A 115,343-nucleotide genomic window follows, 5' to 3' on the forward strand; every position below is an offset into this window, starting at 1 on the left:
CTTTATCGCAGCCGCACCGTCCAACTGATCGCTCTCCGCCTTAAAGCTTCCACTTGCGAGCAAATCTCGTGTAACAACGCCACGGTAAATGTGATCTCCATCCAGCAACACACCGTAAGACTTGCCGCTCGCTTCAAGACGTTCAAGTGCCGAAGACAATTGCGTTGGATCGAAGACGATCAACTCGTCCTCACGCGCAACATCTGCTGCTGTGAAGACGCGTGAGACATCAACATTGCGGAAGAATGAGCGCACATAATCGTTGGCGGGCGCGGAGACGATTTCGTTCGGCGTTCCAACCTGAACGACCTTGCCGTGCTGCATGATGCAGATACGATCACCAATTCGCATGGCTTCATCGAGATCATGGCTCACGAAGATGATTGTGCGGCTGTGTTCTGCCTGAAGACGCTTTAGCTCATCCTGCATTTCGGTACGGATCAGTGGATCAAGTGCAGAGAAAGCCTCATCCATCAGCAAAATGGTCGGTTCGCTCGCAAGTGCTCTTGCAAGACCGACGCGCTGTTTCATGCCGCCGGATAGCTGATCAGGCATCGAGTTGGCGTATGGTTCGAGCCCAACAGCCGCTAACGCTTTGAGTGCTTTTTCGTGGCGCTCGGCCTCACCCATTCCCGCTACTTCAAGACCGAATGAAGCATTGTTCAAGACTGTACGGTTGGGAAGTAGAGCAAAGGACTGAAACACCATGCTCATGTCGCGGCGGCGAAGATCAATCAGTTCGCGCTTCGACATTTTAACAATATCCCGGCCATCGACTTCGATGGAACCTGCCGTTGGCTCTATCAGACGATTGAGCAGTCGCAGAAGCGTCGATTTACCTGAGCCAGATAGACCCATGATGACGAATACTTCGCCTTCTTTAATGTCGAAGGTCGCATCATCTACGCCGATTGTAGCACCAAGATCACTGTGAATCTGGGCTTTTGATTTGCCTGCATGCAATTCCTGCATTGCACGCTCTGGATCATCGCCAAAGACTTTAAAAACTCTATTCAAGCTTATCTTGGTCTTCGCAGGCGACTTCATACTTTCTTCCTTGTATAAAATACCATGCATTATGTTTAACCCCGCTGTGCTGACGGGTTTAATCTCCTTTTTAACATCATTATTTCTTCATTCATGCGCGAATTTGACATGCGCAACTTGCAGGCTTTGAATGACCCGCTGAGAATGATTAGCGATCGGTGTGATGTATTTATATAGGCCATTTCCCGACATGTCCACCCACAGTGACGGATTCATCTTGGCGCAACCCGTTCCCATAATTGTTTTTGATGAGTTGCACGACGAAATATACGAGCTGATCGACAGGTCCAATTGTGAGGACTAATCAACCGTTCTGTCATTAATAGTAATCCGGGGAAAGGCTTGTACACGAGCGAGCTGCGACAAATATGCAGTTAGCTGCGACATGAGACAATTTAGTATTCTCAGAATACAAATTAGGTTAATTACAGTAAATTTGTATGATTATACTTATGACTTATCTGGGGTCATTTGCCAGAAAAATGGGCAGGGATCAAGCGATCCTCACCCACAAATTTGAAATGAGTTAACCGCCCGAAATTAGCGATTAACCATATATCCAACGAAGCCCGTAATACGCCAGCGATCGTCATGGCGGCGGCAAAAATAAAGTGTTTGCCAGTTTAATTCGTCGTGGGTTCCATCTGCTTTTGCGATCGTTCCATGAAATTTTTTGCGCGCAATAGCGACATCGCCATTGATATCAATCACGTTGAGTCGCGTCGCACGAAAAATTCCGTCTGAAAGAGATTCGGCATATTCGGTTGCGGCACTTTCCGCTGCCTGACGCAGCCATTCATCGCGGTAAGCGGTAAGTGTCGGGAATGCGGCCTCCCATTTATCGGGATCAGATTCACCGTGAGCATGGATGCCTAAAAAGCGAGGCTCGTCAAAGTCATCGGCGACCAATTGCCAATTTTCAGTGACGAAAGCCTGGATATCGCGACGCACAAGCATTTCCCAGATTTGCTCGCGGTCCTTGTCCGCGACGAATGGATTGACGGCCCCTTCCAAATAATCCTCCTAATTACTTTAGTTTTCCACGCGCTGCCACCGGCAGTATATCAATGACATCGTCACCTGATATAAGGTGTACTTCGTCGAAAAGATTGGTGACGACGCAGACGTGATCAGGGATGACCCGAACCTTGTCGCCGATTTTCAAACCAGCCAGATCACCTTTGAGCGTGCCATGTTCCTCACTGAGGCCCGTTACCCTGGCTTCCGGTTTTCCGGCCAGCTCGCCAAAGTCGGCCAGTCCGAGCGTATCGCTTGAAAGTGACTTGGAGCCGGCATCAATGATTGCACGATCTTCAGTTGGATGGCTAACGATTGTCGACAGCACGGTAAACGCACAATCATCCAGCGTCGCAGCACCCTTTGCCACCTGATGCCGGTCGAAGTAGATATAGGTGCCCGGTCGATATTCTGTAATGACGCTTTGTGCCGGCGAACGCCACATATCGGGCGTGCCACCACTTGATATCGTCTCACATTGAATGCCATTTTCTGCGAGAAGATTGCGTGCTGTCAGAAGCCAATGCTCAGCCTGCTCGGCCTTGCCAGCGGCCGGATAGGTCATCAATCCACCGAACTTCAGGCCCTTGCTCTGCTCAATCTGGCGCGCAAGTTCGAGCGCTTGTTCAGGTGTTTGCACGCCACAGCGCCCCATGCCCGTATCACACTCAACCAGCACTTTGAGCGCGCGCCCTTCATTGTTAAAGCGCTTTGCCAACCCCTCAAGGCTTGTCGCATTATCGACGGTGACCGAAATTGTGATACGTTGATGAAGGGCATAAAGCCGCTCGAGCTTTTCCTTGCCCAAAATATTATAAGGCAGAAAGATATCGACAATGCCAGCATCGGCCATAACTTCGGCTTCGCCGATTTTCTGGCACGTGATTCCAACTGCGCCAGCCTCAAGCTGCCGCCTTGCAAAGAACGGCAGTTTATGGGTTTTGATATGCGGACGGAGCTTTACGCCGATAGCATCGGCGTGAGCTTGCGCCTTGGCAATATTGGCTTGAACCCGATTAACATCAATCAGAATTGCAGGCGTATCAATGTCACGAACGGTCGTAGGCCTTGTCATTCTTCAATCTCCCAGCGGCAAGCGTGGATCATCAATCTTGAGTGTGTTCAAACTGTGCTTGATGCGTCGCAGGCTCTCAAGCACTTTTGGTCCATGAATTTCAGCCGTGGCAGTCGCAATCATGTCAAGAATTGCCATAAGTGCGAACCGGGAAGATGTCGGCTTATAGAGATTTCCATCTTCATTGGGCTGAAACGGAATGACCGTGTTTGCCGCCTTTGCCAAATCAGATCCCGGCGCTGTGATAGCAATGGTTTCAGCACCATATTGTCGCGCGACCAGTATCGCCTCGACAACGGATCGGGCATAACCCGAGACTGAAAACGCGATGACCGTTGTTTCCCGCGTTGCAACAGCTGCATACATGCGCTGAAGTTGTCCATCCACCTGAGCCAGCACCGGAATGCCCAGCCGGAACAGGCGGTTCTGCAATTCCGTCGCCATCATCGATGAAATCCCGCCAGAACCTATGCACAGCACAGACCCGGAGCTGATTATCCGCTCAGCGATCTTCATAACAACAGACATATCGAGATTGTCGCTTGCGCGATGTATTGCAGCGACCGCAGCATCGGCGACGGCAGAAGCAATACGGGCTTCACGGATATCACGGGCCGGCGCCTCAGCTGTCAGATATTGGCCACCAATTGCCAGCGCCTGTGCGAGAAAAAACTTGAAATCACGAACGCCGTCGCAACCCAACGCGCGACAGAAGCGTGTTACAGTTGGCTCGCTGACCCCAGCACGTGCGGCAATTTCCGAGATTGCTGCCTTGGATGCATAGTCAGGATCAGACAACACCAATGCAGCCAGTCGTCGGTCGGATTTTGACCCGTCCTGTGCTGCGGCATGAAGCCTTGTAATGATGTCTGCAACCTTACTCATATGGGATTTATAGCGGCAAACCGCTTTCCTTATCGAAGAGATGAATATGTTCAGGCTTTGCCGTTACAAGGACTCGCTCTCCCGGTGCAAGGTGAATACGTTCGCGGAACACGGCTCTCACAGCCTCGCCCGCAATTTTTCCATAAACATGAGTTTCCGGCCCAGTGGGCTCGACTACTTCAATAGAGAGCGTCAACCCCTCAGCTTCCCTCGCAATGACGAAATTTTCAGGCCGCACACCCAATTCAACGCTGCGCCCAGCATTAGATTTTCCGGGTATGGCGATTTCTTCACCCTCGTTTGTGCGGAATTTTCCACCTTCGATCAGCTCACCCGGAATAAAGCTCATGGAAGGAGAACCGATAAAGCCTGCGACAAACTTGTTAGCGGGACGATCATAGAGATCGAGCGGCGCACCAATCTGCTGAATCTTGCCTTGATTCATCACAACGATACGGTCCGCCATTGTCATAGCTTCGATTTGATCGTGTGTGACATAGATGACCGTCGATTTCAGACGATGATGCAGCGCCTTAATCTCGGTACGCATCTGAACACGCAGCTGTGCATCGAGATTGGAAAGCGGCTCATCGAAAAGGAAAACCGATGGCTCACGCACAATCGCACGTCCCATGGCGACCCGCTGACGCTGCCCGCCGGAAAGCTGGCGCGGATAACGATCAAGATAGGAATGCAGATTGAGGATCGACGCGGCCTTATCCACTTTGGCTGCGGTGGTTGAACCATCTTCGCCGCGAATACGCGGACCAAAGCCGATGTTTTCGCGTGCCGTCATATGCGGAAAGAGCGCATAGGACTGAAACACCATTGCGATGTTGCGCTTTTGCGGCGGCAGATCATTGGCGCGCTGGCCGCCAATAATCAGATCACCACCCGAAATCGGCTCAAGCCCCGCGACCATGCGCAGAAGCGTGGATTTACCACAGCCAGACGGGCCGACGAGCACTAGAAACTCGCCATCCTCAATATCGAGATCAACCCGATCAAGAACATTCATCTGTCCGAAAGATTTGGTAATGCCACGCAGGGAAACATTTTTCATCACTCAGTTCCCGTTAAGAATATCATCGATAAATGGACGACAGCCGGCCATAAGTCCGGCATCGACCGGCAATATTGTGCCGGTTATGCCCGACGCTTTGTCGGATGCGAGGAAGGCAACCGCTTCTGCCACCTCATTAACTTTGACAATTCGCCCAAGCGGATAAAGTCGCTTGAGCTTGTCAAAAACGGCGGGGTCTTTCGCTATGCGATGATCCCAGGCTGACGTATGAATTGAACCGGGGCAAACCACATTGGCCCGTAAGCCGTTCTGCCCGTATTCAACTGCCAGCGCCCGCGCAAAGGCGTTGATTCCTGCTTTTGCAGCTGCATAGGCGGGGTTGCCGAAATGTGAAAGCGCGTTGACGGACGAGATGAACACGAATGTGCCATGGCCCCGCGCCGCCATTTTCTTGGCGATTGCGGTGGAAATTGCACTGACACCGGTCAGGTTGAGATCGATTTCGCGGTTGATGGCGGCCTGATCAAGCTCCTCGAAGGATTCCGAGCGCGTCCAGCCAGCATTATTGATGACGATATCCGGCACGCCATCGCTAGCCAGAATGTCATTTGCTGAATTTTCCAGCGCATTACGGTCCAGAAGATCAAATGCATGGCGACTGTCAAAACCATCTGCCTGCATCACGTCAATGCTTGTATCGCAGCCAATGATTCTCGCCCCACGCGATGAAAATAGCTGTACGAGCGCTGTGCCGACGCCGCCGCCTGCGCCGGTAATCAATACGGATTTTCCGGCAAATTCGCCTGAATGCTCCACTCCATTCCCCTTTATACAGCACTTTTCGCGCCTGCTTATTCTGACTAGCCTAGAAGTGAAAATGTAAGTTTGCAACAAAACTTTTTACTTGAAAGCGCAAAATTTGCCGATAATGTAAGAAAATAACAAAAATTATGACGTCTTCACATGAAGCATGGGCAAACAAGGGAACGGGAAAATGTCTATTAATAAATGGAAGGCCGGCCTTTTGGCTGGGTTGAGCATTCTGGCAATTGGTTCAGCCGCACAGGCTGGCGAAGTGCGTATGACGGTGGCGGAGTACAGCTCCAAGACTGGCCCATATTTTGAAGAAGTGAAGAAGGCTTTTGAAGCCGCAAATCCTGGCATCACACTCAATTTCGAGGTTGTGCCATGGGATGTTCTTCTGCAGAAACTGACTACCGATATCTCGGCAGGCACCAATGCTGATCTTTCGATCATCGGCACCCGCTGGCTGATCGACTTCGTTCAGCAGGGCATCGCCGAGCCGCTTGACGGCTATATGGACGATTCATTCAAAGGGCGTTTCATCGAAACGTTCCTATCGCCTTCGGTATTGGAAGGCAAAACATATGGCCTTCCTATCGCAGCGTCCGCGCGTGCAATGTACTACAACAAGGATTTGCTTGAAAAAGCAGGGGTCGCCAATCCTCCGGCAAACTGGGACGAAGTCAAAGCTGCGGCTGAAAAAATCAAGGCGCTAGGCGGCGAAAATTACGGTTTCGGCCTTCAGGGCAAGGAAATCGAAACCGACGTTTATTACTATTATGCGATGTGGTCGCAGGGTGCAGAAATCCTCAACAAGGATGGAACTTCAGGCCTGAGCACACCGGGCGCATTGGAAGCTGCAAAGCTTTACAAATCGATGATCGACGGGGGCCTCACCCAGCCAGGCGTTACCTCCTATGCGCGTGAAGATGTTCAGAACCTCTTCAAGCAGGGCAAGGTCGGCATGATGATCACTGCGCCGTTCCTGTCCAACCAGATCAAGGAAGAAGCGCCAAACCTGAAATACGGAGTGACGGCAATCCCTGCCGGCCCAACGGGCGCGCGCGGCACCTATGGCGTGACAGACTCTGTCATCTTGTTCCAGAACTCCAAGAATAAGGAAGAGGCTTGGAAAGTTCTCGACTTCCTGTTCCAGACCGAATGGCGTGCTAAGTTCACGCAGGGCGAGGGCTTTCTTCCTGTAAATAAGGAGGAAGCGAAGATGGATTATTATGTCAATAATGCCGATCTCGCTGCTTTCACGGCTCTGCTTCCAGATGCGCGCTTTGCACCGATCATTCCGGGCTGGGAAGAAATCGCCGACATCACATCAAATGCGATGCAGAGTATCTATTTGGGTCAAGGCGAACCGGAAGCCGTTCTGAAGGAAGCTGCCTCCAAGGCAGATGCAATCCTGAAGAAGTAATCCCATCAACCCGGCAACAGGTCAGCTTAAAACAGTTTGCGCTGTTTTGTTGCCGGGTTCCTTTTTCTTCCGTGGAATTTTTGGCCGATGCAAAATCGCACCCTGCCCTATTTTCTGATCCTGCCAAGCCTGCTGCTGGCTGCGGTAGTGATCTTCTGGCCGGTTGTGCATCTCTTTGAGATCGCCACCCATGATGTGAACCGTTTTGGCCAATTGCGCGATTTCAACGATGGTGCAAACTTTACCGCCCTGTTCGCATCACCCGATTTTCTCAATGCATTGTGGCGGACTGCCGTCTGGACCGTGGCTGTGGTCGGTGGCGCACTTGTTGTGTCCGTACCGGTTGCGATCATCCTCAATATGGATTTTTACGGTCGTTCCGTTGCGCGCGTTATCGTCATGTTGCCGTGGGCGGTTTCGCTCACGATGACAGCAATCGTCTGGCGCTGGGCGCTGAACGGCGAAAGCGGAATGCTCAATTCGGCTTTGCGCAATCTGGGACTGATCGACAGTAACATCCAGTGGCTTGCCAGTGCTGCAACCGCATTTCCGATGCAAATTCTCGTCGGCATTCTGGTAACTGTGCCGTTTACAACCACGATCTTCCTTGGCGGCCTGTCGTCTATCCCGGAAGACCTTTACGAAGCTTCGTCGCTTGAAGGTGCAAGCCTCTGGCAACAGTTTCGTGAAATCACGCTGCCACTGCTCAAGCCATTCGTGAATATCGCAATCGTGCTCAACACGATCTATGTGTTCAACTCCTTCCCGATCATCTGGGTGATGACACAGGGCGGACCGGCGAACTCCACCGATATTCTCGTAACTCACCTCTATAAGCTGGCTTTCCGGCTCGGAAAACTCGGTGAAGCCTCGGCGGTATCGCTGATCATGCTCGCCATCCTGCTTGTTTTCACGGCCATATACATCCGGCTATCCATGCGGAGCGAACGGGCATGACCGCATCAAAAGTAAAACGTACATTCATCGCATGGATCATCCTCGCGCCATTGATCGTGCTGACGCTGTTTCCATTTGCCGTCATGTTCCTGACAGCAGTAAAACCGCCGCAAGAGGTTCTGTCTCCAACGTGGTGGCCGAGTGAATTCCGCTGGGCAAACTTCTCCGAAATGTGGGTGCGAACCGGCTTCGGTACAGCTCTTCTCAACTCTTTCTACGTTTCGGTCATCGCTTCCATCGGTGCAATTATTGTGTCGATCCCAGCAGCTTATGCCATGTCGCGCTTCCATTTTGCAGGCCATGGCGCGTTCCGCCAGTTCCTGCTTGTTTCGCAGATGATCTCGCCAATCGTGCTGGTGCTCGGACTTTTCCGGTTGCTTGCAGCTTATGGATTGATTGAAAGCGTTACAGCCGTAGGCGCAATCTATATGGCCTTCAATATCGCCTTCACAGTCTGGATGCTGCAGAGCTATTTCGACACGATTCCGAAAGATCTCGAAGAAGCCTCATGGATGGAAGGCGCTGGCCGTTTCAAGACACTGGTGAAAGTGTTCTTGCCGCTCTGTCTGCCTGCTATCGCCGTTACAGCGATTTTCACATTCATCAATGCATGGAACGAGTTCGTCGTCGCACTCACCATGCTGCGCAGTCAGGGAAGTTACACCCTTCCTATCCAGGTCTTCTCGCTGGTTGCAGGCCGCTACACGGTTGAATGGCACTATGTCATGGCCGCTACTCTCGTAGCCACCTTGCCGGTCGCAATCCTCTTCATATGGCTGCAGCGCTACCTGATCAAAGGTCTGGCACTCGGGGCTGTAAAGTAAACGGAGTCATCATGTCAAAGAAACAAGCTTTCGGTGCGTCCCACGTACCGCTCTCCCCTGCTGTGCGCGCTGGCGACACAGTTTATATCTCCGGCCAGGTGCCAATGGGAGCTGACGGCAAGATCGTAGAAGGCAATATCGAGGCCCAAACCAAGCAGGTTCTTGAAAACATCAAGGCAGCTCTGGCCCTCGCCGGAGCAAACATGGAAGATGTCGTCAAAACGACAATCTGGCTTGAAGATGCACGCGATTTTGGACGTATGAATGCGGTTTACGCGACTTACTTCCCGAAAGATCCACCGGCGCGCACCACGGTCGAATCCCGTTTGATGATCGATATCAAGATCGAGATTGAAGCCATCGCCTACGCACCGCAAAAATAGCCCGGGCAAACCATATGCGCATTTTCACAGCGTCGCTTGCAACTGAGACCAATACATTTTCGCCTGTCCCAACCGACCGAGCGTCGTTTGAAATGGCTTTTTATGCAGCACCCGGAAAACATCCTGACACACCGACCCTGTGTTCATCGCCTATCGTTGCTCTGCGTAAACGGGCTGCAATTGATGGCTTAACTGTCATTGAAGGCACGGCCACATGGGCTGAGCCTGGCGGTTTACTTCAAAAGCAAGCGTTCGAAGAACTGCGCGATGAAATTCTGGATCAGCTCAATGCAGCGATGCCCGTGGATGCGGTGGTCCTTGGTCTTCATGGCGCGATGGTTGCCCAAGGTTATGATGACTGCGAAGGTGATCTGCTTGAACGCATCCGCGCAATCGTTGGACCGGATATTCTTGTTGCCAGCGAGTTTGACCCACATAGCCATCTGACGCAAAAGCGTGTTGAGAATCTCAATATTTACGCCGCGTTCCTCGAATTTCCGCACACAGATTTTTACGAACGTGGCGAGCACGTCGTGTCTCTCGCTCTGGACACCCTCAAGGGCAAGATCAAACCGATCATCTCGACATTTGACTGCCGAATGATCGGCGTTTTTCCGACGAGCAAGGAACCGATGCGATCCTTTATTGATCGTATCAAAGACTTGCAGGGCAAGGACGGCATTCTATCCATCTCAGTTATTCACGGATTTATGGCAGCCGACGTCCCCGAAATGGGAACAAGGATTCTCGTCGTCAGCGACAATGATGCGGCCCAAGGGCAATCGTTAGCCGAAAAACTTGGCCGTGAGCTCATCGCCATGCGCGAGCAAACGCCGATGACCATGTATCACGTTGACGAAGGCATTGATCGCGCAATTGCCGCCCATGCAGCTCAGCCATCTAAGCCTGCTGTCATTGCCGATGTGTGGGATAATCCTGGCGGTGGTGTTGCGGGAGATGGCACTTATATTCTTCGACGCTTGATCGAACGTGGCATTCAAAACGCCGCCATTGCAACAATCTGGGATACGTTGGCGGTCACGTTCTGCCATGCTGCTGGCGAAGGTGCAGTCATCAATCTGCGCATTGGTGGCAAATCCGGCCCGCAGGCTGGCGAACCTATTGATGCGAGCGTCACGGTGATGAAAGTGTTGCAGGAAGGGTGGCAGAGTTTTGGCCTCAGTCGCGTCACCCTTGGACCTTCGGCAGTCGTCCGCATCGTTGGAACTGAGATCGACATCATTCTCAACACCAATCGCACGCAGACATTTGAGCCGGATATCTTTTCAAATTGCGGCATAGACCCGATGCAGAAAGACATTCTGGTTGTGAAATCGACCAATCATTTTCATGCAGGCTTCGCGCCTATTGCCGCAGAAATCATCTATGTGGATGCACCGAGTTCTTATCCGGTCAATCCGCGTGTGACAAACTACCAAAAAATGCTGCGGCCAATTTGGCCGCGAGTTGACAACCCATGGTGAAATGTAAAAGCGCGGGAAATTCCCGCGCTTTTATTTCTTAGTGTGCAAGATAGGTAGAAATGATCGGCACATAGGTAATTAGAGCCAGCAGAATAAACAGACCCAGATACATGCTGAATGCCTGACGAGTAAAATCGCCCACTCTGACTTTGGCAATGTTGCACACCATTAACATAACGGTGCCCACTGGCGGTGTCAGTGTGCCAATCGATAGATTTACGATGACGATAATGCCAAAATGGACCGGATCAATGCCGAGTGCTTTCACGGTTGGCATCAAGAGTGGCACCAGAACAATCATCAGTGCCGTGCCTTCAATCAGTGCACCCAACAGCAGCAGGATCACGTTGACTGCAAGCAGGAACGCATAAGGATTGCTGGTGAACGACGAAATCAGCTGCATCAGCGACTGGCCTGCCTGTTCCAGCGAAAACACCCAAGCGAGCGCAGACGACGCCATGATCACAAGCATGACTGAGGCTGTGGATTTGGCGGTTTCGATAAGCGAGTCAACTACGTGTGAAACACGCATTTCTCGATAGATCACAAAGCCGATAATCAGAACAAGCGTCACCGCTACCGCACCAGCTTCCGTCGGCGTGAAGATGTTCATGCGGATACCACCGATAATAGCGAACAGTAGGAACACCGCTGGCCATGCCGATGCAAGCGTCGAAGCGACTTCCGAACGGGTCATACGCGTTTCACGGCTTGGCTTATAGCCACGCTTTACTGACGTGATGTAGGCCGCGATCATCAGAATAACGGCACCGAGAAGGCCCGGAATAACACCAGCCATAAACATCTTGCCTATGGATACGTCAGCAATCAGACCGTAGATGATGAGTGCAATACCCGGAGGGATAATCGGAGTGATCAGCGAGCCAGCTGCCGTGACGGCACAGGAAAATGCCTTATCATAGCCACGTTTGACCATTTCCGGCACCATCATGCGTGTCAACATGGCGCTATCAGCTAAATTGGAAGCGCTCACACCGCCCATAAGAGTCGAAACCATAATGTTGGTCAGCGCCATACCACCACGCATTCGACCAACCAGAATATCGGCAACCTTAATCAAACGTTCAGCAATACCCGTATGTGACATCACAGTGCCAAGCATGATGAAGAACGGGATCGCCAAAAGCGAAGTGTTCTGTGCCGGACTGATGAAACGCTGAACAGCGATTGCAATCGGCATCTGGTTGAAGAAGATGAAATATGTAAATACAGCAATCAGAATGGCCACATAAAGGCGCATATTGAGCGCGATCAGCGCCAGCATGATAAGGACGATGGTGGTCAGGTTCATGCCTTGCCTCCCGCAAAAGCGGCGCGCAAGGTTTTGAAAGCGCCAGCGAACATGTAAACGGCGATAATCACGAAGCCAACTGGTACAGCGATATCGATCCAGAAATAGGAAACACGGAGCACATCAGTCACTTTGAACTGTGCTGCAACCGACAGCTTGTAACCGGCATAAGAGACATAGAGCAGAAACAGGCCGGAGAAGATTCCGATGATCGCATTGACGACGTCTCGGACCTTGTCCGAGAACATGTCCACCAGCATCGGGATTGCGAGGTGCTGGTTGCTACGCTCAGCGGCGACGCTGCCGAGCATAACAATCCAAATCATTAAAAGACCGGCCATTTCTTCGGTCCATTGCAGCGGCTGATGCATCCAGTAACGCATGACGACAGCTGCATTGAACATCGCCAGCAGCACGAACAGCGGCGCTGCGGCCAGCCAATCAATCAGTTTTTCAAAATATTTCATCGGAATTGTTCCATGACGGAGCCATGCCGCAGCGAGGGTCACGACCCAATCTGCAGCATGGCAATTTCCGGATTGAAGGGGATTAGTTCAATTCGGCTTTGATCTGGTCATAGAGACCGTCAGACCATTCCGGGAACTGCGAGTAGACTTTCTCGGCCATGGCCTTGAAAGGAGCGCGGTCAACTTCGATTACTTCGACGCCGGCTTCCTTCATCTTCTCGATCATCTCGTTGTCTTTTTCGATCGTCAGCTTCTGGCTGTAGAGACCGGCATCATATGCGGACTCATGGATCATCTTGAGCTGCTCTTCAGGCAACGTCGAGAAAAAGGCTTCGCCACCGACGATCAGAGCCACGTTGGTCAAGTAACCGACCTTGCTCAGATACTTGGCTTCTTCCTGGAACTTCTGGCCATAAAGAACCGAAATCGGATTCTCGACACCATCTATCACGCCCTGCGCAAGCGCAGGGAAGGTTTCCCCCAGCGGCATTGGGGTCGGTGTAGCACCCATAGCTTCAAACGTCTTGATCTGCATGACGTTATTCGGCACGCGGATCTTCATGCCCTTGAGGTCATCAGGCGTGCGAATAGGCTTCTTGGAAATGATCTGGCGAATACCGTAAAGGTAGTTTGGCATTACGATGTGAATGCCCTTCTTCTTCAGCTCTTCGCTCTTTTCCTTAAACCAAGGACCGTCATAAACCTTGAAAAGCTGAGCCGGATCGTCGGTCAGGAACGGCCCATAAAGCACGCCGAGGTCCGGGTCGTATTCTGCCAGAAAGCCCACATCAGAAATCGTCACGACATTAAGACCCATCATGGCCTGCTCGGTCACATCCTTCTTAGAACCGAGCTGCGAGCTGGGATAAAGCTCCAGTGTGATTTCACCATTGCTGCGCTTGGCAAGATCGTCTTTCCAGTAATGCATCACCTCATCAAAAGGCTCGCCCGGGTTGTTTTCATAGGCAACTTTGATCGACACATTGGCAGCAAAGGCTGCCACACTTCCTGCCAGCAACATGCCAGCGGCGATCATGCCGGTAACGAGTTTTTTCATGATATTCCTCCCTTTTGGGGTCTTCAAACAAGGGCCACGAGGCCGGTTTCCTCCACTAGCGCGCCACGTCTTCCTTCCTGACGTGACGCATTTGCTTCGATTCAGTTGCGTTCAATGATGATTTTCAGAACGTTGCGGTCGCCATCCCAATAGGGCAGCGCCTGTTCTGCTTCTTCAAAAGGAAACACCTTCGAGATAAGCAGGTCTGCATCGTTTCCGAGCTTTTCAAGATGCGCGATGACAGCTTCAAAGTCGGTGAGCGTCGCATTGCGCGAACCCATGATGTCGAGTTCTTTGAGATTGAAGAACTGGGTCTGATAGGTCACTGGTGACTTAGAATAGCCGACATAGACTACACGACCAGCAAAGCCTGCGAGGTCGACCGCCTGTGTGAATGTGATCGGCAGGCCGACTGCTTCAAAAGCGATATCAACACCATCGTCATTGGTGAGTTCCTGCACGAATTCCACCACGCCTTCACCGCCCGGCAAGGAATGCGTAGCGCCAAATTTCAGCGCCAGTTCGCGCTTTTCAGCACTAGGATCAATGGCGACAACCTTGGCACCCCGCGCAACTGCACCGATCAGCACACCCATGCCGATCATGCCACAGCCAAGCACCGCGACCGTATCGCCAGCCTGAACGCGACCACGTTCTACCGCATGGAAACCAACTGAAAGTGGCTCGACCAATGCGAGATGACGTGGCGCGAGCGTATCATTCAGGATCAGCTTTTCGGCTGGCAGCACGATCTGTTCTGCCAGCCCGCCATTCTGTTGCACGCCGAGCGTCTTGTTGTAGCGACAGGCGTTCAGACGCCCTTTGCGGCAAGAGGAACACTGGCCGCAATTGGTGTAAGGCAGCACGATAACGCGTTTGCCTTTGGCATATGTCGCGCTCACGCCCTCACCCACCTCGATGATTTCACCGCCGATTTCATGGCCGGGAATGCGTGGCAGTTCCACCAGCGGGTTAAGCCCCCTGAACGTATTCAGATCGCTGCCGCAAAGCCCGACATGCTTCACGCTCACCCGGACATGGTTGGGCAACAGTGGCGCTTCCGGAGTTTCAGCAAAACGAGTAACGTTCTCGCTCTCGATACGCAGAGCTTTGACCATCAGAGTATTCCTGTCATCTTGATTGCATGAGGCAGATCAGGTTACGGCGCCGACCTGCCACGGTACGAATTCGTTATCGCCATAGTCATAGATTTCACTCAGCGTCTGCTCACCGGAAGCGACCGCGATGATGTGCTCGAAAATGCGCGTGCCGGACTCTTCAATTGTTTCATCGCCAGTGACGATGCCACCGCAATTGAAGTCCATGTCTTCCTTCATGTGTTCGTACATTTCGGAATTTGTCGCGATCTTGATGCAGGGCGCAGGCTTAAAGCCCGACACCGATCCGCGTCCTGTGGTAAAGCAGATGACGTTACAACCGCCCGCCACCTGCCCGGTCACGGCGACCGGGTCGTAGCCCGGCGTATCCATGAAAGTGAAACCCTGTTCGGTTACGGTTTCAGCAAATTCGTAAACTGCCTTGAGAGGCATGGAGCCGCCCTTGGCAACAGCGCCCAGCGACTTTTCAAGAATAGTAGTCAGGCCACCGAGCTTGTTTCCGTGCGATGGATTATTGTTCAGCTCGTCGCCATTGCGAGCTGTGTAATCGCGCCACCAGTCGATGCGCTGAAGCAGCTTTTCTGCAACCGCCGGTGTGACTGCACGGCGTGTCAGAAGATGTTCCGCGCCATAAATTTCGGGCGTTTCAGAGAGAACGGTCGTACCGCCATTTCGCACGATCAGATCGGATGCATAGCCCAGAGCCGGGTTTGCGGAAATGCCTGAATAGCCGTCAGAACCACCGCATTCGAGTGCAACCTTGAGCTTTGACAAAGGCTGCGGCGTACGCTTTGCAGAATTCACCAGCGGCAGCATTTCCTTGATCTCTGCAATCGCATGATCGATTGTCTTGCGCGTACCGCCATGCTGCTGGATCGTCATGGTGCGCAGGCGTGCACCCTCTTCCATACGATAATGTTCCATGATTGGCGCGATCTGGTTGGTTTCGCAGCCAAGGCCGATCAGCAGAATACCACCGAAATTCGGATGCTTGGCATAGCCCTGAATGGTACGGGTCAGTAGACGATAGCCTTCCGACTTGGTGTTCAGCGCACAGCCGCTGCCATGCGTAAGTGCCACCACGCCATCGACATTTTCAAAACCATCCAAACCACCCATACGGTTGAAATAATCCGCAATGTAGCGAGACACGGTAGCAGAGCAATTCACCGATGAAATGACGCCAATATAGTTGCGCGTACCGACGCCACCGAAACCGCGATCATAGCCCATGAACTGTCGGCGCTCCGCTTCCGGCAGCATACCGCGTTCTTCAATATCGACCGAAAACTGATGTTCATGCTCGGATGGCAGCATTGCGAGATTGTGCAGATGTACATGCTCACCCACCGCGATATCCTGAATGGCAACGCCAATCACCTGCCCATATTTGAGCACTTCCTTGCCAGCGGGAATATCATGCAGAGCCACCTTGTGGCCGCGCCCGATCAGATCGCGCGCGATAACGTCACCAAGTCCGATCGGATCGCCTGCGCGAACCGAAATACGCGCAACTGCCACATCATCGGACGGATGCAAAAGGATTACCGGCGTCACAGCCGAAACAGCCTTGTCGTTCATTTTTCTGACCTCACTCCCAAGATCGCAACAGCGCTAAACATGAGCCCTACTATCTGGGCTCGTTCTCCATCCATCGCTGCTTTGATGTATCCAGATGCGTGCGCATCGCTGCCTGCGCCAGAAGCGGATCCCTCGCCTCCAGTGCAGCATAAATCTTCTCATGCTCTGCCAAAGCATATGTCCATGTTTCGGCATTCTCATATCGGGTACGCATTTGCGCGGTCAGTGGACTATGCCGCTCGTCAAACAAATCACGCACGATGCGGGCAACAACCGAATTGCCCGATTGCTCGGAAATGATCAGATGAAACTGGCGATCCAGTTCAATCGGCTTACGTTCCGCTTCAATCTGTAGGCGCATCGCATCAAGATTGCCGCGCAAGCGTTCCAATGCTTCCGTGTTGATATGTCCGCAAGCCATGATGACGGCACTGCCTTCGATCAATGAGCGTGCCTGCATGATTTCGAGCGGGCTTTCGCCGATCGAGCCGCCCTGCGCTGGAAGCCGTGTTTCCTCAGCCGCAACATAGATCCCCGAACCCATGCGGATCTCGACATTGCCTGCAATTTCAAGCGCGATCAGTGCTTCACGCAAAGAAGGGCGAGATACGCCCAGCTGATGCGCAAGTTCGCGCTCGGCAGGAAGTCTGCTTCCAGCCGGAAAATGACCTTCGCGGATCAGCAGTCTGACCCGGTCGGCAATCTGTTGATAAAGCCTCCGTGGTTCCACGGAGCCAAGATGCTCGCTCATGCTCTCTCCCAAATTGGCCTTACCATATTTTGAAGCCGCACAAAGTGCAATATGGTCTATTTTATTGTTTTTACTACATATTGGCTAATTCGTCAGTTTTGTCGCACCTTGTTTTAGATTGCTTTTAAAGAGTGGCTTGACCAATTTTACCCACTGGCATAGCTATTTCACAACAGCTCAAGGGAGGAATGCATGACTGCGCAGCCATCGATTCTACAGTTTGGAACGAGCCGTTTTCTGCTCGGACATGCGGATTTTTTCATCTCGGAAGCGCTGGATAAAAATGACGCGATCGGCACAATTGCCATTGTTCAGACCACATCCAACCCTGAAAGCGCACGCCGTATCGCAGCTCTGAACAGTGGAGAAGGCTATCCGGTCATCATTCGCGGATTGCGTGACGGCAAGCCCGTTGATGAAAAACATCAGGCGAAAAGCGTGCGTGCCGCCTATTCCGCTCATACCGACTGGAAAGCCATCCGGGCCCTGAGCGCAGGGGTCCAGGTGATCCTGTCCAATACTGGCGACAAAGGTTTTGATTTGGATGCTGCTGACGACGTTTCCCTGCTGAGCGAAATCGACCGCCTTCCTAAAAGTTTTCCCGCCAAACTACTTGTGCTGCTGCATCATCGCTGGCAGATCAATCCAGATGCGCCGCTGTCGATTTTCCCGTGCGAGCTGATCTCGCGCAATGGCTACAAGCTGCTCTCGATTGTGCTTGATCTCGCAGAAAGCTGGAGCCTGCCGAAAGCTTTCACGCAATGGATTGAAAGCAATTGTGTTTTTGCCAACAGCCTCGTTGACCGCATCGTATCAGAACCTATCGATCCGGTCGGTGCAATTGCGGAACCCTATGCGATCTGGGCCATCGAACAGACAGACGGGCTAACCCTTCCCTGTAGGCATCCCGATATCGTCGTGACGGACAATCTTGCGCTTTATGAGCGCCTCAAGCTCTATCTGCTTAATCTCGGCCACACTTTCATTGCTGAGCAATGGCTGAACGGTAATCGTCCGAAGGATGAAATCGTGCTGGAAGCAATGCACGACGAAACGATCCGCAATGAACTCGAAGCGCTTTGGCGCGAAGAAGTTCTGCCGGTCTTTGCCGCTGCTGGTCTGGGCGGACAGGCTGAATCCTATGTTACTACCGTTCGCGAGCGCTTCCTCAACCCGTTCCTCAAGCACCGCATTGCGGACATTGCTTCAAATCACGCAGAAAAGAAACAGCGCCGCTTTGTACCCATCATTGCTCGCGCGAAGGAACTCGGCCTCGATCTGGAGCAGCGTCGCCTGAAGGCGGCTGTCGACTAATCCAGTCATTCAGATCAATTTCGGCGCGCTCCAAAGCACTGTAATTTAACAGCTTGCGCAAAAACGCAACCGTCACAGCACGAGCACGGAGGTTGAATCGCCCCTCCTCCGGCTCACCCTTTTCCTGATAGACACCAAGCTTTTCATAAAGTTGCTGTAATCTGTTCTGAACGCTTCTGAGCGACAGGTTACGCCGACGAGCGATGACACGATCCGTCAGCCCAAGTGCTATATCGATCAGAATTTCATATTCACTTTCACTGAACCCACTGGCGTGGCCGAGGCTTTTTTGTTGTAAGCCGCGCACTTCGCGGTCGATCACGCATTGAGCTTCGACAAAAATGCTGCGGAGTGCCAGCCGCAATTTATCATCTGAAGCCGATTTCAGCACATAGCCATAGGCTGCACCTTCCGGCACGATACGCGAGACACCGCGCACATAGGCTTCATCTGCGTAATTCGACCAGAACAGAATGCGGGTTTCCGGATTTTCCTTCCAGATGGTGCGTGCGGCTTCAATACCGTTACGACCACTCATCTGCAAATCCATCACAATATGCGCTGCACGATGCATTCGAGCCAGCTTTTCACCAGTCGAGCCGTTATCCGCTTCCAGGACATCACTGCATTCGGGCAATGCCGCACGGATCGCTTCGCTCAGATAGGTGCGATGCAACGGATCATCCTCCACGATCAGAACCTGCATCTTACCCTCCAATTGGTTCATACGTTTTCGGCGGCAGGTGGATCGTTACGCATGTGCCACTGCCGTCCGTGTTCTTTCTGATGGTAAAGCTCGCAGAAATGAGCCGTGCTCTTGTGCGCATATTATCGATGCCGTGGCCGATACGCTGCGCCTGACGATCCATGCCAATGCCGTCATCCATAACTTCAACGAGAAGCCGATCACCCTTATCGCGGAGACGAACGCGGATTTCTCCAGCCAGAGCATGACGGATCGCATTGTTGATTGCTTCCTGCACAATCCGGAAAAGCGAAGTCGCGACCGTCTCTTCGAGCCTGTCGGTCATGCCGTTGCTCTGATCCTCGAGAAACCATTCAATCGCAGCGCCGCTTTCGCGGATCGAACGGTCAAGATGGTTTTCGGTCGCCTGTGCAAAGCCGAACAGCTGAAGCACGGAAGGTTTCGCTTCTTCAATGATTTGGCGTAGGTCCTGCATACAATGCTGCAAACCGCGGAACAGCGGCTCAAGCTGTTCACCGGAAAGGTCGGGCACGCGCGTCAGCCGCTCCACATGGCGGGCGAGACGCGTGAGATCAGCCAAGGTTTGATCGTGCAAATCCATGCCGATACGATGGCGCTCGATCTCCAGAGCCTCGGTGAGTTTGAGCGCGCCAAAGCGCAAACCTTCTTCGCGTGCCCGCGCTTCCGTCTCGACAATCGCCGAGCGCTTGGCCTGTTCGGCGGCACGGATGGCAAAGAAATATGGCGCCAGTAGATCGGCAATCGATTGCGCATTTTCCACGTCACGCGTCGAATAACTGCCTGTTTGCAAACTCGAACAGCTCAACGCGCCAATGATATTGCCCTGCGCTTTCAGCGGTACATGCAGGCGAGCTTTGAGATCATGCTCGATGATCGGCGTCGAAAACGCACCCTCAAAATGAAAGCGCGGATCAGTGCGTGCATCGTCCGTAAGCAAATAGGCGACCTCGCCGGACAGTAGTGTGCGGATCGGACTTCCTGATAACAGCGCGGGCGGGTTGCGGCTCCAAGCCGTCTCAATCCCGCTCTCATAGGCAATGTGAAATTTGCCATCAATCATCTTGATACAGACATCGAGGTGGTCATAGGGCAGGATATGATTGATCTCGGCAGCAACAGCCTGAATGATGGAATCGAAATCGAGCTGGCCTGCCAGCAATCTCGAAATATTCAGATAGCGGTCAAGCAGGCGCGCAGGTGCTAGTTCCAGCAAGCGAATCTCCTCCCAAAGACAGATTGCTTTGCACTTATAATACGCCGCTTCTCTACTGGCGCGTCTTGCGGGTTCCCGCAATTTTGCTGCGCAAACCCGCAGCATCGTTGCTTCGATCAGCCTTCACAGCGCAACGCATTTATTTCATCCTCGCTTCACCAGAAAATTGCTCGCAAGACAACAGGAAATGTCACGGGCACGCTGGTGCCGTTGAGGAGCGGCGGTGCGGGAGGTTTCGCACCATATTCAAATTCGAACGATCCGGAGTGTTATTGCGCACTGCGGGGCGGATATTTGTAACTGGGAGGAATGAAATGAAGCTTGGGAAAAATTTTTTGGCATCCGCCGCACTCGCCACATTGATGGCAAGCGGTAGCGCATTTGCCGACACATCGTCGAAAAAAATCGCCTTCTCCAACAATTATGCCGGCAACTCATGGCGTCAGGCAATGCTACAAAGCTGGGACAAGGTGACGAAGGAAGCCGTCAGCGCAGGTGCAGTTTCTGCGGCCGATGCTTTCACCACCGCTGAAAATCAGGCCACCGAGCAGGCAGCGCAAATCCAGAACATGATTTTGCAAGGTTATGATGCCATCGTCATCAATGCCGCATCGCCAACCGCTCTTAACGGCGCAGTGAAAGAAGCCTGCGATGCAGGCATCACCGTCGTTTCGTTCGACGGCATTGTCACCGAACCTTGCGCATGGCGTATTGCGGTTGACTTCAAGGCCATGGGCGAAGGTCAGGTTGAATATCTCGCAAAGCGTCTGCCAGAAGGCGGAAATCTGCTTGAAATTCGAGGTCTTGCAGGCGTTTCCGTTGATGACGAAATGCACGCAGGTATTCAGGAAGGCGTGAAGAAGCATCCGAACTTCAAGATCGTAGGCTCTGTGCATGGTGACTGGGCTGCTGATGTTGCACAGCGCGCAGTCGCAGGCGTGCTGCCAAGCCTGCCGAAGATCGACGCCGTGGTAACGCAGGGCGGCGACGGTTATGGTGCTGCACAGGCCTTTGCCGCTGCAAAGCGCGAAACGCCGATCATTATCATGGGCAACCGTGAAGACGAACTGCAGTGGTGGAAGCAGCAGAAAGATGCGAACGGCTATGAAACCATGTCAGTTTCTATCGCCCCGGGCGTTTCAACACTCGCTTTCTGGGTCGCACAGCAGATTCTTGATGGCAAGGAAGTCAAGAAAGACCTCGTCGTTCCGTTTCTGAGCGTCAGCCAGGAATCGCTCGATAAGGATCTCGGCACTACCCAGAAGGGTGGCGTTGCGAATGTCGAATATTCGTTAGAAGACGCACAGAAGGTCATCGCAGAAGCGAAATAACTCGTTTCTCCCAAGCGGCGGGTATTGGTCATTCCAATGCCCGCCCCTCCCTTATCTCCAATACAGTTCGGATGCATGTCTCATTCAATCGACAAAGGCGAGGTCGTCGCCGCACGCAATATTCGCGTGCAGTTCGGTGCGGTTAAGGCACTGGATGGCGCTGAACTTGTTATCCATGAAGGCGAATGTGTCGGACTTGTCGGCCATAATGGCGCGGGCAAATCCACTATCGTCAATGTCATCAATGGCGGCCTTACCCCGCATGAAGGCACCCTCTCCTATCACGGTGAGGCAGGCCATGGCGTGGCGACTGCCCGCAAGCACGGCATCCGCTGCGTCTTTCAGGAGCTGTCGCTCTTCCCCAATCTGACAATTGCGGAAAATGTCCGCATCATGCAGCGCGGCCTTACGGGCGCGAACTGGCGCGGCAAGGCTGTTGATCTCATTGCAAAAAAGCTCAGTGAGATTTTCCCGGGTCACAAGATCGACTGCTCGGCAACCGTTGATGAGTTGTCCATTGCCGAACGGCAGATGGTTGAAATCGCCATCAACTTTACCGCCCCCGGCACTCCGCCGAAGCTCGTCATTCTCGACGAACCGACCTCGTCGCTCGATGCAGGCATTGCTGCACAGCTGATGGCCTATGTCCGTCGCTTTGTCGGCACAGGTGGTTCGGTGATCCTCATTTCGCATATGCTCGGTGAAATCCTCTCAACATCCGACCGCATCGTCGTGATGAAGGACGGTAAGATTGTCGCCAATCGCACAGCAGGCGATTTCACAAACCGCAGCCTTGTCGAAGCGATGGGCAGTGTCGAACGTGAAAAAGCGGCACGCCGCGCGGCAAAAGCCGACACGACAGGCATAGCTGTTCTCTCTGCAAAAAAGCGTCCCCATGACAGCAAGACGTTTCAGGCTTTCAAGGGCGAAGTTATCGGCCTCGCTGGGCTTGCCGGTCATGGTCAAACCAAGATGCTACTCGATCTCTATTATGCGCGTCGACCAAACTGGTTGCCCGCACGCAATTGCGAAATCGCCTTCGTGGCCGGCGATCGCAGCCTTAACGGCACGTTTCCGCTCTGGAGCATTCTGCACAATCTCACCATTGGTTCGCTTGATCGCCTCTCATCGCTGAAGCTTGTCGATCAGTCACGCGAAGACCAGCTTGGCGGACAGTGGAAAGACAAGATCCAGATCCGCACACCAGATATGGGCAATCGCGTTCTTTCGCTTTCAGGCGGCAATCAGCAGAAAGTGCTTTTTGCCCGCGCACTTGCCACCACTGCCAATGCCATTCTGATGGATGACCCCATGCGTGGCGTGGATGTTGGCACCAAGCAAGAAGTCTATGAAATCCTGCGCCATGAAGCAGAAAATGGCCGTACTTTTGTCTGGTATTCCACCGAAATGGACGAGATCGAACTATGTGATCGTGTCTATGTCTTCCGCGACGGTGCAATCGTGACAGAACTGGTCGGCGACGAAATCACGGAAAAGAACGTGCTTGCTGCATCCTTTGAGGGAGGACACGAATAATGCGTCTCTCCGCTTCATCTCTCCGCCTGCTTACACCGGTTTTCTCGCTTGCTTTGCTGCTGGCTGCTGTGTTCTACATGCAGCCGCGTGCCATGAGTTATACCGGCCTTAACCTGCTGTTCAATCTCGCAGTACCGATTGCACTCGCAACAATCGCGCAGATGCTCATCATGGCGGTCAATGATCTTGACCTCTCGATGGGAACCTTCGTGAGCTTCGTGGTCTGTGTAGCTGCGACCTATCTCAACACGGCTCCAGTGATTGGCGTTCTGATCCTTGCAGCAGCCATCGCAGCCTATGCTGCACTGGGTGCTATCATCCATCTGCGCAATCTGCCATCCATTGTCGTCACACTCGGCATGAGTTTCGTCTGGGGTGGCTTTGCAGTTCTGCTCTTGCCATCACCCGGCGGTCAGGCGCCTGACTGGGCACGCTGGATAATGACGACCAAGCCGCCATTTATACCTATGGCAATCGTTGCAAGCATTCTGATTGCTATTGTCACGCATTTCATCGTCATGCGCACAACCTTCGGTGTGCTTATGCGTGGCGCAGGCGGCAATGCCCGCTCCATTGAGCGTGCTGGCTGGTCGATTACCGCAATCCGCGCGGGAACCTATGCGCTTGCTGCTTTTTTTGCGGTGCTTGCAGGGATTGCGCTCGTGGGACTGACCACCTCGGCAGATGCCAATATCGCGCTGCGCTATACGCTGCTCTCCATTGCCGGTGTCATTCTTGGTGGTGGTGAATTTGTTGGCGGTCGCATTTCTCCCATTGGAGCAGTCATCGGGGCGCTGACACTTACCCTTGCTGGTTCATTCCTCTCCTTCATGCGTATCTCACCCGACTGGCAGATTGGCGCGCAGGGCGGAATCCTCATTCTCGTGCTGGCGCTTCGCCTCTTCCTCAATCGCCTCGACCGCCGGGAGAAAAAGCAATGAGCGCTGTCTCCGTTCTCACAAATCGTCCATGGATATGGTCGTTCATCGCAACCATTGCGGTCTGGGTCATCACCGTATTGTTTACGGGTGGCGCGGGTGCCGCAGGGCTTTCTCACGCGGCTTTCACCTTCGCATCGTTCTCGGTGATTGTCGGTCTCGGGCAGATGTTCGTTATCACGCTTGGTCCCGGCAATATTGATCTGTCGGTGCCTGCAACCATGACCCTTGCCGCAACATTGGCTTTGAAGCTGATGGACTCGCAAGACAGCATGGTGTTGGCAGGGCTTGCTGTTGCACTTCTGATCGGCCTTGGCATTGGCATCTGCAATTATGCGCTGATCAAGCTGCTGCGGATCCCGCCAATCATCGCAACCCTGTCGATGAGCTTTCTTATCCAGTCGACCGCCATATGGAGCAATCGCGGTCTGCGCGTTAAGCCGCCTGAAGTTCTGGCACAGTTTACCACCTCCTCTGTCTTTGGCATTCCCAATGTTGCAATCGTGGCGCTGCTCTTGTCGGTGTTAGGCTGGGCGCTACTCAAGAAAAGCATTTATGGTCGATGGATTTCAGCCATCGGGCAAAACCCCTTTGCTGCACGTATGGCAGGGGTTCCGGTTGATGGCACACGCTTCGTCACCTATCTGCTCTGCGCAGTTCTGGCTTCGCTCTGTGGCTTCCTGCTTGCCTGCTTTTCTGGTGGTGCAGCACTCAATATGGGCGCTGAATATCTTCTGATGTCGATTGCAGTCGTAATCATTGGTGGCACGGCAGTAGCAGGTGGCGATTCCAACATCCCCGGTATTTGGGGTGCCGCACTCTTCATGTTCCTCATAGTCTCAATGCTCAACACCTATGGCTTTGGTGCCGGTGTTCGTTTGGTCCTGACGGGGCTCACCATCATTGCTGTGATTTTCCTTGCCAGCAGCCGCAGACCTGAGCGTTAACGCATGTCACCCAAAAGTGGAAACCGGTTTTGGGTGACATGCGCAAAAACAAACGGAGAGCGCGAACGCGGTGGATACGATTAAGCGCGACACGCACTAAGCAACATTCCCCGGAGTAATTTCCTTGTCTCAAAATCATTCGATTTACGAAATTCACGATGAACGCTTCAGACAGATGTTCGTGTCGAGCGCTGGTCTTGATGAACTTTACAGCGATTGTCGGTGGGCTGAAGGCCCGGTCTGGTTTAGTGATCTGAACTGCCTGCTCTGGAGCGATATTCCCAACCAGCGTATTTTGCGCTGGGTGCCGGAAGGCGGCGTTTCTGTGTTCCGCCAGCCTTCAAATTTTGCCAATGGCAATACGCGCGACCGTGAAGGACGGCTCGTTTCCTGTGAACATGGCGGGCGCCATGTTACGCGAACGGAAGTTGATGGCAGCATTACCGTGCTTGCAGAGAGTTATCAGGGCAAGAAGCTCAACGCACCAAATGATGTTATCGTACGCTCTGACGGCACCATTTGGTTTACCGATCCGACCTACGGAATCTTGGCAGACTATGAAGGCTATAAAGCCGATCCCGAACAGCCAACGCGCAATGTCTATCGACTTGATCCTAAAAGCGGTGATCTTACTGCCGTCATCACAGACTTTGTGCAGCCAAATGGCCTCGCCTTTTCGCCCGATGAAACAAAGCTCTTTGTTGCCGACAGCGCCTATAGCCACGACGAAAAGGCACCCCGCCATATCCGGGTCTTCGATATCGTTGATGACGGCAAGCGCGTCACGGGTGGTAATATTTTCTGCACGATAGAGAACGGCCTGCCAGATGGCTTCCGCTTCGATACGGATGGCAATCTTTGGACAAGTGCAGGCGACGGCGTGCATTGCTTCTCGCCAGAAGGCCAGCTTCTCGGCAAGATCAAGACGCCACAAACTGTTGCAAATGTCACTTTTGGCGGCCCACGTCGCAACCGACTTTTCATTGCGGCGACGAAATCGCTCTACGCGGTCTATTTGACCGTCACGGGTGCGCAGTATCCGTAGTTAAAAAAGCGGCGACTTGTCAAAAAGCTAAGTCGCCGCTGAATAATACTCAAACTAATTGATATTAAAACAGCCTTTCCACGTCCCAGCTCTAAAACTGACTAAGCGGTGCGTAATGCATATATTATTTCTATATTCAAAATGAACCGTCTTCGTTTCACGAATAGATTATGCGAATCGAATTCGGCCTGCATATCTGGAGCCAGAAATAACAATACATTCACACTTATTTAAACACGAGATGCCCCATTTAAAAGAACCGTCAATGATACGGAAAAGTTTTGAAACAAAATTGATCCAATTTGCGTGACAAAGTTAAGTAAACAGTAAAATATATGATCATTTTTACGATCATCAACAAATCATTTAAATTAGATAACTCTACTTTAATACAAATTTTTATTAGTAATTATTTATGCTTGCGCTTAATCATTGAAACATCTCTGTCTTTTTGTTTTATCGCATTATCCGAACGCAAAACCGGTTCGCACTTTTGCTATAAATGCCCTAATTTATCTTATGCAGATTGCTTTAGTTGCAGCTGTTCGTGCCCTGGTGCGCGATAGCGAATATGGCAACCCCGTACTCCGTAATATTCGACGTCGACTTCAACACCGAAAACACTGCGAATACATTCGGCCCTTAGTACCTCGCGCGGAGTACCTAGCGCCACAATCTGCCCCTTGTTCATCACCGCGATACGATCACAGAACATCGCCGCATGGTTGAGGTCATGAAGTGCAGCAACAACCGTTAGCTCTTGACGCCTTACAAGATCGAGCAATCCAATCTGGTGACCAATGTCGAGGTGATTGGTCGGCTCATCCAGAAGCAAAATCTGAGGCTCCTGCGCCAGCGCACGAGCAATATGCACGCGCTGACGTTCACCGCCTGAAAGCGTATGCCAATACCGATTTGCCAGATGCCCCATATCCACATTGGCTAAAGCCCTTTCGACAATGACATCGTCCACATCAGACCATGGCGATAACGCGCCCAGATAGGGTGTCCGCCCAAGTTCAACGGCTTGCCGTGCAGTGATGCGATCGGTTGTGCCGGCCTGTTGCTCGACAAGCGCAAGTTTGCGCGCGATCTCGCGACGGTTGAGCTTATGGATCGGCGTACCGCACAGTTTTACTTCGCCAGCGCGACTACGACGCACACCGGAAAGCAGTGAAAGCAAACTCGTTTTTCCGGACCCATTCGGTCCGATAATGCCGAGGAACTCCCCTTCTTTCACATCAAGCGAAACATCCCGCAGAATTTCTGCACCACCTGCCGACCAGGCAACATTTTTCGTCGAAAGCATCATGATTGATCCCTCCTCTGTCCGAGCAAGAGTGCAAAGGCCGGGGCGCCGACCAGAGCCGTGATAACCCCTATGGGCAAAACCTGACCCGGAATGATTATTCGTGAAAGGATATCGGCGAGGATCATGAAGATTGCACCAATCAGTGCGGCTGTCGGCAACAATCGCCCATGGCGAACGCCAACGACCATTCGGGCTGCATGTGGAATAACCAAACCGATAAAGCCGATTGAGCCGACAATAGAAACCATGACCGCGGTCATCATGGCACTGACACCAATCAGAACCGCATAAACGCGACGCACTGGAATACCCAGCGAGGCGGCCGATTCAGAGCCGAAGGTGAAAGCATCAAGCGCCCGCGCGTGCCAAAGGCAAATTGCAAGGCCAATGATACATGCAGGAAAGGCAAGTGCCGCGTCAGGCCACCGGACACCTGACAGATTGCCAAGGAGCCAGAACATGATGCCGCGAGCTTGCTCGGCATTTGCAGCCTTCGTCACGATGAACGAAGTCAATGCGTTGAAGAGCTGAGACCCCGCGATACCTGCCAGAATGATTGCGCTGTTTCCTCGCCCTGCTCTTAGCGCCAGCAGCGAGACAAGAAGAAATGCTATGATCGCCCCTATAAACGCACCCAGCGAAAGCGAAAGAACACCAGCACCAATGCCTAGAATTGCAACGCTGACCGCACCTGTGGACGCCCCGGCGGAAATGCCCAGAATATAAGGGTCAGCCAGTGAGTTGCGCAGAAGCGATTGCAGCACCACACCGGAAAGGGCAAGTGCTGCACCACAACATGCGGCAACCACCGCACGACTGAGACGATAGCTCCAGACAATACCTTCATCTATCGGCTCAAGCGTATAGCCTGCATTCCAGACGCGGTTGGCGATTGTTTTTGCCACCACGTCCAGAGGTATGGCAGTTTCACCAATTGCAGCGCCCAGCCACAAGGCACCGAGAAGCAGGACAAGCGCCAGCGTTACGAACAGCAACCTGCCGCTCATGCCCTTGCCAAGATGAATGCCAGAGGTGGCTGCGCGCGCTATCACTTGTTGAGATCCGAAGCGGCAATATCTGCAGCAAGCGTTTCAATACCTTCGATCACGCGGAGCGAAGTGCTCATCGACTGCGCATCCATATCGAAGACATGGCCGCCTGACACGGCTGGCATCAGCTTGGTAACAGCATCACTTTCAAGGAACTGGTGCTTCACAGCAATGTCGTCGGCAGGATAACGACGGCGATCAAGCTTCGCTGCCACGATCATCGATGGGTTGGATTTCGCAATTGTTTCCCAACCGACAGTTGGCCACTCTTCTTCACTCTCGATCACATTCTTGATGCCAAGCGCGGAAAGGATATAGGCGGGAGCACCAAATTTCCCGGCCGCATACGGATCGGCATCGATCTGCGTACTGGAGAACCAGACCATCGCGGAAAGCGTACCATTGGTGGAACCAATTTTCTCACGCGCAGCAGCTTCACGAGCCTTTAAGTCCGCAACGAGCTTTTCACCGCGATCCTGCACGTTGAAGATCTCGGCAAGTTCAGTGATTTCCTGATAGACAATTTCCATCTTGAAAGGTGCCGTGCGGACGCCATCGCCGCCGCCGGAATTATCCTTGCCTACACAATCGGACGGTGAGGTGTAGGTTGGAATACCCAGTTCTTCAAATTGCTCAGGCTTACCGACAATGCCCATCGGGCCAACGTGCCACTGAAAATCAGCCGTGACGATTTCAGGCTTTTCCGCCAACACACTTTCAAAGCTTGGGTCGTTGTCCGCAAGGCGCTTGACCTTTGCATTAACTTCTTCGAAACCCTTCAGAACAGGGCCAAACCAGACCGCAGTACCGACAACTTTATCGCCAAGACCGAGGCTGTAAAGAATTTCTGCACTGCTCTGACCAACGGCCACAGCGCGCGTTGGTGCCTGTTTGAACGTAACATCGCGACCGCAATTTTTCAGCGTCAGCGGATACTGAGTTTCAGCAGCTTGTGCAGCAAAGCTACTCGCAAGAATAGCAACTGCTGAGAAGGCAACGCGAAACGACGTCTTGCCGATAAAGTTCATTTAAAACCCCGAAATGATAAGAGAGAAAGCCGTATCAAACGGCGGAAGCGATCCGGCGCGTAAAGAAGACGGACATATCCGGGGACATGAATGACGATGGGAGGCAACGTCCTGCGACGCTTAATGCTGTCATAACCAACTCTCCTGCACCGGGCATCCCCGCCCGTGACAATGGACTACGTTAGACGGCAGGTCTCCTGGCTCACAGATACTCACTGTTCATCTGCCTTCCCGAGCTGTTTGGAACAGTCTCAGTGACATGACGCTTTGAGGCATCACAAGGATGAACGGCAATCCGCTTACAGTTGCGGGGGCAGCCACGGTCTCGGTCCCTTTTGGGTCGTCCTCACCGTGTTCCCTATTAATCCCCTTCACTCTCGGTCGGGGAACCGTCGTAATTGTATTACATCGCGCTGATATAAGCGTCAAGCGAGCTGGCTCGCTTATTCAGCCCTATAAACTCGCCACATAAGACTTTTTGCTAATACAATACTGTAAGTAAAAACAAGTGATGCTGCTTGCTGGTATATTGTAATTCTCTCCTGTAGTCTCCAGATCAGTAGTCTCTGCTTGGGAAGCAGGGGTTTTTGAGGAGGGCTGTCGCAAAGGCAGCAGCAAAATGCACGCAAGTGCATTCAGGGAGGATTTATGCGTAAATGGATTCTGGCCATTTCGTCGGTGGCAGCGCTTGCTATGGCGGGTGCAGCTTCGGCTGAAGATTACAAGGTATTGGCGCCAGCAGCTCCAGGCGGTGGCTGGGACCAGACAGCACGCACCATGCAGAACGTGCTTCAGGACGAAAAGATTTCCGGCAGCGTTCAGGTCATTAATGTTCCAGGTGCAGGTGGCACGATTGGCCTGGCGCAGTTCGTCAACCAGAATAAGGGCGACCCGAGCCAGCTCATCGTTGGCGGCTATGTCATGGTTGGTGCGATCCTGACCAACAATTCGCCCGTCAATCTCGACGCGATTACACCAATTGCCCGCCTCACCGGCGAATATGAAGCCATTGTCGTTCCGGCATCGTCCGACATTCAGAACCTCGGCGATCTTGTTGCCAAGCTCAAGGCTGATCCGGGCTCCGTTTCCTGGGGCGGCGGCTCGGCAGGTGGTACTGACCACATCACTGCTGGTCTTTTTGCCAAGGCCGCAGGCGTTGACCCAACCAAAGTCAACTACATTGCCTTTTCCGGTGGTGGCGAAGCGCTCGCTGCAATTCTTGGCAATCAGGTAACAGTCGGCATTTCCGGCTATGGCGAATTTGACCCACAGATCAAGGCTGGCACGCTTCGCATTATCGGTATTTCCAGCGATGAACGCGTTGAAGGCATCGACGCCCCGACCTTTAAAGAAGGTGGCGTCGACGTTTCAATCCAGAACTGGCGCATGGTCGGCACCGCTCCGGGCATCACCGCCGAACAGGAAGCTGCCGTGAATGCAGACATCGAAAAGATGGTGAAGTCTGAATCCTGGCAGAAGGCACTGGCCGACAAGGGCTGGGCCGATACCTATCTTGCAGGCGATGCTTTTAAAGAGCAGCTCAAGAAAGATGTTGCGTCCACTGAAACCATCCTCAAGGAAATCGGCCTCGTCAAATGACAGGATCTGAACAGCATGGAGAGCGCCGTTCCGCTGGAACGGCGCCAGACTACGCAGCTCTTGTCATAGCCCTAATCCTTGCTGCAATTGCTATCGCAATTGCCTGGTCCACGGCCTATGGCAACAATGTGCTGTCTTACTCACCCGTTGGGCCTAAAACCGTGCCCTATATCATTGCAGCTGGGCTATTCATCCTGTCTATCTGGACCGTAATCAGCGCTTTGAAGGGCGAGTTTCCCGAACGTGAACATCAGGAAATCGCACCTATGGCGTGGATTGTCGGCGGTCTGGTTATCCAGATGCTGACTATGAAAACCATGGGCTTTTCCATCGCGACGGGCTTGCTGTTTGCAGCAACTGCGCGCGGATTTGGCTATCGCAAATTCTGGATAAGCGTGCCGGTCGGCATCGTCTTCTCATTCGTCATCTGGTTCATTTTTGCACGCGGCCTGCAGCTATCGCTGCCATCAGGCTGGCTTGAACAATTCGTTTAAGGCGAAAGAACATGGATACAATCACTCTGCTCGCCAACGGACTACTGGTAGCCCTTGAGCCGTCAAACCTTATTTACGCGCTGATTGGCGTCACACTTGGTACGGCTGTTGGCGTGCTACCGGGCATCGGCCCAGCACTTACAGTGGCGTTGCTCCTGCCCGTTACCTATAAACTCGACCCCGCCGGTTCTCTCATCATGTTTGCCGGTATTTATTACGGCGGCATGTATGGCGGATCGACGACCTCGATCTTGCTGAATACGCCCGGAGAAAGTGCCTCCATCGTCACGGCATTGGAGGGCAATAAAATGGCCCGAGCGGGGCGCGGCGGACCGGCCCTAGCAACCGCTGCTATTGGCTCGTTCATTGCAGGCCTGATTGCAACGCTGGCCCTGGCATTCGTTGCCCCGTGGGTGGTGAAATTCGCCCTCTCCTTCGGACCTTCGGAATATTTCGCTCTCATGCTGCTTGCCTTTATGACCGTCTCGGCGGCATTTGGCGATTCCACACTGCGCGGCCTCACCTCGCTGTTCATCGGTCTGACGCTTGGCCTTATCGGCATCGATCAGCTGACCGGACAGGCCCGTCTGGTCATGGGCACACCGAACCTTCTCGATGGCATCAATGTTACTACACTTGCGGTTGCGCTGTTTGCTATTGGTGAGACTTTGGCGGTGGTATCTAAAAAGCTAAGCTCCGACGATGAAGTCATCGCAGTCAAAGGCTCAGTCTGGATGACCAAGAATGACTGGAAGCGCTCATGGATGCCATGGCTGCGTGGAACGGCAATCGGCTTTCCGATTGGCGCCATGCCAGCGGGCGGAGCCGACGTGTCAAGCTTCCTGTCCTATTCGGCAGAACGCCAGTTCTCCAAACATCCGGAAGAGTTCGGCAAGGGCGCCATTGAAGGCGTTGCAGGTCCGGAAGCCGCCAACAACGCATCGGCTGCGGGTACACTCGTGCCGCTACTGACCCTCGGTCTGCCAACTACGGCAACGGCGGCAATCATGCTGGCTGGTTTCCAGCAATTCGGCTTACAACCGGGACCATTGCTTTTTGTCACCAATGCGCCACTGGTTTGGGGGCTGGTTGCAAGCCTTCTGGTTGCCAATCTTATGCTGCTTGTGCTGAACCTGCCACTGATCGGCCTTTGGGTGAAGATGCTCACCATTCCGCGCCACTGGCTTTATGCGGGGATTCTTGTCTTCGCTACACTGGGTACTATTGGTGCCAACGCATCGACATCAATGCTGCTTGGTCTTCCGGTATCGTTTGAGCTGGGTCTGCTTCTGGCTTTCGGTTTGCTTGGTTATGTGCTGCGCCGCTTCTCATACCCGATTGCACCGGTTGTCGTGGGCCTGATCCTCGGACCGATGGCAGAGAAAAGTCTGCGGCAGGCACTGCAGATCAGCCAGGGTAACCCGATGACACTAGTGCATTCATGGGTATCTATAACGCTGATTGCACTGGCAATCGCGGCAGTCGTCGTGCCGATGATTATGCGCCAGCGCGGCAAGGGCGAATTGCTCAAACAAATGGCAACAGACGAAGACTAGAGCATAACCCTCCCAGCGTGAAACGCGCTCAGAAAACAAAAAGCCCCGGAGAAACCGGGGCTTTATTTCAGTAAACAACCGCTAGCTTAGTCGTGGATTTTACGGAACTCAGCCACATCGATGCCAAGCGTCTCAAGGTCTTTTGCCATTGGCTGATGGCCAACACGCATGGCAGCAGATGCGCGAACGGCACTGCCGAATTGCGCAAAGGCACGACCGAAACGATTATTAAAGCGGGCAAACATTTTCATCTCCATCACGGACACCTTATTGGTCCGCATCCTTGAGATGGTGTTTAACAACTTCTGTTTGAAGTAACGCCTTTGCATAAGAGCCATGCAGAAACTGCATGTAACGATATTTATCCCTATTGATTGGGATCAATGAGGCTTCGGTTTTCGGCTGCCAATCTGTCCTTATCAAAGGAAGGAGAAAACCATGTCAAACACCCCTCACACGCTTGGTGAAGAGTTTCCCGGCCAATTGGTTGCCATTCATGCCCTGAAGGCAGCCGACCCGCGTTTCGCTCGCATTCTGGAGGAATATGACTCGGTCAATGACCGCATTCATCGAGCCGAAAGTAAGATAGCACCCGTCAGTCAGGAAGAGGAAACCAACCTGCGCAAGCAGCGTCTTGCACTGAAAGACACTATTGAACAAGCATTAGCCCAATAACAACAGAACTGGCCACGGCAGTGGCGGCGCTCTAAATATTTTCTGACGCGCATCTTTGTCCGAAAACCGCTACACACTTCGAGATGTGCTCTAGTCGCCGCTGTCTGGCCTTACCGATCGTTCCATCTTTCCAAACGTGATCAACATGATAGCGGCGATGGCCGCTTCCATAATCGCGATTTGCCACAGTCCGAGGCCGCTTGCGAGACCGATAGCTGCAGGAAGCTACATGCCCGCACCCGTGGTATTGCCGGTAATCTGTCCTTTGCCAAAGATGATAAAGCCAGTCGCAAGAAAAGCGACGCCGCTGATGATCGCTTCTGCAAGACGCGAAGGCTCCACGCGGATGTTCTGATCGTCGAAAACCCGCACATTCGCCAGCTCAAGCGATACGATTGTGACCTTGCAGATGAAAGACAGACCATCATGTCGGTTTTCAACCCTGCCGGACGCTTTCGCCATTCTCTTTCAAAGACCGATAACCGCGCCAAGAAGAGTTGCGAGCAGCATTCTTGCCAATACGACTGGCAGGCTCAGCATATTATCGTGTGTGAATTCGGCCCAGAATTGATCCATGCCCTTCAATAGAAATTCTCGGTTTTTGTTCCGGCGGCTTGAAACGCAATTAAAAGATTAATTGCCGGAAGCAGGCGGAACAGTTTCGGTGCTGGCTGGTGGCACCGAGCCTTCACTATTGGACGGCACTTCAGGTGCAATCGCGCTACCGAACAGCTCAACAAGCAGCCAGACTACTCCAGCTGCAGCTATACTAACCAGCAAAATTACAAGAACGGGTTTACCCTCACGACCCTGTCGCGCTTCACGCGGGCTGACCTGTTTCATGAAACAACACCTCCCTTTCTGGACACTCTTACAATAGCCCAATGATTGGGTAGTGGTTTTGTTCCAGAGGGAAGAAAGTGGCCAAAATTGCCCGGCAATATAACGGGAATCCATGAGAAACCAATATCCGGAATCACAAAATTTCAATGGCTTGCTGGAAGCTTCTTTTAAATTGCAGAAAGAGCCAACGTTCCGCTCAAATACAGCGACTTCGGCATTTCACCAACATGCTGCTCTGTTTCAGACACTGTTTACAGTATATGTAAGAAAATTAGATGGTACGGACGGGTGGATTCGAACCACCGACCTCAGGAGCCACAATCCTGCGCTCTAACCAACTGAGCTACGACCGCGTACCTAATTCTCAACGAACTCACTTCGGTGTCCGTCGACAGGGGGTCACATACGGAGAATCGAACCACATTGCAAGTGATTATAATGATCTTTTTTGAAGATTTCCCCGTTTGTTAGCTCGAAAGCCGCAATCGTTAAAATTCGACGCAATTCGGTTACCATGTTTTATGCATGGTTGTGCATAAATACGGATTATCCACCGACACATAAAATTGCCTTACCTGCATTAACTAATGGAACAGAAAGTAAGGTCCATATCGAATACAAATATGGACCCCAACCCGCAAGAGGCTTATTAACAGGTCGTTAAGAGGTTTCTTGGGTGGACGGAAGAACAGGTAAAGGACCGGTATGTCAGGATCATACCCCTTCATCGATATTGCCGCGCTGGATCAAATCCGCGAAGGCTTTGCCAAGGGCGACGCGCAGCTCGTGCTGACGCGCGACTTATCGACAGTGCTTTGGGCAAATGGCGCTGGCGCAAACCTCTTTGGCCATGATCGTATCGAAGACCTGATCGGTCGCGCCCTTGATTTGCCGGTCGCGACGCGCCGACAGATTACAGCTTCCACCGATGAAACCGACATTGCGCCCAGGATTGTCGCTGTTCGTCTGGGTGGAGGAATGCGGGCCGAACTGACCCGCCTAAGCATTTCGAATATTGCCCTGCCCGATGGCATTGAGGCCTTGCTGATGTCTGCCGACCGGCAGGACGTTAAGCCCGGCGATATTATTTCCGGGCTCGCCGATGAAACAACGCATGTCGCGCTGATTGATGCACAGGCGAGAATTCTTGCTGCAAGCTCACGTTTTGCTGTGCTTGATATTTCCGCATCCACCATCGAAGATTTGATTGTCGAAGCTGAAGATGCCGATGATCATCTGGTCAAGCGGCGTATCCGTGCTGGAAAGCATTCAGTTCCGGGTGCGCTGGCGCGTCTTTCAGACACCCCTGCTTTACACCTGCTCTGCATTATCAGCGAAGCGACACAGCCGACTTTGACCGCCGATGCGCCTTTGGCTGAAAAAAATATCGTATCCACAGTGAAAGAAGCAGCGACCAAGGCCGAAGAGCTTCAGAAGCCCAAGGAGTTTGCTTTTGACCGTGACGGCGCACCAGCCCGCTTCATATGGAAGACGGATGCGGCCGGTTCATTTACCGAACTATCGCCAGAACTGGGCATTATTATCGGGCCTAATGCTGCCGATGTTATCGGCCGCCGCTTTGCGGAAGTTGCCAATGTATTTGGCTTCGACACGGATGGCGTTATCGCCGCTCTGCTGCAAAAGCGCGATACGTGGTCCGGTAAAAGGCTGCTTTGGCCGGTTGAGGGTACAAACCTCCGTGTGCCAGTAGAGCTTGCCGCCCTTCCGGTTTATTCGCGCGATCGCGAATTTATCGGTTTCCGCGGTTTCGGCCTTGTGAACCCACAGGATGCAGAAGCAGACCCTGAAACCATCGGCACTGTGCTGGCTGGCGGCGTTCCGCAGAAGCGGGTTCCAGAAGAACAACAGACCGCCCTGCCGCTCGACGGTGCGGACGATGATGTTTTGGCACTTTCAGAAGAAGTTGCGAATGACGATCATCCTTCAGAAGCCAAATATCAGCCACCTGTGGTTCTGACGCCTAATCCAGGCCGTCGGGAATCCGACAAGGTGCTTGAGCTTCTTAACGCTGCTGCCCGCGAAAAAGTCGCGGCGGATCACGAAAAAGAACACAAGACGAAGACTGACAAACGCCCTGAAGGCGGCCTGACAACCACCGAGCGCAATGCATTCCGCGAAATCGCTGATCGCTTGCGCAAGCAAGGTCTCGCAAACTCGCGTCAGGATCAGGACGCAGCAGATGAGAAGCCGGTTGCCGCCGAGCAGATAAAGCCTGCTGCAGAACGCGCATCACCTGTCGCGCTGGTTTCTGAACCTGCTCAAAAAAATCCCGCCGAACAGCCTGCCACAGAAGCCGCAACCCCTGTTGTTTCTGACGAAAAGGTGTTTGCTGACGAAACGGCTTTGCTTGCCAATCTGCCTGTGCCGGTGATTATTCAGTCTGGCGGCGATATCCATTATGTCAATCAGGCGCTGCTTGATTTGACGGGTTATGACGCGATTGAAGACATCCGTAAGGCTGGTGGCGTTGATGCGCTTTTCAACAGCGAAGCCGACGACAGTGAAAAGCGTCAGGGCATGGTGCTACGTCATGCCGACGGCCATGAAGAACCGGTCGATGCACATCTTAATGCTATTAACTGGCGTTCTGGCCGCGCATTGATGCTAAGCCTTATGCCTGCCGTAGTTGAAGCGACTGTCCCTGTTCATAGTACATCAGAACCGGCCCATAAGGATCGCTCTGAAAAGCAGGAACTGCAGGCCCATATCGAAGAGCTCAAGACCATTCTTGACACAGCAACCGATGGTGTTGTTCTGATTGATCCGGAGGGCCGCATTCGCTCGATGAACCATTCGGCCTCGGCGCTATTTGGCTATGATCAGGGCGATACGGAAGGTAAGTTCTTCTCCATGCTCTTTGCCATCGAAAGCCAGCGTGCAGCGATGGATTATCTGCATGGCCTTTCCGGCAATGGCGTTTTGAGTGTCCTCAATGACGGACGTGAGGTGATTGGTCGCGAAGCGCAGGGCGGCTTCATTCCACTCTTCATGACGATGGGAAAGCTGACCCATACGAACGGTTATTGTGCGGTTCTGCGCGACATCACACAGTGGAAGCGCACCGAAGAAGAACTAACCAATGCTCGCCGCGAAGCCGAGCGCGCATCCAGTCAAAAAACAGAATTCCTTGCGCGTATCAGCCATGAAATTCGCACGCCGCTCAATGCAATCATCGGCTTCTCTGAGCTGATGTCCGATGAAAAATTCGGCTCGATTGGCAACGAGCGCTATCGCGACTATCTGCGTGATATCAACCGTTCCGGCAACCATGTGCTGGCATTGGTTAACGATCTCCTTGATATTTCAAAGATTGAAGCCGGCGCACTCGACATGAAGTTCGAAGCGGTCTCACTCAATGAAGCGATCGCCGAAGCCATAGCGCTGATGCAGCCGCAGGCCAATCGCGACCGCGTCATTATCCGTTCCAGCTTTCAGTCGAACCTACCCGACATCGTCGCAGATGCACGCTCGATCAAGCAGATCGCGCTCAATCTACTATCAAATGCCGTGCGCTTCACCGCAACCAGCGGACAGGTTATCGTTTCGACGAATTATGAACTGAACGGCGATGTCGTAATGCGTGTACGCGACAATGGTGTCGGCATGAGCAAAGTCGAAATAGAACAGGCATTGAAGCCGTTCCGTCAGGTCAACACCATGCAGCGCCGTAAAGCTGAAAGTGCGAAGGACTGGCGCGACGAAGGCACGGGTCTGGGACTTCCGCTGACCAAGGCGATGGTGGAGGCAAACCGCGCGCAATTTTCAATCGACTCCACACCCGGCCAGGGAACTGTGGTGGAAATCGTTTTCCCACCTACACGCGTTCTCGCAGAATAGGCGATGCATATCCCACATGTTTTCAAAAAGCCTTTGCCGGGCGTCAAAAAAGATGCGTGAAAAAGCCAAAACATTGGACATTCTCTAAGTGAATTATACCTGTGATGTCTAAAGACCCTCCACCTGGAGAGCTTTTCATTTGCAGAAAAAAAGCGCCGGCAAGAACCAGCGCGATAATTTTCAGAGAGACAAAGACACGAAAGCAAGTGAGACAAGCACAAGTGCGGCTCGATCATTACTCAGTGTTGCTTTCTTTATCGCGCCGGGGTCGTTAATGCGGCGTTAAAAATTGAGCTCAGAATTTAGAGATTGTAAACTCCAGTAAAATCGCGGTTAATTTCCGGGAAACAATTGTTTAACCATAGTGTGGAATGAGCAAAGGCGACTTTGCTTTGCCACGGTGCTGAGCTAGTTTAGATTACGGAATGTGTTTCTCTGATAGGATGGTTGATGCGCTGGCCGAAGTTTCTGCGCCTTATTATTGCGCTCGTTATACTGGGCGCGGCGGCGGTCGCTACACTTCTGGCGGTCATACCTTTCATCGTCTCAACCGATGCGATCCGCATTCGTGTAGCACAAGAAATCAGTGCATGGACCGGTTATAGCGTTGAACTGCGCGAAGCACCACGCTTGCGGGTATTTCCGGTTTTGCGGGCCTCGCTAGATGGCGTAACGCTTAGCAAACTGTCCGATCAGGGCGCCAAGCCGTTCATGAGTGCCAACCGCATTGAAATTGAGCTTTCGCCCCTTGATGCCATCATGGGAAGGGTATCATTCTCTGAAACGCAGATAGTCAGGCCCCATTTCAATATTGGCGGCCCCGTCGATAATGTTTCTGAATTGCTGGATGCGATAGCAAGTTCGAATGGTCGATTAGGCACTGCAATACGCGCGCAACGCGCACTGCAACAACAAAATGGCGCTAACGACAAGACGCTTGCCACGCAGCAGGCTTCTCAACCCTTCGGCCGCGTTGTGGTTCGAGACGGAACAATCGCGTTCAGCCACCCTGACACGGACGAAGAACCAAAAGAAGACCAGCAGATCACCAAAGTAAATGCCACTCTCGAATGGCCACGCACATCAGGCACTGCTACCCTTCGCGGCAGCGCACTATGGCGCGGAGAGAACACTCAGTTCAGCCTGACGGCAGCACAGGCTCTTCCATTGCTCGCGGGTGGCACCTCTGACATAACCGCCAGCTTCACCTCCAGCCCAATCAACATCACATTTGAAGGCAAAGCCAATATCTCCAACGATCGCTTCTTTGAAGGCACGTTAAGCGCCAAGACGCCTTCATTGAGCAATTCGCTGCGATGGCTTGCCTTGCCACCGGTCGCCGGTAGCACGGAAATCGGTGCCTTCTCGCTCGACTCCACCATGACCTCAACACCGCGTCGATTGAAATTTGCGGATGTCGAGATGACGACGGACGAAAGCCCGGCCAAGGGTGTGATAGAGATTGGATTTGAGCAGGATACACCTGCCGTCACCGGAACGCTCGCGTTTGAGAAGTTGAACCTGCGCCGCCTGTTTTCGATCTTTGTACCATTGCCTGAAAGCCAGGCTCGCTCGCCAAACGAACGCGATCAGAATGAACGCGACACAATTGATACAAGCTTCATCAACAGATCCGAGCTTGATTTGCGGCTGTCAGCGCAGACGGCAACTGCTGGGCCGGTGTCCATGACGGGTGTGGCCGCGGCAGTTCAGATCAGAGGCGGTCGTGCGATGTTCGATATCGGCGACGCTAAAGCCTTCAATGGCATTCTGCAGGCTAATCTCCAAATCGTCCGCGACCTGAAGACCGCGAGCGGGGAGTTACGCTTTAATGCGTCAGACATCGATAGCTCGCAGCTTTTTGCTGCGCTCGGTTTTGACAAGCCTTTTATCAATGGAAAAGGCAATGTGTCTTTGTTTATGAAGGGGCCAGCCAATCGTTGGTCCGGCCTATTGAACAATGCACAAGGCAATGTTTCGGTGCAGCTGAATAATGGCCAGATGCAGGGCTTTTCGGTTCAGGATTTTCTGACCAAGGCACAAAGTCAGGGCTTCTTTGCCCTTGAACGACAGGACAATGTCTCACTCGCGTTCAATCGCCTAGACATGAAAGCAAACCTCTCGGATGGCGTGGCATCGCTGGAAAACTCTACATTAGTAACGGCGGAAGGTACGCTCAGTCTCGCTGGAATCGTGCCATTCGTCGACCGCAGTCTGGCGCTCAGTGGCGAAGTAATCTTCCCAACCAGCCAGCCCCAACAACAGCAGAATGACAACAGTCAGCAGGCTCAAGACACGCAAGAGACGGTAGCGAAACCGCCATTACATTTCTTCGTCGGCGGCTCTTGGGATCGACCATTTATCTCCCCATCAACGACAGGAAACAGCACGGGGCAGTAAACCTGCCCCGTCGCGGTTTTCTGGAGCATTTCCCGTAGAAATTGGATCACTGGAAAAGGCTCAACCAGTTAGTTCCAACGCGCATCCCGTTTCGAAATCCATTTCCCGTATTTGGCGAGCGCTCTAGATGATTATCCTATGCGGAATGCCGCCTGCTCATCACGGCGGCGCTGCACTTCCCTGCGCTTGTTGACGACTGATGCAATGATAACACCCGTCGTCACCAAGGCGATCAGAATGGTACAAACCGCATTGATTTCCGGCGTCACTCCAAGCCGCACCTGAGAGTAAATCTTCATTGGAAGGGTAGTCGCTCCGGGGCCCGAAGTGAAGCTTGCAATCACTAGATCATCGAGCGAAAGGGTAAATGCTAGCATCCAGCCGGAAACCACTGCGGGCAGGATCACCGGCAGCGTAATTTTCAAAAAGGTGGTAACAGGCGGCGCACCAAGATCCATTGCTGCTTCTTCCAGCGAACGGTCAAAAGTCACCAGACGCGACTGCACAACGACTGCCACAAAACACATCGAAAAAGTGATGTGTGCTAGCGTTACCGTCCAGAACCCACGGTCAAAGTTCATCGCCACGAACAAAAGCAGCAGCGAAAGGCCGGTGATGACATCAGGCATAACCAACGGGGCATAAACCATACCCGAAAACAGAATGCGCCCGCGAAACCGCGTGTAGCGGGTCAAAGCCAGGGCTGCCAGCGTGCCGAGCACGGTAGCAATCGTCGCCGACAGAAGTCCGACACGGATCGTCACCCATGCCGCATCCATCAGAGCTTGGTTGCGGAACAGCTCCACATACCATTTGGTAGAGAAACCTGCCCACACAGTGACGAGGCGAGATTCGTTAAAAGAATAAATGACCAGCAGGACAATCGGCAGGTAGAGAAAGGCAAAGCCGAGCGCGACTGAGACAATGTTAAAGCGGGACCAATTGTTCTGCATCTTATTTCCCCTTCTCCTGCTGACGCGCCTGCGCCTGCTGGAAAATCACAATCGGCACAATAAGCAAGAGCAGCAGAACAACTGCCACCGCCGAGGAAACCGGCCAGTCGCGATTGGAGAAAAACTCACTCCAGATTGTTTTACCGATCATCAGCGTCTGAGATCCACCAAGAAGATCAGGGATCACGAACTCACCAACAGCTGGAATAAACACAAGGAAACAACCCGCCACGACGCCTGCAAGCGATAGTGGGAAGGTGACCTTCCAGAATGCCGAAAATGGCGTACAGCCCAAATCCTGCGCCGCTTCGATCAGCGAATAGTCCATCTTTTCAAGTGACGAATAGATCGGCAAAATCATGAACGGTAGATAAGAATAAACGATGCCAATGAAGACAGCAGTATCCGTGTTCAGAATATTAAGTGGCGTATCAATGACATTGAGCCACATCAGAAACTGGTTCAGCAAACCTTCTGGCTTGAGAATGCCGATCCACGCATAAACGCGAATAAGGAACGACGTCCAGAATGGCAAAATGACCAGCATCAACAATGTCGGGCGAAGGCTTTGCGGCGCGCGCGCCATGCCATAGGCCATCGGATAAGCGACCAGCAATGTCAGGAATGTCGAGATTGCCGCAATCCGCACGCTGGAGAGATACGCCATATAATAAAGCGGATCATCCATAAGCCAGAGATAGTTATCAACGGAGAGCTGCTTCACGCGCTCCCATGCAAGACTCAAACCCTGCGTCAGATCAATGACCGGCTGATAAGGCGGAATCGCCATCGTGACTTCTGACAACGAAATCTTGAAGACGATGAAAAACGGTACCAGAAAGAAGATCAACAGCCAGAGGTACGGTACTGCGATCACAAGGCGACTTGTTATGGAAGCGATCAGCTTTTGCATTTGCCTCCCCTCCTCAGGCTGTCAGCACCAAACCGGCATCGGTATCAAACGAAACCCACACCCGCTCATCATAAGTCAAAGGATTCTCCGTCTTGCGAACGGCGTTCAGACTTGCAGCTTTGATGGTATGTCCATTTTCGAGGCGGACGTGGAATACTGTCATATCGCCAAAATAGGCGATATCCCAAAGCTCACCCTCAACCGCGTTGACTGATGTTTCCTCCGGCTTTTCGCGGGTGATGCGTGTCTTTTCAGGACGCACCGCATACCAGACCTTCTGGCCCGGGCTCAGTTGCTCACGGGTCTCGGTTTGAATGTGGAAGCCGAATTTCTCGGTGGCTATTTCAGCCTCACCGTTAGCAGCCTTTACCACCTCGCCCTCGATGATGTTCACATTCCCGATGAAGTCGGCCACAAACTTCGAGCCCGGCGCTTCATAGACTTCTGCAGGGGTCGCCACCTGCATGATGCGCCCCTTGTCCATGACAGCGATACGGTCAGACATAGTCATCGCCTCTTCCTGATCGTGGGTAACGACCATAAAAGTAAGACCAAGCTTGACCTGCAGATCCATCAATTCGAACTGTGTTTCTTCGCGCAGCTTTTTGTCGAGCGCACCAAGCGGCTCATCAAGAAGCAGCACCTTCGGGCGCTTTGCAACGGCGCGGGCCAGCGCAACACGCTGGCGCTGACCGCCTGAAAGCTGGTGCGGCTTGCGCTTGCCATATTGCTCAAGTTTCACGAGTTTAAGCATTTCAGCAACGCGGGCATCTATTTCAGATTTCGCCATGCCGTCCTGCTTGAGACCGAAAGCAATGTTGTTTTCAACCGTCATATGCGGGAACAGCGCATAGGACTGGAACATCATGTTTACCGGGCGCTTATAGGGAGGAATGCCGCGCATATCCTGACCATCAAGGGTGATACGACCAGATGTCGGTTCTTCAAAACCAGCCAACATGCGCATCAGCGTGGTCTTGCCGCAACCGGACGCCCCTAGCAGCGCGAAGAACTCTCGATTGAAAACATTCAGCGACAGATTATCAACAGCAGTAAAATCGCCGAAAATCTTGGTCACATTTTCAAAAGAAATATAAGGCTTCGCCGCCGGATCATTCCAGGGTGCGAATTTGCGGCGAAAGCTGCCAAAAGATTCCATTCCGTTCCCCTATCGACTTATCAGGAACCTGACATTCACAGGCAGAGCCTGCCATTGATCTACTACAAGACGTAGAGCGGCCCAGCTGTATGAACAGTGAGCCGCTCTCAATTTCAACGGGTAAACCCGCGTCGGCTAATAATAGCCGTCATATTATCCGACTGTTACTGGCCTGTGACGATCTTGGTCCAGGCGCGTGTAACAACACGCTGCACCTTGGTGTCATAAGGTGTCGGTACGAAGAGCTTCTTCAGAACTTCATCGCTTGGATAGATAGCCGGATCATCAAGAATTTCCTTGTCGATAAATTCCTGCGATGCCTTGTTGCCGTTTGCATAGAACACGAAGTTCGACGCCTTGGCTGCAACTTCCGGACGCATGATATAGTTCATGAATTCGAGCGCTTCAGGCACATTCTTCGCATCGGCCGGGATCGCCATCTGGTCGAACCACATCAGCGCGCCTTCCTTCGGGATCGAGTAACCGATCTCTACGCCTTGTTTTGCCTTTTCTGCACGATCGCGCGCCTGGAAGATGTCGCCCGAGTAGCCAACGGCCATGCAGATATCGCCGTTAGCCAGCGCATTGATATATTCCGACGAATGGAACTTGCGGATATTTGGACGAATCTTGAGATAAAGTTCCTGCGCCTTTTCGAGATCTTCCGGCGATGGGGAATTTGGATCAAGTCCGAGATAGTTCAGAGCCGGGCGCAGCATTTCGCTGGCTGAATCGAGTAGGTAAATGCCACAGCCTTTAAGCTTCGCCGATTTTTCCGGATCGAAAAGCACGTCCCACGAGTCAATCGTGTCGGTGCCGAGCGCTTCCTTGATCTTGGCCTTGTTATAGCCAATGCCGGTCGTGCCCCACATGTAGTTGATAGAATATTCGTTGCCCGGATCGTATGTCGCCGCACGGGTCGAAATTTCGTCCCACATGTTCTTGAGGTTCGGGAGCTTGTCTTTGTCCAATTTCAAGAACACGCCTGCTGGGATCTGACGGCCAAGGAATTCGCCCGATGGCACCACGAGATCGTAGCCGCTGCCGCCTGCAAGAAGCTTGGTTTCAAGAATTTCGTTGGAATCGTAAACGTCGTAAACGACCTTGATGCCGGTTTCCTTGGTGAAATCCTTGAGGATCGAATCGTCGATGTAATCCGACCAGTTATAGATATTGACAACCCGCTCCTGCGCGCTTGCGGGAAATACGGCGGCGCTTACAAGGCCAGAAACCATTGTAGTCGCCAGAAGAAAGGATTTCATCCTCATCGCGTGCTCCATTCTGCACCCTGATTCCAGGTACAGCTCAAGGGTGGGTAAACTGTTTCAACTTCATAGTTTTTTAGATTGTGCAGCATTCGTCAACCGGGTGATGACAAGACGAACACAAAAATTGCGATGCGAGCGCAAAGAACCAATGAGATTTTGGCTATGACGCGGCGAAAATAGTGAGGTTCGAGAACCGGAGCGGAGTGTACTTTTGGGTACATGAGCACCGGGAGCGCAGAACCACGCCATTTGCAGACCGTCAAAGCCAAAATCTTCCGGCCCTATTGAAAGTCGAAAGCTGACAATCCCGCCACCATTTCATCAAGTCCCAATGGACGGGTAAGCGGCGGCTCGGCCCGTGTGATGCAGCCCTGTCGCTCACAAAGCCGACAGGCTGGACCAATTTCCGTGCGCGGAGAACTATTCGCACCATAAATCGTCTCTGCCCCTGCATCGAGCGAGCAGCCGAGAAGAATGGCGGTGCGCCGCGGACGCTCATTGAAAGCGCCTTGCGGTCCTTCAAGTGTTCGCGCAACTGTCAGAAAAGCGGACCCATCGGGCAATTCGGCTGGTTCCACCAACACCTGCCCCGCTTGTGTGAAGGCCGCATAGACCGGCAGCTTGGGACATTGCCCACCAAACCGGAGGGGAAACCCTTCGGCACCAGCCATGCGCAAGCGATTGCCCGCGTGGTCGATTTCCATCAAGAAGAACGGCAAAGCAGAGTTACCCTGGCGTTGAAGCGTTGTGAGCCGGTTCGCCGCCTGCTGAAACGACACACCAAAGCGCGAGCGCAACACGTCAACATCATAGCGCGTCCGCACAGCCGCATCGCGAAACTGGCGATAGGGCATCATCAAAGCCTGCGCCGCATAACGCGCCAGCTCAAAACGCGCGATGCGCTTTGCTTCACTGGACGAGAGTTTCAGCGCTTCCGTTTCGCCGCCGATTATCACCTGCATACGGATAAGCGCCGCCTCCATCGCGATTTCCTGCAACTGATCAAAGGGCGACAATCGCTCCGATATAAACAGTCGCTGCGAATGCCGATCATAACGCCTGCGCCAATTCGGCATGGTCGCGACGGGCAGCGTGCGCACAGTAATGCCATGCTCGCGCCGCAGCCACTCTTTCAACGCGCCCGATAGGTCCCCATCGGCTTTCAGCAGGCCATAGAAACTTTCCGCCTCTTCTTCGATACGCGAATAATGATTGGGCCGACGCCCCATGACATCACGGACCTCATCGAGCGGCAACCGCGTGGCGGAAAGCTGCGCATCGCTGCCTTCGTGCGATAGCAACTGCGAGAGATCGGAAAGGCGCTGCTGCTGCTCACGGTAGGCGCGATAAAGCTTGACGATCCCGGTGGCAGCATTGGGTGCTGCCTCGCCAATTTCCACCAGCTCCTGATCGCCAGGCAATTCTCCCGTCAGCAGCGGATCGGAAAACACTTCCTTTAGGCCCGCAACCGTCGTGCCACTTTCTGCCTGCAGGCTATCGAGATCGAGCTTGTAAACGCTGGCAAGCTTTAACAAGAGCTGCACCGTCAGCGGACGCTGATTGCGCTCAATGAGATTGAGATAGGACGGCGAAATACCAAGCGCTTCGGCCATGGATGTCTGCGTCAGACCGCGCTCGTTTCGGATGCGCCTGATGCGTGGACCGGCAAAAATCTTGCGTTCGCTCATCAGGTCCTCCCAAACCAGCAATGATGAGTTTTACAACTCGTGACAAAATAGCTTCAAATTTTACGTTTGACAATATTTACAACTTTACAGATTAGCTCAGTCAATTTTCAGACAGCATTACCTCAATTATTTGGCCTTTCTGCTGCTTTTTCTGGCCGCTCAAGCAGCGGGATTGTAAATCTAGTCACAGAAAGAGCGGCGATAATCTGCTCTTCAAAAACCTGATCTAAGTGTGAGGAGACACCGAAATGACAGATTTTTACAGCCTCATCCCTTCGGCACCCAAGGGCCGCTTTGACGGTATCCAGCGTACGCATAAAGCCGAAGACGTGAAAAGGCTGCGCGGTTCGGTGGAGATCAAGTATTCACTGGCCGAGATGGGTGCAAACCGTCTGTGGAAGCTCATCCAAGAGGAAGATTTCGTCAACGCACTTGGCGCGCTTTCCGGCAATCAGGCAATGCAAATGGTTCGCGCCGGATTGAAGGCGATCTACCTTTCCGGTTGGCAGGTTGCAGCGGATGCAAACACGGCCTCAGCCATGTATCCCGATCAGTCGCTTTACCCGGCTAATGCCGCACCTGAACTCGCCAAGCGCATCAATAAGACGTTACAGCGTGCCGACCAGATTGAAACAGCAGAAGGAAAAGGCCTGTCGGTCGACACGTGGTTTGCGCCAATTGTTGCCGATGCGGAAGCAGGCTTCGGTGGACCGCTGAATGCTTTCGAGATCATGAAGGCCTTCATCGAAGCGGGTGCTGCCGGTGTGCATTATGAAGACCAACTGGCGTCTGAAAAGAAGTGCGGCCATCTGGGCGGCAAAGTTCTGATCCCGTCTGCGGCCCATATCCGTAACCTCAACGCAGCACGCCTGGCTGCTGACGTTATGGGAACTTCCACGTTGGTTATCGCCCGCACGGATGCGGAAGCTGCCAAGCTTTTGACCTCAGACATTGACGAACGCGACCAGCCTTTCGTTGACTATAATGCGGGCCGCACTGCAGAAGGCTTTTATCAGGTGAAGAACGGCATCGAGCCGTGTATCGCCCGTGCGATCGCCTATGCGCCCTATTGCGATCTGATCTGGATGGAAACGTCCAAGCCCGATCTCGAACAGGCTCGTCGCTTCGCGGAAGCCGTGCACAAGGCACATCCGGGCAAGAAGCTCGCTTATAACTGCTCGCCGTCGTTCAACTGGAAAAAGAATCTCGACGACGCAACGATTGCCAAGTTCCAGCGCGAGCTGGGTGCAATGGGCTACAAGTTCCAGTTCATCACGCTGGCCGGTTTCCACCAGCTCAACTTCGGCATGTTCGAACTGGCACGCGGCTACAAGGACCGTCAGATGGCAGCCTATTCTGAGCTGCAACAAGCGGAGTTTGCGGCCGAAGCCAATGGCTACACCGCAACCAAACACCAGCGCGAAGTCGGCACCGGCTATTTCGATGCCGTGTCGCTCGCAATCACCGGCGGCCAGTCTTCGACCACCGCCATGAAGGAATCCACCGAAACAGCACAGTTCCGTCCAGCTGCTGAGTGACGCCCAATTCTTGAGAGGAGAATAACAATGGCTTCGATTGCACGCGTTAAGGAAAGAGCAGAAGAGCAATCAACCTCGATGAGCACCGATCAGCAAAGCGCGATCCGTATGCTTGCCAATGATCTGCACCGCCTCAATCAGTCGGTTATGAATGCAGTCGAGGCCGGTGTTTCCGTTGAGCTGGTTCGCTCCGCTCGACATCATGGTGGCGAAGGCAACTGGGGGGATCTGCTGATCCCAGTTATCGTTACCCGAAACCCATGATGACGCTCACAACAATTGCCTTCGCCGCCATGCTTTTAAATTTGTGTGCCTACGGCAACACGGGAATGGCGAAGGCAACTGGAGGGATCTGCTGATCCCGGTTATCGTTACCCAAAACCCATCATGACGCTCACGGCAATAGCCTTTGCCGCACTCTTACTTGCTTGGGAGAAACTGCGACGACGAAAAGTGACAAGCATAAGTGTCGCATACTGATCGTTTCATCCATAAAACGTCAATTATACCTTGATATACCAGTTCATCCATGCTGGACTACCCGCACTGACCTCCCCGGCTGGCCTCGCCAGTCGGGTTCTTTTTTTACATCAGCAAGTAATCTTGCGGCTGTGGCAGGTCCGGCAAACTGGTTTCACCCAATGCTTCGCGCAGATTGATCTCGATCGTATCAGCAATCGCGCCGATCGGGAGATCATTGGGTAACGTGCCAAAGGGCTCTTCCAGTTCATCACCCAGCGCATCAAGACCGAAGAAGGTGTAAGCGACCAGCGTAGTCGCGAACGGCGTCCCCCAGCCGAGCATATCGGCAAAACCAAAAGGAATGAAAAAGCAGAACAAATATGCCGTGCGGTGCAACAACAAGGTGTAGCCGAACGGCACTGGTGTAAAGCGCAGACGCTCGCAAGCCGCCTGCACTTCGGCAAAGCCTCTCACCGTTTCATCAAGTGTCTGGAAATCGATCGCATCAATGCGCCCTTCAACGCGCAGTTCTGCAAGTACTTCGCCGATTTTGCGCAGAATGAAATCCGGCCCGTTGCGGCTTGCGGTAATGGCTATTTGCTCCTCAGAGCTAAGCCATCTGTGGGCTTTTGCTTGCCCATCATCTGGCCGAAGATGCGGCACCAGTGACTGCGTGAACGCAATCACATAATGAAGTAGCTTCGTCCGCGAGCCTTCGCCCGGCAATTGGTCCAGCAAAATGGTCTGACGCGCGAAACTTCGTGTCAGATGCACAAGTTTGCCCCAGACTTTGCGCGCTTCCCACCAGCGGTCGTAGCAGGCATTGTTGCGGAATCCCAAGAAGATCGAAAGCGCTATGCCAAGCAGAGCGAAGGCTGTGCCATTATTGAAAGCCGGAACCCAGCCCGGAAAAGCGCGGTGCGCCCAGACCACCACGAGCGACAGGACGAAAACCGCAAAGATTTGTGGCAATATCCGCGTGATGATTGAGCCTTTGAGGATGAAGAATAATTTCCACAAGGGCGGGCGCGGACGAACGATCATTTCAATGCATATCCCAGAATGTTACGGACGGTGTTTATAGTCTTTGCGCTTCTTCGCCAAGCACCGCAAGTTCTGCCCTAAATCAAATCGTGATGCGTTCTAGACAATTGCCATCAATAGGCGAGCCACTTAAAACTATCGCAGGATACAATCAGGAGCCGCCATGTCCATTCAATCGCTCGTCGACACAATTGCACATCGGGTCAATATCGATCAGCCACTTGCCGAAAAGCTAACCGGATCAGTTTTTTCCGTGTTGCAACACACCACACCGGAAATCGGACAGAAAGTCTTTGAACTTTTACCGGATGCGAAGCTTCTGGCAGAAAACCACGATGTGCTCGCTGCGGGAAGCAGCGGTATTGTTGGTGTTTTTTCAGGGCTGATGGGCACTATTGCCGGAGAAAAGATGAGCGCTTTGCTCAAAGGAGCCGCCAACCTCCGCACAAGCGGCCTGTCAAACGAGCAGATCACCGATGCCGGAAATCAAGTGTTCCTTTATATCCGTGAACGCGATCCAAATCTGGTGGACCAACTGATTGTTGCGGCCCCATCCATTAAAGAGCATTTTAGACTTTGAACCGATAGCGCGCCATCGAAAGAAATCCCAATGACGCGCTAATCAGATTATTTAAGTGTCTTCTCCAGTATCGACCACTGCTCGTCACGCGTCACCGGCCCCATACCGGCATTGTGGGCCAGCATGTTTCGGTTCAGGCGCACAAATACGACCTTTTCATCGCCTTTCTCGGCCCATCCGACATACCAGCCGAATTGACGTCGCCGATCCGGCTTGCCCTTGGGCCCGGTTTCAAACGCCGAGCCTGTTTTACCATGGGCAGTCCAGCCGTTCGACAGCTTATGGCTAGGCAGAATATCCATGGCTTTGGTCATTGCAGCTTCCGAGAACGGAAGCTTTTTATTGACCATCTTCATGAGAAAATCCGCCTGCTCATTGGGCGATATCGTCAGCGACGAAGAAATCCATGAGCGCAACATACCGTTATTCTTGCCCGGATCGCCACTCAGATCGCGATTGCCGTAGTTGAGGCGATCTGTGTATACCTGAAACTTATCTTTCCCCAGCTTCCGTGTCAGCTCCTGAGAGAACCAGACTACCGACTGCTCTTCCCAATAGCTCGGATCGACAGATTGTTTCCAGGATTCACGCCACGCAGGATAGCCCTCCTTATAAGGCCAGACCGGGTTGTGACTGTCCTTTAATATGCCGCTTTCGAACCCCATCAGCGCCAATGGCACTTTGAACGTTGATGCTGGACTGTTGCGCTTGTCGCAAATCTCGCCCTCTTTGGCGATAACCTCGCCGCTGTTCGCATTGAGCATGATCATGCAGGTGAGTTTTTGACTTGCAGCCGTGGCCTGCCCTTGCAGGACGAGCATTGCAAACAATGAACCGCCTGCCATTGCCAAAGCCGCCTTGATCGTTCTTAGCATATAGAAAATCTCCCCAAAAATGCATTATGGAATTCTTTTCTCAAACATGGCGCGAACATTACGCAAAAGTGGCAATCCACATCTTTGCCTTGCTGGGAATCTAGCTGCCTACGCTCTGGCAACCGATGATACTGACGAAGGGTTGCGGTCACCAAACAGGACTAACCTCCACCGCAAAATGCACTGCAATATTTAATGCCATTGTTGCTCAAAGGTCATTTGTCATTGTCTTGTGTCCCCGCTATCATACAGACATACGAAATCATTTTTTGGTGTTGGATGTCTGCTGATACGACGGAAAAGAAGGTTACGCGTGCGCCGCGTCGCCGTACGCCTGCTTATGTCAAATCTCTTCGAGGTGTGAAAAACTGGAAGCAAGCCACAGAATGGCTGGCATGGCGAGACATTGAAGACATCGAATGCATCACCCCCGATCAAGCGGGCGTTGCCCGCGGAAAGATGATGCCGTCGAAAAAGTTCACATCGAACACTTCGCTGGCGCTTCCATCGGCGGTGTTTATGACGACAATTTCGGGCGATTATCCTGAAGACGGCCATGGCTTCCAATATCCCGAAGACGACGGCGACCTGAGACTCTTACCAGACCTTTCCACGCTCTCCGCCGTGCCATGGGAATCTGATGCCACGGCGCAGGTCATCTGCGATCTGGTTTATCAGGATGGACGTGCGGTTGAATTCACCCCGCGCAACGTTCTGCGCTCGGTGGTTTCTGCTTATAACAAGCGCGGCCTCAAGCCTGTGGTGGCACCGGAAATCGAGTTTTATCTGGTCCGTAAGAACCCCGACCCGGACTACCCGCTCACACCTCCGGTCGGTCGGTCCGGCCGCGCGATCGGTGGCGGTCAGGGCTATTCAATTGCTGGTGTCAACGAGTTCGACGAACTGATCGATGACATCTATCATTTCTCTGAAGGCCAAGGCCTTGAGATCGATACGCTGATCCACGAAGAAGGTGCAGCCCAGCTTGAAATAAACCTGCGCCATGGTGATCCGGTTGAACTGGCCGATCAGGTATTTTTGTTCAAACGTACAATCCGTGAAGCAGCGCTCAAGCATGATATGTATGCAACCTTCATGGCCAAACCTATCCAGGGCCAACCAGGATCGGCGATGCATATTCATCAGTCGATTGTTGACAAAAAGACCGGACGCAACATTTTCTCCAATGAAGACGGAAGCGAAAGCGAAGCCTTCCGCCATTTCATCGGCGGCATGCAGCGCCATGTGCCAAACGCGCTTGTAATGTTCGCACCCTATGTAAACTCTTATCGTCGCCTGACTCCGTCTGCATCGGCTCCTGTCAACGTGAAATGGGGCTACGACAACCGTACGACTGCGTTCCGCGTACCGCGTTCTGAGCCAGGTGGTCGGCGTGTTGAAAACCGCATTCCATCGTCTGATGCAAACCCCTATCTGGCGCTTGCTGCTTCGCTTGCTTGTGGACTGATTGGCTTGGTGAACAAGATTGAAGCGGATCAGCCAGCTTCAACCAGCGTCAACACCAAGGAAATCGACCTGCCGCGCGGCCTGATCGACGCGGTAGAACTGTTTGAAAACGATCAGGAATTACGAAATCTGTTTGGCAATTCATTCGTCACCACTTATGCGGCGATCAAGCGTGCCGAATTTGAAACCTTCATGGAAGTCATCAGCCCGTGGGAACGTGAGTTCCTGCTGCTCAACGTCTGAGCGGTTCCGCATGCCTAATCAACGGCCCTATCAAAGCCCTATCTCTCCCGGCTTCTCGTGGTATGAAGTGAGCGTTCCAGAGCGCCCGCAATATGAAGAGCTCGACGGTGCCCGTCAGGCGGATGTCGTGATTATCGGCGGCGGTTATACGGGTCTTTCAGCGGCTTATCATCTGGCTAAGCAGGGAGCGGATGTTGTGCTAGTCGAAGCTGCACGCTTCGGTGATGGTGCATCCGGACGCAATGGCGGTCAATTCGGTACAGGACAGCGCATCTGGGCCGAAGATCTTGAAAAGCAATATGGTTTTGAGCGTGCCAAAGCCCTGTTTGACGTTGCGGAAGAAGCCAAGACTTACTTGCTTGGCTTTTCCCGCGAGCACAATATCGACATGGAATATATGCCCGGCCAGATTTCGGCCGTGCATAAGGAGCGCTATCTCAAGAACTATCAGGACCATGTGGAACTGATGGCTACGCGCTTCAATTACCCACACATCCGTTATGTCGAACGCGCCGAAATGGCCGCGCTTCTTGGTTCAAACCGCTATCACGGCGGCCTCTATGACGCCGGTACGGGGCATATTCACCCGCTTAAATTGGTGATTGGGCTCGCGAAAGCGGCACAAGCCGCCGGTGCGCACCTGTTTGAGAACACCAAAGCCACGAAGATAACGACAGCAAGCGGTGGCGTTGAAGTTCAAACCTCGCACGGCACGATTTCGGCAAAGAATGCCTTTCTTGCGGTCAATGCTCATGGTGGCGATCTGGAACCGACAAGTGCTGCGCATGTCATGCCGATCCGTTCCTTCATAGGCGCAACAGCGCCCTTGGCTGCTGATAGCCCAGTCATTCCCGGTGGGGAGTCGATTGACGATTCGCGCTTTGTCGTTCGCTATTTCCGCAAATCCAAAGATGGCCGCCTACTGTTTGGTGGTCGTGAAGCCTATACGGCAGACAATCCGCGCGACATCAGCGAACATATCCGCCGACAGATCGCGGAGATCTATCCCGCACTCGACAAGGTTGAAATCACGCAAGCCTGGGGCGGCTCCGTTGGCATAACAATGCCGCGTCAGCCATTTGTACGCGAAGTGATGCCGGGTGTCATTTCCGCAGGCGGCTATTCCGGTCACGGGGTCATGCTCGCCAATTACATGGGCAAGCTCTATGCGGAAGCCCTTTCCGGCAAGCGCGACAAGCTCAAGCTCTTTGAAGAGCTGCGCATTCCATCGTTTCCGGGTGGCCGCACGTTCCGCGCACCCCTGCTCTTTCTCGCGCTCTCGTGGTATGCGCTGATGGATCGGATTTAAAAAAGCAGGCGACACGTCAGAGAGCGCATCGCCTGCAAGTTTAGTGCCCTGTTACTCTAAGTGACGCGTCTTCAGGCACCATGACTTCGTGAACTAAGCAACGGACCTCCCACAATTGAAATTGATTTTTGGACCGATGCTGAAGCCAATTTCTGATATGTTTCTTCCACGACATCGCGTATGGGCAGCACGCCGCTCATACACAGCAGAGCACGAATGTGTTCCCGTGCGCCTTCATATCCCATGATCGGCGCGAACGGCGTCATGGTTACACTCGGTTGACCAGCATAAAGCTGCTGATACTCAGCGAAATTCGTAAAGCTCAGATAGTTTTCACCTTGCATGAGATAAGTTTCAACCGCCACACCTTCAGCAAAAACCACCTCGTGGCTATCGAGCACAATGTTGTAATAGTCGATGGCATCATCCTCTGAAATGCGCGCGATCGAATGCGCGTTGACCAAATCTTTTACGCGGATAAGAACACCATCGATAAACAGCGCATGATTTGGGGAAAGCATAAGATCCCGCCGGGGGAGTTCACCGCCCAGCGCATGACGCTTGATGCGGATCGGCATGATGTTCTCATTCCACTGCGCGCCGGAGCTCACTAGACATTGCCATCCAATCCATCGGACCGGCAACGCTTCACCACGTACCGTTTTAACCAGATCGCCAATCTCCAGTGTTTCTACCGGGACAGGTCCTTTGGCGGTATCGATGAGTGTGCCTCGGAGAAAGCAATTGGTGCCAGAGCCGCCGCCATGCTCCCACCATTTCGTGCCCAAAGCACGTGCGGGTAGTGACGACAGCGACGAAGCTAATGCGCCCAGAGCCGCAGCTTTGGCGGCCATTCCTGCGGCGGCGCCTAAAAAGTGCCGTCGCGCGCGATTGCGAGGCGAGTGTGGGTAATTATCTGATGACATGGATCCCTCCGCTCTTCGAATGACAGGCATCGGGCTAAATCAGCTTGGATTTTTGTAAAGCACGATGCGTCAAATCAAAAATCTGAAGCTTCAAATCCGTGTTACGCGGATGGTCTGCTTCTGTTGCTTCGCCCCAAGATTACGAATCTGATCATAGCCGATGACCCCACCGAAAATATTCCAGCAATCCGGGCTAAAGCCTCCACGATTAGGCGTAGACTCTACCGCGAAAGAGGGCTGTTTCGACGGAGTTTGGGCAATTTGAAAACTCGGAAATGTTGATTGAGATTAAGTGGCCATCTGTCTCATCGATTCCGGAAACGCCAGATGTTTGGAACCACTTCATATATTGGGTCATTAAAGAGGTCTGAACTACTTCTATTGACGATACTTGCATTTGCTGCGGCAAATCTTGGCTTTGCGCAGCTTTAAAACTGATTGAGCCCCGAATGAGGAGGACTTGATGCAAAATCAGATCGACAATGCGGGCGAAGGAAAAACAGAACTGAAACGGGTGATGGGGCCCGGCCTTCTTTTACTTTTCATCATTGGCGACGTGTTGGGTACAGGCATCTATGCTTTGACAGGTGAAGTAGCGTCAGAAGTCGGTGGCGTTGTGTGGCTCCCCTTTCTCATCGCATTCGTGGTCGCGCTGCTAACGGCCTGCAGCTATCTTGAGCTTGTCACCAAGTATCCGCGCGCGGCTGGTGCAGCGCTCTATACGCACAAGGCCTTCGGCGTTCACTTCATCACCTTCCTTGTGGCTTTCGCGGTCATGTCTTCGGGCATTACCTCCGCATCCACGGCGTCACGTGCTTTTGCTGCAAACTTCGAGGCATCCTTGGGTTTGGGTTTCGGTGAATGGGGCATACCGCTCATTGCAGTCGGCTTTATTGCACTGATTGCCGCAGTCAATTTACGCGGCGTTGGCGAGAGCGTAAAAATGAACGTGGTTCTCACCGTTGTCGAGGTTACAGGCCTGCTCATCATTATAGGCATCGGCCTATGGGCAATCGCTGGCGGCCAAGGCGATGTATCACGTGCCTGGACTTTCGAGACGCCTGAAGGCAGCGGCTTTTTCTGGCCTGTCATCGCTGCAACTACGCTCGCCTTCTTCGCGATGGTCGGTTTTGAAGATTCGGTCAACATGGCTGAGGAATGCAAAGAACCAAGCCGCCTTTTCCCAAAAGTGCTCCTCACAGGCCTGGCCATTACCGGCATTGTCTATGTGCTCGTTTCCATTTCGGCCATTACATTGGTTTCCGCCGCCGAGCTTGGTGAGGGCGACACCCCACTTCTCAAGGTCATTCAGGCTGGTGCACCCGGTTTCCCGATCGGCGTCTTTGCTCTTATAACCATGTTTGCCGTTGCCAACTCCGCATTGATCAACATGATGATGGCAAGTCGCCTTATTTACGGTATGGCGCGTGAAGGCGTGGTGCCAGAAGTGTTGGGCAAGGTGCATAAGGGTCGCCGTACGCCGCATATTGCGATTATCTTCACTTCGCTGCTGGCGATTGGCCTCATTCTGTTTGCGGGTGGCGTTCCAGCGCTCGGAGGAACGACTGCATTGTTGCTTCTGTGCGTGTTCGCCGTGGTCAATGTCGCAGTGCTGGTTTTGAGCAACGACCATGTCGATCACAAGCATTTCCGCACGCCTACGATTTTGCCGATACTGGGTGCAATCAGCTGCTCATTCCTTGCTGGTCCCTGGACCGGACGCGATGCGGAACAATATGCTATTGCCGCTGTACTCCTCGGCATTGGCGTGGTGCTGTGGTTTGCGACGGTTCGCTATATGCGCGCCGCCAACCAGCCTGCATAACACCAAAACTCTATGTGGATGCCTCATGGAGTTCTGGTTAGCCCGAGTAGCGTTCGAAATTTCTCAAGGCGTGATGCGTCAGCATCTTTAGCCGCCTTGGTATAAGACACAGCTTTCAGACCTTCAGCTTTGATCCATTTGCCTGCATCCAGCAGGCAAGTGAATCAAGCGTATCACGCAGGGTTTTGCCTAACGGCGTCACCTCATATTCCACTCTTGGCGGCATTTCCGGATAAACGACGCGGGTAATCAACCCGCGCGTTTCAAACAACCGGAGCTGCCGCGTCAGTTCTTTCTGGGTAATGGGCGCGACAGCGCGCTGCAATTCACCAAAACGGATAGGACCATCCGTGACGATCAGCCGATACAGGATCGGTATCGCCCATTTTCCAGCAATCAGATTGACGAAATCAACCATGGGGCACCGACTGTCGGTGGACACCTCACTCGATATGTCACCCATAGACGTGATCTCCAGATTAGAAAATTATTCCTTTAGTACCAAATTGGTGCCTACTATACATTGGATACTAATGGACACAATGTCCTTTCTCCCGGAAGCGAAAATGCTTCGGCTGCAGAAAGGTGAATTATGGGTCGTCTCGAAGGAAAATATACGCTTATCACAGGCGGTACGAGCGGTATCGGGCTTGAAACAGCCAGACAGTTCGCCCTTGAAGGGGCGACCGTGGCCATTACAGGCCGGAAGGCGGTGGGTTTGGAAGCGGCTGCTCGCGAGCTGCCTGACAGTGTTCTAAAAATCCAAAGTGATTCAGGAGATGTTGCGGCGCAGGAGCAGCTTGCACAGGCGCTTGCAGAACAATGGCCGCGCCTGGATGCCCTTTACATAAATGCGGGCGACGTCACCCATAGCCCGCTGCAGGACTTTTCCGAAGAGGCCTATGACCGCCTGATGGCGATCAATCTGAAAGGGCCATTCTTTCTCATCAAAGCGTTGCTACCGCTTTTTGCCAATCCCTCATCCGTCATCCTGTGCGGATCGGCCAGCGCACATATCGGCTTACCGCAAAGCAGTGTCTATGCTGCCAGCAAGGCGGGGATTCTTTCGCTCGCACGGACACTTTCCGGCGAGCTTGTCGATCGCGGCATTCGTGTAAATGGTCTGAGCCCCGGCCCGACTGAAACGCCGGCTTTTGGCAAGCTGGGACTTGCTGCCGATGAAGAAGAAGCCTTGCGTGCGGATATACGCAAGCTCGTGCCAATTGGACGGATGGGCAAGCCCGTCGAGCTTGCGAAAGCTGCGGTGTTTCTTGCCTCCGATGAATCGACCTTCGTTGTCGGTTCGGAAATTCAGGTCGACGGCGGTGTGAGCAACCTTTGAACGATTGAACGCCGGGCGCATTCAAGTGATTGACAATGCGTCCCGGCAGGAATAGCAAGGCACCATGATTAAAGCGCTCATCAACACCCGGTCTTATTACGCCCCGCTCATATAGCGGTGGTTTTGCTTTGTCATAGTTCAACCGCTGCATTGCCAGCGGTTTAGTTTGAAGACGGTGCCTCTGGCGATCCAGCCATTCAGGGGTCAGTCTATGTCTTTCGACGAAAATCATCAGCAAAAAACAATCGGCATTATCGGCTTTGGTGCATTCGGGCAGCTTATCGCCCGTTACCTCAGCCCTTATTACCGGCTGTATGCTTATGATCCTGTCGCCAGACTGGATAATGTTGCAGGCGCTCTCTCCGTAACACTTGCGACAATCGAAGATACAGCCGGTTGCGACATCGTTATTCTGGCAACACCCGTATCAACCCTTGAAGGCGTTGTTAGAGCTATCGCGCCGCATCTGCGGCCCGGCGCGCTGATTATGGATGTCGGATCGGTGAAGGTTGGCCCCACCAAAATCATGCTCAATGGCCTGCCGGATTATGTCGATATTGTCGCCACGCACCCGTTGTTTGGTCCGCAAAGCGCACGCAACGGGATCGCTGGTCTGAAGATTGCCATTTGCCCGGTTCGCGGCAGGCAAGCGCTTCGCATCGGCGCATTCTTGCGCAAGCAACTGGCACTTGATGTGATTATGACAACGCCCGAAGACCATGATCGCGATGCGGCCATGGTTCAGGGGCTCACGCATCTGATCGCTAAAGTGCTGGTGCAGATGGAGCCGTTGCCAACGCGTATGACGACGAAGAGCTTCGATCTCATCATGCAGGCAGTCGGCATGGTGCGCCATGATGCACCAGAGGTTTTCCATGCCATCGAACGTGCAAATGATTTTGCACCGCAAATTCGTCAGCGCTTTTTTGAACTGGCTGCTAATCTGAATGAAGAGCTCAGCCGAGTCTCTCAAGCATGACTAGAGCGACCTTTATGCGCCCCTTTTGGGCACATAAAGGTCGATCTAACACTTTATATTTACAGCATAATTTTATCTTAAACTGATTCAAGTTTAAGGAATTCTGCTGTATGGCGTCCTGTTCCAAAGCAATAATGGAAGTTGAAATCATGTATCGCGATACACTTTACCTTTTGCAGCCGGGGTTTGAAGACCCGGCCTATCCCGGACAAAAATTCTATTGCGAGCATTGCGCCTTGATGGAAGGGGTTCTGGCTTCCTTTCCCGAACTCGGGAAAGACCTCGACATCAAGCGGATCGCCTGGCCGCGTCCAAGGCATGAAGTCATTGCTCTTGTGGGGGAAGAAAACCAGTCATTACCTTTGTTCATATTGACGAAAGGTGATCGCTCGTTCCATCAGACCGGCGAGAATGAAGGCAATGCTTTCGTTTCGGACAAAGACGCTATTCTCGCAGTTCTTGCCGAGCGGCATGGTTTCCCCAATCCGCATCCATAATCAAAGGTTCACACCATGAGCGGCAAAATACTGATCAGCGCCTGCCTTGCGGGTCATCCAGTCCGTTACAACGGATCGGCAAAGCCGCTTGCACATCCGCTTGTCGATAAATGGCGTGCCGAAGGGCGACTCGTGACAGTTTGCCCCGAATTGATGGCGGGATTCAGCGTGCCGCGCCTCCCTGCAGAAATCGCTGCGGGAGGCGATGGTGAATCCGTTCTTTCCGGGAAAGGCCGCGTCATTGAAGAAACCGGCGGCGATGTAACCGCACAATTTGTCGCCGGTGCTCGGGCAGCACTTGCCGTGGCACAAGCAAATGATTGCCGCTTTGCTCTGTTAATCGATGGTAGCCCGTCTTGCGGCAGTCGCACGATCTATGATGGCAAATTCATCGGCCAGAAGCATTCTGGTGCCGGTGTCACTGCCACTCTTCTTCGCGGCCATGGCATTGAGGTTTTCGCAGATACGGAAATCGAAGACCTTTGTATTCGTCTGCAAGCCTTAACTTAGTTCACCCAAAATCCACTCACGAAAAGCCCGGACTTTGGGCATGTTCTTTCGCGCTTTGGGATAGACCAGCCAATAGGCCTGTCCATCATCGCAAAGAAGATCAAAGGGTTGAATCAATTGCCCTGATGCCAGTTCAGCCGCATGAAACGCAGGCGTCAGAATACCCACGCCTTGCCCGGCTGCAGCGGCTCGCCCTTCCAGATGCTGCGCGCCATACCGGCTGAATGCGTTGCCCTTGATGTCGGGGGTTTCAATTCCGGCAGCCTTATACCAGATTTTCCACCATGGATCAGTGGGGTCAACGGCGCGAAGACGCAACAGGTCAGCCGGTTCTTTAATACCTCCGACCGACTCAATAAGCTTGGGACTGAGCATCGGCGAAAACTGCGCTTTAATCAGCTCATGTGAGATCATGCCGGGCCATTCACCACGCCCGCTGCGTATGGCCATATCGACATTTGAGGTTGCGAAATCGACCATATCATTCGATGTATCCAGCCGTACAGCCAGCGCCGGATGCCGCATCTGAAACGATCCTAATCGCTGCACGAGCCAGTTTGACGCAAAGGTCACCACAGCGCTGATCGTCAAAACGCCCTGTGTATCTTCGCGTGCCGATGCAAAGGCGGCCCTCATGGTTTCAAATGCGTCATTGATCGCAGGAGCGAGACGCTTGCCCAGTTCGGTCAATTCCACCTGGCGCGGCTTTCGCAGAAAGAGCGGTGCGCCGACACGCTCTTCCAGCAATTTTATCTGATAGCTGACGGCAGCCTGAGTCATTCCAAGCTCTTCCGCAGCCCGCGTAAAGCTTGCATGGCGGGAAGCGGATTCAAAAACACGAATGGCTGAGAGCGGCGGTAAGGGCGACGTCATAATACATAAGTCCTCCTTATGCATCATAATCGACGTTCAATTGGAAAACAACGCGTTTTTCCGCCATAACTATAGGCACAGTTTAACCGACAGCCCAGCCTCCCACTAGGCTCTAAGCTCAGAAAAAATCGAGATCGACCATGCGTGATGTTGAGATCAACTCATCAGCGATTGCCGTTGTTTGCCCTGAAAAAATCGCGTCTTCCGGCCTGCGTGCGTGGATTGCACGCTTGTTCAAGCGGAAGCCGAGCCATTACGTCATCAGCGAAAATTCGCCGGAATATCTGCTGCGCGATGTGGGGATCAAAGAAGGACGACCATCCCGCTTTGACCCTGCAGGACACAAGCTGCCTGAATGGTGAAAATTATCTGTTTTTATGCATTTCCAGCAAAACCGCTTCGCACTTTTGCTGGAAACGCTTTTAGCCGCTAACCACCGCAAAGCCACGCGCTTTCAAACCCCGCCGGTCCTCGCGCAGATTGTCGATCAGGCGTGACCGGCTTCCTCCAAGATGCGATGCCATCAGAGCTGTCGCTTGCGACGCATCTCCTTCCCGCACTGCATCAAGAATAGCGCGATGCTGCTGCCACGCACGCGCCAGCGCGTCCGCGTCGCGCACTTCAAGCCAGCGCGCGCGTGACAGCCGCTGCATAGCATCGCGGACACCACGGCTCAGAAATTCATTGCCGGAAAGTCGCGCGAGTTCGATGTGAAAATCCATACCCACACGATGCCATTCCTCGCGTGTGCTTGTGGCATCGCAACTGTTGAGCATTTCGGCAATTGCCTCCACACCACTGCGATCTTCCATCGCGCAAGTGACGTTGAGGGCGGCAATCTCCAGCGCCTCGCGATAAACGCCGACCTGTTCAATCTCGGCGAGATTGATCGGTGAAACAGTCCAGCCGCGCCCTTCCCGCCCGACAAGCCCTTCCGCCTCAAGACGCAAAAGCGCTGCGCGGATCGGCGTGCGTGAAGCATTAAACTGCGCTTCGATCCAGCGTTCGGTCAGCCGCTCGCCCGGCCCCAGTTCAAGGCCGAGGATCATATCACGTAGCTGTTCTTCGACTTGACGCATCTGTGACATTGGACCCTCAATAATTCTGGCGCGCAACTAATTGACAAGCCGTCAGGACAGGCGCATGTGTGTATTCCGTTTTGGTATCCCAAAATGGCATACAATGCAATCACGCATAAAAACACGGAACACAGCATGAGCACCCAGCACGCCACAAGCGGCGGCAAGGCTACAATCAATGCGGATGCGAAGAACGCGACCGTCACAGACGAAATTCACGAACGCTACTGGAAGCAGAACCTTCTCATCTGCTTGATCGGTTCGTTCACCACGCTCGTTGCCATGTCGCTGCTTCTGCCGTTCCTACCGCTTTATGTTGAACAATTGGGCGTCGCCGATCATGCCGCTATCGTGCAATGGTCCGGCATTGCCTATGGCGCGACCTTTCTCGCAGCCGCGATTGTAGCTCCGTTCTGGGGCAAGCTCGGCGATCTTTATGGCCGCAAGCTGATGCTGATCCGGGCGAGCCTTGGCATGGCTATTGCCATGTCGCTGATGGGCATGGTCACAGATATCTGGCAGCTCGTCGCACTCCGCCTGTTCGTCGGGATTGCAGGCGGCTATTCGTCCGGCTCCATGATCCTCGTCGCGACCCAGACACCAAAGGATAAGACCGGCTGGGCGCTCGGCGCACTTTCTGCCGGCATCATGGCAGGCAATCTGGCTGGGCCTCTGCTGGGTGGCGCGCTTCCACCGCTGATAGGCATCCGCGCAACCTTCTGGCTGGCTGGCAGCGTGATCTTCCTGACCTTCCTTGCAACGACATTTCTGATCCGCGAAGATCGCAAACCACCCAAGCGAAACAAGGAACAAAAGAAGCAATCGATATGGGCAGCGGTTCCCGACCGCAGACCCGTCGTTGCCATGCTTGCGACCGGCATGTTGTTGATGTTCGCCAATATGTCGATCGAACCGATCATCACAGTCTATGTCATGCAGCTCATGGATGACCAGACCAAGGTCACTCTGATTTCCGGTGTCGTGATGGCAGCAGCAGCGCTCGGCAGCATCCTGTCGGCCTCTCGTCTTGGCCGTCTGGCAGATCGTATCGGTCATACCCGTGTTATCACTGGCGCTTTGGCGATTGCCGCAATCCTGCTGATTCCGCAGGCTTTCGTAACCGAAGCCTGGCAGCTGATCGGTTTACGCTTCCTTATGGGCTTGGCTCTGGGCGGCCTTTTACCTTGCATCAGCAGCGTCATCCGGCACAATGTGCCTGACCGTGTTGCAGGCAGCGTGCTTGGCCTCTCTGTTTCAGCCCAATATGTCGGGCAGGTTGCGGGTCCGGTCGCCGGTGGCTTTGTCGGTGGACGCATGGGTATGCCGTGGGTGTTTATCGGCACCTGTCTCTTGATGGCGATGGGCGCGCTTTATAACTGGATGGTTTTACGCAGGGCTTCACAGAACTGACGTATGGCGGGAATAGTAAACCCAACAATTGAGTCCTTTTTGAAAGTCTGACATGACATTCCAACCATTCGCGCCCTTCGATGCACTGGCAGAACAGCTTCTGCCGGACACCCTGGAGGCAAACGCCGACGGCTCCCATGATCTGTCCCACATTGCGCGCGTATGGAAAAATGCTGCTGCAATTCAAAAGGCCGAAGGCGGCGACGCGGAAATACTCTTCGCCGCCGCCCTGCTCCATGATTGCGTGAGCGGCGAAAAGAATTCGCCGGATCGCTATCGCGCATCAGGACTGGCCGCTGAAAAAGCGTCCAATCTTCTGCGTGAGCTTGGATGGAATGAAGAACGGATTGCCGCCACCGCCCATGTGATCGAGGCACACAGCTTTTCGGCCAATATCGAGACGCGCACGCTTGAGGCAAAGATACTGCAGGATGCGGACCGACTGGATGCGATTGGGGTAATTGGTGCCGCGCGCTGCTTTTATATTGCAGGCCGCATGGGCAGCGCACTTTACGACAGCAACGATCCGATGGCCGAAAATCGCCCGTTGGATGATAAAAGCTATGCGCTGGATCACTTCCGCACCAAGCTTTTCAAACTTGCCTCCGGCTTCAAAACTGAAACCGGAAGCCAGATGGCGGCGGCACGCCACGAGAAACTGGAAGCGATATTCAATGACTTCCTGAGCGAAGCGGGCTATTAAATCGAATACCCGCCATCAACATTGAGCGCGGTTCCTGTCACCATCGATGATGCATCCGATGCCAGGAAAAGTGCGGCTTCGGTCACATCTTCCGGTTTGGAGAAACGGCCAAGCGGAATGGTGGCTTTCAGACCTTCACGCGCCTTTGGGGTATCTTCCGCCAGGAACAATCCTAAAGCCTCACCCTCGCTTTCGGCGGGGCAGATGCAGTTGACGCGAATATTCTTCTCAGCAAGTTCAAGCGCCATCGCCTTGGTGGCGCTCACAACCCAGCCTTTGGAAGCTGCAAACCATGTGAGGCCCTTGCGTGGACGATTGGCCATCGCCGATGCGGTATTGATGATGACACCCCCGCCCTGATGTTCCATGATCGGCACGACAAGCAATGTCGAATAATAAATCGCCTTCATGTTGACCGCGTTGATGAGATCGAAATTGTGCTCATCCACCTCCGACAACGGCATGTTGCGATGCGTGAAGCCGGCATTATTGATCATGATGTCGATACGACCAAACTTATCAAATGCTGCACGCGCCAGCCGCTCCATATCATCCTTGCGCGAAACATCAGCCTGCACAGACAATGCATTCTCGCCAATATCGGCTAGCTCGTCTTCAAGGCGCTTCACATTGACATCAGCCAGCACAACCTTTGCACCTTCGGCTGCAAATCGGCGCGCAATGGCTGAACCGAAACCCGATCCCGCACCTGTGATGATCGCAACCTTATCCTGCAGCCTCTTCATGTCATTCTCCTTTTGCGGATGAGAGATATGATCCGCCCGTCAAACCATTAAAAACTTTGTTCAGCACAGCTGTGTTCATGCCTGCATGTGGCTCTATGTTGAACATGTCATCTATGCATATGCGGTTAACCGGAATGCAAAGACAGCTGTAATTGGCAACATTCGCGAGAATGTTATATTGGACGGTTGAATTTAAATCGATTAGATTATAGACAAAGGCTGCACGAAAATCGCAATCTGCTATTAGCACAGTGATTTGCGTCAGAAGTGGAAGAGAGCAATATATGACCAGCCAGATAATACCGGTAGAGCCCTTCGATTGTATCGTTTTCGGCGGTTCCGGCGATCTTGCCGAGCGCAAACTGATTCCTGCGCTTTATCAGCGCCAGCGTGCAGGTCAGCTCAGTGAGCCGACGCGCATCATCGGTGCTTCGCGCAGCGCCATGACCGATGAGGAATATCGCAAGTTTGCCCGCGATGCGATTAACGAGCATGTCAAAGCTTCTGAAATCGACGCCAAGGAAGTCGAGACTTTCATTGCTCGCCTTACCTATGTTGCAGTCGATGCGAAGTCAGAAGACGGCTGGGCCGCTCTGAAAGATGCTATCGGCAAGAAGCCTGAAAAGATTCGCGCATTCTATCTGGCAGTTAGCCCGACGCTGTTTGGCGATATTGCAAGCCGCCTCAAGTCGCATGGGCTCATCACCCGCGACACGCGCATAATCGTTGAAAAGCCGATTGGCCGCGATCTTGAATCCGCCAATGCGCTGAACGACACCATCGGCAGCGTTTTCCGCGAAGACCAGATTTTCCGTATCGACCATTATCTTGGCAAGGAAACTGTTCAGAACCTTATGGCTCTGCGCTTTGCCAATGCTCTTTATGAACCACTGTGGAATTCCGCGCATATCGATCATGTGCAGATCACGGTTGCCGAAGCCGTCGGCCTCGAAGGTCGTGCAGGCTATTACAACACCGCTGGCGCGCTTCGCGATATGGTGCAGAACCATATTCTGCAGCTTCTCTGCCTCGTCGCCATGGAACCGCCTTCGTCGCTCGAAGCCGATGCCGTGCATGACGAAAAGGTCAAGGTGCTGCGTTCGCTGAAGCCAATCACCACGGCCAATGTCGAAGACGTTACGGTTCGCGGTCAGTACCGCGCCGGTGCATCCGCAGGCGGCCCTGTTAAGGGCTATCTCGAAGATCTCGGCAGCGACGACAGCAACACCGAAACCTTTGTTGCGCTGAAGGCTGAAATCGACAACTGGCGTTGGGCTGGCGTTCCTTTCTATATGCGCACGGGCAAGCGTCTTGCATCGCGTGTTTCGGAAATCGTCGTCACCTTCAAGCCGATCCCGCATTCGATCTTCGGTGAAAATGCTGGCAAGGTCGTCGCCAACCAGCTCGTCATCCGTCTGCAGCCTGATGAAGGTGTGAAGCAGTGGCTGATGATCAAGGATCCGGGTCCGGGCGGAATGCGTCTTCGTCACGTTCCGCTCGACATGAGCTTCGCCGAGTCGTTTAATGAACGTAACCCGGATGCCTATGAACGCCTGATCATGGACGTTGTTCGTGGCAACCAGACCCTGTTCATGCGCCGCGACGAAGTTGAAGCTGCATGGCGCTGGGTTGACCCTATTCTCAAGGGTTGGGATGTGAACAACCAGCAGGTTCAGGGCTACACGTCAGGCACATGGGGTCCGTCGTCTTCGATCGCTCTTATCGAGCGTGACGGACGGACCTGGCACGAAAGCTGATAAAGCAAAGACCCGGAGACGTTGACAGACATTTCCGGATCAGTCTTTGTGCCAAACAGAAAGAGCGAGCGCGAATACCTGGTAGGGGGTGCTCGCTCTGTCCTGACTTGAAAGGTATGGCATGAGCATCGAACGGCACGATTTTACCAGCGGAACCGAATTGGCACAGTCGCTTTCTGAAGCGATTGCAGGCAAGCTGGCTGCCGCTATCGCCGAGCGGGGGCAAGCGACGATCGCTGTTTCCGGCGGCACAACGCCGCTCAAGCTGTTCGACATCCTGTCTCGCAAGATGATCGACTGGACGCTTGTTACAATCACACTCGTCGATGAGCGTTTTGTTGCACCGACCAGTGAGCGTTCCAACGAAAAGCTGGTACGCGACCACCTGTTGCGCGATCATGCAGGCGTTGCGAAGTTTGTGGGCCTCTATAATCCGGCGGCGACCGCAGAAACCGCTGCACTTGCAGCAGCAAATCGCATCGACGCATTGCGTCGTCCGTTTGATGTTGTTGTGCTTGGCATGGGCAATGATGGCCACACGGCTTCGTTCTTCCCGAATGCTGACAGGCTTGATCAGGCAATCGATCCCAAGACCAAAGCTGTCGTTCTGCCAATTCATGCGGAAGGTGCTGGCGAAAAGCGTCTGACACTGACTTTGCCGCTATTGGTGGAAGCAGACATGCTTGTTCTGCATATCGAAGGCGCTGCCAAGCAGGCAACGCTTGAGAAAGCACTCGCCAACGACGACGAAAATGAAATGCCGGTTCGCGCCGTGTTCCGTCACGCCCGCAAACCGATACAACTCTACTGGACAAGCTAACGGTCCTATCGAACGCAGCAGTTTGCGTTTGGGACTGTGGGTTTTATAATTAGCCACAGGCAAACCTGGCAATATTTCAGCAGGTGATACCCATGACGACGCAGACTGCACATACCCGCATCAAGGCCATCACAGAGCGTATCGTTGAGCGCTCGAAACCGACCCGCGAAACCTATATAGGGCGCGTGCGCGAGGCCGCTTCGCGCAAGCCGCACCGCTCGATCCTTGGATGCGCCAATCTCGCCCACGGTTTTGCAGCCTGCGGCTCCAACGACAAGGCGGCTTTGACCGCCGATGTCGTTCCAAACCTCGGTATTATCACCGCTTACAATGATATGCTTTCGGCCCATCAGCCGTTTGAAACCTATCCAGAACTCATCCGCCAAGCCGCGCGCGAAGCAGGCGGCGTGGCACAGGTTGCGGGCGGCGTGCCTGCAATGTGCGATGGGGTCACGCAAGGCTTTGCCGGAATGGAATTATCGCTATTCTCGCGCGAAGTCATTGCCATGGCAGCAGCCGTTGGCCTGTCGCATGATATGTTCGACGCTGCCGTCTATCTTGGCGTTTGCGACAAGATCGTACCTGGGCTGATCGTCGGCGCCCTCACCTTCGGACATTTGCCAGCGGTCTTCATTCCGGCCGGGCCGATGACCAGCGGCCTGCCAAATGACGAGAAAGCGAAGACCCGTCAGCTTTATGCAGAAGGTAAGGTCGGCCGCGCAGAATTGCTAGAATCCGAGTCAAAATCCTATCACGGTCCCGGCACCTGCACTTTCTATGGCACGGCCAACTCTAATCAGATGCTGATGGAGATCATGGGGCTGCATTTGCCCGGCTCCTCATTCGTCAATCCCGGCACACCATTGCGCGACGCGCTGACCCGCGAAGCTGCAAAGCGCGCGCTGGCGATTACCGCTTGCGGCAATGAATATACGCCTGTCGGCGAGATGCTCGACGAGCGGTCTTTCGTCAATGGTATTATCGGGTTAAACGCCACCGGCGGCTCGACCAATCACACGATCCATCTGATTGCGATGGCAGCCGCCGCCGGTATCAAACTGACGTGGCAGGACATTTCGGAGATTTCAGACGTAGTTCCTTTGCTGGCGCGCGTTTATCCAAACGGTCTTGCCGATGTCAACCATTTCCATGCTGCGGGCGGCATGGGCTTTTTGATCCGCGAATTGCTCGATGGTGGCATTTTGCATGAAGATGTTCGCACCGTTTGGGGTGAAGGTCTGCGTCCTTATGCGATTGAACCAAAACTCGGGCAAAATGGCACTGTTGTTCGCGAACCCGTTCCCGAAAAGAGCGGCGACGATAAAGTGCTGGCCAAGATTGGCGCGCCCTTTCAGCCAAGCGGCGGCATCAAGGTTCTGACCGGCAATATCGGCAATGCGATCATCAAGGTTTCCGCTGTCAAGGCGGAGCGCCATATCATTGAGGCGAGCGCAAAAGTCTTCAATGATCAGGCCGAACTGCAGACGGCCTTCAAGGCTGGCGATTTGACAGGCGACTTTATCGCAGTTGTGCGTTATCAGGGGCCGAAAGCCAATGGTATGCCAGAGCTGCACAAGCTGATGACGGTGCTTGGTATTTTGCAGGATCGTGGACAGCGCGTGGCGCTTGTCACCGATGGTCGTCTATCAGGTGCGTCCGGCAAGGTGCCGTCTGCCATCCATGTAACACCGGAAGCACTCGATGGTGGCGCAATTGGAAAAATCCGCACTGGCGATATTGTTCGTCTTGATGCCGTGAACGGTACTCTGGACATTCTCATGAGTGATGCGCTTCTAGATGAACGTATCGAACAGCGCCCCGATCTTTCAGCCAATGAACATGGCATGGGACGGGAACTTTTCCGCGCTTTCCGCAACATCGCCGGGCGAGCTGATGAAGGCGCTTCGGTCTTCTGAAATCTGACCTATTAAAAATAAAGCAAAGCGGTTTTTACGCCGCTTTGCCTCTTAAACTGACAAAAACTCACAAAAAGGCGCAAGATACACCTTTCAATTGCGTCAGAATACTGGCTTTTCGAAATCCACACTTCGACAAGCAGCAGTCAAAGTGTTCGCCATCAGCATGGCAATGGTCATCGGACCAACACCACCAGGAACAGGCGTGATAGCACCGGCGACATTTTCTGCATTGGCGAAATCAACATCCCCAACCAGACGTGTCTTGCCTTCGCCTTTTTCTGGCGCCGGAATGCGATTAATACCCACATCAATCACTGTTGCACCAGGCTTAACCCAATCCCCTTTGACCATTTGCGGGCGACCGACAGCCGCAACCAGAATATCGGCAGTGCGGGCAATCGCTGGCAAGTCATTGGTACGGCTATGTGCAACAGTTACCGTTGCATTGGCTGCAAGCAAGAGGTTGAACATAGGTTTGCCCACGATATTGGAACGACCAATCACAACCGCATTAAGGCCCGACAGATCACGACCGTGAATGCGTTCGATCATAATCATCGCGCCAGCAGGCGTGCATGGGACAAATGCCGTGTCGACTTCGCCGGTGCCAAGCTTGCCCACATTGATGAAATGGAAGCCGTCAACGTCCTTTTCCGGCGAAATAGTCTGGATTACGCGACCTGAATCAATGTGCTTTGGCAGTGGCAGCTGCACCAGAATACCGTGGATTGCAGGATCGTTGTTCAGGCTGTCAATCAGATCGAGAAGCTCCTGTTCAGAAGCATTTTCTGGCAGATCGTGCTGAACGGAAACAAAGCCGCATTCTTTAGCTTTCTTGCCTTTTGAAGCAACATAGACCTGGCTTGCTGGATCTTCACCGACAATCACCACTGCGATGCCCGGCACAACCCCAGTCGCGCTGACGAGCTTTTCGGTCTCACGCTTCACCGTGGAAACCACATCCTCGGCGAGCTTCTTGCCATCGATCAATTGGGCCATATCGAATGCTCCGTTTTAAACAGGCGATGCCTTGGGATACAGCGCCTTGATCCTGAAAACATGCCAATAAGCGTCATCGACTGAGATGACAATCTCAGAAAAGGCAAGATTCAGGATAAAGTCGCAAAATGGCGGAGCGTGAAGGCAATTTCATACAGAAGTGCGACGCTGACAAAGATCGCATGATAACGCCGATTATCGGTGAACACCGCAATCAGACTGCCCGCGATCAGCGCACCAACCCGAATTGGGTATTCGACCCCATAAAGATTATAGTGCTCCATGCCTTTGATAAGCGTATCGACAACATCAGCGACATAGACCAGCGCGAGAATTCCAAAGAACCATTTACGTCGTGAAAGGAAGTAATCGCGATAACCGGTATATTCCTCCATGCTGTCAGGAAACAACAGCGTACAGAGCAGAAAATAGAGCCCTGCATAGAAAATGACGAAGAAATATTTCTCGAACGTCCATAGAGGAATGGTGCGCAGGCTAAACTCGAACCACCAGAAATGGATGACAGAAAGCAGGATGAAAGCCACCCACCCCAGATGAACCGGGTAAATTTTCTGTTTGCCGGGATGTTGGATGAAGCGCGCAAAACCCGTCAGGAGACGGGATACGCAGAGACCAAGAATAATCCCGATGATGATGCGAACGTGCGTGAATGCTTCCGCAGGTGGCACGCCAGTTGTTAACGCAGGATCCATCATTTCCCTCAATGCAATGTGTTCTGCATCTTGGAACAGAAAGAGTAAGCAATCAATAAATCACAATAAAATAATAAAGGAAAACGGTGCTAACTTGCGTTAACACCGCTCATTACAGAGATCAAAAACTTGAGCTTATTTGCCAAACGTTAATTGATAGAGTTCAGGAAACCTTCCCAGCTCTCCGACCAATGTGCACGGCTCTTTTCATCGGCTGAACGCACATTGCATGTCTGCAGATCGCTTTCGGGAATGTCTTTCTTAGTATTCTCGCATACCCAGACATCGTTATTCTCAGGCACAGTTGACGCTACAACGCTGACGATTTTGCCGTCTTTGAGACCGAGAAGGATATCGAAATCGGACTCTTCATTGTTGAAGGCCCAAGAGCAATACTCGTCAAAGTCCGGACGGTTTTCGTCCGGCTTGCCACACGCCTTGTCATGATCGGGAGCCAGTTTATCCATGAAGGCTTTGCCTGCAGGCGACGAAATAACAAGGTCAGCATCCGAGAGCTTGCTGATTTCCTTAACGGCCCATTCTGGACCGTTTGGCGTTTCGGCGACAGCTGCACCTGCGCTCATAACACCGGCTGCAATTGCAACCACACGCACGATATGGAAAGCTTTTCCAAGCATTTGCTCACCTTTTAAAGCAATGTTTTACAACAGATTTTATTAGGTCGTGATTATTTTCCAGAAAGAGACCTATCCATAAAACAGCATCTGTTCAACAAAGAATTGATTGCACGTTTGAAACATTAAAGCGCGAATGTTCTCCAGAGTTTTTGACTTCGCGCCTTGCGGTTTGTGTTTATGGGGGGCTATATCGGACCCAACAAACAACAGTGCTTAAACACTCGATTCATGAAGGTGGAACTTCTCATGCAAGATACGGTTATTCTCGTCGGTTGCGGCAATATGGGCTTTGCCATGCTTAAAGGCTGGCTCGACAGCGGCATTTTACAATCCGAGAATGTCCATGTCGTTGAACCTTCCGAAGCCCTTCAGAGCCGCGCGGCGCTTGCAGGTGTAAATGCGTGCTCAAGCGCCGAATCCCTATCCGATGATCTCAGTCCGCGCATGGTGCTGGTTGCCGTCAAGCCGCAGGTCATGAGCGGTGTACTGCCTGCCTATAAGCGCTTTGCACCGAATGCCACCTTTGTCAGCGTAGCTGCTGGCATTCCGGTGTCATTCTTCGAACAGCATTTAGGCAGCGATGCAAAGATCATGCGCTGCATGCCGAACACCCCAGCCGCTATCGGCAAGGGAATGCTTGTCACCTATAAGAATGCCAATGTGGGCGATGACGATGCGGCTTTCGTAAAGAGCCTGCTCAAGACATCCGGCAAGGTCACAAGCATCCATGATGAAGCGCTGATGGATGCAGTTACTGCCGTTTCCGGTTCCGGCCCCGCTTATGTATTCCACTTCATTGAATCACTGACCGATGCTGGCGTGACGGCTGGCCTGCCGCGCGAAACGGCAGCACTTCTCGCCATGCAGACAGTGATGGGTGCAGGTGCATTGGCTGCAGCAAGCAGCGACAGCCCAACCAGGCTGCGTGAGCAGGTCACAAGCCCCAACGGCACAACTGCCGCAGCGCTCGATGTCTTAATGGGTGAAGATCGCCTAAAGAATTTGGTCGCCGAAGCCGTTGATGCGGCTCGTAAGCGTTCGATTGAGCTTGGCAAAGCTTAAACCAAAACTCGCGGTACAGCTTCAATCAGCGCCTTAGTAACCCGCGCTTGCGGTTCCGCGATCAACTCTTGCGCCGGGCGACATTCAACAATGCGCCCGCGCTCCATCACCGCAATCCGATCTGCCATTTGTGCCGCAACCGCCAGATCATGAGTGATGAAGAGATAGGCCGTTCCTTCAGCCTTCTGTATCTCCTTCAACAGTCTCAGAATAGAACCTCGCACTGTCACGTCCAGCGCCGACACCGCTTCATCCAGAACGATGAGCGACGGCGCTGTTGCAAAGGCCCGTGCAATTGCCACACGCTGACGCTGGCCGCCAGAAATCTCATGCACGCCGCGTTTGCTCAACTTTGGATCAAGACCGACCATTCGTAAAAGCTCGGAAATATCGCGCCTTATTCCATGAATACGCAGCGGTTCGCTGAGCAGGTTATGTACCGTTGTGCGTGGATTAAATGCCGAAAGCGGATCCTGAAACACCATCTGCAGCCGCGCGCGGCGCTTTCTTAATTCACTGCCTTTGAGCGCAAGCCAGTCCTCATTTTCAAAACGGATCGAACCCGACTCAAGCGCAAGTAGCTGTAGAAGCGCACGCGCCAACGTGGATTTACCGCTGCCGGAAGGCCCCACCAGCGCCAGCGTTTCACCAGCTGCAATCTCAAGCTTTACATGATCCAGCGCCAATGTATTTCCATAACGCATCGTCAGATCATTCGCCTGCAACAAGGTTCTATCCATATTGAGGATCCAGCACGGGAACGGCTGAAATCAGCGCTTTCGTATAATCGCTCATTGGGTTTGTAATGATCGAATGCACTGAACCGCTTTCCACCAGTTCCCCATGGCGAAACACGGCGACACGATCCGCAAGATTGGAGGCCAGCGCAATATCATGTGTGATGAAAATCAGTGTCATCGCATCCGCCTGAACCAACGCACGCAGCAGTTCCACTATCTCTCGTTGCACGATAGTATCAAGAGCACTTGTCGGCTCATCCGCAATCAGCAGATTGGGGCTTGCTGCAATGGCCAGCGCTATGGCGATACGCTGCTTCTGCCCGCCGGAAAACTGATGCGGATAACGCACAAAGCTCAGCTCCGGCTCTGCTATCTGCACGCGGCTCAACAGATTGATCGCCTTGTCTTTTGCGCCATGACGAGAAATATTTTCGTGAGCGCGGATTGTTTCGACCAGTTGCGCACCAATGCTCATCAAAGGATCAAAGCTTGAGACCGGATCCTGAAACACAAAGCCCACATCGCGGCCCGGCTTTGGTTTTCCGTTCGACCACTCGAGTAAGCCCGAAACCTGAGCGCTAGCGGGCAAAAGATCCGCAAGCGCCAACGCCATTGTGCTCTTTCCCGAACCACTCTCACCGATAATGGCAAGCGTCTCGCCGATATATATATCGAGGTCAAGATTGTTGAGAGCAGCATCGCTGCCATAGCGCACGCTCAGATTTTGAATATGTGCGAGCAATCTCATTTCTGCACCTCGCGCCGTGATGCAGCCTGCGTGATACCTTCACCTGCGAGGTAGACACCGACGACAGTGAATGCCAGCGCAAGCCCCGGCAAAATGGACAACCACGGAGCTGAGCGCAATACCGTGCGGCCTTCAGCTATCATTCCGCCCCATGTCACACGGTTGGGGTCGCCAAGCCCCAGAAATGAAAGCGCTGCCTCAATCAGAATGGCAGAGGCAACAATCACAGGCGCAAGCGCAAGCACCGGTGGCAAAGCATTGGGTAGAATTTGTCGAAAAGCAATCTCCAGTGGGTGCATACCAATTACGCGGGCTGACGCCACATAATCCCGCTCACGGATCGACAGCACCTGTCCCCGCGTAAGGCGTGCAGCCTGCGTCCAGCTTGAAAGCGCAATCGCTGCAACCAATACCAGCAGCGAAGGTCCGGCAATGCTCACCAATGCCAGCGCCAGCAAAAACCCCGGCACCGTCTGAAACGCTTCCGTGACCCGCATCAGCGCTTCATCGATGAGGCCGCCCAAAAAACCTGAAAGCGTCCCGACGATACTGCCAATTATGATGGATGCTGCCGCAGCTGCCAACCCAATGACCAGTGATGTGCGGCTTGCATGGAAGAGTTCAGCCAAAACATCACGGCCCAGCCGATCTGTTCCCAACGGAAAAGATGTATTTTCGAAGGGCGCAAGCATCGGCGTTGCAACAATACGCATGGGATCACCTGGAAAAACCAGCGGTGCAGAAAATGCTGCTAGGATTAGCACGAGTAGAAAAACCGCGCCTGCAATGCCCTCGCCGGATCCGAAGTAAATTCTCATCCCACTCATGGCCGCGCCTTTCGCGAAGATATGCGTGGATCAAGCCAGAGATAGAGAAGATCGGTGACAAAATTGACGATGATCACCACTATGGCACTCGTCAGAATAACGCCCAGCAACAAAGGCGTGTCTCGGCTTGCAACCGCCTCTTGCGCAAGCCTTCCAAGGCCGGGAACTGCGAACACGCTTTCAATCACCACGCTGCCGCCCAGCATAGAGGCAGATTGCAGCCCAAGCATTGTAACAAGCGGTGAGAGCGCATTGCGCGCCACATGGCTCAACACGATTCGAGGACGTGAGATGCCTCGCGCTTTCAGTGCGCGGACGAAATCCATGCGCCAGATGTCAGCCATGGAAGCACGCATGATACGTAGATAAAGTGCCAGATAAATCAGCGCTAGCGAAAACACCGGCAACAACAGATGACGCGCTACATCATACCCACGCGCAAAACCGTACTTACCCGAAGCAATGGTCTCAATGCCGCTTGAAGGCAGCCAACGCAGCCGGATTGAAAACAGGATGACCAGCACAAGTCCCAACCAGAAACCGGGAATAGCATAAAGTACAAGTGAAACAATCGAAAGGAAACGGTCGCGAAAGCTTCCGGGTCTTGCGCCTGCGACAATCCCCAGAGCCGTCCCGACTGCGAACGACAATGCCGTCGCAGCACCCATTAGCAAAAGTGTATTGGGGAGGCGCTCAAGAATGACATCGAGAATGAGGCGATCGAAACTGACCGACCAGCCAAGATTGCCCTGCAAAAGTGCGGCAAGATAGGCCGTGAGTCTGTGCCAAACGGAGTGATCGAGTCCCCAGCGCGCGCGCATTTCTGCAATTGCATTCGCGTCACCGCCGAAGCTTACCGCATAGGCATCCACCGCATCGCCCGGTGCTGTTTCCAACATCAGAAAACAGCCAATAATAACGATCAGCAGCACGATCATGCTGCTGATCAGTCGATTTCTGAAAAGGGTTAGAATCTGCGCCACGCCGTGAGCGTACATTCAAAGCAGAGTTTCGTCACTGCGCAATAAAGACATCTGCCCAGTTTGAAACTGCCCAGCGCGGATTGTTGGAGACGTTTTTAACGCGCTCATTGGCGACCGTGATAAAGCCCCATTCTGCCACATTGATAAGCGGCAGATCAGCTTGGACGACTTGCTGGAACTCATGATAAAGAGCGGTGCGCTTTTGCTCGTCAATTTCATGTGCAGCCTTGGTGATTAACGCATCCAATTCCGCATTTGCATACCCACCCTGATTAGAGAACGGCACGCCTGCTGCAATCCCGCTTTCAACCAGAATGGTCGTCGAAATAGCAGGATCGCCACGGTACACGGTCGGTGCAATGGCCAGATCGAAATCGTGGTCCGTATAGACAGCCTTTTGATGTGCTGCTGAATCATTGTTGACGATCCGCGCATCAATGCCAATTTCAGCCAGCGCCTGCCGCAGATAGTCACCAAACTGCTTGGTTTCGTTGAAATATGGGGCTGGTAGCAGCTTCAGCGCAAAACGCGTGCCGTCCTTGCCGCGCTTATAACCCGCATCATCCAGCAGCGCATTGGCTTTCGCCACGTCGAAAGAATAAGCGGCAACATCGCTCGTATAAAACTGGCTGTCATATTGCGGAACCGGCCCGGTTGAAGGTTTGGCATAGCCCAGGAAAATCGTCTTCACGACGAAATCGCGATCAATCGCATGAGCGATTGCCTGACGAACTCTAGGGTCAGACAGTTCCTTACGACGATGATTGATTTCGACGACCAGTTGATAGGTAAGCGCCTCATACCCCTTGGAAATGACATTCATACCAGGCACCTTCGAAATGCGGTCGAGATCAGCTAAAGGCACGGCAGAAAACGCAGCAAGGTCAATTTCCTCAGCTTCCAACGCTCCGGCGGCCGCAGCACGATCAGGCAGCACACGATAGATGATTTCATCGAGATAAGGTTCTGCCTCACCCCAATAATCTCCATTTCTCTCGAGCCGATAATATTCGCCATTCTTGTGTTCGGCATATTTGAATGGACCAGTGCCGATCAGCTTTTCATTGGCGGGATTGGCAGCAATATCAGTGCCGTCAAACACGTGCTTGGGCAGTACTGAAGTCAGAGCTGGCAAAGCATTGCGGATGAGCTGAAACGGTGTTGGTTCGCTAAAATGGAACACTGCCGTATAATTATCCGGCGTTTCGACCTTCTCAAGCGCCTTGAACACCACGCGGCCAAGATTTTGCAGCGGCTTCCAGACCTGCAGCGCCGAAAACGCCACATCGGCCGAGGTGAACGGCTGACCATCATGCCATTTAACGCCCTCTCGCAGATGGAAGGTCGCAGTCAAACCGTCATCAGCGCCTTTCCAGCTGGTTGCAAGCCGTGGTTCCAGACCGTTTTCACCGTCGAAGGAAGCTTCTGCCAAAGGCTCAATCACCTTGCTCGCAACAAAGAAAACGCCGTTGGATGCAACAATTGCAGGGTTGAGGTTACGTGGCTCAGAATCTGCCGCTACAACCAGTCGCCCGCCTTTTTGCACCCCACCTTCAGCCCACCCCCAACGGGGTAGCATCGGTAAAGCTGCAAGCGTTGTTGAACCAACCAGAAATGCCCTGCGTGAAGAAATAAACCGAGCCATATCCCGCCTCTGAAATCCAATTCCCTGTGCATTTGTCTACACCGGGCCTGGACGAATTGCAGGGTAAATCCTGTCACAGTGGCAATAAATATCGAAAACTGTTTCTTTTTCTTGAATGAACTTCAATTTCAAGCGCGCTTGAAAGCCGAACTAAACATCACTCAAATGCAGCGCAGACGGTCTAATGGAGGGGAACTGATTTTCCCTTTTGGAGTTTTTTAAGGAAAATTTCTCCTTGCCAAACACCCTCACTTGCATAGATCATGGTTAATTATGTGTTGTCGCATTTCGTGAGGAGAACTTGATGCGGCACATAGTTGAAGAGTTGAGATCAGCTCTTTTGAACCGCATTTGCGGAGTCCTGTTTATGAGTATCAGAGCGATTTTTGTGCACAGAAGACGATTTAAAGCGCTCTGAAGAGCCGTAAGTGCCTGTAGCTGAACCACCATTGGAAGAGAGGAAACAGAAATGTCTAGTTTGCTGCCCCCACTTCATGACGGTCATGCACCGATCTATTTGCATCACGCATTTCAGGACGCAGTGGATGCTTATGAAGACTGGAACCTTGAAACGGCCGAACCAGTCGTAGCAATCAATGGTAAGGTCACGCGTATCAGCGTCGTTTTCCGTCGCCTGTGGCGCTGCACCGATACGGTCCCTCGTCATACGCTGGAAGCCTTGAGGGATATTGTTCCGTCAAACCTCATCCGTTCGGAACGCTGGAAAGACAATGCCACATTTGCTGAAGCTGCCCATTTGATGCGCACAGCGCTTGAGTGGCGCAAGGCACGACGCGTGCCAGTCGTCTGCTAAGTCGAACCATCTCATGCAGCGGGCGGGATTTACCCCGCCCGTTTTCCATTTGAAGTTATTACTTATTCAAAGCTTGCGGAAACGCACTCGCGCACTGCGTTCAATAGCTGCGACGGTGAGCTCATCCAGTGCCCAGCGGTCACGCAGCATCTGAAGAAACTCAAGCTCTTCCTGCTCGACATGCAGGTCAGCCGCCGCCACTTCAACCGCAAGGGCATAAGCTGTATCGTAAAGCTTTTCCGGCATTGCATCATGCGCAAGATCGAGAATGCGCTCCAGTCCATCATCGAATGCAAGAAGCCCGTAGCAATCGCTGGCGAGCTTTGGCAGACGTGCTGCATCAAAACCCTGGAATACCGGTAGGCGAGAAACCACATTACTGATGGATTCGAGCTCAGCATCGGTCATTGTGGTGTCAGCGGCAGATGTCGTCACCATGATGTAAACGAGCGCGTCCTGCGGCGAAATATTTTTCATCGAATGCTCCTGCATCGTCTCATCGGAATCATAGTTTCGGCTAGTTTCCAAGAAAATTAGGGAGCCTGTCAGACTTGCGCAAGGAAATTCGGTCGGAATTGTAGCGGCAAAGATTGACGTGTGGGTTCCACCGCGCCATAGAGCAATGACACGCTTGAGTGTAAAAGATTTCAACACATAAAGCCCTTCACAGGACATCAGGATAAAATCATGACTTCGCACCGTCTTCCCGAGATTACGCTGACCCCGGAACTGACCGCGGCGGCTGCGGAAGCGAAATCGTGGCCCTTTGAAGAGGCAAAGAAAATCCTCAAGCGCTATGAGAAGACCGGTTTCCCTGAAACCGTGATATTTGAAACTGGCTACGGCCCATCGGGCCTGCCACATATTGGTACATTCGGCGAAGTCGCGCGCACTTCGATGGTGCGCCATGCGTTTCGCGTTCTGACTGGTGATACGGTCAAGACGCGTCTTATCTGCTTCTCGGACGATCTTGATGGTATGCGCAAGATTCCGGACAATGTACCAGACAAGGCAGCATTGGAACCATATCTGCAGTTACCGCTGTCTGCTGTGCCAAACCCGTTTGGCGGCGAATACAAGAGCTTTGCCGAACATAATAACGCAATGCTCTGCCGCTTTCTTGATACTTTCGGCTTCGATTACGAATTTGCAAGTGCGACCGAGTACTACAAGTCCGGCAAGTTTGATGCAGTGCTGCTGAAAGCGGTCGAGCGCTATGACGACATCATGAAGGTGATGCTACCAACCCTTGGAGAAGAGCGCCAAGCAACCTACAGCCCGTTCCTGCCTATCTCGCCAAAGTCTGGTCGCGTGCTTTACGTGCCCATGAAAAGCGTGGATGCCAAGGCTGGCACCATCACTTTTGACGATGAAGATGGCGTTGAAACCACGCTCTCCGTTACCGGTGGCAATGTGAAGCTGCAGTGGAAGCCCGATTTCGGTATGCGCTGGGCAGCGCTGGGCGTCGATTTCGAAATGTTCGGCAAGGATCACCAGACCAATGCGGGTATTTATGACCGCATTTGCGAAATTCTAGGTGGTCGTGCGCCAGAGCATTTCGTCTACGAACTCTTCCTCGACCAGATCGGCCAAAAGATTTCGAAGTCGAAGGGCAATGGTATTGCGATCGACGAGTGGCTGGCCTATGCGCCAACTGAGAGCCTTGCGCTTTACAACTTCCAGAAGCCAAAGACTGCGAAGAAGCTTTATTTCGACGTGATTCCTAAGGCCGTGGACGAATACTTCACTTATCTCTCGGCTTATAACCGCCAGGAATGGAAAGACCGTCTGAACAATCCAGTCTGGCATATCCATTACGGCAACCCGCCAAAGGTTGAGCTGCCGGTTACGTTTGCGCTGATGCTTAATCTGGTAAGCGCCTCCAATGCAGAAAACCCAAGCGTTCTCTGGGGCTTCATCTCGCGCCATGTGCCGGGTGTTACGCCGGAAAACAATCCGGAACTCGACGCGCTCGTCGGCTATGCGATCCGCTACTTCAACGATTTCGTCAAGCCGACCAAGCAGTTCCGTACCCCTGACGATGTGGAACGCGCAGCACTCGAAGGCCTTGACGCCAAGCTTGCAACGCTTCCTTCAGGTAGCGATGGCACCGACATCCAGAACGCCATTCTGGACGTTGCCCGTGCGATCGAGCGTTATCAAGATCATACCAAAAAGAGCCCTGAAGGCGGCCCCGGCGTGTCGGTTTCCTTCTTCCAGATGCTCTATGAAGTGCTGATCGGTCAGGAACGCGGCCCGCGCTTTGGCTCGTTCGTTGCCCTTTACGGCGTCGATGAAACCCGCGCACTCATCCAGAAGGCTCTTGCTGGCACATTGTCATAAGCTCTTGATATTTTTATGTGAAGCCTCGCCCGGAATTGCACCGAGTGAGGCTTTTTTATGCTCGGTTTAGAGGGGGAGCAGAAATGATCTATCCTCAATGTGAACCATTCTTGAAAGGCTTGCTGCCGGTATCAAACGGCAAGAAAATCTATTGGGAGGCATCGGGCAATCCTCAAGGTAAGCCAGCGCTTTATCTTCATGGCGGACCGAGGAGCGGTTTGCGCACGGGCAGCTATCGGCAACGCTTTGATCCAGCAAAATACCTTATCATCGGCATCGACCAACGCGGTTGCGGGCGCAGTCGTCCGCTGTGATTAATAATCTCGACCACCTTCATCTCTATAAGACCCAGACGCTGATTGGAGATATCGAAGCTATCCGAAGTCATCTTCGCATCAATGCGTGGCTAGTCGCCGGCTCATCATGGTTGCGACACTTGCGCTCGCCTACGCGCAAGCGCATCCCGACCGCGTCACTGAACTGGCACTGGTTGCCGTCACAACCACGAGCCGTAAGGAAGTGAACTGGATCACGGAAGGCGTTGGGAGTCATTTTCGGGAAGAATGGGAAAAGTTCGAGAAAGCCTCTAAAAGGTGCGAAGGTCAGCGGGTAGTTGAAGCCTATGCGAGGCGGCTTGCCAATGGCAGTTTAGAAGAGCGTTTGCAGGCCGCGGGGGATTGGAACGCCTGGGAATCGACGCATATCGCGCTTGATCCTAATTGGACGCCAATCGAAAGCCGTTTCGATGATCTGCAAGGCCTTGCCTTCGCAACGCTGGTTACGCATTACTGGGCCAATGATGGCTTCCTTCGCAACGGGTCTGAAATTCTGGCGAATATGGCCCGGATTGAGAATATTCCGGCGATCCTGATTTGCGGACGCAGAGATTTCAGCGGACCGGCAATCACTGCTTGGAAGCTTCATAAATCATGGTCGGCAAGCCGGTTGCGCATAATGGAAACAGAAGGCCATGGCGGTCCGCTTTCAACAAATGAAATGCGGATGGCGCTCGACGCGTTTGCGTTTGGTCAAAATCAACTCCGTTGACTCAAACCTCGTTAGTAGGTAGTACGACCTACCTACTAACGAGACAAAACCATGAGCATTGAAAAAACTCCGCCGGAAAATGCGCGCGCTAAGCTGCTCAAAGCCGCTGCTGTTCTTTTTTATAATAATGGTGTCGGTGGCACCGGCATCGATGCAATTGTTGAAAGAGCGGGGGTGGCAAAGAAGAGCCTTTACAACAACTTCGCCTCGAAAGCTGATCTGGTAAACCAGTATCTCGAAGCACGCCATGCCGAGTGGTTAAGCCTTTATCACGCACGGCTGGAACATGCGGCAACGGCTAAAGATAGAGTTCTTGCCGTTTTTGACGCCTATCAGGACCATGCCGAGCATGAATATGAACGCGGCTTTCGTGGCTGCGGCTTGCTCAATGCTGCAGCAGAGCTACCCGCTGACGATATTGGGCGGCAAGCAGTCAAACACCACAAAAGGGAAGTTGAGGCGATACTTGCCTCGCATTTTAGGGAGCTGCTGCCCGCCTCCCCCATTCGTTCCACTACTCTCGCAAGACATACGTCTTTTCTGCTTGAGGGATCAATCTCAAGGGCAGGTCTCGAAGGTAATAGCGGCTGCGTTCACGACGCCCGTGAAATCGTCTCTGATATGCTGGAGGCATTGTGAGCAATTCGTCTCGAGATTACACAATTGGCGTGTCTGCCGTTCTCTTCTCATCCGTAGTTTGGGGAACCACCGGCACCGCTGCCACTTTCGCGCCCGAAGTCAGCGCAGTTGCTATCGGTGCCGCAGCCATGGGGATCGGAGGCTTGTTACAGGCTCTATTCGCCGGCCGGGGGATCGTGCGAAGCTTGTCACTGCTGAAAAAGCAGTGGGGACTTCTCGTTTTAGGCGGGTTTGCTGTCGCAGTTTACCCATTGGCCTTTTATGCCTCCATGCGGATGGCGGGTGTCACAATCGGAACGGTCGTCACCATCGGCTCGGCGCCACTGCTTTCTGCACTCATCGAGTATTTTTTCGACCGCGCGCAGCTCTCGCGCCAATGGCTGATTGGCGCGCTGATTGGGCTTGCCGGAATCGTATTGATTACGGTTGCAGAAGGTAGAGAGCACGCATCTATCGAAACAAATGGCTCTGTTATTACGGGTATTTGTCTGGGACTTCTCGGTGGTCTCACATATGCGCTTTATTCATGGACCGCGCGCCGCATGATGCTCAATGGAGTTCGGTCATCTGTCGCCATGGGCGCTACATTCGGATTTGGCGGATTATTGCTTATGCCGGTCTTAATCGCGGCTGGCAGCCCGTTTCTGACTTCATGGAACAATGCAGCAGTCGGCATCTATATGGCTATTGTGCCAATGTTTCTTGGTTACGTCTGCTTTGGGATCGGTCTCGCACGCATTCCAGCCAGCATGGCGACAACAATCACGCTGATCGAGCCAGTAGTCGCTGCAATATTAGCCATTATTATCGTAGGCGAGCGCTTGCCATTAATGGGTTGGTTTGGCGTCGTCCTTGTCATTTCATGTCTCGTGGTGATCACGATCCCACTCAACAGACCTTTGAGACAGGATCAGAAAGCCGTGGTCGGGACATAAGCTGACTGCAGATTTCGGGCAAAGGAAAGTCGGCCTGTTTATAAAACCGGCTTTCCAAATTTACAGCGGTTGCAGTAAAGATTAATCGTTAGTACCGCGGTAACTGATTGTTTTTACGCATTATCTGACGCAAAATCGCTTCGCACTTTTGCTGGAAATGCTTTAACTCAGTTTGCGGGAGCGGGCGCCGAAGGGGCCGGAGGAAACTCGCCTTGCTGGAGCGACGGCGACCCCGGCACTGGTTCGGTCTGTGGTGCGAGCGGAGAAGGATTCTCCAATGCTCCACCATCATCAGGTGCCAGACTTTGAAGAGATGCGTCAGGCTTGTTCCCGAAGATACCCAAATGACTATCTTCGGCTTTTTGCCCTGCTTCCTGATAGGCACCACCCGCAACAGCTTTCGCCCATCCATTGGCAACCAACCATTGTGCGGGATCTTCACTGCCAACGCTGCACTGCGTTGAAACAGCAGCGCCGCTGTCGTTTTGCGGCAATCGGCACATGACTGCGCGAGCCCGCAACCATTGACGAAACGCCGTGCGAGCCTGCATGCCACAAAGCCAGCTTTCGCCAGATGGCGACTGACAGGTTTGTTCAATCGGCATTGGTTCTATACCCTGCAGATCTACGGTTCGGCCCTGACTCTCGAGCTTACCCGCAGCAATCGCAACAGGACGCTGCAAAAGTTGCATCGGCTCGCCCTCATCTACCGGTGTGGCAGGTGCTGGCGGCTCCGATGGTTTTGGTGTTGAGGCTAGCCCCAGATCACTCAGAGGTGGGCGCGCAGGTTCGCGCTCTAGTCCATCCTGCTGCGATCCGCTTTGACCGGTCTGACTGATAGAGTTCTGCTCACTCGTGTTTGGCGCAGCTTCTTGAGCTGGTGTCTCTGGCGCCGCAGGATTATCTGCTTCTGTATCCTTATCAGGCTCGTTATAATCGAACTGCTCGACAACAATTCCATTGCCCGAACCCGCGTCCGATTTGCTTTGACCGTCGTCGCTTTCGACAACAGTGACTGGCCGATCAAGCGCGCCATAAAACGGCGCGACAAATGCGGCCACAAGAATGGCCCCGGTTATGCCCGCAAAAACACCAAAAACAATGCGTGCATGGCTCTTTGTCTGCTGTTTTGCCATTATTGACTCGCCCACAAAATACGGGCGATCCACTCGACATCCTTGGTCTCAAAGGAACGGTTTGGGAATTCTGGATTGAACGAGTGAAGTTCAATCGTACGTGGTGTCTGGCGATGCAGGATTTTAGCCATAACCTCTCCGTCTTTGGTACGAACAACCACGCGGTCGCCGCGGCGAACCGATGCATTGGGTGCTACAATCAGCGTATCGCCATCACGGTAAAGCGGCAACATGGAGTCGCCAGAAATTTCCAGCGCATAAACATTATCGGTGGGCGCAGCCGGAAACTGGACGACATCCCAGCCCTGACCTGCAGGGAAACCAGCATCATCGAAATAGCCACCTCCACCTGCTTCTGCCATGCCAAGCAGCGGAATAGCACTCGGCTCGTGCAAATAGCCGCCACCGGGTGTCGAGACATCACCGCGAATGAGCCGAGTAAATTCATCCAGTGACGCGCCGGTTGCTTCCATAACTTTGGCCAAAGACTCTGTCGACGGCCAGCGTGCGCGTCCATCAGAGGCATAACGCTTGGACTTGTTGAAGGTAGTCGGATCAAGTCCTGCACGGCGCGCAAGACCAGACGCACTTAAAGAATTGCGTTCCGCCAAGGCATCAATCGCAGCCCACACGCTATCATGAGAAAACATTGACTTAACCTACAAAAGAGGATTTTAAACCTAATTATCCAATCCATACTCCACCAAATCCTAGCTGAAAGCGAGATTTTCCGCAAGATGTGCATGCTTGCAGGGAAAATGTTCTTATTAGCGAAAAAAACGCGCGGCATCAAAGCCGCGCGTTCTCTAATAGCTTACGATAAAAATTTATGCTGCCTTTTTCGCTTCGCCCTTATAGGGATTGAAGCGCTGATAAAAGCTCTCGCCATTTTCTGCCATATCGACAAGCAACTTCGGCGCCTTGAATTGCTGACCGTATTTGCGCTGCAACTCTTTAGCGAGCTTGACGAATTTCTTCGCTCCCATGCCATCGATGTAGGAAAGCGTACCGCCAGTATAAGGAGCGAAACCAAAGGCTAGAATGGAGCCGACATCGGCTTCACGCGGATCAGTGACAATGCCTTCTTCCATCACGCGCGCAGCTTCCAAAGCGATTGTCACGAGGAAGCGTTCTTTCAGCTCCTTCACGTCAATTTTATCCGGATTCTGCTGTGGATAGAGATCTTTCAGACCGGCCCAGAGATGCTTCTTGGCAGGTTTGGCTGGGTATTCGTAGAAGCCCTTGCCATTCTTGCGGCCCTTGCGGTCGAACTCGTTAACGAGCTTGTCCACCAGTTCCACATGGCGGGGATCGACAGCCTTTTCACCAAGATCTGCAAGCGTTGCCTTGAGGATCTTCTGCGAGAGGTCGATTGCAGTCTCATCATTGAGAGCAAGCGGACCAACCGGCATACCGGCCATTCGGGCAGCATTTTCGATCATTGCAGCAGGCACACCTTCAACGAGCATGTTGTAGGCTTCCGACATATAGCGCAGCACGCAGCGATTGACGTAGAAACCGCGTGTGTCATTGACAACAATCGGCGTCTTCTTGATCGCACGAACATAATCAAGGGCTACAGCCAATGCCTTATCGGATGTCTTTTTGCCCAGGATCACTTCCACCAGCATCATCTTGTCGACCGGCGAGAAGAAGTGAATGCCGATGAAGTTCTTCGGACGCTTGGAGACTTTCGCAAGGCCAGTGATTGGCAGGGTTGAGGTATTAGACGCAAAGACTGCAGAAGTTTTCAACACTTCCTCAGCCTTTTCAGTCGCGATGCGTTTAACTTCACGATCCTCAAACACGGCTTCAATCACCAGATCGGCACCTTCAAGCAGTGCATAATCAGGCGTTGCCGTGATGAGTGACAAGAGCTTTTCCTTGTCGGCTTCCGTCGCACGGCCCTTCTGCATTTCCTTGGTAATAAGGTCAGCCGTATGCGCCTTGCCCTTGTCGGCAGATTCCTGATCGCGATCGATCAGCACCACCGGAATGCCAGCCTTGGCTGTCACATAGGCAATACCTGCTCCCATGAAACCTGCTCCAATGACGCCGATTTTCTTGAGTTTGTTTGGCTTTTCATCGACAGGACGACGCGCACCCTTGTTCAACTCCTGTAGCGAGACGAATAGCGAGCGGATCATCATGCCCGCTTCGGTTGTCTGGAGGATCTCGGTGAAATAGCGCTGCTCGATCTTAAGCCCCGTATCGAACGGCACCAAAAGGCCTTCATAAACAGACTTCAGAATAGCGAGTGCCGCCGGATAATTGCCTGAGGTTTCCCGGCGGAGAATAGCCGTTGCAGCAGGCCAAAGATTTGCACCAGCGGCCGAATAGATCGCGCCGCCCGGCAGCTTGAAGCCCTTTTCATCCCAAGGCTGAACCGGCTTGAGACCGCCCTTGATGAGCTTCTTTGCGGCTTCAACGAGCTTCTTGGCAGGTACTACTTCAGTAACAAGCCCCATCCCCTTGGCGCGCTGCGCCGTCAGGCTTGAGCCAGTCGTCATCATCTGCAAAGCGTCCTGCTGATTGGCAAGGCGCGGAACGCGCTGTGTGCCGCCAGCACCCGGAAACAGGCCGACTTTCACTTCCGGTAGACCCATCTTCACGCCCGGGGCATCAGATGCAACACGGGCATGGCAAGCAAGCGACATTTCAAACGCGCCACCCATACAGGTGCCATTGATTGCCGAAACCCATGGCTTGCCGGAGGTCTCAAGCTTTCGGAACAGCCCACCCATACGACCTACATTGTCGAACAGTGACTGGACCGCAGCCTGCTTATCCTTTGCCTTTTGCTTCTGGAATTCCTTGAACATGCCTTCGAGCATGGTCAGGTCTGCACCGCCGGAGAACGTGTCTTTGCCCGAAGTGATCACGACACCTTTGACATTCTCGTCAGCAGTCGTCGCGTCGATGATCGCGTTCAATTCCTGCATCGCATCGACGGTAAACACATTCATCGACTTTTCCGGCATGTCCCATGTGACAAGCGCAATGCCATCGACGTCGGTTTCAACTTTGAAATTTACATAAGCCATTGTGTCAAACCTCCCCTTACACGCGCTCGATGATCGTTGCTGTACCCATGCCAGCACCGATGCACAAAGTGACCAATGCAGTGTTGAGATCGCGGCGTTCAAGTTCATCCAGCACCGTGCCGAGAATCATCGCACCAGTTGCCCCCAGCGGGTGGCCAAGCGCAATCGCGCCGCCATTGACATTGATCTTGTCGTGCGGAATGTCAAAAGCCTGCATGTATCGCAGAACCACTGCAGCGAAGGCTTCGTTCAACTCAAACAAATCAATGTCCGAGAGCTTCATCTTTGCCTGTTTGAGCAGCTTTTCCGTCACATCAACCGGACCTGTCAGCATAAGCGCTGGTTCAGAACCAATATTGGCAAAAGCACGGATACGCGCGCGGGGCTTGATATCGAAAGCTTTACCAGCCTTCTTCGAGCCAACCAGAACGCCTGCTGCACCATCAACGATACCAGATGAGTTACCGGCATGATGAACGTGATTGATGGTTTCGACTTCTGGATGGGCCTGAATGCCAACAGCATTGAAGCCGCCCATTTCTCCGGGCATCACGAAGGATGGGTTAAGCTGACCGAGCGCCTGCATATCAGTGCCTGGGCGCATATGCTCGTCATGGTCGAGAATGGTGAGGCCGTTCTGATCTTTGATCGGAATGACGGAATTCTTGAAATACCCCTTTTCCCAGGATTTGGCGGCGCGCTTCTGGCTTTCCACTGCATAGGCATCCACGTCATCGCGCGAGAAGCCGTATTTTGTTGCAATCAGATCGGCAGAGACGCCCTGTGGCATGAAAAAGCCCGGAAAACCGACCGATGGGTCCATGTACCAGGCACCGCCCGACATGCCCATGCCGACGCGGGACATGCTTTCAACGCCACCGGCAATCACCAGATCGTCCGCACCAAAGGCGACCTTTGCAGCAGCCAGATTGATGGCATCAAGACCAGATGCGCAGAAACGTGAAATCTGCATCCCTGGAGCCTTGAAGTCGTAGCCTGCTTCAAAAGCCGATGAGCGCGGAATGACAGCACCCGCTTCGCCGACAGGATCCACGCAGCCGAAAATAATGTCATCGACCTTAGCCGTGTCGATGCCGTTGCGGTCGCGCAAGGATTCCAGAACCTTCGCGCCCAGACGAACGGCAGGCACTTCATGCAGGCTACCGTCTTTCTTGCCACGTCCGCGTGGGGTGCGGACGTGATCGTAAATATAAGCCTCAGCCATTTTTGCTCCTTCCCGCTAAGTTCGAAAACTTAGCCTGATCTCTAACTCAAAAAGAGTCTGCGTTAAGTGCCATCATGCTGTCTGCACCCGACTGGATGCGCGCGAGATGGGCAACACTTTCCGGCATGATCCGCTCGAAATAATAGCGAGCGGTGACAAGCTTTGCTTCAAGATAAGCCTTGTTGCCTTCGCCCGATGCCAGCTTTTCTTCGGCAACCTTCGCCATACGTGCCCACATGTAACCAAGCGCTACCAGACCAAACAGATGCATATAATCGTTTGATGCTGCACCCGCATTATCGGGTTTTGCCATCGCATTCTGCATCAGCCACATAGTTGCGGCCTGAAGATCGTTGACACCCTTCTTCAGATGCTTGGTGAAGAATGAGAGCTTTTCATTTTCGCGGTTGGTTTCGCAAAATTCACCAACTTCCTTGAAGAAAGCAGTGATCGCACGGCCACCATTCAGAGCCAGCTTGCGGCCAACCAGATCAAGCGCTTGAATGCCGTTGGCACCTTCATAGATCATGGCGATGCGTGCATCGCGCACATACTGGCTCATGCCATGTTCTTCGATATAGCCGTGACCGCCGAACACCTGTTGCGCCATGACAGCATGTTCAAAACCCTTGTCGGTCAGAACTCCCTTCAACACGGGTGTAAGCAGGCCAACAAGATCGTCTGCCGCCTGACGCTCTGCTTCATCACCAGAACGATGGGCAATATCCGAGTTCAGCGCCGTCCACAAAATAAGCGCTCGACCGGCTTCGTTGAAAGCGCGGATATTCATCAGATTGCGGCGGATATCCGGATGCACGATGATCGGATCAGCCTTCTTGTCAGGCGCTTGCGCACCCGAAAGCGCTCTGCCCTGAATGCGCTCGCGCGCATAGATCGCGGCATTCTGATAAGCAGTTTCCGCGATCGACAGTCCCTGCAAAGCCACGCCAAGACGCGCCTCATTCATCATGGTGAACATGGCACGCAGGCCTTTGTGTGCCTCACCAATCAAGAAACCGGTCGCGTCATCATAGTTCATTACGCAAGTTGCATTGCCATGGATGCCCATCTTTTCTTCAATGGAGCCACACGACACGCCATTGCGCTCGCCCGGATTGCCATCTGCATCCAGGATGAACTTTGGCACGATGAAAAGCGAAATGCCTTTGACGCCTTCCGGTGCGCCGTCGATACGAGCCAGCACCAGATGGATAATGTTTTCCGACATGTCATGTTCTCCGGCCGAGATGAAAATCTTTTGGCCAGAAATCTTATAGGATCCATCACCCTGCGGTGCTGCACTCGAACGCAGCAAGCCCAGATCGGTGCCACAATGCGGCTCAGTCAAATTCATCGTGCCAGTCCAGGTGCCTTCCACCATCTTTGGCAGATAAGTGTTTTTCTGCTCATCCGTTCCGTGGGTCAGGATCGCTGCAATCGCGCCCTGTGTCAGACCCGGATACATGGTGAGCGCCATATTGGCAGACGACATATATTCGCCAACCGCCGTATGAAGGAGATAAGGAAGACCCTGCCCGCCATATTGCTCAGGCACGGCAAGACCAAGCCAGCCGCCCTCACGATACTGGTCATAAGCTGCCTTGAAACCCTTTGGCGTCTTCACCGAACCATCGGATGCGCGGGCGCAGCCCTCCTGATCACCGGTATGATTGACCGAAAACAGCGTGCTTTCGGCAAGCTTCGCGCCTTCGGACAGGATCGCATCGACGACATCGGGCGATGCATCGGCAAAGCCCGGCAGATTGTTGTAACGCTGATAATTCAAAACGTCATTGAGAACGAAATTTGTATCCTCAACTGGCGCGCGATAGCTCGGCATCGAAATCCTCCAAATCAATTACCCGCTCGGCTCCGCATGAAGCGGAGCAGGCTCCCACCTGCGTCTAAAGCGCCGGGCGCTTTAGTTTTATTCTTCCGCATATCTTGATACCCGGACGGCTTCCCTTCCGAGGAAGATATGCATTCAGCATGATTGTCACAGGGAAAGCTAAATGCGTGACATCGTGCCGTTCGCAACAGAAATGGGGTTAAAAATTCAAAAAACCAGCCATTTTTGCCACTTTTGAAAGTCTCGCTGCTTCAAAATTGATGACGAGACTCCAATGCTGATGCGAAACTAGCGCACTTTGACGTTTCCGTAAACGTCAAAAAATACACTTATTCGTGCACCATGTTTTTTCAGTGAATTTTAGTCTCGTTATCGGTTTACCCTTCCGCTGTGAGGGGCCATTTGTTCTGCCAAGTGGGCGCCTAGTCTTGGTCCAGAACCGTTGCCTTCATGCTGCTGAAAACTACAGATGATTGAGGGCGGAAATAGCCATGCTGGACAGTCAATATCTGTCAATCCTACGCGAAGTTGAACGCATGCAAAGCCTAACGGCGGCGGAAAAGCTTCATGTGACACAATTGGCGCTCAATCACACAATCCGTAAGCTGGAAAAATGCAATGTCGTAGTCATGCGGGAGAAGGATGGCCGCAATCTTCGCCTCAGTGAGGCCGGACACTATGTTTTGACGCCCGGACATCGCCCTCTGTCGCCGATTGGGAGGGCGGAGGATATTTAATCGGACAATAGCTGCGGGCGGCGAGGCTTCCTGAGGATTGGGATGAAATGTCAGCCCTGCTATCAATGGCTCATGGGTGTAACAAAACCATTCCTGGTCGACTGGCCGGATGTTGATCAGAAAGTGACGGCGTCGTTTGCATCGCGCGGCATTGCAGCATTGGGGATACGAAATCGATATTTTGATCACGCCAGATCCGATTGAGGCGCCAGACACCCGTGATGTGCCAGCGTTCGACTACGAGCTCAAGCTTGCCTTTCCTGACGGTCATCTTCTATCGCGCCTGGACAACCCTGAGCCTGTCAACTTGCTGCAAGAGACCTTATTCACTTATCGCGTGCCACCCGAATGGCTTGATGTCTTTACGCAATTACTTGTGTCAGCCAATTGCCGACCGCCGCAGCATCAAAATATCAATACAACGAAAATGATGCTCCAACTTGTTGCGGCAGACCGTGGCGTCAGCACCATTCCAAACTGGCTGGTGCGGCAAGAAGCAACGACCCTCGGTTCATCCCGTCTGGATCGGCAAAACGGGAATTCTGAAAAGCTTTCATCTCGGCTTGAAAAGCGGTGAAGAAACTATCGATTTTGTCGCCGGATTCCTTGCGAGGTCACGACAAGCATCAATGCCACTCTGAACGCGATAAACCTGAGCGTCGGTTCGCACGGCCCGCCGACGCTACTTCTTTTGAAGAGACTTAACTTGCAAAGCAATATTACCGCTATTCAATTCAGAGACAATTATCTCGGCAGGGAACTGAGGCTTTAGACGGAAGATTTTAGCGCCAGACCTCTGATAAGCCGGATCAGGCGTTTCACGCTTGCCCACGCATTTCGAAACGAATGCTGCAACCGCTTTCACGCTCGTATCTTCAACCACGCACGACCAACTGACCGAAGATACACTCGTCCGCAGAACAACGCGGCAAGAATTGCTGCCTGTTAATCTGACCTTTGATGGATAAACATCCACATCCTGGGGAGACGCATCGGCTGCGACATTCTTGAAGTTTATTTTCGATTCTTTGATGACATGCTTCAATGTGGAGCAATCTTTCTGAGCATCCAGAGCATAGGCCGAGCTGGATGCGAGAACCAAAACCGATACAAATGCAGACGTGAATAAAGATTTCATGACAGCCTCCGAATAAGTGAGGCATAAACGATTGAAAAGGATCAAACAATCATGTTGTTTTCGGACCACTCCCTTGGTCAGCAAACAGACGATTACCGCCCGGAGTTCACGCGATAAGCCATTCCCAGGGATCGTGGCGCAGTTTCATTAAAGCCGAATTGCTCATAAAGCTTATTCGCGGGCACATCAGCGATCAGGCTTACATAGGCAGAGGGCGGAAGTTCAGTATTAACATAGTTCATGATGGCGCTCATGATGGTTTTGCCCAAGCCACGCCCCTGATGTTGGGGCTCAACTGCGATATCAACCACCTGAAAAAAGCAGCCGCCGTCCCCGATCAGCCGGCCCATTCCAATTGCAGAGCCTGCGTGCAAAACAACCACTGAAAAGACCGTGCCTTCAAGCCCTTTAGCAGCGGCAGCTTCGGTAAAAGGACTAAGGCTCGCCACTGCACGAAGATACAAATATTCCTCCACCGATGGGCGGCGGGCCACAGTTGTATAGGCTAGCTGGCTCACATTTATCTCCTCTGAAAATACACATAAGCCTTAGCGCAAGAGCGAGTGCTTAAACAATATACATGATGATCCTGAAAGATTTTGCCTAAGTAGTTGAGTTCCCACTTTTCTTGATATCTAAGTAATTTCTGTATCAAGCTCGTCCGGATCATCACAGTGACCACAGAACACGCTCCTTCCAACGTTATGCTCTCTCGCACTGCAGTCACCAGCACTGCGATGATCTTCGGGCTGACCTACAGCCTCAGCGCTGCACTGATTGCCCTTGATCTCGATGAAATGGGCTTCAGCGAAGCAATCATTGGCGCCAACGCGGCCATGCACGCCGTCGGCGTACTGTGCATGGCATTCCTATTGCCGCGATTGAGCGCATGGCTTGGAATGCGGTCGCTGGTGATTGTCGCGCTTGCTGCAGCCGCAGTCCTGCTCGGTCTATTTCCCGCAGTTCCGTTGATCTGGCTGTGGTTTCCTCTGCGTATTCTGTTGGGCGCAGCATCTGAAACCCTGTTCGTGGTTTCTGAAACCTGGCTCAACTCGCTAAGCACAGATGAGAACCGCTCGAAGACTATGGGTATCTATACAGCGGCATTGTCGCTTGGCTTTGCCCTTGGACCGCTCATTCTCTCGATAGTGGGCTCAAATGGTTTCCTCCCTTATCTCGTTGGTTCAGTCCTTGCCCTTCTTGCGGCGCTATTGATCGCCAACCCAAAGGTTAATGCGCCTCCGATTACCGACAAGCCACACGGAAGCCCGCTGCATTATCTGGCACTTGCACCGGTCGCGCTTGCAGCCACAGTACTCAATGCAGCAATTGAATCGGCTGGATTGTCGTTTCTTCCCCTTTATGCAGTTGATCTTGGCTGGAGCGAAAATCAGGCGACACAGCTTATGTCGGTTATGATGTTCGGCGCGATTGTACTGCAGATTCCAATTGGCTTTCTGGGCGACCGCATGAGCCGCCAGACACTTCTCATCATCCTTGCAGGCTTGTCTGCTTTGGGGGCCGCGATCTGGCCATGGGCCCTCACCTTACCATGGCTCACCTATACGTTGCTGTTTGTGTGGGGCGGGGCATTCGTCGGCATTTACACAATCATGCTAAGCGTTGTTGGCAGTCAGTTCAAAGGCGCGCAGCTTGTCGGCATTTATGCCAGTATGGGCCTCATGTGGGGCGTCGGCGCACTGATCGGTCCGCTCTTTGCGGGCATCGCGCAGCAATATCTGACACACGGGCTGCCAGTCTTCGTCACGGTTGCCTGTCTGCTGTTTCTGGCACTTGCACTTACTTTGCGCCCGCGCACCGGCCCTGTCACAGAATAATCCCTATTTTTCTGCGGCTTAAAACAATCGCAGCCTCCCCACAGGAGGCTGATTTTATGCAATTGATAATAGATTTTAATAACTTGTTTACCACGTTCGTAAGAATATAGCCTCAGCAAATATGGCTTCGACTCATTGGTGAATTCGGCTCTCGGCTGTTTCTATTTTTGGAAAAGTGATTTCACATGGCAAACAATCACCAGGCATCCGGTTCACGTTCTATCATCGATGAACTTAACGCCTTGCGCGAGCGGCATACACCTATCGCGCCTAAGTCGATCTCCATGAACGAATTGCACAACACTTTGGCGGAACTGGAAAAACGTCTCGGTCATATTGGAAACGATGCCCCTCGATCACGCTCGCCTGAGCCAAAGGCTGAAAAACACATCACTGGCCTTGCTGAGATTGCAGAGCATTTGCGTCGTCTGACAGATCAGCAGAACCAGACTGAACGATACGATGCCCCTTCCTCCCAGCCTCTCGCTACCCGTTTCGCTGAAATGCGCGAAGAGCAACGCGCGCCGCGGCCGGAAAACAATACATTGCGCCAGATCGACAGCCGTCTTTATGAGATAAGCCGGGCTGTAATCGCTGCCAATCGTCATCCGCATTCAGATCAAGAAGGAGCATTGCGCCTTGAGCGTATCGAACAACGCCTGAGCGAACTGACGCATCAACTGGACAGTTCGGTCGCAGAACAGAATGCGGACACACTGTTTCGCCGCCTTGGAGAACTCTCGCAGCGCATCGATGCACTGAGCGAGGGATCGAAGTTACCAGATCAGGCAATTGATCAGCTCGCACAGCAGATCAACCTTCTTGCCCATCAGGTCGGCAAAGTTATGGAGAATGTGAGCCAACCGGATTATCACCGCATTGAATCCCGTTTGTCCGCTATCGATCAGAAGCTGGCGGCAGCAGAAAAGCACGCGCATGAATCAAATCCTGCTGTTGTTGATAAAATCGACAATCGCTTCAAGGAATTGACCAAGCGGCTTGATGCGCAATACGCGAGCCATTACGCCGAAGGCGGTATGCTTCATGCGATTGAAGGTCGTCTTGACGACATCTCGCAGCAAATTTCGTTGAGCCTCCTTCAGACCCCACAGACTGAGGAGGTTGCGCATGCTGAGCGCGAGGCCATTCGTGGTCTGGAAAACCAGATTGCAAATATTGCGCGCCAGCTCAACAAGCCTTCAGCCGAATTGGCCGAATTGAAGCCGCGTCTGGATTCTATTGAGCGCTCCATTGCTGAGAATCGTGAAACCGTTCTTGATGCAGCACGCGAAGCGGCAGAAACAGCCGTTGCACATGTGCTCAAGCATGGTTCTCAGAATGACACGGCTATCGCCGCGCAACTTGCCAATGATATAAAATCACTCGAAGCGCTTGCCCGCAATGCCGATGAGCGTAACGGTAAGACTTTTGAAGCTGTCCATGAAACGCTGGTTAAAGTCGTTGATCGCCTCTCCAATCTGGAGCAACAGATCGAAACTCAACCCCATCTTCCTCAGCCAGCAGCGACCAAGACAAAGCCGTTTAATAATCCGTTTTCAGCGGCGCCACAGTCTTTCCCATCGGCGTCAGTAGAGAAGGTAGACAAGCCAGCCAGCCCGGAAATCAATGCGCCCGTGGCAAGCGAAAAGCTTGCAAAGCTTACGCCAAAAGCACGCCAGGAACCAGAACTCAGCGCTTCGCTTGACTCCGTGCAGCCCGACAATGACAGCGTGCTTGATCTGAACACGATTATGAAGCGTGTTCGTGAAGAGCGAAACCTGCAGGACACAGCCAAGACAGAAATCAGCCGAAAGGCGGATTTGATCAGCGTGGCTCGTCGTGCGGCTCAGCAAGCGGCCGAAGAATCCAGCAAACTTGAAGCACAGCAGGAAAGCGATACCGACAGAAAGAAGGGGGCGATCAGCAGTCTCTTCAACCGTCAGCGCAAGCCTATATTGCTGGGAATGGGCGCAATCCTGCTTGCCATCGCCGGCCTGCAGCTTGGCCCCAGAATCTATGAGGAAATCTCGCAGACAGAGTTATCGGCAAAGACTGAGACACCGGCAATCGACAAGGGCACAACAGCTTCAATCGCACCCGCAAAAACTGAGACACCGGCGCCTGTAATGCAACCAATGCCTGAAGTTGTGGTGCCTGAAACCGCAATTTCTAAGCCACAGCAGCAAAGCAGCCTGACGGCTCCGCAGCCTGCGATTGAGCCGCACGAAGAGACTATCTCCGATACCGCACCTGCACAGGAAGCAGAAGAACCAGCAATCGATGTGCCTGACGCCGCTGGCCCAGCCCCCTTGCGCGAAGCAGCAATGACGGGAGATGCCCGCGCATTGTTTGAAATCGGCAATCGGTACATGGAAGGTCGCGGCGTTAACGAAGACTATGCTGAAGCTGCAAAGTGGTATGAGCAATCAGCTCGCAAAGATTTTGCACCTGCACTTTACCGCATGGGCAACATGAATGAGAAGGGGCTTGGTATGCCCCGCGATCTCAACAAGGCAATCGACTGGTATCAAAAGGCGGCAAAACAGGGCAACGCAAATGCGATGCATAACCTCGCCGTCCTGTTTGCCTCCGGTGCCAACGGCAAACCTGAAAATACGTCTGCCGTTCGTTGGTTTAACGAAGCAGCAGAACTCGGTGTGAAGGATAGCCAATACAATCTTGGTATTCTCGCAGCTCAGGGTCTTGGGACGCCGGTTAATCTGGAAGAAAGCTATAAGTGGTTTGCACTTGCTGCCAAGTCTGGCGACAAGGATGCGGCCGACAAGCGCGATCAGATTGGTGCAGCTCTTAGGCCGGATCAGCTTGAACGTGCGAAGGGCTCAGTCGAACTCTGGAAAGCCAAGCCAATAGATGAGGCTGCCAACGCGCTCACCATTCCGCAAAACTGGTCGGATAGCGAACCAGTCGCTCAAGCTCCCGTCGATATGAAAAAGGCAGTTCGTAACATTCAGCTCATCCTTCAGAAGAGTGGATATGATGTGGGTAGTGCCGATGGCGTAATGGGAAACAAAACCCGCAATGCCATTGCTGAGATTCAAAAGGCAAATGGCCAGGAGCCGACAGGAGAAGTGAACCAGCAACTTGTTCAGTTGCTCCTCGAGAAGAACAAGTAAATTGCGCGCGAAATCGCGTCACTTGCACCAACGCGTCAGGATAATTTCCTGGCGCATTTTTTATGGTCTCCGCCAAGTAACGACTACGCAAGTCTTATAACTCTTATGCACGCCTTTTCTATACGCATGTCGACGCCATGCTGAGGAGGTCCAAATCTATCGGTCACCCACTACAATGATGGCAACCCGAATTGATCACTGTTTGAGCATTCTCGTAAAGTACCAAGGGTCGCCGATTACCTAACCTCATTGGCCTCATGTGAAACATTTATGGCAAGTCTGGTGACAACATTGTTGTTCGCAAACAATAATGTGCCATTTTCGTCTCACATCATTTGTCAAAGTAACTCTAATCTCAATCGGCGTTTGACTTCCCCGCTTTGAAAGAGCAAGACCATTTGAAGCGCATTTCAAAATAAGTAAGTCGGATCTTGATCCAGATGCGCGGTAAATCAAGCTGTTAGAGCCATGACCTGATCAAACTTAATCACGGCATAGTCTAGCAGAATTTAAACGGGCCTTGCGGCAAAGCGCGACCGCAAAAGGGCTGGTTGTAGTGCGTTGTGAACACCGGGTTCGGAATTGGGTATTTATCTTCCCATTGCGGAATTGTCGGTCAACATGCTGGTTCTTCTCGGCATGGGCGCTGCTGTTGGCTTTCTTTCGGGACTGTTTGGGGTTGGCGGCGGCTTCCTCATCACACCGCTCTTGATCTTTTATAACATCCCTCCGGCCATCGCTGTTGCCACTGGCGCCAATCAGGTTATCGCTTCTTCGGTCTCTGGCGCGCTGGCCCACTTCAAAAGACGAACGCTTGATATCAAGCTCGGATTGTTTCTGGTCGCTGGCGGCATCGTCGGATCGCTACTCGGTATCTTCGTATTCTCATGGCTGCGCGATCTGGGTCAGCTCGATCTTATTGTGTCGATCCTCTACGTCTTCTTTCTTGGCACGGTCGGAGGATTGATGCTCATCGAAAGCGTACGTGCTTTGCGCCGTGTGAAAAAGGGCCAGGCAGGTGCGATACGGCGTCCGGGCCAGCATACGTGGATACATAAGCTGCCATTTAAGATGCGGTTCCGCGCTTCAACCATCTATGTCAGCATCATTCCAGTGCTTGGCATTGGTTTCTTTATCGGCTTACTGTCATCGGTGATGGGTGTGGGTGGCGGGTTCATCATGGTGCCTGCGCTGATCTATCTGCTGCATGTGCCAACCAATGTCGTTGTCGGCACATCGCTTTTTCAGATCACTTTCGTGACTGCTTTTACCACGGTCATGCAGGCAACGACCAACCAATCCATCGATATCGTGCTTGCTTTCCTGCTGATGCTTGGTGGGGTAATCGGTGCACAATATGGTGCGCGCGCTGGACGGAAACTTCGTGGCGAACAGCTGCGACTATTGCTTGCTTTGCTGGTATTGGCGGTCGGCCTGCGCCTCGCTTTTGGCCTTTTCGTGCGACCAGACAATTTGTTCTCGATCTCCATTGCGGATATATGACATGAGGAAACTCACGCTCACAGCCGCAATTTTGCTTGGATTTGCTTCAGCAAACGCAACTGCACAAATTAACTCTGGCGGAGACGGAAATAGCGTTCCGCAGCTTCAAAACCCCTCAGAAGAAACCATCGAGATAGGCCTTTCGACCGAAACGATCGCGATAACCTCCAACTTCGGCGGCACAGACCTGACCATTTTCGGCGCGCTTGATAATGCTGATCCATTAATCCAACGACAGGGTCGCTACGACATTATTGTTGTCCTGCAGGGACCTTCGCGCGATTTGGTTGTTCGCAAGAAACAACGTTACCTCGGTGTCTGGATTAACGCAGATTCCGAAACCTTCCTCGGCGTGCCATTGTCTTATTCACTTGCTTCCACGCGCAATCTCCAAGACATCGCAGATGACAGGCTCTACCGCCAGTTGTCAGTTGGCGTACGTAATTTTTATCTCAGACCAGAAGACCCGGCGAGCCTTTCAGGCAACATTCCCAAGTTCGGCGACGAGTTGCGCGCGATGAAAATGCGCCAGGGGCTCTATAGCCAGCGTGTGGGCGGGGTTGAGTTTCTCTCCCGTACATTGTTTCGCGCAACGCTCAACCTCTCCGCAAATGTACCGGTCGGACGTCACCGGGCGCGGGCGCTTCTATTCCGGAACGGTGTTTTCCTGCGCGAAGCTAATGCAAGTCTTGAAATTGTGAAGGCTGGTGTCGAACAGAGCATCTACGATGCTGCCCATAAATACAGTTTTTACTACGGCTTGTTTGCGGTGTTCCTGGCAGTCTTCACGGGATGGGCGGGCCGTATTCTGTTTAAGAAAGATTAGCGCATATTCAAATGCCACAATCTATCTTTGTGCGAGGATGCTCAAAGACCTACCCAGCAACCAGCGTGCCATGCGCAATCGGGTAAACTTTGCCCTGGCCCAGCATATAAGCGCGCATGCGCGCATCAACGAATAGACCGCGAAACGCCCTATCCAGCACATTGAGCGCACCTGTATACGCGCCAAATGCCGGCATAATTAATCTATCACCATCGCTCGCAAAACAGGGTCGGCGCACTGAACGCCCTTTGCGGACAATCCGGGCGGCGGGATGAAGATGGCCTGCCACCTCACCCTGTGACTGGTCTCTTAATGGTATGTGCCGAAATGTTAACGGACCGATTGCCAGTTGGGCAATACACTCACCGGGCAAATCACCTGGCCGATCAGGATCGTGATTGCCGGTAATCCAAAACCAGTCCCGCTGCTCCATTAGTGATGTGAGACGGATCTTATAAAGCGAGGGCAGCCGATCGCTTGCCTTTGCATCGTGGAAGCTGTCACCCAGACTAACAACGGTTCGCGGTTGATAGCGCGCAATGACCGCGGCCAGCATGTCAAGCGTGGCGGCGGTATCATAAGGCGGTATCAACTGACCACGCCGAGCGAAAGACGAACCTTTCTCAAGGTGTAGATCAGAAACGACCAGCATATGTAAATCCGGTAGAAAAAGCGCACCGGAAGGATCATAAACTGTCGCAACACCACGCAATTCGGCATGCGCCAAGCTGTAAGCCTCGCCATTTCCCCAAACTGCTGTGCTCATCCTATCGCTTCTCTGATCAGATCGTCGGCTGCTTCTTCAAGCAGCATATCGTCACCCTCACCTGCCACACGTTCGCGACCAATTTCAAGCATGACAGGCAATGCCAGGGGAGAAATACGCGCCAACGGCTTATGCAGCAAATGCCCTTTTACACGCGCCAGCATGTCCCCAAGACGCTTGATGTCCAAAAGTCCGGTCGCAGCATCAGCGCGTGTCGCCTGTAGCAAAATGTGGTCCGGCTCATGGGTCCTCAGGACGTCATAAATGAGATCAGTCGAAACCGTAACCTGGCGACCGGTTTTCTCCTGCCCCGGATGTCGACGTTCAATTAGCCCCGAGATCACGGCACAATTGCGGAAGGTACGCTTCAAAAGATAGCTTTCATCAAGCCATGCCTCGAGATCATCGCCAAGCATATCTTCATCAAAAAGCCGCGTCAGACTTAATCTGCCGGGGCTTATCATCGCTCCCATGTCTTTGAGACCCCAAAGCCCCAACGAGTAGTCGGTGGCAACAAAACCAAGCGGATGCGCGCCCATGCGTTCGAGACGACGGGTTAGCAACATACCGAGTGTCTGATGGGCAAGTCTGCCCTCAAAAGGATAGGCGACCATATAAAATCGACCGCCTTTAGGGAACGTTTCAATCAACAACTCGTCTGTTCGGGGTAAAACGGACTTGACCGCTTGCACGTCCAGCCATTCACGCACCTGTTCTGGCAGAAACTGCCAGCGTGTACGATCCGCCAACATCGCGCGCACCTGCGACGCCAGATAAGTGGAAAGCGGGAATTTCCCACCGGCATAGATGGGGATTTTTGCATCCTGTCCCGCAGCATTGGAAGCCATACATTCGTTCTCGCGAATGCCTTCAAACCGCAACACCTTACCTGCAAACAAAAATGTGTCTCCAGGCGTCAGCGTTTCAAGGAAGTATTCCTCGATGCGTCCGAGAACGCGACCACCTCTCGCATTGGCTCCTTTGCCGCTACGGGTGAGCCGGACATTCAATTCAGGCGCTTCGACGATCGTGCCAATGTTCAGGCGATACTGCTGAGCGATACGGGGATTTGAAACCCGCCACGTACCATCGACAGTCTTGCGGATCTTGGCAAAGCGTTCATAGGTTTTGAGCGCATAGCCACCAGTCGCAACGAAATCGAGGATTTTATCAAACGTATTGCGTGTAAGGTTTGCATAAGGCGCCGCACTCTGCACTTCCCTGTAGAGCGCATCAGCGCTAAAAGGCTCAGCACAGGCCATTCCCAGCACATGCTGCGCGAGAACATCCAGCGCTCCATCAATCAGCGTTGGCGTATCCTGCGCACCGAGATAATTGGCGTCGAGCGCAGCGCGGCACTCCATCACTTCAAAACGATTGGCAGGCACAAGAATAGCGCGGCTTGGCTCATCCATACGATGGTTGGCACGACCAATGCGTTGAGCAAGACGGCTTGCTCCCTTTGGCGCTCCAACATGAATGACAAGATCCACGTCCCCCCAGTCGATACCAAGATCAAGTGTCGAGGTTGCGACGACCGCCCGCAACGTATTGGCAGCCATTGCATGTTCCACCTTGCGGCGCTGACTGGCGTCAAGCGAGCCGTGATGCAGCGCAATTGGCAATGTATCTTCGTTGACACGCCAAAGTTCTTGAAAGAGCATTTCGGCTTGGCTTCGGGTATTGACGAACAGCAGCGTCGTGCGGTGGGCACGGATAGCCGCATAAATGTCCGGGATAGCGTAGCGCGAAGAATGCCCGGCCCAGGGAACCCGCTGCTCAGATTCTAAAATCGTAATTTCAGGCTTGGCACCGCCATCAACTGTGACAAGACCAGACTGTGGATCGGTACCATCCTGTTCGACGAGCCAGCGACGCAACTCATCTGGCTGTGCAACAGTTGCAGAAAGTCCAATTGTTTGCAGTTGCGGTTGCAGACGGCGCAAACGTGCAAGCCCGAGCGCAAGCAAATGGCCGCGTTTGGAAATGACCAGCGAGTGCAGCTCATCAAGCACCACATAACGCAGACCTTTGAAAAACTGCTCGGCCCCTTTGTAGGCAATGAGCAGCGCGAGCTGTTCAGGCGTTGTCAGAAGAATGTCAGGCGGGACTAGCTTCTGGCGCTGGCGCTTATGTGCAGGTGTGTCGCCAGTCCTGGTCTCAATCGTAATGTCGAGCCTCATTTCCTCGACCGGAATAGTCAAATTGCGATGAATATCAACCGCAAGTGCCTTCAGCGGCGAAATATAGAGCGTGTGCACACCTTGTTTTTTAGACGCAATCGCGGATGAAAGATCGGTGCTCACTTTTCCTGAAAGTGATTTACTTCCTCTTCGCTCCAGATCGACCAACGCAGGCAGAAAGCCTGCCAGCGTTTTACCAGCACCAGTGGGCGCAATCAGCAGCGTGGACTGTCCCTGTTCGGCGCGCGATAGCAACTCCAGCTGATGGGCGCGCGGCGACCATCCCTTACCTTCAAACCATTTTACAAAACGGTCTGGCAAATGAAAGGCGGCAGTCTCGAGAGTGGGTGTCAGGTTCAGAGTCACGCACTCAATCTAGTGCGGGCAACTCTCATCGCCAAGATGTTTGTTCACTTTTGTTCTCATTTTGTCAGGAGTTCACCTTGCGCGCTCTTTCCAGCGGGAAGCTGCTGACCTATCTAATAAGCCATGCGTTTTGACGAGTTGCTGCGTTCCACACCCAAGGGTCTTTACTGTCCGCCCGGCGATTTTTACATTGATCCGGTGCGGCCTGTTGATCGCGCCCTAATCACGCACGGACATTCCGATCATGCACGTGCGGGACATGGTCATGTTCTTGCGACACAACAGACGCTCGACATCATGGCTATCCGCTATGGTGCAGATTTTGCGTCTAGTACACAAACTGCTGATTTAGGTGCATCCGTGAACGTAAACGGTGTCAAAGTTAGCTTTCACCCGGCAGGACATGTACTTGGTTCAGCGCAAATCGCTGTCGAAAAAGACGCCACGCGGATTGTCGCGTCCGGAGATTATAAACGCGCTATCGATCCAACCTGCACACCCTTTGAGCTTGTTGCTTGCGATGTCTTCATCACTGAAGCGACCTTTGCGCTTCCGGTATTTCGCCATCCCGAAGCGGCCCATGAAATCGAAACACTGCTGAAATCGCTTGCCCAATTTCCTGAACGTGCGCATCTGGTCGGAGCTTACTCACTTGGCAAAGCCCAGCGGGTGATCAAGCTCATTCGCGATGCGGGCTATGATGCGCCGATTTACATTCATGGTGGCCTGCAAAAACTCTGCAATTACTATCAGACCCAGGGCATCGAGCTTGGTAAGCTTGAACCTGCAACGCTTGAGCGTGGCGAAGCCTCGCCCGATTTTGCAGGAAAAATCGTGGTTGGTCCCCCCTCTGCTTTTTCGGACCGCTGGGCACGACGTTTTCCCGATCCATTGCCCGCCTTTGCGTCCGGTTGGATGCGTATCCGCCAGCGCGCAAAACAACGCGGTGTCGAGCTACCACTGATCATTTCCGATCACTGTGACTGGGACGAGCTGACAACAACCATAGGCGACATAAAACCTGCGGAAGTCTGGGTAACTCATGGCCGTGAAGAAGCGCTGGTGCGGTGGTGCGAGTTGCAAAACATTCCTGCCCGCCCGCTTCATCTTGTTGGCTACGAAGATGAGGGCGATTGATGCGGGCATTCGCTGAACTCCTCGACCGCCTTGTTCTCACGCCACAGCGCAATGGTAAATTGCGGCTGCTGGTGGATTACTTCCGCACCACACCTGATCCTGACCGCGGCCTCGCCCTCGCCGCCATCACCCGCGACCTGGAATTGCAGAGCGTCAAACCTGCCATGCTGCGGGCCCTGATTGCGGAGCGCAGCGACCCAACACTTTTTGCATATTCCTATGACTATGTCGGCGATCTCGCCGAAACGATTTCGCTGATATGGCCAGGTCCGAGGGAAACTCCCGCCGGTACCAACCTGCCGCTCAGCGTCGTCGTGCATGAATTGCAAGGCGCATCGCGCCGCGAAGGGCCCCTGCTCGTGTCCGCTTGGCTCGATCTGCTTGGGATATCAGAGCGCTATGCTCTTTTGAAACTTGTCACGGGCGGCTTGCGTATCGGCGTTTCTGCTCGTCTGGCCAAACAGGCACTGGCAGATTTTGGCAACGTGGACGTGGTTGAAATCGAAGAACTCTGGCACGGACAGACGCCCCCTTTCACCGCGCTTTTTGCATGGCTTGAGCGCCACGGCCCAAAGCCTGCAGCAACAGCGGACGCGCCATTTCGACCCGTCATGCTTGCTACGGCACTAGATGAGGCCGAGATTCCCGCACTTGATCCAACTGCCTACAGTGCAGAATGGAAATGGGACGGTATTCGTGTTCAAGCCGTCGCAGAAAATGGTGTGCGAAGGCTTTATTCGCGCACGGGCGACGATATCTCGTTCGCCTTCCCCGATGTGCTGGAGGCGATGGACTTCGAAGGCTCGATCGATGGCGAGTTGCTGGTGGGACATCACGGTGAAACGGGCATTGAAATCGCAAGTTTCTCGGATTTACAGCAAAGACTTAATCGCAAAACAGTAACTGCCAAACAGTTGCGTGAGTATCCTGCCTTCATCCGGGCCTATGATCTATTGCAGGATGGCACGCAGCATTCGGGCGAAGATCTGCGCGCGCTGCCTTTCTCAGACCGACGCGCGCGGCTCGCTCAATTTGTCGAAAAGCTCGACAAACGCCGGTTTGATCTGTCGCCCGTCCTTCAGTTTTCGGACTTCGATGAACTTGCAAAGTTGCGCATTAACCCACCCTATCCGGTAATAGAAGGCCTTATGCTCAAACGGCATGATAGCGCCTATGTTCCGGGGCGACCGAAGGGGCCATGGTTCAAATGGAAGCGCGATCCGTTTACAGTGGATGCAGTGGTAGTCTATGCGCAGCGTGGTCACGGCAAACGATCAAGCTACTATTCGGACTTTACTTTCGCGGTCTGGACCGGCCCGGAAGAAGACCCCATTCTCGTTCCCGTCGGAAAAGCCTATTTCGGCTTCACTGACGAGGAATTGAAGCTTCTCGACAAATTCGTACGCGAAAACACGATTGAGCGTTTTGGCCCGGTTCGTTCCGTTCGAGCGGAGCCGGATCATGGATTAGTCGTTGAAGTTGCATTTGAAGGGCTCAACCGCTCGACCCGACACAAATCCGGTGTCGCAATGCGCTTTCCCCGCTTTTCGAGACTGCGCTGGGACAAACCGCCCCGCGAAGCGGACCGGCTTGAAACGCTGGAAAAGCTGCTGAGTTGATTATTCAGCTACCGCAGTCGTGACGCGGATTGCATAAATATCCACGGCCTTGCCGGAACCGCTCAGATCGGAGTTGATCGAGATCTTGCCTCCACCTCCTGCCGATTGACCTGCCTGAAACTCCTGATCGAACAGGAAATCACTGACAGAGTCGCGGACATCATAGCGCCTGCGGCCACAATCTCCGAGACCCGCAAAATTGCAATTGACCGTCATCTGCGTTGTCTTGCCGTCATCGCTGCGCGCAACAATATCAAAAGTCGCCTTCTTGCCAGCAAGCTGATTAAGGACGCCCTCACCGACATCAAAGGTCACACTGTCGTTTGCCCCCGAAGTCTGAACTCGCGCAAAACTGTTGGTGCCCTCGCGTTTGATCTCAGCTGTTGCGCGGCCCTGAACAGACATGCGCGTCGCATCCGTAGGCGTGAAAATGTTGATCCAGGTGCGCCCTTCCGGGTCTTCGCCTTCCTTGATCGGCGCCATGGTGTTGTCCGTCAAAAGCGGGCTCGAGCCGTTGCCCCGCGTGAAATCTGCAAAGCTGTTGTAGAGCGAAAAGCCGATCAGCCCCAGAATGACGAGAACCATAACCGGGATACCAACGCTCAAAAGCAGCGAACGCTTCTTCTTCTTTCGATCCTTGCGCGAAACGCCCGCTTCATAGCCGAGATCCGCTGAAGCTCGCTTGCCCTTTTTGGAAGAAGTACGGATATCAGCGGAATCGAGCGCAGGCCCTGCTTGATAGACGTCGTCGCCCAGAAGCGGATCAGACAAGGATGGCGCGTCTAGACCGGGTTCCGGCCGAGACGAGGACTGCGTTTTAAATTCAGCTTCAATATCGGAAATCGCGTCTTTGATTTTCTGGCGACGCTGCTTTTTCTGTTCTTCACTAAGCGCAGTATTTGCCGTCAGCGCGCGTTCATGCGCCCCCCACGCAGCCTCGTAGATACGCTGGCGGGTCGATGGATTATGTGCATCTGCCTTTGCAAATGCATTTCTTATTGCGCGTTCGATACTTTCCAAAGGGCCGCTCTTCCTTGGTTTCTGTATACTGCCTTGCTCCGTGAGCACAGATGCCTACATGAGCCTCAGCGAATTTAACGTCTGAATCAAGGCATTTAGCTGTTTCAACCGCATTTTGGCTAGCGGTAGAACTCCAACAGCTACCAAATCTTAACCTTTAGGGTAATTTTCCCCAATCCTTTGAGGTACCGGCTTCTCCACCGGCTGCATTTCCAATCCGATTCTTTTCTGAATTTTGATGTTGCCGTCCGACACAGCCATGCTAAAGCTATTACGTTTACGGAAACGTCAATTTTGGAGGACGATATGGCACTGCCGGATATTTTGAAGAACAATCTACGCGTTCCCGTCGTCGGAGCGCCTCTGTTTATCATTTCAAATCCGGCTCTAGTGCTTGCCCAATGTAAAGCAGGTATTGTTGGCTCGTTTCCGGCATTGAACGCACGTCCAGAAGCGCAGCTCGATGATTGGCTCGCTGAGATCACTGAAGAGCTGTCTACCCATAATGCTAAAAATCCGGATCGTCCCGCCGCACCTTTCGCGGTCAACCAGATCGTTCATCGCTCGAACAAACGGCTTGAACACGATATGGGGCTTTGCGTAAAATACAAAGTTCCAATCGTCATATCTTCACTCGGTGCAGTGCCAGAAGTGAACGCCGCCATCCACTCCTATGGCGGCATCGTGCTTCACGACGTAATCAATAATCGTCACGCCAACTCTGCGATCCGAAAAGGCGCCGACGGTCTGATTGCTGTCGCGGCGGGCGCCGGTGGTCACGCGGGATCACTTTCTCCTTTCGCGCTTATTCAGGAAATACGCGAATGGTTCGATGGCCCACTTCTGCTTTCCGGAGCAATTGCCAATGGTGGAGCGATTCTTGCGGCACAGGCCATGGGAGCGGACCTCGCCTATATCGGCTCTCCGTTTATCGCGACTTCAGAAGCCCGCGCATCTGAGGGCTACAAACAGATGATTGTGGATTCCACCTCGTCCGATATCGTCTATTCCAATTATTTCACGGGCATTGCAGGCAACTACCTCAAGCCTTCGATTGCTAATTCCGGTCTCGATCCGGACAATCTCCCACAAGCCGATCCATCAAAAATGGATTTTGATAAAGCCCATCAGGACGGCGCCAAGGCATGGAAGGACATTTGGGGCTGCGGACAGGGGATTGGAGCCGTAAAAGAAGTTACACCTGTGAACCAACTCGTTGATCGGCTTCAAACCGAATATCTTGATGCGCGCAGACGTCTCCGCGATTAAGACACGCTGTTTCAGGAGGAACAACGGGACGGTTGAGAATGTCCATAACAAAGATGCAGAATATTTGTTTTGGACCTTGCTTTCCCCGATGCTTTTGGGTATCAGCGCAGCGTTCGGTCAAAATTGATCGATATTCCTTGGGAATAGGAACTTATGTTCCAGGCCGCTTTAGCTCAGTTGGTAGAGCACATCATTCGTAATGATGGGGTCAGCAGTTCGAGTCTGCTAAGCGGCACCATATTTCACCGAAAATTCAATGACTTAGAAAATAGCACTGTAAGCAGTGGCTCGGTTTTCGTCATCGGGGTAACACCTGGGGTAACGGGCCGCAGTTTGAAGCTCGGTCAAGCTTGACTCATATTGCGATATAGAACAAAATAGGAACATTCTACAATTCGGGAGAAATCCATGAATAATATTGCGCAGAGCTACGACGCTGAGATTGATCTAGTATTAGCTTACCACAAGGGCGACGTTCGTGCGTCCATTGAAGCGCTTTTAAAAGACCGAGATTTCCTCGCGCGTGAGATTGAGCTGTCTCACCTTGCTCTCTTACATGGCCAGCGGGCCAGTTCTTTTAAGAGGGCCGCGTGATGAAAACATTCCAAGTTGCCCTTCCGGAAGCGTACGCACTGAAATGCGCCCGACGTGAAGTTCACAGAGACGCCGGCCGACTTGGTGCTCGCTTGCCTCACCGCATGGCCCGCAAGTCGGGGATCAACTTCTGCGTATTCAGTTTTCCATCAGAAAGGCGCATGAGTGTCTTCATGGGTCGTCACGGCGGCAAGCCTTTTGGTGATGGCAACTGGGAACGGATCGTCGTTCAGTAAACCACATGCCTAGGCCACCTTCACATGAGAAAATAGGCGATTTCACTTGCCTTGCTGACTTGGAGCCATGGGCAATTCTTTGCGGGCTTTGCACACGCTGCGGCCATGTCAGAGACGTGAACATTAATGAAGTTAGGCGGAAAATTGGGGCACATGAGTTTCTTAAACTGCACCAATGGAAGCTTATCTGCATAGCATGCACGATGAAAGGCCAGAGTGAATTCGTGGTCTATCGAGCGCCGAGGTAAAAATGTCCGGATATAAAGCTGATAGCGGCGTGACAGGCACCGGTGGCAGAAGATTTGAACATTGGTGTGACGCTGATGGTTGCAAAGCGTGGGGCACCTACGGCTACAAGACGAAGTATGGCCAGCTTTGGTTCTGTTATGAACACCGGCAGCTTGGTGAAGATGCATTAGCTGGACGACGGTAACAAGCGCCCTACCTCCCTTTTAAAGGGAGAGAATTATGCAAGGACCAAAACGCGAAGGCCTGTATCCAGATCGGGAGTTGGATTGTCAGGAAGCTATGTCGCAAGGCATCGCGGATCTGATTGAGCAAGCGACCCTGTCTGGCACATCCGAAGCAGATGCTGCGGCTGCGATTTCCGACACAGCTATTCCAGGCATCCGTGATCTGATTGATGATGCCGTCGCGGCTGGTTGGGCACCAGAAGAAGCCGCCAGCGCGATCAAGGTTGTCGCCGCTGGAATGTATCGCGGCTTCACTGGTACAGAGCCAGATGAGTAAAAACACACTTTTCAATGAAAATTCATTTTGATAAAATTTTGCCGCGCTTCGTGACAGGAAGCTGGGTCCAGGCGAAGCGCAGCCCCGGCAACTCGATCACACCTCTCGTGCCGGGGCTTTCCCTAGTAGTGATTTACTTCGCGCGCAGTTCGATCGCCTTTAACCGCTCGGCAAAGAATATGATCTTATTCAGATCGTAAAGGCGGCTGGCTGCGTCCTTCTCGCCAAAACGATAGCAAGCCTTAAAGATGTTGCCGAGCGCAAAGGACATGCCTTTGTGTTCAATCAGATCATTGAGCTCGCTCGCGCCATCGGGCAGCTCGTAATAGCTGGTCGAGCCGCCGTCGGATTTGATCGCACTGCTGGATCGCATGCCAAGATCAGTTAGATGCACAGGCTTCGGCATAGGCACCTTAGGTTTATCCGACTCTCCACGCGCGATCTCATGGTCAATTCTTGCATCTGGCACCATCACATATCCTCCGGCGGTGCTGGTGGCAGCATCCAATGAGTTGGTACGGGTGGCATTCCACCGTCAAAGTGCTCGTCGAACCAGCCCTTCTCACCAACGGGCGCTCCATTAAGCCAATGATGATGAGTGAATGCGCAGTCGGTTATGCGTCCAAAGTTCGTCCACAGATCGACCTTAGTTCCATCTAAAGGCGCAGTTTTCATTCTCTGCCAGCTACTCATACTTCCTCCCTCACCTTACGCTTTGGCTCTTCGAACTTCTCTATCAAAGGACCGCCAGCCAGTAAGCCGCGCAGCGCTGACAGCTTATCTTCCACAAGCGGGCGAAAGCGCCTCGCTGCAAAAGGCGGGTTTTCATAACCAAACTGCGGGCAAGTTCCGCGATCGACACCCTTGAGACGAACGCCGATGTAAGAGCCGTGAATATAATGCTCGAAAGGTCCGATCCACTCGATCTCGTAAATTTCGCCTTCCTTCACCTCAAGGAATTGCTCAAAGCCAACGACTGAATCGATGCAGACCACTTTCTGACCAACGTGGAATTGGTTCATGCTGAATCTCCTACGAGGATGGCTTCGGCTATAATGCCTCCAGCAGTTCTATGGCTATCTGACCAGACATCGTCATCGTCAAAAACGCAAAGCGCTATAGCAGCACATCGCTGGCGCTCTGCAAGGACGGCTGCTGCAATTCTCTCGTCGATGTGACGCTCAAGTTTAATTGCTGCAATATTTTCACCCATCACGCCGCTGCCCTATTCTCAATGCTTCGATACTCAACTGGCACGCCGTGCAGTCCTGCTCGATCGATGCCCATCTTCATTCCGGCGCTGATACCACGATCAGTGTAAACAACGCATTTCGTTGCCACTCGATACCAGGCAATACCGGCCTCAATCCCTAACGACCGCTCATCAGGCTGCATATCGTCCAGCACTTGCGTGTGCAGCAAATGGCTGGCAATCGGCGCTTCTCCTCGCCGAAGGCTGTCTAAAAGGCAAGCCCGTGCATAGGCAGTGTTGGCTTCCACGTCTCCGCTGTACGGCGTTTCGATGATGACGAGGTCGGAAGGTTGCTTCACAGGCGCAAGATTTATTACCCACGGAACGTCATGCCAGACGCCATCCTCATCTCTAGTGCTTAGTGCGATGCCGTTGGCGCCGAATGTAATGCGCGTAGTTGGTTCCGCTACGGTCCGCCCTTCAACAGCGGCACGCGCGGCTTTGTCTTCAGGTCCTTCTATCCATTCATCTCCCGGCCTGTTTACGCCGTATAGCTGGTGCAACTCCATATTCTCTCCTCGTGTTGTGGTGTTACGCCGCTTGGTGGGCGGCGTGGGTGGTGGTAGTTAAGCTGCTACCTGTACATTTTTGTTATCATTAGCCGCAAGCCAGACCTGAGCTCGCTTGGATTTGCCATTGGACAAGTTATAGATGTACGATGAAGAAATACCCAATGATCTAGCGACCAAAGAGGGGCGCTCGCCGTTTTTCAATCGGCGCATTGCGATGTCTATGAGGTCATCTTCGTATTTAGCGCTGGGATGAGACTCCCCAATGGGCACGTGAAGTGTATATGAAGTACCGTGGGCAATGGCATCAGCAACATTTTCCTTACGAGTGCCCCAATACATATGATCCGGGTTCACACATCCTAAGTGTCCATTACCGCAAGAATGGCAACACTCGTGCTTAGGCGTAGGTTTTTCTCCCTTAGCCGCAATTAATATTGCTACGTCAGCATTCATAGAAATGCCACCGATGTTAACTCGCCCTCGTCCGTCAGAGTTTTTGCCAAAAGGCCAAGTAATGCAATCTGGAACACATGACCGTTGCGCTGTCTCAAGTACGAATTTATTAGCTGCCCCATAATCGATGCCACCGGCTAGCGGGTCACCGTGCCTTCTAAGGCGGGCATAATGCTTTCGACAGTATCCTTGCCCGCTCACATCACCATCGCAGCCATCGATAGAGCACTTACTCACAGGTCGAGGCGGAGGAACATGCAGTGGGTCACCATATCGTTTAAGTCGATGGTAGTGGCCACTGCATAATCCTGACGTTCTGGCCTCTTTTTCGCATGAATCAACCACACAAATCATACCGCTCTCCTTAATGCGTGGTTATCATTAGCTGCATCGTACTTGGCTGCGCCTTTTACCATCTCTGGCGACATGGTGATGCGGGCCACTTCTCCGAATTTTTGTGAGTAAGTTATAACCTTCGCACTCCGACCCGACAGATAGCCTCCACTAGCAGCATAAGCATCTCTGCCTGATAAGGTTTCATGGCGCTCGATCTTCATGATAGGCGTTGAAACTAAGGCGTCTGAATGAAGATGGCCGCAGTGTCCGTAATTGAATTTGCATCGGCCAAACATTTCACGGAACATGCCTGCGAATACACGGTCTAAGTCTTTAACGCCTCTTTTGTGCCCATGATGAAGATACAGGCCGGTCGCGCCCCACTCAAAAGCCTGATAAAGTGATGGCGATGTATCCACGCGGCATCTAGGCTCGTCCTCATACATTACGGCCGTGAATTCTCTCAGTACAACGGAAACGCCTTCGTCGTGATTGCCGGTTGAAATGAACACTTCCACCCGTTTGTGAGACTGCAACAGCATGTTGATGCTGTGCCGCAGAATACGGATAGCAGCGCGCACCACCTTGAAATATCTCGAATCCGCGTCTAACACATGCCCGCTGGCAGGCGTTACCGCTTCCAGCGACGAATAATGCAGGAAATCACCCAGAACCGCTAGAACAGCCGTGTCGGCCTTTGGCGAACAATCCACCGCAGCAGCCATCCAGTCAATAACTAGCCGCTCGGCAATCTTGGTATCATAATCAGCGCCAGTCTCTTCGCGATGCGCCAACATCCCTGCGTGAACGTCAGTCAATATGAAGAGATTGCAGAGATCATCATTCGTCCGTCTGGGAGCTGGCATAATGTTGACGTGCGGAATCTGGTCCCTGTACCCGGCCACAATAGCAGCGATCGCTTCTGCTCGCGCCTTATCGTCCGCACGCTCCATGATATGCTGCGTTACGATGCGGCCTTCGCTGTTAACGAGCGTCGTCTTGCCTTTTACCGCCAGACCGGCAGTCGCCTTATAAACAGGGCCAGCCTCTTTCGTCTGGCGCATGTAGGTGCCGTTAGGCGTCTCGGTCAGGCTTTTGATTGCGTAACCGGGCAGCGTTTCCTTCGGACCCATCAAGCCGAGCTCAGCCGCGCGTTTGATACTGTCGTGAAACGCAGACTTTTTGACTCCGCAAGCAGCAGCGGCCTTCGTTATGGTGCCGTGCTGCTGATAAGCAGCAACACGGCGGGCTAGTTCTTGTTTTGAGAGGCGCGTGTTCGCCCGCTGTCTGTCATTGGACATACAGTCTCCTCGTGTTGGTTGGTTTGCGGGTTGGTAGCCCGCAATTTGTCATTGTGGTGGAAGTGAAAGGGGCGTCAAGTAAGATGGGTGAAATTTGGATTCGGGGGTGGAGCATGTCGAAGTCGACAATCGGAGTTTGCGCATTTTGCCAACAAGAGAAAAAGCTCTCCAGATCACACGCAATTCCTAATAGCTATTTTCGATCCACAAAGAATAATGGTCAGGCAGTAAAATATAAAACTGACAACTCTCCAAATAGCGTAACGCAAGCTAGCGGCGACTGCCCGATGCTCTGCGCTGAATGTGAGAGCCATTTCAATGTCAATTTTGATATACCATTGCAGCAAATTATTGAAAAATTAGACAGACAACGAAATATATGTGCTAACGACGCTCGTTCATTTTCTCGTGCAATGTTATCAGTTGCTTGGCGAGCCAGTAAAAGTGACGCTGAGTTTTATCAGAATTTCAAATTATCCCGTCATCACGAGGATCAAATCAAATCTCTTTTTTCGGATAATTCACACAAGTCATTAGCTCATTATGCCGTGAGAATAAGCCGATTATTTGATCATATTCACGGCAATGACGTCAATTTAGCAAAGATAATGCTTTCGCCACGCATCCTCCGAAACAATAATGGCGTAAACCTTACGTTTATGTTCGGAGGCTGCTTTATTGAAATACTGTCGCCACGTCCTCCGCGTCCGACAGCTGTTCGTGAGCACTACCTAAAGACTGGACTGGGGAAGAACAATATTAGAACGATAAGTGTTTATGCGGTGCCAGGGTACGGTGAAAACATATTGCGAATGCTTGAGAAGGATCGCGAAGATCATGTGACGCCATCCTTCCGTCGTTTTACCGCGCCCAACTGAATCGCTCACCCCCTCGCCCGCGTAGTCTTCTGCTCAAACACACGATCCATGCGCTCAGTAAGCCCATCGATGCGGTTTGCGACGCTTTCGATGGCGCGCATGATCTGCGAAGTCTGTTCCTGCATCCCGGCCTTTGTGGCGAAGGT

General features: G+C 52.9%; 107 protein-coding genes, 2 tRNA genes, 4 pseudogenes and 1 riboswitch (2 of these 114 running past the window's edge). Of the genes and pseudogenes, 54 read left to right on the forward strand and 59 right to left on the reverse strand.

Annotated elements, in window-relative coordinates; translation table 11 throughout:
• From proV to KMS41_15805, 6 genes are all read right to left on the reverse strand, one after another.
• Positions 1–1,047, reverse strand: the 5' portion of a protein-coding gene (gene proV / locus KMS41_15780) for a glycine betaine/L-proline ABC transporter ATP-binding protein ProV (GenBank protein ID QWK78973.1). Its footprint begins 138 nt before the window's first position; the window shows 1,047 of its 1,185 coding nt (coding positions 1–1,047); it begins with the start codon at positions 1,045–1,047; the stop codon falls past the left edge of the window.
• Between the two features lie 540 nt (positions 1,048–1,587).
• Positions 1,588–2,061 (reverse strand): hypothetical protein, encoded by a 474-nt coding sequence (locus KMS41_15785; protein QWK78974.1) that lies wholly within the window; start codon positions 2,059–2,061, stop codon positions 1,588–1,590.
• Positions 2,062–2,074: 13 nt separating this feature from the next.
• A complete protein-coding gene (locus tag KMS41_15790) occupies positions 2,075–3,139 on the reverse strand; it encodes a D-TA family PLP-dependent enzyme (protein QWK78975.1) in 1,065 nt (354 codons plus the stop codon).
• 3 nt (positions 3,140–3,142) lie between these two features.
• Positions 3,143–4,024: a MurR/RpiR family transcriptional regulator gene (locus KMS41_15795; GenBank protein QWK78976.1), complete on the reverse strand. Its 882-nt coding sequence runs from the start codon at positions 4,022–4,024 to the stop codon at positions 3,143–3,145.
• Positions 4,025–4,031: 7 nt separating this feature from the next.
• A complete protein-coding gene (gene ugpC / locus KMS41_15800; GenBank protein ID QWK78977.1) occupies positions 4,032–5,087 on the reverse strand; it encodes a sn-glycerol-3-phosphate ABC transporter ATP-binding protein UgpC in 1,056 nt (351 codons plus the stop codon).
• 3 nt (positions 5,088–5,090) lie between these two features.
• Positions 5,091–5,864, reverse strand: coding sequence for an SDR family oxidoreductase (locus KMS41_15805; GenBank protein ID QWK78978.1), 774 nt, complete (start codon positions 5,862–5,864; stop codon positions 5,091–5,093).
• 178 nt (positions 5,865–6,042) lie between these two features.
• Between KMS41_15805 and KMS41_15810 the strand changes: the two genes are divergently transcribed.
• From KMS41_15810 to KMS41_15830, 5 genes are all read left to right on the forward strand, one after another.
• Positions 6,043–7,278: a sugar ABC transporter substrate-binding protein gene (locus tag KMS41_15810; protein QWK78979.1), complete on the forward strand. Its 1,236-nt coding sequence runs from the start codon at positions 6,043–6,045 to the stop codon at positions 7,276–7,278.
• Between the two features lie 87 nt (positions 7,279–7,365).
• Positions 7,366–8,235, forward strand: a complete 870-nt coding sequence (locus KMS41_15815; protein QWK78980.1) for a sugar ABC transporter permease — start codon at positions 7,366–7,368, stop codon at positions 8,233–8,235.
• On the forward strand, positions 8,232–9,059 hold the full coding sequence (locus tag KMS41_15820) for a carbohydrate ABC transporter permease (GenBank protein QWK78981.1): 828 nt from the start codon (positions 8,232–8,234) through the stop codon (positions 9,057–9,059). Before KMS41_15815 ends, KMS41_15820 begins: the two co-directional genes overlap by 4 nt.
• Positions 9,060–9,070: 11 nt before the next feature.
• A complete protein-coding gene (locus tag KMS41_15825; protein ID QWK78982.1) occupies positions 9,071–9,442 on the forward strand; it encodes a RidA family protein in 372 nt (123 codons plus the stop codon).
• A gap of 14 nt (positions 9,443–9,456) precedes the next feature.
• Positions 9,457–10,926: a M81 family metallopeptidase gene (locus KMS41_15830; protein ID QWK78983.1), complete on the forward strand. Its 1,470-nt coding sequence runs from the start codon at positions 9,457–9,459 to the stop codon at positions 10,924–10,926.
• 37 nt (positions 10,927–10,963) lie between these two features.
• Here KMS41_15830 and KMS41_15835 read toward each other — a convergent pair whose 3' ends face one another.
• The 6 genes from KMS41_15835 to KMS41_15860 all read right to left on the reverse strand — a co-directional run bounded on the left by KMS41_15835 (position 10,964) and on the right by KMS41_15860 (position 17,212).
• The gene (locus tag KMS41_15835; protein ID QWK78984.1) at positions 10,964–12,238 is read right to left on the reverse strand and encodes a TRAP transporter large permease; all 1,275 of its coding nucleotides are present in this window, start codon (positions 12,236–12,238) and stop codon (positions 10,964–10,966) included.
• Positions 12,235–12,705 carry a TRAP transporter small permease gene (locus KMS41_15840; GenBank protein ID QWK78985.1) on the reverse strand — a complete coding sequence of 157 codons (471 nt, stop codon included), beginning with the start codon at positions 12,703–12,705 and terminating at the stop codon, positions 12,235–12,237. The genes KMS41_15835 and KMS41_15840 overlap by 4 nt, the downstream gene beginning before the upstream one ends.
• An 82-nt stretch (positions 12,706–12,787) precedes the next feature.
• Positions 12,788–13,762, reverse strand: a complete 975-nt coding sequence (locus KMS41_15845; GenBank protein ID QWK78986.1) for a C4-dicarboxylate TRAP transporter substrate-binding protein — start codon at positions 13,760–13,762, stop codon at positions 12,788–12,790.
• 101 nt (positions 13,763–13,863) lie between these two features.
• Positions 13,864–14,880, reverse strand: coding sequence for a zinc-binding alcohol dehydrogenase family protein (locus KMS41_15850; protein ID QWK78987.1), 1,017 nt, complete (start codon positions 14,878–14,880; stop codon positions 13,864–13,866).
• 36 nt (positions 14,881–14,916) lie between these two features.
• Entirely contained in the window at positions 14,917–16,461 is a 1,545-nt protein-coding gene (locus KMS41_15855; protein ID QWK78988.1) for an altronate dehydratase family protein, read from the reverse strand.
• A 49-nt stretch (positions 16,462–16,510) separates the two neighbouring features.
• Positions 16,511–17,212, reverse strand: a complete 702-nt coding sequence (locus KMS41_15860) for a FadR family transcriptional regulator (GenBank protein ID QWK78989.1) — start codon at positions 17,210–17,212, stop codon at positions 16,511–16,513.
• A gap of 192 nt (positions 17,213–17,404) precedes the next feature.
• Here KMS41_15860 and KMS41_15865 point away from each other — a divergent pair, with 192 nt between their 5' ends.
• Positions 17,405–18,526, forward strand: coding sequence for a mannitol dehydrogenase family protein (locus tag KMS41_15865; protein ID QWK78990.1), 1,122 nt, complete (start codon positions 17,405–17,407; stop codon positions 18,524–18,526).
• Here KMS41_15865 and KMS41_15870 read toward each other — a convergent pair.
• Positions 18,459–19,232, reverse strand: coding sequence for a response regulator transcription factor (locus KMS41_15870; GenBank protein QWK78991.1), 774 nt, complete (start codon positions 19,230–19,232; stop codon positions 18,459–18,461). The two genes, KMS41_15865 and KMS41_15870, sit on opposite strands and share 68 nt — an antisense overlap.
• 1 nt (position 19,233) lies before the next feature.
• Positions 19,234–20,466 (reverse strand): sensor histidine kinase, encoded by a 1,233-nt coding sequence (locus KMS41_15875; protein QWK78992.1) that lies wholly within the window; start codon positions 20,464–20,466, stop codon positions 19,234–19,236.
• A gap of 314 nt (positions 20,467–20,780) precedes the next feature.
• Between KMS41_15875 and KMS41_15880 the strand changes: the two genes are divergently transcribed.
• The 5 genes from KMS41_15880 to KMS41_15900 all read left to right on the forward strand — a co-directional run bounded on the left by KMS41_15880 (position 20,781) and on the right by KMS41_15900 (position 26,263).
• Positions 20,781–21,797, forward strand: coding sequence for an ABC transporter substrate-binding protein (locus tag KMS41_15880; protein ID QWK78993.1), 1,017 nt, complete (start codon positions 20,781–20,783; stop codon positions 21,795–21,797).
• Between the two features lie 75 nt (positions 21,798–21,872).
• Positions 21,873–23,333 (forward strand): sugar ABC transporter ATP-binding protein, encoded by a 1,461-nt coding sequence (locus tag KMS41_15885; protein ID QWK78994.1) that lies wholly within the window; start codon positions 21,873–21,875, stop codon positions 23,331–23,333.
• Positions 23,333–24,274, forward strand: coding sequence for an ABC transporter permease (locus KMS41_15890; protein QWK78995.1), 942 nt, complete (start codon positions 23,333–23,335; stop codon positions 24,272–24,274). Before KMS41_15885 ends, KMS41_15890 begins: the two co-directional genes overlap by 1 nt.
• On the forward strand, positions 24,271–25,218 hold the full coding sequence (locus KMS41_15895) for an ABC transporter permease (GenBank protein QWK78996.1): 948 nt from the start codon (positions 24,271–24,273) through the stop codon (positions 25,216–25,218). The genes KMS41_15890 and KMS41_15895 overlap by 4 nt, the downstream gene beginning before the upstream one ends.
• A gap of 175 nt (positions 25,219–25,393) precedes the next feature.
• The gene (locus KMS41_15900) at positions 25,394–26,263 is read left to right on the forward strand and encodes an SMP-30/gluconolactonase/LRE family protein (GenBank protein ID QWK80280.1); all 870 of its coding nucleotides are present in this window, start codon (positions 25,394–25,396) and stop codon (positions 26,261–26,263) included.
• Between the two features lie 517 nt (positions 26,264–26,780).
• Here KMS41_15900 and KMS41_15905 read toward each other — a convergent pair.
• The 3 genes from KMS41_15905 to KMS41_15915 are packed head-to-tail and all read right to left on the reverse strand — an operon-like array spanning position 26,781 to position 29,652.
• Positions 26,781–27,575, reverse strand: a complete 795-nt coding sequence (locus tag KMS41_15905; GenBank protein ID QWK78997.1) for an ABC transporter ATP-binding protein — start codon at positions 27,573–27,575, stop codon at positions 26,781–26,783.
• The gene (locus KMS41_15910; GenBank protein QWK80281.1) at positions 27,572–28,582 is read right to left on the reverse strand and encodes an iron ABC transporter permease; all 1,011 of its coding nucleotides are present in this window, start codon (positions 28,580–28,582) and stop codon (positions 27,572–27,574) included. The genes KMS41_15905 and KMS41_15910 overlap by 4 nt, the downstream gene beginning before the upstream one ends.
• A 41-nt stretch (positions 28,583–28,623) precedes the next feature.
• Positions 28,624–29,652, reverse strand: a complete 1,029-nt coding sequence (locus tag KMS41_15915; protein QWK78998.1) for an ABC transporter substrate-binding protein — start codon at positions 29,650–29,652, stop codon at positions 28,624–28,626.
• A gap of 169 nt (positions 29,653–29,821) precedes the next feature.
• Positions 29,822–30,061: riboswitch (cobalamin riboswitch) on the reverse strand.
• 239 nt (positions 30,062–30,300) lie between these two features.
• On the opposite strand from KMS41_15915, the gene KMS41_15920 reads away from it, so the two are divergent.
• The 3 genes from KMS41_15920 to KMS41_15930 are packed head-to-tail and all read left to right on the forward strand — an operon-like array spanning position 30,301 to position 33,301.
• Entirely contained in the window at positions 30,301–31,251 is a 951-nt protein-coding gene (locus tag KMS41_15920) for a tripartite tricarboxylate transporter substrate binding protein (GenBank protein ID QWK78999.1), read from the forward strand.
• Entirely contained in the window at positions 31,248–31,745 is a 498-nt protein-coding gene (locus KMS41_15925; protein QWK79000.1) for a tripartite tricarboxylate transporter TctB family protein, read from the forward strand. The genes KMS41_15920 and KMS41_15925 overlap by 4 nt, the downstream gene beginning before the upstream one ends.
• A gap of 11 nt (positions 31,746–31,756) precedes the next feature.
• Positions 31,757–33,301 (forward strand): tripartite tricarboxylate transporter permease, encoded by a 1,545-nt coding sequence (locus tag KMS41_15930; GenBank protein ID QWK79001.1) that lies wholly within the window; start codon positions 31,757–31,759, stop codon positions 33,299–33,301.
• An 86-nt stretch (positions 33,302–33,387) separates the two neighbouring features.
• Here KMS41_15930 and KMS41_15935 read toward each other — a convergent pair whose 3' ends face one another.
• Positions 33,388–33,546, reverse strand: a complete 159-nt coding sequence (locus KMS41_15935; protein QWK80324.1) for a hypothetical protein — start codon at positions 33,544–33,546, stop codon at positions 33,388–33,390.
• A gap of 193 nt (positions 33,547–33,739) precedes the next feature.
• Here KMS41_15935 and KMS41_15940 point away from each other — a divergent pair, with 193 nt between their 5' ends.
• Positions 33,740–33,976, forward strand: a complete 237-nt coding sequence (locus KMS41_15940; protein QWK79002.1) for a YdcH family protein — start codon at positions 33,740–33,742, stop codon at positions 33,974–33,976.
• 90 nt (positions 33,977–34,066) lie between these two features.
• Here the strand turns inward: KMS41_15940 and KMS41_15945 are convergent.
• The 3 genes and pseudogenes from KMS41_15945 to KMS41_15955 all read right to left on the reverse strand — a co-directional run bounded on the left by KMS41_15945 (position 34,067) and on the right by KMS41_15955 (position 35,172).
• A pseudogene (locus KMS41_15945) lies at positions 34,067–34,552 on the reverse strand (MgtC/SapB family protein).
• 57 nt (positions 34,553–34,609) lie between these two features.
• Positions 34,610–34,819: a hypothetical protein gene (locus KMS41_15950; protein ID QWK79003.1), complete on the reverse strand. Its 210-nt coding sequence runs from the start codon at positions 34,817–34,819 to the stop codon at positions 34,610–34,612.
• Between the two features lie 276 nt (positions 34,820–35,095).
• Positions 35,096–35,172: transfer RNA gene (locus KMS41_15955), tRNA-His, on the reverse strand.
• Positions 35,173–35,524: 352 nt separating this feature from the next.
• On the opposite strand from KMS41_15955, the gene KMS41_15960 reads away from it, so the two are divergent.
• The gene (locus tag KMS41_15960) at positions 35,525–38,677 is read left to right on the forward strand and encodes a PAS domain S-box protein (GenBank protein QWK79004.1); all 3,153 of its coding nucleotides are present in this window, start codon (positions 35,525–35,527) and stop codon (positions 38,675–38,677) included.
• Positions 38,678–39,127: 450 nt separating this feature from the next.
• Complete coding sequence (locus KMS41_15965; protein ID QWK79005.1) at positions 39,128–41,077, forward strand: AsmA family protein; 1,950 nt, start codon at positions 39,128–39,130, stop codon at positions 41,075–41,077.
• Between the two features lie 131 nt (positions 41,078–41,208).
• Here the strand turns inward: KMS41_15965 and KMS41_15970 are convergent, their stop codons facing one another.
• The 5 genes from KMS41_15970 to KMS41_15990 all read right to left on the reverse strand — a co-directional run bounded on the left by KMS41_15970 (position 41,209) and on the right by KMS41_15990 (position 47,058).
• Positions 41,209–42,030: an ABC transporter permease gene (locus KMS41_15970; GenBank protein QWK79006.1), complete on the reverse strand. Its 822-nt coding sequence runs from the start codon at positions 42,028–42,030 to the stop codon at positions 41,209–41,211.
• Position 42,031: 1 nt separating this feature from the next.
• A complete protein-coding gene (locus tag KMS41_15975) occupies positions 42,032–42,943 on the reverse strand; it encodes an ABC transporter permease subunit (protein ID QWK79007.1) in 912 nt (303 codons plus the stop codon).
• Between the two features lie 13 nt (positions 42,944–42,956).
• A complete protein-coding gene (locus tag KMS41_15980) occupies positions 42,957–44,102 on the reverse strand; it encodes an ABC transporter ATP-binding protein (GenBank protein QWK79008.1) in 1,146 nt (381 codons plus the stop codon).
• 164 nt (positions 44,103–44,266) lie between these two features.
• Positions 44,267–45,370, reverse strand: a complete 1,104-nt coding sequence (locus KMS41_15985) for a polyamine ABC transporter substrate-binding protein (protein QWK79009.1) — start codon at positions 45,368–45,370, stop codon at positions 44,267–44,269.
• 281 nt (positions 45,371–45,651) lie between these two features.
• Positions 45,652–47,058 carry an XRE family transcriptional regulator gene (locus tag KMS41_15990; protein QWK79010.1) on the reverse strand — a complete coding sequence of 469 codons (1,407 nt, stop codon included), beginning with the start codon at positions 47,056–47,058 and terminating at the stop codon, positions 45,652–45,654.
• A 248-nt stretch (positions 47,059–47,306) separates the two neighbouring features.
• On the opposite strand from KMS41_15990, the gene aceA reads away from it, so the two are divergent.
• Together aceA and KMS41_16000 are read left to right on the forward strand one after the other, a co-directional pair.
• Entirely contained in the window at positions 47,307–48,596 is a 1,290-nt protein-coding gene (gene aceA / locus KMS41_15995) for an isocitrate lyase (protein QWK79011.1), read from the forward strand.
• 27 nt (positions 48,597–48,623) lie between these two features.
• On the forward strand, positions 48,624–48,860 hold the full coding sequence (locus KMS41_16000; GenBank protein QWK79012.1) for a hypothetical protein: 237 nt from the start codon (positions 48,624–48,626) through the stop codon (positions 48,858–48,860).
• A 321-nt stretch (positions 48,861–49,181) separates the two neighbouring features.
• Here the strand turns inward: KMS41_16000 and KMS41_16005 are convergent, their stop codons facing one another.
• Entirely contained in the window at positions 49,182–50,102 is a 921-nt protein-coding gene (locus KMS41_16005) for a bestrophin family protein (GenBank protein ID QWK79013.1), read from the reverse strand.
• Positions 50,103–50,265: 163 nt separating this feature from the next.
• On the opposite strand from KMS41_16005, the gene KMS41_16010 reads away from it, so the two are divergent.
• Entirely contained in the window at positions 50,266–50,682 is a 417-nt protein-coding gene (locus KMS41_16010; GenBank protein ID QWK79014.1) for a DUF2267 domain-containing protein, read from the forward strand.
• 47 nt (positions 50,683–50,729) lie between these two features.
• Here the strand turns inward: KMS41_16010 and blaOXA are convergent, their stop codons facing one another.
• On the reverse strand, positions 50,730–51,557 hold the full coding sequence (gene blaOXA, locus KMS41_16015; protein QWK79015.1) for an OXA-919 family class D beta-lactamase: 828 nt from the start codon (positions 51,555–51,557) through the stop codon (positions 50,730–50,732).
• A 279-nt stretch (positions 51,558–51,836) separates the two neighbouring features.
• Here blaOXA and KMS41_16020 point away from each other — a divergent pair, with 279 nt between their 5' ends.
• Together KMS41_16020 and KMS41_16025 are read left to right on the forward strand one after the other, a co-directional pair.
• Positions 51,837–53,267 (forward strand): glutamine synthetase family protein, encoded by a 1,431-nt coding sequence (locus KMS41_16020; GenBank protein ID QWK79016.1) that lies wholly within the window; start codon positions 51,837–51,839, stop codon positions 53,265–53,267.
• 10 nt (positions 53,268–53,277) lie between these two features.
• The gene (locus tag KMS41_16025) at positions 53,278–54,576 is read left to right on the forward strand and encodes an FAD-binding oxidoreductase (GenBank protein ID QWK79017.1); all 1,299 of its coding nucleotides are present in this window, start codon (positions 53,278–53,280) and stop codon (positions 54,574–54,576) included.
• 71 nt (positions 54,577–54,647) lie between these two features.
• Here the strand turns inward: KMS41_16025 and KMS41_16030 are convergent, their stop codons facing one another.
• Positions 54,648–55,502, reverse strand: coding sequence for a Hint domain-containing protein (locus KMS41_16030; protein QWK79018.1), 855 nt, complete (start codon positions 55,500–55,502; stop codon positions 54,648–54,650).
• Positions 55,503–55,965: 463 nt separating this feature from the next.
• On the opposite strand from KMS41_16030, the gene KMS41_16035 reads away from it, so the two are divergent.
• The gene (locus tag KMS41_16035; protein QWK79019.1) at positions 55,966–57,327 is read left to right on the forward strand and encodes an APC family permease; all 1,362 of its coding nucleotides are present in this window, start codon (positions 55,966–55,968) and stop codon (positions 57,325–57,327) included.
• A gap of 115 nt (positions 57,328–57,442) precedes the next feature.
• Here the strand turns inward: KMS41_16035 and KMS41_16040 are convergent, their stop codons facing one another.
• Positions 57,443–57,790, reverse strand: a complete 348-nt coding sequence (locus KMS41_16040; GenBank protein QWK79020.1) for a helix-turn-helix transcriptional regulator — start codon at positions 57,788–57,790, stop codon at positions 57,443–57,445.
• Between the two features lie 129 nt (positions 57,791–57,919).
• On the opposite strand from KMS41_16040, the gene KMS41_16045 reads away from it, so the two are divergent.
• The 4 genes from KMS41_16045 (at position 57,920) to KMS41_16060 (ending at position 60,655) form a co-directional block, all read left to right on the forward strand.
• The gene (locus tag KMS41_16045; protein QWK79021.1) at positions 57,920–58,669 is read left to right on the forward strand and encodes an SDR family oxidoreductase; all 750 of its coding nucleotides are present in this window, start codon (positions 57,920–57,922) and stop codon (positions 58,667–58,669) included.
• Between the two features lie 211 nt (positions 58,670–58,880).
• On the forward strand, positions 58,881–59,648 hold the full coding sequence (locus KMS41_16050; GenBank protein ID QWK79022.1) for a prephenate dehydrogenase: 768 nt from the start codon (positions 58,881–58,883) through the stop codon (positions 59,646–59,648).
• 149 nt (positions 59,649–59,797) lie between these two features.
• Positions 59,798–60,145: a DUF3088 domain-containing protein gene (locus tag KMS41_16055; GenBank protein QWK79023.1), complete on the forward strand. Its 348-nt coding sequence runs from the start codon at positions 59,798–59,800 to the stop codon at positions 60,143–60,145.
• A 15-nt stretch (positions 60,146–60,160) separates the two neighbouring features.
• Entirely contained in the window at positions 60,161–60,655 is a 495-nt protein-coding gene (locus tag KMS41_16060) for a DUF523 domain-containing protein (GenBank protein QWK79024.1), read from the forward strand.
• Here the strand turns inward: KMS41_16060 and KMS41_16065 are convergent.
• Positions 60,647–61,528, reverse strand: coding sequence for a LysR family transcriptional regulator (locus KMS41_16065; GenBank protein QWK79025.1), 882 nt, complete (start codon positions 61,526–61,528; stop codon positions 60,647–60,649). The two genes, KMS41_16060 and KMS41_16065, sit on opposite strands and share 9 nt — an antisense overlap.
• Positions 61,529–61,668: 140 nt before the next feature.
• Here KMS41_16065 and KMS41_16070 point away from each other — a divergent pair, with 140 nt between their 5' ends.
• The gene (locus tag KMS41_16070) at positions 61,669–61,890 is read left to right on the forward strand and encodes a hypothetical protein (GenBank protein QWK79026.1); all 222 of its coding nucleotides are present in this window, start codon (positions 61,669–61,671) and stop codon (positions 61,888–61,890) included.
• Positions 61,891–61,950: 60 nt separating this feature from the next.
• Here KMS41_16070 and KMS41_16075 read toward each other — a convergent pair whose 3' ends face one another.
• Positions 61,951–62,616 (reverse strand): GntR family transcriptional regulator, encoded by a 666-nt coding sequence (locus KMS41_16075; protein QWK79027.1) that lies wholly within the window; start codon positions 62,614–62,616, stop codon positions 61,951–61,953.
• A 126-nt stretch (positions 62,617–62,742) separates the two neighbouring features.
• Here KMS41_16075 and KMS41_16080 point away from each other — a divergent pair, with 126 nt between their 5' ends.
• Together KMS41_16080 and KMS41_16085 are read left to right on the forward strand one after the other, a co-directional pair.
• Entirely contained in the window at positions 62,743–64,017 is a 1,275-nt protein-coding gene (locus KMS41_16080; GenBank protein QWK79028.1) for a multidrug efflux MFS transporter, read from the forward strand.
• 52 nt (positions 64,018–64,069) lie between these two features.
• Positions 64,070–64,720, forward strand: coding sequence for an HD domain-containing protein (locus KMS41_16085; GenBank protein ID QWK79029.1), 651 nt, complete (start codon positions 64,070–64,072; stop codon positions 64,718–64,720).
• Here KMS41_16085 and KMS41_16090 read toward each other — a convergent pair.
• Complete coding sequence (locus KMS41_16090) at positions 64,717–65,466, reverse strand: SDR family oxidoreductase (protein ID QWK79030.1); 750 nt, start codon at positions 65,464–65,466, stop codon at positions 64,717–64,719. The genes KMS41_16085 and KMS41_16090 overlap by 4 nt on opposite strands.
• Positions 65,467–65,750: 284 nt before the next feature.
• Here KMS41_16090 and zwf point away from each other — a divergent pair, with 284 nt between their 5' ends.
• From zwf to edd, 3 genes are all read left to right on the forward strand, one after another.
• Positions 65,751–67,223, forward strand: a complete 1,473-nt coding sequence (gene zwf, locus KMS41_16095) for a glucose-6-phosphate dehydrogenase (GenBank protein ID QWK79031.1) — start codon at positions 65,751–65,753, stop codon at positions 67,221–67,223.
• A 121-nt stretch (positions 67,224–67,344) separates the two neighbouring features.
• On the forward strand, positions 67,345–68,043 hold the full coding sequence (gene pgl, locus KMS41_16100) for a 6-phosphogluconolactonase (GenBank protein ID QWK79032.1): 699 nt from the start codon (positions 67,345–67,347) through the stop codon (positions 68,041–68,043).
• A 92-nt stretch (positions 68,044–68,135) separates the two neighbouring features.
• Positions 68,136–69,959 (forward strand): phosphogluconate dehydratase, encoded by a 1,824-nt coding sequence (gene edd, locus KMS41_16105; protein QWK79033.1) that lies wholly within the window; start codon positions 68,136–68,138, stop codon positions 69,957–69,959.
• Between the two features lie 102 nt (positions 69,960–70,061).
• Here edd and folD read toward each other — a convergent pair whose 3' ends face one another.
• From folD to KMS41_16120, 3 genes are all read right to left on the reverse strand, one after another.
• A complete protein-coding gene (gene folD / locus KMS41_16110) occupies positions 70,062–70,961 on the reverse strand; it encodes a bifunctional methylenetetrahydrofolate dehydrogenase/methenyltetrahydrofolate cyclohydrolase FolD (GenBank protein ID QWK79034.1) in 900 nt (299 codons plus the stop codon).
• Between the two features lie 110 nt (positions 70,962–71,071).
• A complete protein-coding gene (locus KMS41_16115) occupies positions 71,072–71,674 on the reverse strand; it encodes a hypothetical protein (GenBank protein ID QWK80282.1) in 603 nt (200 codons plus the stop codon).
• 149 nt (positions 71,675–71,823) lie between these two features.
• On the reverse strand, positions 71,824–72,312 hold the full coding sequence (locus tag KMS41_16120; protein ID QWK79035.1) for a hypothetical protein: 489 nt from the start codon (positions 72,310–72,312) through the stop codon (positions 71,824–71,826).
• Positions 72,313–72,558: 246 nt separating this feature from the next.
• Here KMS41_16120 and KMS41_16125 point away from each other — a divergent pair, with 246 nt between their 5' ends.
• Entirely contained in the window at positions 72,559–73,374 is an 816-nt protein-coding gene (locus KMS41_16125; GenBank protein ID QWK79036.1) for a pyrroline-5-carboxylate reductase, read from the forward strand.
• On the opposite strand, the gene KMS41_16130 is transcribed toward KMS41_16125, so the two are convergent.
• The 5 genes from KMS41_16130 to KMS41_16150 are packed head-to-tail and all read right to left on the reverse strand — an operon-like array spanning position 73,371 to position 78,317.
• Positions 73,371–74,114, reverse strand: coding sequence for a dipeptide/oligopeptide/nickel ABC transporter ATP-binding protein (locus KMS41_16130; protein QWK79037.1), 744 nt, complete (start codon positions 74,112–74,114; stop codon positions 73,371–73,373). The genes KMS41_16125 and KMS41_16130 overlap by 4 nt on opposite strands.
• Positions 74,107–74,862 (reverse strand): ABC transporter ATP-binding protein, encoded by a 756-nt coding sequence (locus tag KMS41_16135; GenBank protein ID QWK79038.1) that lies wholly within the window; start codon positions 74,860–74,862, stop codon positions 74,107–74,109. The genes KMS41_16130 and KMS41_16135 overlap by 8 nt, the downstream gene beginning before the upstream one ends.
• Positions 74,859–75,689, reverse strand: coding sequence for an ABC transporter permease (locus KMS41_16140; protein QWK79039.1), 831 nt, complete (start codon positions 75,687–75,689; stop codon positions 74,859–74,861). The genes KMS41_16135 and KMS41_16140 overlap by 4 nt, the downstream gene beginning before the upstream one ends.
• Positions 75,686–76,687, reverse strand: a complete 1,002-nt coding sequence (locus KMS41_16145) for an ABC transporter permease (protein QWK79040.1) — start codon at positions 76,685–76,687, stop codon at positions 75,686–75,688. The genes KMS41_16140 and KMS41_16145 overlap by 4 nt, the downstream gene beginning before the upstream one ends.
• Before the next feature lie 16 nt (positions 76,688–76,703).
• Positions 76,704–78,317 (reverse strand): ABC transporter substrate-binding protein, encoded by a 1,614-nt coding sequence (locus KMS41_16150; GenBank protein ID QWK79041.1) that lies wholly within the window; start codon positions 78,315–78,317, stop codon positions 76,704–76,706.
• Between the two features lie 469 nt (positions 78,318–78,786).
• Between KMS41_16150 and KMS41_16155 the strand changes: the two genes are divergently transcribed.
• Positions 78,787–79,131 (forward strand): hypothetical protein, encoded by a 345-nt coding sequence (locus tag KMS41_16155; protein QWK79042.1) that lies wholly within the window; start codon positions 78,787–78,789, stop codon positions 79,129–79,131.
• A 66-nt stretch (positions 79,132–79,197) separates the two neighbouring features.
• Here KMS41_16155 and KMS41_16160 read toward each other — a convergent pair whose 3' ends face one another.
• A complete protein-coding gene (locus KMS41_16160; protein ID QWK79043.1) occupies positions 79,198–79,608 on the reverse strand; it encodes a tellurite resistance TerB family protein in 411 nt (136 codons plus the stop codon).
• Positions 79,609–79,818: 210 nt separating this feature from the next.
• Here KMS41_16160 and KMS41_16165 point away from each other — a divergent pair, with 210 nt between their 5' ends.
• From KMS41_16165 to KMS41_16180, 4 genes and pseudogenes are all read left to right on the forward strand, one after another.
• On the forward strand, positions 79,819–81,474 hold the full coding sequence (locus KMS41_16165; protein QWK79044.1) for a lysine--tRNA ligase: 1,656 nt from the start codon (positions 79,819–79,821) through the stop codon (positions 81,472–81,474).
• 83 nt (positions 81,475–81,557) lie between these two features.
• Positions 81,558–82,521, forward strand: a pseudogene (gene pip, locus KMS41_16170) (prolyl aminopeptidase).
• A 51-nt stretch (positions 82,522–82,572) separates the two neighbouring features.
• Positions 82,573–83,160, forward strand: a complete 588-nt coding sequence (locus KMS41_16175) for a TetR/AcrR family transcriptional regulator (protein ID QWK79045.1) — start codon at positions 82,573–82,575, stop codon at positions 83,158–83,160.
• Entirely contained in the window at positions 83,157–84,095 is a 939-nt protein-coding gene (locus KMS41_16180; GenBank protein ID QWK79046.1) for an EamA family transporter, read from the forward strand. Before KMS41_16175 ends, KMS41_16180 begins: the two co-directional genes overlap by 4 nt.
• Before the next feature lie 167 nt (positions 84,096–84,262).
• Here the strand turns inward: KMS41_16180 and KMS41_16185 are convergent, their stop codons facing one another.
• From KMS41_16185 to KMS41_16205, 5 genes are all read right to left on the reverse strand, one after another.
• Positions 84,263–85,231, reverse strand: coding sequence for a thermonuclease family protein (locus tag KMS41_16185; GenBank protein ID QWK79047.1), 969 nt, complete (start codon positions 85,229–85,231; stop codon positions 84,263–84,265).
• Complete coding sequence (locus KMS41_16190; GenBank protein QWK79048.1) at positions 85,231–85,881, reverse strand: helix-turn-helix transcriptional regulator; 651 nt, start codon at positions 85,879–85,881, stop codon at positions 85,231–85,233. Before KMS41_16190 ends, KMS41_16185 begins: the two co-directional genes overlap by 1 nt.
• 177 nt (positions 85,882–86,058) lie before the next feature.
• The gene (locus KMS41_16195; GenBank protein QWK79049.1) at positions 86,059–88,275 is read right to left on the reverse strand and encodes an enoyl-CoA hydratase/isomerase family protein; all 2,217 of its coding nucleotides are present in this window, start codon (positions 88,273–88,275) and stop codon (positions 86,059–86,061) included.
• Positions 88,276–88,291: 16 nt separating this feature from the next.
• Complete coding sequence (locus KMS41_16200; protein ID QWK79050.1) at positions 88,292–89,500, reverse strand: acetyl-CoA C-acetyltransferase; 1,209 nt, start codon at positions 89,498–89,500, stop codon at positions 88,292–88,294.
• Positions 89,501–89,546: 46 nt separating this feature from the next.
• On the reverse strand, positions 89,547–91,340 hold the full coding sequence (locus KMS41_16205) for an acyl-CoA dehydrogenase C-terminal domain-containing protein (GenBank protein QWK79051.1): 1,794 nt from the start codon (positions 91,338–91,340) through the stop codon (positions 89,547–89,549).
• Between the two features lie 500 nt (positions 91,341–91,840).
• Here KMS41_16205 and KMS41_16210 point away from each other — a divergent pair.
• Positions 91,841–92,727: pseudogene (locus KMS41_16210) on the forward strand (LysR family transcriptional regulator).
• A 234-nt stretch (positions 92,728–92,961) separates the two neighbouring features.
• On the opposite strand, the pseudogene KMS41_16215 reads toward KMS41_16210, so the two are convergent.
• Positions 92,962–93,224: pseudogene (locus KMS41_16215) on the reverse strand (hypothetical protein).
• A 92-nt stretch (positions 93,225–93,316) separates the two neighbouring features.
• Positions 93,317–93,742, reverse strand: coding sequence for a GNAT family N-acetyltransferase (locus KMS41_16220; protein ID QWK79052.1), 426 nt, complete (start codon positions 93,740–93,742; stop codon positions 93,317–93,319).
• Positions 93,743–93,928: 186 nt separating this feature from the next.
• Between KMS41_16220 and KMS41_16225 the strand changes: the two genes are divergently transcribed.
• From KMS41_16225 to KMS41_16240, 4 genes are all read left to right on the forward strand, one after another.
• Positions 93,929–95,062 carry an MFS transporter gene (locus KMS41_16225; GenBank protein ID QWK80283.1) on the forward strand — a complete coding sequence of 378 codons (1,134 nt, stop codon included), beginning with the start codon at positions 93,929–93,931 and terminating at the stop codon, positions 95,060–95,062.
• 185 nt (positions 95,063–95,247) lie between these two features.
• Complete coding sequence (locus tag KMS41_16230; GenBank protein ID QWK79053.1) at positions 95,248–98,196, forward strand: SEL1-like repeat protein; 2,949 nt, start codon at positions 95,248–95,250, stop codon at positions 98,194–98,196.
• 582 nt (positions 98,197–98,778) lie between these two features.
• Entirely contained in the window at positions 98,779–99,699 is a 921-nt protein-coding gene (locus tag KMS41_16235; GenBank protein ID QWK79054.1) for a sulfite exporter TauE/SafE family protein, read from the forward strand.
• A 1-nt stretch (position 99,700) separates the two neighbouring features.
• The gene (locus KMS41_16240) at positions 99,701–100,525 is read left to right on the forward strand and encodes a TIGR02186 family protein (GenBank protein ID QWK79055.1); all 825 of its coding nucleotides are present in this window, start codon (positions 99,701–99,703) and stop codon (positions 100,523–100,525) included.
• Positions 100,526–100,574: 49 nt separating this feature from the next.
• Here KMS41_16240 and pdeM read toward each other — a convergent pair whose 3' ends face one another.
• Positions 100,575–101,291, reverse strand: coding sequence for a ligase-associated DNA damage response endonuclease PdeM (pdeM, locus tag KMS41_16245; GenBank protein QWK79056.1), 717 nt, complete (start codon positions 101,289–101,291; stop codon positions 100,575–100,577).
• Positions 101,288–103,840, reverse strand: coding sequence for a ligase-associated DNA damage response DEXH box helicase (locus KMS41_16250; protein ID QWK79057.1), 2,553 nt, complete (start codon positions 103,838–103,840; stop codon positions 101,288–101,290). The genes pdeM and KMS41_16250 overlap by 4 nt, the downstream gene beginning before the upstream one ends.
• A 123-nt stretch (positions 103,841–103,963) precedes the next feature.
• On the opposite strand from KMS41_16250, the gene KMS41_16255 reads away from it, so the two are divergent.
• Entirely contained in the window at positions 103,964–104,977 is a 1,014-nt protein-coding gene (locus tag KMS41_16255) for a ligase-associated DNA damage response exonuclease (protein ID QWK79058.1), read from the forward strand.
• Positions 104,977–106,596, forward strand: coding sequence for a cisplatin damage response ATP-dependent DNA ligase (locus KMS41_16260; protein ID QWK79059.1), 1,620 nt, complete (start codon positions 104,977–104,979; stop codon positions 106,594–106,596). The genes KMS41_16255 and KMS41_16260 overlap by 1 nt, the downstream gene beginning before the upstream one ends.
• Here KMS41_16260 and KMS41_16265 read toward each other — a convergent pair whose 3' ends face one another.
• Positions 106,597–107,616, reverse strand: coding sequence for a hypothetical protein (locus KMS41_16265; protein QWK79060.1), 1,020 nt, complete (start codon positions 107,614–107,616; stop codon positions 106,597–106,599). It lies immediately after the preceding gene.
• 306 nt (positions 107,617–107,922) lie between these two features.
• On the opposite strand from KMS41_16265, the gene KMS41_16270 reads away from it, so the two are divergent.
• The 6 genes from KMS41_16270 (at position 107,923) to KMS41_16295 (ending at position 110,465) form a co-directional block, all read left to right on the forward strand.
• Positions 107,923–108,885 carry a nitronate monooxygenase family protein gene (locus KMS41_16270; protein ID QWK79061.1) on the forward strand — a complete coding sequence of 321 codons (963 nt, stop codon included), beginning with the start codon at positions 107,923–107,925 and terminating at the stop codon, positions 108,883–108,885.
• Positions 108,886–109,047: 162 nt separating this feature from the next.
• Positions 109,048–109,123 (forward strand) — tRNA-Thr (locus tag KMS41_16275).
• A gap of 170 nt (positions 109,124–109,293) precedes the next feature.
• Positions 109,294–109,479, forward strand: coding sequence for a hypothetical protein (locus tag KMS41_16280; protein QWK79062.1), 186 nt, complete (start codon positions 109,294–109,296; stop codon positions 109,477–109,479).
• Positions 109,479–109,715 carry a hypothetical protein gene (locus tag KMS41_16285; protein QWK79063.1) on the forward strand — a complete coding sequence of 79 codons (237 nt, stop codon included), beginning with the start codon at positions 109,479–109,481 and terminating at the stop codon, positions 109,713–109,715. The genes KMS41_16280 and KMS41_16285 overlap by 1 nt, the downstream gene beginning before the upstream one ends.
• Before the next feature lie 250 nt (positions 109,716–109,965).
• The gene (locus KMS41_16290; GenBank protein ID QWK79064.1) at positions 109,966–110,148 is read left to right on the forward strand and encodes a hypothetical protein; all 183 of its coding nucleotides are present in this window, start codon (positions 109,966–109,968) and stop codon (positions 110,146–110,148) included.
• A gap of 35 nt (positions 110,149–110,183) precedes the next feature.
• A complete protein-coding gene (locus KMS41_16295) occupies positions 110,184–110,465 on the forward strand; it encodes a hypothetical protein (GenBank protein QWK79065.1) in 282 nt (93 codons plus the stop codon).
• A 133-nt stretch (positions 110,466–110,598) separates the two neighbouring features.
• Here KMS41_16295 and KMS41_16300 read toward each other — a convergent pair whose 3' ends face one another.
• Positions 110,599–110,937, reverse strand: a complete 339-nt coding sequence (locus KMS41_16300; protein ID QWK79066.1) for a hypothetical protein — start codon at positions 110,935–110,937, stop codon at positions 110,599–110,601.
• Positions 110,938–110,972: 35 nt separating this feature from the next.
• On the opposite strand from KMS41_16300, the gene KMS41_16305 reads away from it, so the two are divergent.
• Positions 110,973–111,125 (forward strand): hypothetical protein, encoded by a 153-nt coding sequence (locus KMS41_16305; GenBank protein ID QWK79067.1) that lies wholly within the window; start codon positions 110,973–110,975, stop codon positions 111,123–111,125.
• Between the two features lie 29 nt (positions 111,126–111,154).
• Here KMS41_16305 and KMS41_16310 read toward each other — a convergent pair whose 3' ends face one another.
• From KMS41_16310 to KMS41_16330, 5 genes are all read right to left on the reverse strand, one after another.
• Positions 111,155–111,487, reverse strand: a complete 333-nt coding sequence (locus KMS41_16310; GenBank protein ID QWK79068.1) for a hypothetical protein — start codon at positions 111,485–111,487, stop codon at positions 111,155–111,157.
• Positions 111,484–111,678, reverse strand: a complete 195-nt coding sequence (locus KMS41_16315) for a hypothetical protein (GenBank protein QWK79069.1) — start codon at positions 111,676–111,678, stop codon at positions 111,484–111,486. The genes KMS41_16310 and KMS41_16315 overlap by 4 nt, the downstream gene beginning before the upstream one ends.
• Positions 111,678–112,226, reverse strand: coding sequence for a hypothetical protein (locus tag KMS41_16320; GenBank protein QWK79070.1), 549 nt, complete (start codon positions 112,224–112,226; stop codon positions 111,678–111,680). Before KMS41_16320 ends, KMS41_16315 begins: the two co-directional genes overlap by 1 nt.
• A 57-nt stretch (positions 112,227–112,283) precedes the next feature.
• Complete coding sequence (locus KMS41_16325) at positions 112,284–112,682, reverse strand: hypothetical protein (protein ID QWK79071.1); 399 nt, start codon at positions 112,680–112,682, stop codon at positions 112,284–112,286.
• 350 nt (positions 112,683–113,032) lie between these two features.
• A complete protein-coding gene (locus tag KMS41_16330) occupies positions 113,033–114,319 on the reverse strand; it encodes an oxidoreductase (GenBank protein ID QWK79072.1) in 1,287 nt (428 codons plus the stop codon).
• 113 nt (positions 114,320–114,432) lie between these two features.
• Here KMS41_16330 and KMS41_16335 point away from each other — a divergent pair, with 113 nt between their 5' ends.
• Positions 114,433–115,197: a hypothetical protein gene (locus KMS41_16335; protein ID QWK79073.1), complete on the forward strand. Its 765-nt coding sequence runs from the start codon at positions 114,433–114,435 to the stop codon at positions 115,195–115,197.
• A 5-nt stretch (positions 115,198–115,202) separates the two neighbouring features.
• On the opposite strand, the gene KMS41_16340 is transcribed toward KMS41_16335, so the two are convergent.
• Positions 115,203–115,343, reverse strand: partial view of a hypothetical protein gene (locus KMS41_16340; GenBank protein ID QWK79074.1) — the final stretch only. It continues 195 nt past the right edge of the window; only the last 141 of its 336 coding nucleotides appear in the window; its start codon lies off the right edge, out of view; it ends in the stop codon at positions 115,203–115,205.

It is taken from the genome of Ochrobactrum sp. BTU1 (assembly GCA_018798825.1).
Lineage (GTDB): Bacteria > Pseudomonadota > Alphaproteobacteria > Rhizobiales > Rhizobiaceae > Brucella.

What these genes read in the sequence shown, in the direction of transcription:
- KMS41_15790 (QWK78975.1), bottom strand. Translation starts at nt 3,139, where the DNA reads ATGACAAGGCCTACGACCGTTCGTGACATTGATACGCCTGCAATTCTG.
- KMS41_15795 (QWK78976.1), bottom strand. Translation starts at nt 4,024, where the DNA reads ATGAGTAAGGTTGCAGACATCATTACAAGGCTTCATGCCGCAGCACAG.
- ugpC (QWK78977.1), bottom strand. Translation starts at nt 5,087, where the DNA reads ATGAAAAATGTTTCCCTGCGTGGCATTACCAAATCTTTCGGACAGATG.
- KMS41_15810 (QWK78979.1), top strand. Translation starts at nt 6,043, where the DNA reads ATGTCTATTAATAAATGGAAGGCCGGCCTTTTGGCTGGGTTGAGCATT.
- KMS41_15815 (QWK78980.1), top strand. Translation starts at nt 7,366, where the DNA reads ATGCAAAATCGCACCCTGCCCTATTTTCTGATCCTGCCAAGCCTGCTG.
- KMS41_15820 (QWK78981.1), top strand. Translation starts at nt 8,232, where the DNA reads ATGACCGCATCAAAAGTAAAACGTACATTCATCGCATGGATCATCCTC.
- KMS41_15825 (QWK78982.1), top strand. Translation starts at nt 9,071, where the DNA reads ATGTCAAAGAAACAAGCTTTCGGTGCGTCCCACGTACCGCTCTCCCCT.
- KMS41_15830 (QWK78983.1), top strand. Translation starts at nt 9,457, where the DNA reads ATGCGCATTTTCACAGCGTCGCTTGCAACTGAGACCAATACATTTTCG.
- KMS41_15835 (QWK78984.1), bottom strand. Translation starts at nt 12,238, where the DNA reads ATGAACCTGACCACCATCGTCCTTATCATGCTGGCGCTGATCGCGCTC.
- KMS41_15840 (QWK78985.1), bottom strand. Translation starts at nt 12,705, where the DNA reads ATGAAATATTTTGAAAAACTGATTGATTGGCTGGCCGCAGCGCCGCTG.
- KMS41_15845 (QWK78986.1), bottom strand. Translation starts at nt 13,762, where the DNA reads ATGAAAAAACTCGTTACCGGCATGATCGCCGCTGGCATGTTGCTGGCA.
- KMS41_15850 (QWK78987.1), bottom strand. Translation starts at nt 14,880, where the DNA reads ATGGTCAAAGCTCTGCGTATCGAGAGCGAGAACGTTACTCGTTTTGCT.
- KMS41_15855 (QWK78988.1), bottom strand. Translation starts at nt 16,461, where the DNA reads ATGAACGACAAGGCTGTTTCGGCTGTGACGCCGGTAATCCTTTTGCAT.
- KMS41_15860 (QWK78989.1), bottom strand. Translation starts at nt 17,212, where the DNA reads ATGAGCGAGCATCTTGGCTCCGTGGAACCACGGAGGCTTTATCAACAG.
- KMS41_15865 (QWK78990.1), top strand. Translation starts at nt 17,405, where the DNA reads ATGACTGCGCAGCCATCGATTCTACAGTTTGGAACGAGCCGTTTTCTG.
- KMS41_15870 (QWK78991.1), bottom strand. Translation starts at nt 19,232, where the DNA reads ATGCAGGTTCTGATCGTGGAGGATGATCCGTTGCATCGCACCTATCTG.
- KMS41_15880 (QWK78993.1), top strand. Translation starts at nt 20,781, where the DNA reads ATGAAGCTTGGGAAAAATTTTTTGGCATCCGCCGCACTCGCCACATTG.
- KMS41_15885 (QWK78994.1), top strand. Translation starts at nt 21,873, where the DNA reads ATGTCTCATTCAATCGACAAAGGCGAGGTCGTCGCCGCACGCAATATT.
- KMS41_15890 (QWK78995.1), top strand. Translation starts at nt 23,333, where the DNA reads ATGCGTCTCTCCGCTTCATCTCTCCGCCTGCTTACACCGGTTTTCTCG.
- KMS41_15895 (QWK78996.1), top strand. Translation starts at nt 24,271, where the DNA reads ATGAGCGCTGTCTCCGTTCTCACAAATCGTCCATGGATATGGTCGTTC.
- KMS41_15900 (QWK80280.1), top strand. Translation starts at nt 25,394, where the DNA reads ATGTTCGTGTCGAGCGCTGGTCTTGATGAACTTTACAGCGATTGTCGG.
- KMS41_15905 (QWK78997.1), bottom strand. Translation starts at nt 27,575, where the DNA reads ATGATGCTTTCGACGAAAAATGTTGCCTGGTCGGCAGGTGGTGCAGAA.
- KMS41_15910 (QWK80281.1), bottom strand. Translation starts at nt 28,582, where the DNA reads ATGAGCGGCAGGTTGCTGTTCGTAACGCTGGCGCTTGTCCTGCTTCTC.
- KMS41_15915 (QWK78998.1), bottom strand. Translation starts at nt 29,652, where the DNA reads ATGAACTTTATCGGCAAGACGTCGTTTCGCGTTGCCTTCTCAGCAGTT.
- KMS41_15920 (QWK78999.1), top strand. Translation starts at nt 30,301, where the DNA reads ATGCGTAAATGGATTCTGGCCATTTCGTCGGTGGCAGCGCTTGCTATG.
- KMS41_15925 (QWK79000.1), top strand. Translation starts at nt 31,248, where the DNA reads ATGACAGGATCTGAACAGCATGGAGAGCGCCGTTCCGCTGGAACGGCG.
- KMS41_15930 (QWK79001.1), top strand. Translation starts at nt 31,757, where the DNA reads ATGGATACAATCACTCTGCTCGCCAACGGACTACTGGTAGCCCTTGAG.
- KMS41_15935 (QWK80324.1), bottom strand. Translation starts at nt 33,546, where the DNA reads ATGTTTGCCCGCTTTAATAATCGTTTCGGTCGTGCCTTTGCGCAATTC.
- KMS41_15940 (QWK79002.1), top strand. Translation starts at nt 33,740, where the DNA reads ATGTCAAACACCCCTCACACGCTTGGTGAAGAGTTTCCCGGCCAATTG.
- KMS41_15950 (QWK79003.1), bottom strand. Translation starts at nt 34,819, where the DNA reads ATGAAACAGGTCAGCCCGCGTGAAGCGCGACAGGGTCGTGAGGGTAAA.
- KMS41_15960 (QWK79004.1), top strand. Translation starts at nt 35,525, where the DNA reads ATGTCAGGATCATACCCCTTCATCGATATTGCCGCGCTGGATCAAATC.
- KMS41_15965 (QWK79005.1), top strand. Translation starts at nt 39,128, where the DNA reads ATGCGCTGGCCGAAGTTTCTGCGCCTTATTATTGCGCTCGTTATACTG.
- KMS41_15970 (QWK79006.1), bottom strand. Translation starts at nt 42,030, where the DNA reads ATGCAGAACAATTGGTCCCGCTTTAACATTGTCTCAGTCGCGCTCGGC.
- KMS41_15975 (QWK79007.1), bottom strand. Translation starts at nt 42,943, where the DNA reads ATGCAAAAGCTGATCGCTTCCATAACAAGTCGCCTTGTGATCGCAGTA.
- KMS41_15980 (QWK79008.1), bottom strand. Translation starts at nt 44,102, where the DNA reads ATGGAATCTTTTGGCAGCTTTCGCCGCAAATTCGCACCCTGGAATGAT.
- KMS41_15985 (QWK79009.1), bottom strand. Translation starts at nt 45,370, where the DNA reads ATGAGGATGAAATCCTTTCTTCTGGCGACTACAATGGTTTCTGGCCTT.
- KMS41_15990 (QWK79010.1), bottom strand. Translation starts at nt 47,058, where the DNA reads ATGAGCGAACGCAAGATTTTTGCCGGTCCACGCATCAGGCGCATCCGA.
- aceA (QWK79011.1), top strand. Translation starts at nt 47,307, where the DNA reads ATGACAGATTTTTACAGCCTCATCCCTTCGGCACCCAAGGGCCGCTTT.
- KMS41_16000 (QWK79012.1), top strand. Translation starts at nt 48,624, where the DNA reads ATGGCTTCGATTGCACGCGTTAAGGAAAGAGCAGAAGAGCAATCAACC.
- KMS41_16005 (QWK79013.1), bottom strand. Translation starts at nt 50,102, where the DNA reads ATGATCGTTCGTCCGCGCCCGCCCTTGTGGAAATTATTCTTCATCCTC.
- KMS41_16010 (QWK79014.1), top strand. Translation starts at nt 50,266, where the DNA reads ATGTCCATTCAATCGCTCGTCGACACAATTGCACATCGGGTCAATATC.
- blaOXA (QWK79015.1), bottom strand. Translation starts at nt 51,557, where the DNA reads ATGCTAAGAACGATCAAGGCGGCTTTGGCAATGGCAGGCGGTTCATTG.
- KMS41_16020 (QWK79016.1), top strand. Translation starts at nt 51,837, where the DNA reads ATGTCTGCTGATACGACGGAAAAGAAGGTTACGCGTGCGCCGCGTCGC.
- KMS41_16025 (QWK79017.1), top strand. Translation starts at nt 53,278, where the DNA reads ATGCCTAATCAACGGCCCTATCAAAGCCCTATCTCTCCCGGCTTCTCG.
- KMS41_16030 (QWK79018.1), bottom strand. Translation starts at nt 55,502, where the DNA reads ATGTCATCAGATAATTACCCACACTCGCCTCGCAATCGCGCGCGACGG.
- KMS41_16035 (QWK79019.1), top strand. Translation starts at nt 55,966, where the DNA reads ATGCAAAATCAGATCGACAATGCGGGCGAAGGAAAAACAGAACTGAAA.
- KMS41_16040 (QWK79020.1), bottom strand. Translation starts at nt 57,790, where the DNA reads ATGGGTGACATATCGAGTGAGGTGTCCACCGACAGTCGGTGCCCCATG.
- KMS41_16045 (QWK79021.1), top strand. Translation starts at nt 57,920, where the DNA reads ATGGGTCGTCTCGAAGGAAAATATACGCTTATCACAGGCGGTACGAGC.
- KMS41_16050 (QWK79022.1), top strand. Translation starts at nt 58,881, where the DNA reads ATGTCTTTCGACGAAAATCATCAGCAAAAAACAATCGGCATTATCGGC.
- KMS41_16055 (QWK79023.1), top strand. Translation starts at nt 59,798, where the DNA reads ATGTATCGCGATACACTTTACCTTTTGCAGCCGGGGTTTGAAGACCCG.
- KMS41_16060 (QWK79024.1), top strand. Translation starts at nt 60,161, where the DNA reads ATGAGCGGCAAAATACTGATCAGCGCCTGCCTTGCGGGTCATCCAGTC.
- KMS41_16065 (QWK79025.1), bottom strand. Translation starts at nt 61,528, where the DNA reads ATGACGTCGCCCTTACCGCCGCTCTCAGCCATTCGTGTTTTTGAATCC.
- KMS41_16070 (QWK79026.1), top strand. Translation starts at nt 61,669, where the DNA reads ATGCGTGATGTTGAGATCAACTCATCAGCGATTGCCGTTGTTTGCCCT.
- KMS41_16075 (QWK79027.1), bottom strand. Translation starts at nt 62,616, where the DNA reads ATGTCACAGATGCGTCAAGTCGAAGAACAGCTACGTGATATGATCCTC.
- KMS41_16080 (QWK79028.1), top strand. Translation starts at nt 62,743, where the DNA reads ATGAGCACCCAGCACGCCACAAGCGGCGGCAAGGCTACAATCAATGCG.
- KMS41_16085 (QWK79029.1), top strand. Translation starts at nt 64,070, where the DNA reads ATGACATTCCAACCATTCGCGCCCTTCGATGCACTGGCAGAACAGCTT.
- KMS41_16090 (QWK79030.1), bottom strand. Translation starts at nt 65,466, where the DNA reads ATGAAGAGGCTGCAGGATAAGGTTGCGATCATCACAGGTGCGGGATCG.
- zwf (QWK79031.1), top strand. Translation starts at nt 65,751, where the DNA reads ATGACCAGCCAGATAATACCGGTAGAGCCCTTCGATTGTATCGTTTTC.
- pgl (QWK79032.1), top strand. Translation starts at nt 67,345, where the DNA reads ATGAGCATCGAACGGCACGATTTTACCAGCGGAACCGAATTGGCACAG.
- edd (QWK79033.1), top strand. Translation starts at nt 68,136, where the DNA reads ATGACGACGCAGACTGCACATACCCGCATCAAGGCCATCACAGAGCGT.
- folD (QWK79034.1), bottom strand. Translation starts at nt 70,961, where the DNA reads ATGGCCCAATTGATCGATGGCAAGAAGCTCGCCGAGGATGTGGTTTCC.
- KMS41_16115 (QWK80282.1), bottom strand. Translation starts at nt 71,674, where the DNA reads ATGGATCCTGCGTTAACAACTGGCGTGCCACCTGCGGAAGCATTCACG.
- KMS41_16120 (QWK79035.1), bottom strand. Translation starts at nt 72,312, where the DNA reads ATGCTTGGAAAAGCTTTCCATATCGTGCGTGTGGTTGCAATTGCAGCC.
- KMS41_16125 (QWK79036.1), top strand. Translation starts at nt 72,559, where the DNA reads ATGCAAGATACGGTTATTCTCGTCGGTTGCGGCAATATGGGCTTTGCC.
- KMS41_16130 (QWK79037.1), bottom strand. Translation starts at nt 74,114, where the DNA reads ATGGATAGAACCTTGTTGCAGGCGAATGATCTGACGATGCGTTATGGA.
- KMS41_16135 (QWK79038.1), bottom strand. Translation starts at nt 74,862, where the DNA reads ATGAGATTGCTCGCACATATTCAAAATCTGAGCGTGCGCTATGGCAGC.
- KMS41_16140 (QWK79039.1), bottom strand. Translation starts at nt 75,689, where the DNA reads ATGAGTGGGATGAGAATTTACTTCGGATCCGGCGAGGGCATTGCAGGC.
- KMS41_16145 (QWK79040.1), bottom strand. Translation starts at nt 76,687, where the DNA reads ATGTACGCTCACGGCGTGGCGCAGATTCTAACCCTTTTCAGAAATCGA.
- KMS41_16150 (QWK79041.1), bottom strand. Translation starts at nt 78,317, where the DNA reads ATGGCTCGGTTTATTTCTTCACGCAGGGCATTTCTGGTTGGTTCAACA.
- KMS41_16155 (QWK79042.1), top strand. Translation starts at nt 78,787, where the DNA reads ATGTCTAGTTTGCTGCCCCCACTTCATGACGGTCATGCACCGATCTAT.
- KMS41_16160 (QWK79043.1), bottom strand. Translation starts at nt 79,608, where the DNA reads ATGAAAAATATTTCGCCGCAGGACGCGCTCGTTTACATCATGGTGACG.
- KMS41_16165 (QWK79044.1), top strand. Translation starts at nt 79,819, where the DNA reads ATGACTTCGCACCGTCTTCCCGAGATTACGCTGACCCCGGAACTGACC.
- KMS41_16175 (QWK79045.1), top strand. Translation starts at nt 82,573, where the DNA reads ATGAGCATTGAAAAAACTCCGCCGGAAAATGCGCGCGCTAAGCTGCTC.
- KMS41_16185 (QWK79047.1), bottom strand. Translation starts at nt 85,231, where the DNA reads ATGGCAAAACAGCAGACAAAGAGCCATGCACGCATTGTTTTTGGTGTT.
- KMS41_16190 (QWK79048.1), bottom strand. Translation starts at nt 85,881, where the DNA reads ATGTTTTCTCATGATAGCGTGTGGGCTGCGATTGATGCCTTGGCGGAA.
- KMS41_16195 (QWK79049.1), bottom strand. Translation starts at nt 88,275, where the DNA reads ATGGCTTATGTAAATTTCAAAGTTGAAACCGACGTCGATGGCATTGCG.
- KMS41_16200 (QWK79050.1), bottom strand. Translation starts at nt 89,500, where the DNA reads ATGGCTGAGGCTTATATTTACGATCACGTCCGCACCCCACGCGGACGT.
- KMS41_16205 (QWK79051.1), bottom strand. Translation starts at nt 91,340, where the DNA reads ATGCCGAGCTATCGCGCGCCAGTTGAGGATACAAATTTCGTTCTCAAT.
- KMS41_16225 (QWK80283.1), top strand. Translation starts at nt 93,929, where the DNA reads ATGCTCTCTCGCACTGCAGTCACCAGCACTGCGATGATCTTCGGGCTG.
- KMS41_16230 (QWK79053.1), top strand. Translation starts at nt 95,248, where the DNA reads ATGGCAAACAATCACCAGGCATCCGGTTCACGTTCTATCATCGATGAA.
- KMS41_16240 (QWK79055.1), top strand. Translation starts at nt 99,701, where the DNA reads ATGAGGAAACTCACGCTCACAGCCGCAATTTTGCTTGGATTTGCTTCA.
- pdeM (QWK79056.1), bottom strand. Translation starts at nt 101,291, where the DNA reads ATGAGCACAGCAGTTTGGGGAAATGGCGAGGCTTACAGCTTGGCGCAT.
- KMS41_16255 (QWK79058.1), top strand. Translation starts at nt 103,964, where the DNA reads ATGCGTTTTGACGAGTTGCTGCGTTCCACACCCAAGGGTCTTTACTGT.
- KMS41_16260 (QWK79059.1), top strand. Translation starts at nt 104,977, where the DNA reads ATGCGGGCATTCGCTGAACTCCTCGACCGCCTTGTTCTCACGCCACAG.
- KMS41_16270 (QWK79061.1), top strand. Translation starts at nt 107,923, where the DNA reads ATGGCACTGCCGGATATTTTGAAGAACAATCTACGCGTTCCCGTCGTC.
- KMS41_16280 (QWK79062.1), top strand. Translation starts at nt 109,294, where the DNA reads ATGAATAATATTGCGCAGAGCTACGACGCTGAGATTGATCTAGTATTA.
- KMS41_16285 (QWK79063.1), top strand. Translation starts at nt 109,479, where the DNA reads ATGAAAACATTCCAAGTTGCCCTTCCGGAAGCGTACGCACTGAAATGC.
- KMS41_16290 (QWK79064.1), top strand. Translation starts at nt 109,966, where the DNA reads ATGTCCGGATATAAAGCTGATAGCGGCGTGACAGGCACCGGTGGCAGA.
- KMS41_16295 (QWK79065.1), top strand. Translation starts at nt 110,184, where the DNA reads ATGCAAGGACCAAAACGCGAAGGCCTGTATCCAGATCGGGAGTTGGAT.
- KMS41_16300 (QWK79066.1), bottom strand. Translation starts at nt 110,937, where the DNA reads ATGGTGCCAGATGCAAGAATTGACCATGAGATCGCGCGTGGAGAGTCG.
- KMS41_16305 (QWK79067.1), top strand. Translation starts at nt 110,973, where the DNA reads ATGAGTTGGTACGGGTGGCATTCCACCGTCAAAGTGCTCGTCGAACCA.
- KMS41_16310 (QWK79068.1), bottom strand. Translation starts at nt 111,487, where the DNA reads ATGAACCAATTCCACGTTGGTCAGAAAGTGGTCTGCATCGATTCAGTC.
- KMS41_16315 (QWK79069.1), bottom strand. Translation starts at nt 111,678, where the DNA reads ATGGGTGAAAATATTGCAGCAATTAAACTTGAGCGTCACATCGACGAG.
- KMS41_16320 (QWK79070.1), bottom strand. Translation starts at nt 112,226, where the DNA reads ATGGAGTTGCACCAGCTATACGGCGTAAACAGGCCGGGAGATGAATGG.
- KMS41_16325 (QWK79071.1), bottom strand. Translation starts at nt 112,682, where the DNA reads ATGAATGCTGACGTAGCAATATTAATTGCGGCTAAGGGAGAAAAACCT.
- KMS41_16330 (QWK79072.1), bottom strand. Translation starts at nt 114,319, where the DNA reads ATGTCCAATGACAGACAGCGGGCGAACACGCGCCTCTCAAAACAAGAA.
- KMS41_16335 (QWK79073.1), top strand. Translation starts at nt 114,433, where the DNA reads ATGTCGAAGTCGACAATCGGAGTTTGCGCATTTTGCCAACAAGAGAAA.